This is a genomic window from Arsukibacterium ikkense, assembly GCF_000987775.1.
In the GTDB taxonomy this organism is placed as follows: Bacteria; Pseudomonadota; Gammaproteobacteria; order Enterobacterales; family Alteromonadaceae; genus Alishewanella; species Alishewanella ikkense.
Genome location: NZ_LAHO01000007.1, coordinates 57,672 through 173,014, shown reverse-complemented (window position 1 = coordinate 173,014; position 115,343 = coordinate 57,672). Strand labels below are relative to the sequence as shown.

At 47.7% G+C, this 115,343-nt stretch carries 102 protein-coding genes and 5 tRNA genes (1 of these 107 only partly in view); 61 read left to right on the top strand and 46 right to left on the bottom strand.

Features of this window, described 5'->3' with window-relative positions:
* Positions 1-235: 235 nt before the first annotated feature.
* The gene (locus tag WG68_RS09075; protein ID WP_152663066.1) at positions 236-1,375 is read left to right on the top strand and encodes a hypothetical protein; all 1,140 of its coding nucleotides are present in this window, start codon (positions 236-238) and stop codon (positions 1,373-1,375) included.
* Here the strand turns inward: WG68_RS09075 and WG68_RS09070 are convergent.
* Positions 1,372-2,124 (bottom strand): class I SAM-dependent DNA methyltransferase, encoded by a 753-nt coding sequence (locus WG68_RS09070; RefSeq protein WP_046557360.1) that lies wholly within the window; start codon positions 2,122-2,124, stop codon positions 1,372-1,374. The two genes, WG68_RS09075 and WG68_RS09070, sit on opposite strands and share 4 nt — an antisense overlap.
* Positions 2,125-2,374: 250 nt before the next feature.
* Here WG68_RS09070 and WG68_RS09065 point away from each other — a divergent pair, with 250 nt between their 5' ends.
* Entirely contained in the window at positions 2,375-2,932 is a 558-nt protein-coding gene (locus WG68_RS09065; RefSeq protein WP_052749032.1) for an OmpA family protein, read from the top strand.
* Between the two features lie 45 nt (positions 2,933-2,977).
* Here WG68_RS09065 and WG68_RS09060 read toward each other — a convergent pair whose 3' ends face one another.
* Positions 2,978-4,681 carry a methyl-accepting chemotaxis protein gene (locus WG68_RS09060; protein WP_046557359.1) on the bottom strand — a complete coding sequence of 568 codons (1,704 nt, stop codon included), beginning with the start codon at positions 4,679-4,681 and terminating at the stop codon, positions 2,978-2,980.
* A 307-nt stretch (positions 4,682-4,988) separates the two neighbouring features.
* Between WG68_RS09060 and WG68_RS09055 the strand changes: the two genes are divergently transcribed.
* Positions 4,989-6,539, top strand: a complete 1,551-nt coding sequence (locus WG68_RS09055) for a leucyl aminopeptidase family protein (protein WP_052749031.1) — start codon at positions 4,989-4,991, stop codon at positions 6,537-6,539.
* Between the two features lie 12 nt (positions 6,540-6,551).
* A complete protein-coding gene (locus tag WG68_RS09050) occupies positions 6,552-8,333 on the top strand; it encodes an ABC transporter transmembrane domain-containing protein (RefSeq protein ID WP_046557358.1) in 1,782 nt (593 codons plus the stop codon).
* 15 nt (positions 8,334-8,348) lie between these two features.
* Here WG68_RS09050 and pbp4b read toward each other — a convergent pair whose 3' ends face one another.
* Positions 8,349-9,995 carry a penicillin binding protein PBP4B gene (gene pbp4b / locus WG68_RS09045; protein WP_235357706.1) on the bottom strand — a complete coding sequence of 549 codons (1,647 nt, stop codon included), beginning with the start codon at positions 9,993-9,995 and terminating at the stop codon, positions 8,349-8,351.
* A 183-nt stretch (positions 9,996-10,178) separates the two neighbouring features.
* Between pbp4b and WG68_RS09035 the strand changes: the two genes are divergently transcribed.
* On the top strand, positions 10,179-11,405 hold the full coding sequence (locus WG68_RS09035; RefSeq protein WP_046557356.1) for an FIST signal transduction protein: 1,227 nt from the start codon (positions 10,179-10,181) through the stop codon (positions 11,403-11,405).
* Positions 11,406-11,411: 6 nt separating this feature from the next.
* On the opposite strand, the gene WG68_RS09030 is transcribed toward WG68_RS09035, so the two are convergent.
* Entirely contained in the window at positions 11,412-11,816 is a 405-nt protein-coding gene (locus tag WG68_RS09030; RefSeq protein WP_046557355.1) for a glutaredoxin family protein, read from the bottom strand.
* 204 nt (positions 11,817-12,020) lie between these two features.
* On the opposite strand from WG68_RS09030, the gene WG68_RS09025 reads away from it, so the two are divergent.
* A complete protein-coding gene (locus tag WG68_RS09025) occupies positions 12,021-12,722 on the top strand; it encodes an alpha/beta fold hydrolase (RefSeq protein WP_046557354.1) in 702 nt (233 codons plus the stop codon).
* Between the two features lie 64 nt (positions 12,723-12,786).
* On the opposite strand, the gene WG68_RS09020 is transcribed toward WG68_RS09025, so the two are convergent.
* Positions 12,787-13,779 (bottom strand): glutathione S-transferase family protein, encoded by a 993-nt coding sequence (locus WG68_RS09020; protein WP_046557353.1) that lies wholly within the window; start codon positions 13,777-13,779, stop codon positions 12,787-12,789.
* Between the two features lie 227 nt (positions 13,780-14,006).
* Between WG68_RS09020 and WG68_RS09015 the strand changes: the two genes are divergently transcribed.
* The 3 genes from WG68_RS09015 to WG68_RS09005 all read left to right on the top strand — a co-directional run bounded on the left by WG68_RS09015 (position 14,007) and on the right by WG68_RS09005 (position 17,663).
* The gene (locus WG68_RS09015) at positions 14,007-15,233 is read left to right on the top strand and encodes a hypothetical protein (RefSeq protein WP_046557352.1); all 1,227 of its coding nucleotides are present in this window, start codon (positions 14,007-14,009) and stop codon (positions 15,231-15,233) included.
* Between the two features lie 45 nt (positions 15,234-15,278).
* On the top strand, positions 15,279-16,208 hold the full coding sequence (locus tag WG68_RS09010) for a M14 family metallopeptidase (RefSeq protein WP_046557351.1): 930 nt from the start codon (positions 15,279-15,281) through the stop codon (positions 16,206-16,208).
* A gap of 123 nt (positions 16,209-16,331) precedes the next feature.
* Positions 16,332-17,663 carry an esterase/lipase family protein gene (locus tag WG68_RS09005; RefSeq protein ID WP_046557350.1) on the top strand — a complete coding sequence of 444 codons (1,332 nt, stop codon included), beginning with the start codon at positions 16,332-16,334 and terminating at the stop codon, positions 17,661-17,663.
* 3 nt (positions 17,664-17,666) lie between these two features.
* On the opposite strand, the gene WG68_RS09000 is transcribed toward WG68_RS09005, so the two are convergent.
* From WG68_RS09000 to WG68_RS08995, 3 genes are all read right to left on the bottom strand, one after another.
* Positions 17,667-19,214, bottom strand: coding sequence for a tetratricopeptide repeat protein (locus WG68_RS09000; RefSeq protein WP_152663065.1), 1,548 nt, complete (start codon positions 19,212-19,214; stop codon positions 17,667-17,669).
* A 145-nt stretch (positions 19,215-19,359) separates the two neighbouring features.
* Entirely contained in the window at positions 19,360-19,602 is a 243-nt protein-coding gene (locus WG68_RS20020; protein WP_161796361.1) for a pectate lyase, read from the bottom strand.
* Positions 19,520-19,996 (bottom strand): pectate lyase, encoded by a 477-nt coding sequence (locus tag WG68_RS08995; RefSeq protein ID WP_083981843.1) that lies wholly within the window; start codon positions 19,994-19,996, stop codon positions 19,520-19,522. Before WG68_RS08995 ends, WG68_RS20020 begins: the two co-directional genes overlap by 83 nt.
* A 289-nt stretch (positions 19,997-20,285) precedes the next feature.
* Between WG68_RS08995 and WG68_RS08990 the strand changes: the two genes are divergently transcribed.
* The 4 genes from WG68_RS08990 (at position 20,286) to WG68_RS08975 (ending at position 26,380) form a co-directional block, all read left to right on the top strand.
* Positions 20,286-23,129, top strand: coding sequence for a M16 family metallopeptidase (locus tag WG68_RS08990; RefSeq protein ID WP_046557349.1), 2,844 nt, complete (start codon positions 20,286-20,288; stop codon positions 23,127-23,129).
* Positions 23,130-23,251: 122 nt separating this feature from the next.
* Positions 23,252-24,358 (top strand): endonuclease/exonuclease/phosphatase family protein, encoded by a 1,107-nt coding sequence (locus WG68_RS08985; RefSeq protein ID WP_046557348.1) that lies wholly within the window; start codon positions 23,252-23,254, stop codon positions 24,356-24,358.
* Between the two features lie 33 nt (positions 24,359-24,391).
* Entirely contained in the window at positions 24,392-25,444 is a 1,053-nt protein-coding gene (locus WG68_RS08980; RefSeq protein WP_046557347.1) for an aldo/keto reductase, read from the top strand.
* Between the two features lie 123 nt (positions 25,445-25,567).
* A complete protein-coding gene (locus WG68_RS08975) occupies positions 25,568-26,380 on the top strand; it encodes an HDOD domain-containing protein (RefSeq protein ID WP_083981842.1) in 813 nt (270 codons plus the stop codon).
* A gap of 133 nt (positions 26,381-26,513) precedes the next feature.
* Here WG68_RS08975 and WG68_RS08970 read toward each other — a convergent pair whose 3' ends face one another.
* Entirely contained in the window at positions 26,514-27,305 is a 792-nt protein-coding gene (locus WG68_RS08970) for a PhzF family phenazine biosynthesis protein (RefSeq protein WP_046557346.1), read from the bottom strand.
* A gap of 130 nt (positions 27,306-27,435) precedes the next feature.
* On the opposite strand from WG68_RS08970, the gene WG68_RS08965 reads away from it, so the two are divergent.
* Positions 27,436-28,047, top strand: a complete 612-nt coding sequence (locus WG68_RS08965) for an NAD(P)-dependent oxidoreductase (protein WP_052749027.1) — start codon at positions 27,436-27,438, stop codon at positions 28,045-28,047.
* On the opposite strand, the gene WG68_RS08960 is transcribed toward WG68_RS08965, so the two are convergent.
* Positions 28,031-28,465, bottom strand: coding sequence for a DUF3429 family protein (locus WG68_RS08960; RefSeq protein ID WP_046557345.1), 435 nt, complete (start codon positions 28,463-28,465; stop codon positions 28,031-28,033). The two genes, WG68_RS08965 and WG68_RS08960, sit on opposite strands and share 17 nt — an antisense overlap.
* Before the next feature lie 270 nt (positions 28,466-28,735).
* On the opposite strand from WG68_RS08960, the gene WG68_RS08955 reads away from it, so the two are divergent.
* Positions 28,736-30,991: a heavy metal translocating P-type ATPase gene (locus WG68_RS08955; protein ID WP_052749026.1), complete on the top strand. Its 2,256-nt coding sequence runs from the start codon at positions 28,736-28,738 to the stop codon at positions 30,989-30,991.
* Positions 30,992-31,000: 9 nt separating this feature from the next.
* Here WG68_RS08955 and WG68_RS08950 read toward each other — a convergent pair whose 3' ends face one another.
* A complete protein-coding gene (locus tag WG68_RS08950; RefSeq protein ID WP_046557344.1) occupies positions 31,001-31,936 on the bottom strand; it encodes a sodium-dependent bicarbonate transport family permease in 936 nt (311 codons plus the stop codon).
* Between the two features lie 132 nt (positions 31,937-32,068).
* Here WG68_RS08950 and WG68_RS08945 point away from each other — a divergent pair, with 132 nt between their 5' ends.
* Complete coding sequence (locus WG68_RS08945; protein WP_200897564.1) at positions 32,069-33,019, top strand: LysR family transcriptional regulator; 951 nt, start codon at positions 32,069-32,071, stop codon at positions 33,017-33,019.
* Positions 33,020-33,025: 6 nt separating this feature from the next.
* On the opposite strand, the gene WG68_RS08940 is transcribed toward WG68_RS08945, so the two are convergent.
* From WG68_RS08940 to WG68_RS08925, 4 genes are all read right to left on the bottom strand, one after another.
* Complete coding sequence (locus tag WG68_RS08940) at positions 33,026-33,391, bottom strand: hypothetical protein (RefSeq protein WP_046557342.1); 366 nt, start codon at positions 33,389-33,391, stop codon at positions 33,026-33,028.
* A complete protein-coding gene (locus WG68_RS08935) occupies positions 33,388-33,735 on the bottom strand; it encodes a thiol-disulfide oxidoreductase DCC family protein (protein WP_235357705.1) in 348 nt (115 codons plus the stop codon). The genes WG68_RS08940 and WG68_RS08935 overlap by 4 nt, the downstream gene beginning before the upstream one ends.
* Before the next feature lie 57 nt (positions 33,736-33,792).
* The gene (locus tag WG68_RS08930) at positions 33,793-35,643 is read right to left on the bottom strand and encodes a M1 family metallopeptidase (protein WP_046557341.1); all 1,851 of its coding nucleotides are present in this window, start codon (positions 35,641-35,643) and stop codon (positions 33,793-33,795) included.
* Between the two features lie 111 nt (positions 35,644-35,754).
* Complete coding sequence (locus WG68_RS08925) at positions 35,755-36,306, bottom strand: TetR family transcriptional regulator (RefSeq protein ID WP_046557340.1); 552 nt, start codon at positions 36,304-36,306, stop codon at positions 35,755-35,757.
* A 146-nt stretch (positions 36,307-36,452) separates the two neighbouring features.
* Here WG68_RS08925 and selD point away from each other — a divergent pair, with 146 nt between their 5' ends.
* A complete protein-coding gene (selD, locus tag WG68_RS08920; RefSeq protein WP_046557339.1) occupies positions 36,453-37,493 on the top strand; it encodes a selenide, water dikinase SelD in 1,041 nt (346 codons plus the stop codon).
* A gap of 11 nt (positions 37,494-37,504) precedes the next feature.
* Complete coding sequence (gene mnmH / locus WG68_RS08915) at positions 37,505-38,605, top strand: tRNA 2-selenouridine(34) synthase MnmH (RefSeq protein ID WP_046557338.1); 1,101 nt, start codon at positions 37,505-37,507, stop codon at positions 38,603-38,605.
* A gap of 12 nt (positions 38,606-38,617) precedes the next feature.
* On the opposite strand, the gene WG68_RS08910 is transcribed toward mnmH, so the two are convergent.
* Positions 38,618-39,829, bottom strand: coding sequence for a methyl-accepting chemotaxis protein (locus WG68_RS08910; protein WP_046557337.1), 1,212 nt, complete (start codon positions 39,827-39,829; stop codon positions 38,618-38,620).
* A gap of 301 nt (positions 39,830-40,130) precedes the next feature.
* On the opposite strand from WG68_RS08910, the gene WG68_RS08905 reads away from it, so the two are divergent.
* Positions 40,131-40,595 carry a hypothetical protein gene (locus WG68_RS08905; protein WP_046557336.1) on the top strand — a complete coding sequence of 155 codons (465 nt, stop codon included), beginning with the start codon at positions 40,131-40,133 and terminating at the stop codon, positions 40,593-40,595.
* Positions 40,596-40,609: 14 nt separating this feature from the next.
* On the opposite strand, the gene WG68_RS08900 is transcribed toward WG68_RS08905, so the two are convergent.
* Together WG68_RS08900 and WG68_RS08895 are read right to left on the bottom strand one after the other, a co-directional pair.
* On the bottom strand, positions 40,610-42,724 hold the full coding sequence (locus WG68_RS08900) for a PAS domain-containing protein (RefSeq protein WP_046557335.1): 2,115 nt from the start codon (positions 42,722-42,724) through the stop codon (positions 40,610-40,612).
* A gap of 119 nt (positions 42,725-42,843) precedes the next feature.
* Entirely contained in the window at positions 42,844-43,386 is a 543-nt protein-coding gene (locus WG68_RS08895) for a hypothetical protein (protein WP_046557334.1), read from the bottom strand.
* A gap of 309 nt (positions 43,387-43,695) precedes the next feature.
* On the opposite strand from WG68_RS08895, the gene WG68_RS08890 reads away from it, so the two are divergent.
* The 3 genes from WG68_RS08890 (at position 43,696) to WG68_RS08880 (ending at position 47,016) form a co-directional block, all read left to right on the top strand.
* Positions 43,696-44,535, top strand: coding sequence for an SPFH domain-containing protein (locus tag WG68_RS08890; RefSeq protein WP_083981840.1), 840 nt, complete (start codon positions 43,696-43,698; stop codon positions 44,533-44,535).
* Between the two features lie 11 nt (positions 44,536-44,546).
* Positions 44,547-44,765: an Arc family DNA-binding protein gene (locus WG68_RS08885; protein WP_235357704.1), complete on the top strand. Its 219-nt coding sequence runs from the start codon at positions 44,547-44,549 to the stop codon at positions 44,763-44,765.
* Positions 44,766-44,853: 88 nt separating this feature from the next.
* Positions 44,854-47,016, top strand: coding sequence for a tetratricopeptide repeat protein (locus WG68_RS08880; protein WP_083981839.1), 2,163 nt, complete (start codon positions 44,854-44,856; stop codon positions 47,014-47,016).
* A gap of 64 nt (positions 47,017-47,080) precedes the next feature.
* On the opposite strand, the gene WG68_RS08875 is transcribed toward WG68_RS08880, so the two are convergent.
* From WG68_RS08875 to WG68_RS08865, 3 genes are all read right to left on the bottom strand, one after another.
* Positions 47,081-48,088: a hypothetical protein gene (locus WG68_RS08875; protein WP_046557331.1), complete on the bottom strand. Its 1,008-nt coding sequence runs from the start codon at positions 48,086-48,088 to the stop codon at positions 47,081-47,083.
* 335 nt (positions 48,089-48,423) lie between these two features.
* Positions 48,424-51,690, bottom strand: coding sequence for a S41 family peptidase (locus WG68_RS08870; protein WP_046557330.1), 3,267 nt, complete (start codon positions 51,688-51,690; stop codon positions 48,424-48,426).
* A 151-nt stretch (positions 51,691-51,841) separates the two neighbouring features.
* Positions 51,842-52,807: a calcium/sodium antiporter gene (locus tag WG68_RS08865; RefSeq protein WP_046557329.1), complete on the bottom strand. Its 966-nt coding sequence runs from the start codon at positions 52,805-52,807 to the stop codon at positions 51,842-51,844.
* Between the two features lie 189 nt (positions 52,808-52,996).
* Here WG68_RS08865 and WG68_RS08860 point away from each other — a divergent pair, with 189 nt between their 5' ends.
* Both WG68_RS08860 and WG68_RS19090 read left to right on the top strand, forming a co-directional pair.
* Complete coding sequence (locus tag WG68_RS08860) at positions 52,997-53,896, top strand: dienelactone hydrolase family protein (RefSeq protein ID WP_046557328.1); 900 nt, start codon at positions 52,997-52,999, stop codon at positions 53,894-53,896.
* Between the two features lie 34 nt (positions 53,897-53,930).
* The gene (locus WG68_RS19090; protein WP_052749024.1) at positions 53,931-54,671 is read left to right on the top strand and encodes a substrate-binding periplasmic protein; all 741 of its coding nucleotides are present in this window, start codon (positions 53,931-53,933) and stop codon (positions 54,669-54,671) included.
* 30 nt (positions 54,672-54,701) lie between these two features.
* Here WG68_RS19090 and WG68_RS08850 read toward each other — a convergent pair whose 3' ends face one another.
* The 3 genes from WG68_RS08850 to ppnP form a co-directional block, all read right to left on the bottom strand.
* Positions 54,702-55,025, bottom strand: coding sequence for a TraR/DksA family transcriptional regulator (locus WG68_RS08850; RefSeq protein WP_046557327.1), 324 nt, complete (start codon positions 55,023-55,025; stop codon positions 54,702-54,704).
* A gap of 67 nt (positions 55,026-55,092) precedes the next feature.
* Positions 55,093-56,895 carry an ABCB family ABC transporter ATP-binding protein/permease gene (locus WG68_RS08845; RefSeq protein ID WP_046557326.1) on the bottom strand — a complete coding sequence of 601 codons (1,803 nt, stop codon included), beginning with the start codon at positions 56,893-56,895 and terminating at the stop codon, positions 55,093-55,095.
* A gap of 33 nt (positions 56,896-56,928) precedes the next feature.
* Positions 56,929-57,210, bottom strand: a complete 282-nt coding sequence (gene ppnP / locus WG68_RS08840; protein ID WP_046557325.1) for a pyrimidine/purine nucleoside phosphorylase — start codon at positions 57,208-57,210, stop codon at positions 56,929-56,931.
* A gap of 377 nt (positions 57,211-57,587) precedes the next feature.
* Here ppnP and WG68_RS08835 point away from each other — a divergent pair, with 377 nt between their 5' ends.
* Positions 57,588-60,728, top strand: coding sequence for an ExeM/NucH family extracellular endonuclease (locus tag WG68_RS08835; RefSeq protein WP_200897563.1), 3,141 nt, complete (start codon positions 57,588-57,590; stop codon positions 60,726-60,728).
* A 96-nt stretch (positions 60,729-60,824) separates the two neighbouring features.
* On the opposite strand, the gene fadE is transcribed toward WG68_RS08835, so the two are convergent.
* Positions 60,825-63,314 (bottom strand): acyl-CoA dehydrogenase FadE, encoded by a 2,490-nt coding sequence (gene fadE / locus WG68_RS08830; RefSeq protein ID WP_046557323.1) that lies wholly within the window; start codon positions 63,312-63,314, stop codon positions 60,825-60,827.
* A gap of 194 nt (positions 63,315-63,508) precedes the next feature.
* On the opposite strand from fadE, the gene WG68_RS08825 reads away from it, so the two are divergent.
* Complete coding sequence (locus WG68_RS08825; RefSeq protein ID WP_046557322.1) at positions 63,509-64,276, top strand: class II glutamine amidotransferase; 768 nt, start codon at positions 63,509-63,511, stop codon at positions 64,274-64,276.
* Here the strand turns inward: WG68_RS08825 and WG68_RS08820 are convergent.
* The 7 genes from WG68_RS08820 to cmoA form a co-directional block, all read right to left on the bottom strand.
* On the bottom strand, positions 64,255-64,914 hold the full coding sequence (locus WG68_RS08820; protein ID WP_235357703.1) for a DUF3108 domain-containing protein: 660 nt from the start codon (positions 64,912-64,914) through the stop codon (positions 64,255-64,257). The genes WG68_RS08825 and WG68_RS08820 overlap by 22 nt on opposite strands.
* A gap of 94 nt (positions 64,915-65,008) precedes the next feature.
* The gene (gene purN / locus WG68_RS08815) at positions 65,009-65,659 is read right to left on the bottom strand and encodes a phosphoribosylglycinamide formyltransferase (protein ID WP_046557320.1); all 651 of its coding nucleotides are present in this window, start codon (positions 65,657-65,659) and stop codon (positions 65,009-65,011) included.
* Between the two features lie 8 nt (positions 65,660-65,667).
* Positions 65,668-66,711 (bottom strand): phosphoribosylformylglycinamidine cyclo-ligase, encoded by a 1,044-nt coding sequence (purM, locus tag WG68_RS08810; RefSeq protein ID WP_046557319.1) that lies wholly within the window; start codon positions 66,709-66,711, stop codon positions 65,668-65,670.
* 75 nt (positions 66,712-66,786) lie between these two features.
* Positions 66,787-67,194 (bottom strand): hypothetical protein, encoded by a 408-nt coding sequence (locus WG68_RS08805; RefSeq protein ID WP_046557318.1) that lies wholly within the window; start codon positions 67,192-67,194, stop codon positions 66,787-66,789.
* A gap of 8 nt (positions 67,195-67,202) precedes the next feature.
* Positions 67,203-68,090: a LysR family transcriptional regulator gene (locus tag WG68_RS08800; RefSeq protein ID WP_046557317.1), complete on the bottom strand. Its 888-nt coding sequence runs from the start codon at positions 68,088-68,090 to the stop codon at positions 67,203-67,205.
* 23 nt (positions 68,091-68,113) lie between these two features.
* On the bottom strand, positions 68,114-69,079 hold the full coding sequence (gene cmoB / locus WG68_RS08795; protein WP_046557316.1) for a tRNA 5-methoxyuridine(34)/uridine 5-oxyacetic acid(34) synthase CmoB: 966 nt from the start codon (positions 69,077-69,079) through the stop codon (positions 68,114-68,116).
* A gap of 49 nt (positions 69,080-69,128) precedes the next feature.
* Complete coding sequence (gene cmoA, locus WG68_RS08790; protein ID WP_046557375.1) at positions 69,129-69,854, bottom strand: carboxy-S-adenosyl-L-methionine synthase CmoA; 726 nt, start codon at positions 69,852-69,854, stop codon at positions 69,129-69,131.
* Between the two features lie 193 nt (positions 69,855-70,047).
* Between cmoA and WG68_RS08785 the strand changes: the two genes are divergently transcribed.
* From WG68_RS08785 to WG68_RS08660, 27 genes are all read left to right on the top strand, one after another.
* Positions 70,048-72,867: a transporter substrate-binding domain-containing protein gene (locus WG68_RS08785; RefSeq protein WP_046557315.1), complete on the top strand. Its 2,820-nt coding sequence runs from the start codon at positions 70,048-70,050 to the stop codon at positions 72,865-72,867.
* 83 nt (positions 72,868-72,950) lie between these two features.
* A complete protein-coding gene (gene aspS / locus WG68_RS08780) occupies positions 72,951-74,732 on the top strand; it encodes an aspartate--tRNA ligase (RefSeq protein ID WP_046557314.1) in 1,782 nt (593 codons plus the stop codon).
* Positions 74,733-74,797: 65 nt separating this feature from the next.
* A complete protein-coding gene (locus WG68_RS08775; protein WP_046557313.1) occupies positions 74,798-75,541 on the top strand; it encodes a YebC/PmpR family DNA-binding transcriptional regulator in 744 nt (247 codons plus the stop codon).
* 2 nt (positions 75,542-75,543) lie between these two features.
* Positions 75,544-76,065, top strand: coding sequence for a crossover junction endodeoxyribonuclease RuvC (gene ruvC / locus WG68_RS08770; protein ID WP_046557312.1), 522 nt, complete (start codon positions 75,544-75,546; stop codon positions 76,063-76,065).
* 51 nt (positions 76,066-76,116) lie between these two features.
* Positions 76,117-76,734 carry a Holliday junction branch migration protein RuvA gene (ruvA, locus tag WG68_RS08765; RefSeq protein ID WP_046557311.1) on the top strand — a complete coding sequence of 206 codons (618 nt, stop codon included), beginning with the start codon at positions 76,117-76,119 and terminating at the stop codon, positions 76,732-76,734.
* A 5-nt stretch (positions 76,735-76,739) separates the two neighbouring features.
* Positions 76,740-77,750 (top strand): Holliday junction branch migration DNA helicase RuvB, encoded by a 1,011-nt coding sequence (ruvB, locus tag WG68_RS08760; RefSeq protein WP_046557310.1) that lies wholly within the window; start codon positions 76,740-76,742, stop codon positions 77,748-77,750.
* 750 nt (positions 77,751-78,500) lie between these two features.
* Positions 78,501-78,911, top strand: coding sequence for a tol-pal system-associated acyl-CoA thioesterase (gene ybgC / locus WG68_RS08755; protein ID WP_046557309.1), 411 nt, complete (start codon positions 78,501-78,503; stop codon positions 78,909-78,911).
* Positions 78,901-79,587: a protein TolQ gene (gene tolQ, locus WG68_RS08750; protein ID WP_046557308.1), complete on the top strand. Its 687-nt coding sequence runs from the start codon at positions 78,901-78,903 to the stop codon at positions 79,585-79,587. Before ybgC ends, tolQ begins: the two co-directional genes overlap by 11 nt.
* Positions 79,587-80,012 carry a protein TolR gene (gene tolR, locus WG68_RS08745; protein WP_046557307.1) on the top strand — a complete coding sequence of 142 codons (426 nt, stop codon included), beginning with the start codon at positions 79,587-79,589 and terminating at the stop codon, positions 80,010-80,012. The genes tolQ and tolR overlap by 1 nt, the downstream gene beginning before the upstream one ends.
* Entirely contained in the window at positions 80,002-80,949 is a 948-nt protein-coding gene (tolA, locus tag WG68_RS08740; RefSeq protein WP_046557306.1) for a cell envelope integrity protein TolA, read from the top strand. Before tolR ends, tolA begins: the two co-directional genes overlap by 11 nt.
* A gap of 53 nt (positions 80,950-81,002) precedes the next feature.
* On the top strand, positions 81,003-82,295 hold the full coding sequence (gene tolB, locus WG68_RS08735; RefSeq protein ID WP_235357702.1) for a Tol-Pal system beta propeller repeat protein TolB: 1,293 nt from the start codon (positions 81,003-81,005) through the stop codon (positions 82,293-82,295).
* Between the two features lie 36 nt (positions 82,296-82,331).
* Entirely contained in the window at positions 82,332-82,859 is a 528-nt protein-coding gene (pal, locus tag WG68_RS08730) for a peptidoglycan-associated lipoprotein Pal (protein ID WP_046557304.1), read from the top strand.
* 25 nt (positions 82,860-82,884) lie between these two features.
* On the top strand, positions 82,885-83,670 hold the full coding sequence (ybgF, locus tag WG68_RS08725) for a tol-pal system protein YbgF (RefSeq protein ID WP_046557303.1): 786 nt from the start codon (positions 82,885-82,887) through the stop codon (positions 83,668-83,670).
* A gap of 139 nt (positions 83,671-83,809) precedes the next feature.
* Positions 83,810-83,885, top strand: a tRNA-Lys gene (locus tag WG68_RS08720).
* A gap of 26 nt (positions 83,886-83,911) precedes the next feature.
* Positions 83,912-83,987 (top strand) — tRNA-Lys (locus WG68_RS08715).
* A 19-nt stretch (positions 83,988-84,006) separates the two neighbouring features.
* Positions 84,007-84,082 (top strand) — tRNA-Lys (locus WG68_RS08710).
* A 19-nt stretch (positions 84,083-84,101) separates the two neighbouring features.
* Positions 84,102-84,177: transfer RNA gene (locus WG68_RS08705), tRNA-Lys, on the top strand.
* A gap of 80 nt (positions 84,178-84,257) precedes the next feature.
* Complete coding sequence (gene nadA / locus WG68_RS08700; protein ID WP_046557302.1) at positions 84,258-85,316, top strand: quinolinate synthase NadA; 1,059 nt, start codon at positions 84,258-84,260, stop codon at positions 85,314-85,316.
* Between the two features lie 126 nt (positions 85,317-85,442).
* Positions 85,443-85,532, top strand: a tRNA-Ser gene (locus WG68_RS08695).
* Positions 85,533-85,745: 213 nt separating this feature from the next.
* The gene (locus WG68_RS08690; protein WP_046557301.1) at positions 85,746-86,936 is read left to right on the top strand and encodes a tyrosine-type recombinase/integrase; all 1,191 of its coding nucleotides are present in this window, start codon (positions 85,746-85,748) and stop codon (positions 86,934-86,936) included.
* Positions 86,937-86,948: 12 nt separating this feature from the next.
* Positions 86,949-87,689 (top strand): hypothetical protein, encoded by a 741-nt coding sequence (locus WG68_RS08685; RefSeq protein ID WP_046557300.1) that lies wholly within the window; start codon positions 86,949-86,951, stop codon positions 87,687-87,689.
* Positions 87,690-87,805: 116 nt separating this feature from the next.
* Entirely contained in the window at positions 87,806-89,014 is a 1,209-nt protein-coding gene (locus WG68_RS08680; RefSeq protein ID WP_046557299.1) for a tyrosine-type recombinase/integrase, read from the top strand.
* A 28-nt stretch (positions 89,015-89,042) separates the two neighbouring features.
* Positions 89,043-89,240 carry a helix-turn-helix transcriptional regulator gene (locus WG68_RS20015; RefSeq protein ID WP_083981838.1) on the top strand — a complete coding sequence of 66 codons (198 nt, stop codon included), beginning with the start codon at positions 89,043-89,045 and terminating at the stop codon, positions 89,238-89,240.
* 746 nt (positions 89,241-89,986) lie between these two features.
* Entirely contained in the window at positions 89,987-90,844 is an 858-nt protein-coding gene (locus WG68_RS08675; RefSeq protein ID WP_046557298.1) for a hypothetical protein, read from the top strand.
* A 304-nt stretch (positions 90,845-91,148) separates the two neighbouring features.
* On the top strand, positions 91,149-91,841 hold the full coding sequence (locus WG68_RS08670; RefSeq protein WP_046557297.1) for a hypothetical protein: 693 nt from the start codon (positions 91,149-91,151) through the stop codon (positions 91,839-91,841).
* Between the two features lie 162 nt (positions 91,842-92,003).
* Positions 92,004-92,810, top strand: coding sequence for a hypothetical protein (locus WG68_RS08665; RefSeq protein WP_046557296.1), 807 nt, complete (start codon positions 92,004-92,006; stop codon positions 92,808-92,810).
* A 134-nt stretch (positions 92,811-92,944) separates the two neighbouring features.
* Positions 92,945-93,922, top strand: a complete 978-nt coding sequence (locus WG68_RS08660) for a hypothetical protein (RefSeq protein ID WP_046557295.1) — start codon at positions 92,945-92,947, stop codon at positions 93,920-93,922.
* A 141-nt stretch (positions 93,923-94,063) separates the two neighbouring features.
* Here the strand turns inward: WG68_RS08660 and WG68_RS08655 are convergent, their stop codons facing one another.
* Positions 94,064-94,768, bottom strand: a complete 705-nt coding sequence (locus tag WG68_RS08655) for a hypothetical protein (RefSeq protein WP_046557294.1) — start codon at positions 94,766-94,768, stop codon at positions 94,064-94,066.
* A 399-nt stretch (positions 94,769-95,167) separates the two neighbouring features.
* Positions 95,168-95,536 carry a hypothetical protein gene (locus tag WG68_RS08650; protein WP_046557293.1) on the bottom strand — a complete coding sequence of 123 codons (369 nt, stop codon included), beginning with the start codon at positions 95,534-95,536 and terminating at the stop codon, positions 95,168-95,170.
* 494 nt (positions 95,537-96,030) lie between these two features.
* Between WG68_RS08650 and WG68_RS08640 the strand changes: the two genes are divergently transcribed.
* Positions 96,031-96,561 (top strand): hypothetical protein, encoded by a 531-nt coding sequence (locus WG68_RS08640; protein WP_152663063.1) that lies wholly within the window; start codon positions 96,031-96,033, stop codon positions 96,559-96,561.
* Positions 96,562-96,868: 307 nt separating this feature from the next.
* On the top strand, positions 96,869-97,153 hold the full coding sequence (locus WG68_RS08635) for a hypothetical protein (protein WP_046557290.1): 285 nt from the start codon (positions 96,869-96,871) through the stop codon (positions 97,151-97,153).
* On the opposite strand, the gene WG68_RS08630 is transcribed toward WG68_RS08635, so the two are convergent.
* The 9 genes from WG68_RS08630 to WG68_RS08595 form a co-directional block, all read right to left on the bottom strand.
* On the bottom strand, positions 97,150-97,386 hold the full coding sequence (locus WG68_RS08630; protein WP_152663062.1) for a hypothetical protein: 237 nt from the start codon (positions 97,384-97,386) through the stop codon (positions 97,150-97,152). The two genes, WG68_RS08635 and WG68_RS08630, sit on opposite strands and share 4 nt — an antisense overlap.
* Positions 97,387-97,485: 99 nt before the next feature.
* Positions 97,486-97,845: a hypothetical protein gene (locus WG68_RS08625; RefSeq protein ID WP_046557288.1), complete on the bottom strand. Its 360-nt coding sequence runs from the start codon at positions 97,843-97,845 to the stop codon at positions 97,486-97,488.
* Entirely contained in the window at positions 97,842-98,141 is a 300-nt protein-coding gene (locus tag WG68_RS08620; RefSeq protein WP_046557287.1) for a hypothetical protein, read from the bottom strand. The genes WG68_RS08625 and WG68_RS08620 overlap by 4 nt, the downstream gene beginning before the upstream one ends.
* A gap of 131 nt (positions 98,142-98,272) precedes the next feature.
* A complete protein-coding gene (locus tag WG68_RS08615; RefSeq protein ID WP_046557286.1) occupies positions 98,273-98,842 on the bottom strand; it encodes a hypothetical protein in 570 nt (189 codons plus the stop codon).
* Positions 98,843-98,959: 117 nt separating this feature from the next.
* A complete protein-coding gene (locus WG68_RS19370) occupies positions 98,960-99,187 on the bottom strand; it encodes a hypothetical protein (protein WP_083981837.1) in 228 nt (75 codons plus the stop codon).
* Positions 99,188-99,428: 241 nt separating this feature from the next.
* Entirely contained in the window at positions 99,429-100,841 is a 1,413-nt protein-coding gene (locus tag WG68_RS08610; RefSeq protein ID WP_046557285.1) for an SEL1-like repeat protein, read from the bottom strand.
* Between the two features lie 313 nt (positions 100,842-101,154).
* Positions 101,155-102,432 carry a translesion error-prone DNA polymerase V subunit UmuC gene (umuC, locus tag WG68_RS08605; RefSeq protein WP_046557284.1) on the bottom strand — a complete coding sequence of 426 codons (1,278 nt, stop codon included), beginning with the start codon at positions 102,430-102,432 and terminating at the stop codon, positions 101,155-101,157.
* A complete protein-coding gene (gene umuD / locus WG68_RS08600; RefSeq protein WP_046557283.1) occupies positions 102,429-102,860 on the bottom strand; it encodes a translesion error-prone DNA polymerase V autoproteolytic subunit in 432 nt (143 codons plus the stop codon). Before umuD ends, umuC begins: the two co-directional genes overlap by 4 nt.
* Before the next feature lie 101 nt (positions 102,861-102,961).
* Positions 102,962-103,201, bottom strand: a complete 240-nt coding sequence (locus WG68_RS08595) for a hypothetical protein (protein ID WP_046557282.1) — start codon at positions 103,199-103,201, stop codon at positions 102,962-102,964.
* A 186-nt stretch (positions 103,202-103,387) separates the two neighbouring features.
* On the opposite strand from WG68_RS08595, the gene WG68_RS08590 reads away from it, so the two are divergent.
* Positions 103,388-104,083: an SOS response-associated peptidase family protein gene (locus WG68_RS08590; protein ID WP_046557281.1), complete on the top strand. Its 696-nt coding sequence runs from the start codon at positions 103,388-103,390 to the stop codon at positions 104,081-104,083.
* A gap of 139 nt (positions 104,084-104,222) precedes the next feature.
* On the opposite strand, the gene WG68_RS08585 is transcribed toward WG68_RS08590, so the two are convergent.
* Together WG68_RS08585 and WG68_RS19085 are read right to left on the bottom strand one after the other, a co-directional pair.
* A complete protein-coding gene (locus WG68_RS08585) occupies positions 104,223-105,383 on the bottom strand; it encodes a lipase family protein (protein WP_046557280.1) in 1,161 nt (386 codons plus the stop codon).
* A gap of 24 nt (positions 105,384-105,407) precedes the next feature.
* Positions 105,408-106,019, bottom strand: coding sequence for a DUF6795 domain-containing protein (locus WG68_RS19085; protein ID WP_052749022.1), 612 nt, complete (start codon positions 106,017-106,019; stop codon positions 105,408-105,410).
* Between the two features lie 630 nt (positions 106,020-106,649).
* Here WG68_RS19085 and WG68_RS08575 point away from each other — a divergent pair.
* From WG68_RS08575 to WG68_RS08565, 3 genes are all read left to right on the top strand, one after another.
* Positions 106,650-108,473 carry a hypothetical protein gene (locus WG68_RS08575; protein WP_046557279.1) on the top strand — a complete coding sequence of 608 codons (1,824 nt, stop codon included), beginning with the start codon at positions 106,650-106,652 and terminating at the stop codon, positions 108,471-108,473.
* 159 nt (positions 108,474-108,632) lie between these two features.
* Positions 108,633-109,655 (top strand): DUF5677 domain-containing protein, encoded by a 1,023-nt coding sequence (locus WG68_RS08570; protein WP_046557278.1) that lies wholly within the window; start codon positions 108,633-108,635, stop codon positions 109,653-109,655.
* 164 nt (positions 109,656-109,819) lie between these two features.
* Positions 109,820-110,311, top strand: coding sequence for a hypothetical protein (locus WG68_RS08565; protein WP_046557277.1), 492 nt, complete (start codon positions 109,820-109,822; stop codon positions 110,309-110,311).
* A gap of 214 nt (positions 110,312-110,525) precedes the next feature.
* On the opposite strand, the gene WG68_RS08560 is transcribed toward WG68_RS08565, so the two are convergent.
* Positions 110,526-111,071 carry an RING finger protein gene (locus WG68_RS08560; RefSeq protein WP_046557276.1) on the bottom strand — a complete coding sequence of 182 codons (546 nt, stop codon included), beginning with the start codon at positions 111,069-111,071 and terminating at the stop codon, positions 110,526-110,528.
* Between the two features lie 1,097 nt (positions 111,072-112,168).
* Between WG68_RS08560 and hsdR the strand changes: the two genes are divergently transcribed.
* Both hsdR and WG68_RS08550 read left to right on the top strand, forming a co-directional pair.
* A complete protein-coding gene (gene hsdR, locus WG68_RS08555; protein ID WP_046557275.1) occupies positions 112,169-114,568 on the top strand; it encodes an EcoAI/FtnUII family type I restriction enzme subunit R in 2,400 nt (799 codons plus the stop codon).
* Positions 114,569-114,798: 230 nt separating this feature from the next.
* On the top strand, positions 114,799-115,343 hold the 5' portion of the coding sequence (locus tag WG68_RS08550) for a type I restriction-modification system subunit M (protein WP_046557274.1). Its footprint extends 931 nt past the window's final position; 545 of the gene's 1,476 nt are visible here — the first part of the coding sequence; it begins with the start codon at positions 114,799-114,801; its stop codon lies beyond the right edge, outside the window.

Below are 115,343 nucleotides of genomic sequence, written 5' to 3'. Positions count from 1 at the left end.
ATTCATGAAAATAACTAAGTTTATACCCTGGTTTGATGCTAGGACACAGTAACACCTTACCAGAGCAGTTTGACCTTGCGCCTGCAACCCTTTGTGTGTGGCTAAACCGCTAATAAATTATTTATTAAAAGCCACTATTTAAATCCTCGCTGCTTTATTGGCTGATTTCATTGCAACTAATTTAGTAGCGGCTACATTCAATAGGTACCTGATGCAATGTTATCAAGAGGTGTCTATGAAACGAGAAAGCAGGTTTAGACTAGTACTACCGGCTATGATGGTGTTAGGTGCAGTTATCGTCACACCACTTCAGGCTGAAATAACTTACCGTTTTAATGGTTTTGGCACAGTGGCTGTGGGCAAAGTCATCTCTGGTAGTGTGAATGAAACTGATTACGTCAGTTACCGCTGTCCATGTTTTATTACGGATTATAACAACGGCGGTATATATGAACGCCATGATGGCTGGAGTGCCTCTCAGGAGAGCCGGCTGGGTGCACAGTTAAATATTAACTTTACTGACAGATTATCGCTGGTTACCCAGGTAATGGCCAGGGCAGTAGATAATGAGTTTAGTCTGGAATGGGCATATCTGTCTTATGATTTGACCGATAAATTTACCTTACAGGCAGGTCGGAAGCGGATCCCGTTATACTACTATTCAGAGTTTCAGGATGTCGGTTTTGCCTATATCTGGCTCAGGCCACCGCAAACCCTTTATGGCTGGGAGGCCAGTAACTACAACGGCGCTAATTTACGCTACACTGAATACTTTCAGAACTGGAGCCTGACCGCCAATATCTACGCTGGTAAAGAAACCGTTGATGATGCGCCCTATAACGCTTTATATGATATTACAGCGCAAGACAGCAAATGGGACAAAATTAGGGGGATGGACATTGAACTAAACCGTGACTGGTTTACTGCCCGTTTTATCTATATGACCTCTGAAAATAGCACCACTGAACGGCCAGATAGCAACGCATTTTACAGCCCAGCTACCGATCAAACTGTTATTGGCCTATCGCTAAATGCTGATTTTAACAATTGGTTTGTGCTGTCTGAAATGAACCTGAACAAACGGGAAGACAAAGCCGATGGCTTAATCATCCGCTCTCCTGCTTCTATGCTAGGGGTTGGTTATCGAACGGGGAAGTGGACACCCTTTATCAGCTGGTCAAGATTTTGGGATAAATCCAATGATCTTGATGCGTATGAACCAGAGCGTTTTTCTGATACCTCATTTACCTTACGCTACGATATAAATAACACCAGCTCTGTCAAAGCACAGATTAACCGGCTGAAAGATAGTTCCCTGTACGATTTTGTTGGTAATACTACCGTTTTAGCCATTGCCTATGATTTTGTTTTTTAACTGGGCCGTTTAACACAAACAAATAACGCATTGCCAGAGTGGGTATCCCAGGGTGTTATTTTGTCGTAGTCGTGTGCCAGCATATGCACGTCAAAGTAAGGGATGAGCAGCGCCTGCAATTCGGCAAAACTAACCGCCACCATAGTATGCTGATCTTGCCACACTTCGGTAATGTTTGCGGTAGTTTTGGCAATGCTTAGCTTCAGGGCTTGTTGCTCACCCTCGCCACGATAATGCCAGCCTGATTCAAATATAAAATGGCTGCTGTCAAACTGAGCACTATGACGCACCGCCGACAGGTTACAAATTTTATCTTTTGCGACCGCATTAAACACCAACAGCCCGCCTGCGTTTAACGCGGTGTAAATACTGGCAAAGCACTGTTTTAACGAATGAATACTGGCACTATAATGAATGGAATATAAAAAGCACGTAATCAAATCAACCGGCTTTTTCAGGGTGAAACTACACATGTCTTGCAGCATAAAGTTGGCTTGTGGGCAACGCGCCCGGGCCAGATCCAGCATCGGCTGATTTAAATCCAAGCCAGCGCATTGATAGCCATAATCGATAAAATGGCGAATATGTGGCCCGGTACCACAGGCTAAATCAAGGTGGTTGTTTCCACCGTTACCCAACAGCTGTTGCAACCGGTGCGCCATATTACTTTGCGCCAGATAGTTAATATCGCAACACATTAAATCATAATAAGCCGATAAATCAGTATACAGGGCGTTGGATGACAACATAGTTGAGGGGTACTGGCGCTAAATTCATGTAGGGTATTTTATAGCAGTTTGTCGGCTTTGCGAAGTGCTGGCTGTGGTTAGTGTTAAGCCAGCCTCGCTTGATTGGTCTGCTATTTGCTGCAATATTAAATATAGTGTTTATTTGGTTAAGATAAAGCTTTAGAATGCGCGCAATAATTAACATTAATCTGTTTTTCCTGTGGGGAATTTCAGTCGATCATTAACATATTTGAATACAGGAGTATCAATTGTGCGCACTTTACCACTTATAGCCACTGCTTTAACGGTGTTACTGACCACGGGTTGTGTCAGTACCAGTAACAATAATGCAGAGCCGGCTGCCGTTAATGCCGCAGCAGTTAACCCGCAAACCTTGCTGACTGCCAGGCTGCAACCTGTCAGCGGCTTAACAACGTCAGTGCTGGCTGATGGCCAGCTGAAATTGTCTTTTCCCGGCATCACGGCTTTTTCCCATGACGGCGCCAGGTTAAGTGACGAGTTGCAACAACAGTTAGTGACAGTGACAGAATCATTAAAAGATATAAGCTATCAGCAGCTTACCGTATTGGGTCATACCGATAGCAGTGGCCAGCTGGCGTATAACAAGACATTGTCACAGCAGCGGGCAGAGCAGGTGATGGCCTTTATGTTACAGCAGGGTTTGCCGCTGGAAACCTTAGCGGCAGAAGGGCGGGGCCCGGCAGAGCCGATTGCTGACAATAGAACGGCTGCTGGCAAAGCGGCTAACCGTCGGGTAGAGCTTGTTATTCACTTTGGCCCGGCGTTAACTGCCGCACTGGCTGATTAACTGAACCGGGCCAGTAAGGCCCGGCGCAGTAACTGGCAATGTGAATTAGACAGTAAAGCCACTGAGCGACTTTTTCATATCGGTGGCCATTTGCCTTAATTGCTGACTGGCGCTTGATAACTCAGCCGATTTCCCAGTGGTGCTTTGCACTGCGTCGGCGATATTTTCCATATTCTGATTAATAGTGCCTGCTACCGCTGCCAGCTCTTCAGTGGCGCTGGCCAGCTGATCATTAACATCGGTAATGCTGGATACTGCAGTATTAATTCGCTGCAGTGCGGCACTTGCCTGCTGCGAGCAGGCAATAGTTTGTTCGGTTTCGGTTGTACTTTGCGCCATGGATTCCACCGCATTGGCAGAATCTTGCTGGATGCCCTGAATGCGTTGGTTGATATCCTGGGTAGAAGCCTGCGAACGACTGGCCAGGGTGCGTACTTCGTCGGCGACCACCGCAAAGCCACGACCCATCTCGCCGGCCCGGGCTGCCTCGATGGCGGCATTCAGCGCCAACAGATTGGTTTGCTCAGCAATTGCACCAATAACATCGGTGACTGCACCCACCTCTTCGCCGCGTTTTGATAAGTGGGCAATCACTTCAGATACTTGTTCGAGCTTAATTTTCAGGGCATCTATGGCGGTAATGGTTTGGTCAACCGCTGTTACGCCATTTTGGGCTTCATGATCAGCATCTCTGGCTGCTTTGGCTGCGGTGGTGGCGCTACGCGCCATATCGTCGCAGGTGGTCGCCATCTGATGGACGGCGGTGGCAACTTGTGCGGTTTGATCCATTACACTTTGTAAAATTTGCTGAGTTTGCTGACTGGTTTCATCCAAAGTTTGCGACTGTGCCGCCAGTTGCTCTGCCATAGCGGACTGCTGGCCGATAATTTGCCGCAACTGGCTGATAAGGCCGCTAAGCGCTGCCAGCAAGCTGTCGGTGTCGCCGGGGCGCAGTGCAAAGTTGACAGAAAAATCACCGGCTGCAACCTGCTGTACCAGCCGCTTGGTATTAGCCACTTCCCCCCCCAGCGCATGTAATAACCAGCGTCGGATAAACAAAGAAATGCCAATAGTCAGAATAATGACAATCAGAGCAACCAGCCCAACTTGCACTGCAATCGCCCAGAATGCAGCTTTAACGTCATCAATGTAGATACCTGATCCCAGTACCCAGCCCCAGCTATCGTCTTTGGCGACGTAGGATAATTTGGTATAACGTTCGTCAGTCACTCCACCACCGGCTAATGGTTTGGTCCACTGATATTCAACAAAACCGTCACCGTAGCGGCCAATAACCTCAACAAAACTGACAAACAGATTGGCATTGTCTAACCTGCGTTGTTCACTGCCATCGCGGTTGCGCATTAAGGTAGCGTAGTTAAAATTTGGCCGGTCGAGGATGGTGCCATCCAGACTGGGAACGGTGGGGTGCATTATCATTTTTGGAATGGGGCGGCTGGTGTCATTTATCCAGATGTATTCGGTACCATCGTATCGAATAGCTTTAATGGCAGCCATAGCTTGTTGTTGCGCTTGCTCCTTGGTTATATCACCGCGTTGCTCCAGTGCCTGATAATGTTTTATCAAGCTCATACCACTGTCAATGATGGCTACCACCCGGTCTTCACGTCCTTCGGTCAGGCTGTTACTAAGCGCATTCAGCGCTACCGTGCCTAAGATTAAAAAGCCAACCAACGCCAGTAAAGGCATGCTTAGTAAGCGTCCACCTACGGTGTTCCAAAAACCCATTTCACACCTCTACAACCATGTTTTTTATCGATTTTGCAGACACTGTCACTGCTAAACCCGCTTATTGTAAATTGAGCATAGCAACTTTGGTTAAAGTTGCCATAAAGCGCAGCAAAGGTTCTTAAGAAATTTCTGAGCCGGAGTCTGCCATTGGTGGTATTAAGGTTACTTATCGGTTAATTGCCAGGGTTTATCGATTAACCATATCCGGTATGCTGCAGGTATGATATTTACGAAGGCGAACTTAAATGACCTTGGCATTTGCCATTGGTAAGCCATGACAGATTATAAGAACATGAGGTATAGCATGAAAAAGCCCCTGCTTTGGTGCGCGGCAGCGCTAATCAGTTTTAGTTCACTGGCCATCACGCCACAACCGTTTTTACAAACGAAGGTGCAGTTTAGTCAAAGTCAGCAACAAGCCGACATATTGGTACTGTTGGTGCCAGAAAAAAGTGGCGAACTGAATTTAACCCAGTGGAGCAGAGCCAGTCGCACCCAAATAAACCGGGCTATTCAGGTTGCAGAGTTTACCGGTAAAAGTGGCAGCAAGCTGGAGATAATAGCGCCGGTTGGCCTGGATTATGGCCGTATCGTGTTATTAGGCGTGGGTGAGCCAGCAAAATTAAGCCGGGCAAAAGCGGAAGAAATTGGGGCGAGCCTGAGTACTCATGTTAATGCCACCTCAGCCAAACGGGTGCACGTGAATAGCCAGCTTATCAGCGATACTGCGCTTAACACCTCAATGAGTACCGCATTAGCACATGGTATGGAGCTGCGTAATTACCGCTTTGATCGGTTTAAATCTAAGCCTGAGGCACGCCCGGCACAGCAATATAGCTGGCAGGTTGCTGATGTGGCAGCCAGCCAGGCGCGGTATCAGCAGTTACATGCGTTGGCGCAGGGGGTATTTACCGCGCGCGAGCTAACCAATTTACCGGGGAGCAATGGTTACCCTGAGGCCTTTGCCAACTATGCCCATGAGGTATTGGCGCCGCTTGGGGTAAAAGTGACAATTTTAGGCCCAGAGCAGGTAAAAGCGTTGGGCATGGGCTCGTTATATGGCGTGAGCCAGGGCAGCGATAAAAAAGCCCATTTATTAATTGCCCACTGGCCGGGTGCCGAAGGCCAGCCGATAGCCTTGGTAGGCAAAGGTAATACCTTTGATACCGGCGGTTATAATCTGAAAACAGCAGCGGCGTCTATCTTAAGAATGCAAACGGATAAAGCCGGTGGGGCAGCGGTAGTGGGCGCTATTCAGGCGTTAGCCGGCCAACAAGCCGCGGTGAATGTGGTTGGCGTGGTACCCTTGTCGATTAATATGATCTCTGGTGATGCGCAGCTGCCGGGTGATGTGGTGACTGCTGGCGATGGCAGTACCATTGAAGTGGGTAACACCGATGCTGAAGGCCGGCTAATTTTAGCCGATGGGATCTGGTATGCCCGTGAACATTTAAAGGCGCGGGCTATTGTTGATATTGCCACCTTAACCGGTGCCAAAGTGGGCGCGCTGGGTAGTGTGTATTCTGCGGTGTTTACTGAGCATAGTGATATTGAACAAACCTTACATCAAGCCGGGGAATTAGTGCAGGAGCGGGTATGGCGTTTACCCTTAGCCGGTTATGAAACTATCACTAAAAGCCGGATAGCTGATCGGATTAATACCGGCTCGCCCGGTGCGCAGGCCGGTGCTATTTTTCTGAAACACTTCGCAGGTGACACGCCCTGGGCCCATATTGATATGGCCGGTGATGCTTTTAGTGACAGCGCCAAAGGGATACACCCTGAGGGAGCGAATGGCTATGGTGTAAGGTTACTTACTGAATGGGTTCAGCTATACCAACAACAAGCAAATTAATAGGAGTATCCATTGTCAACAGCACCCGCTGAGCGCCGCCCAGATGTCACAACAGTGTTGCCCTGGGTTGCGAGCTTTTTAAAGCCGTACCGCTGGCGGGTGTTGGCCGCTATGTTGTTTTTACTGATTGGCTCTGTAGCCTGGCTGGCGTTAGGGCAGGGAGTACGCTTACTGGTTGATGACGGCTTTGGCAGCGGCGACCCTGGCCGGCTTACCAACATTATGCTAATGATTTTACTGATCACCGCCATTAGTGCCACAGCGGTGTTTTGCCGTTTTTATTTAATGACCTGGCTGGGCGAGCGGGTCAGTGCCGATATTCGCAATAGGGTGTATCAGCATATGCTCCGGCTGTCACCGGCCTTTTACAGCGAAACCCGCACCGGTGAGGTGATCTCGCGCTTTACTGCCGATACCACAGTGCTGCAAAGTGTGGTGGGTTCCAGTTTGTCGATGGCCCTGCGCTCGGCGGTTACTGCTACTGGCGGCTTGCTGATGATGGCTTTTACCAGTTTGAAAATGACCGCATTAGTGCTGGTGGCGGTGCCGTTGGTGCTGGTACCTATTTTTATTTTGGGCAAGCTGGTGCGCCGGATGGCGCGTGCCAGTCAGGATCGACTGGCCGATATTGGTGCCCATGTTGATGAAAGCCTGCATGAAATTCATACCGTGCAATCTTACGGCCACGAAGCACAGGATCAACAACACTTTGCCGCGAAAATTGAGCAGGTAATGAGTGCGGCCAAGCAGCGGATTTTTTACCGGGCGTTGTTAATTGGCCTGGTGATGCTGCTGAGCATCACAGCCATTACCTTAGTGGGCTGGGTCGGCGCCCTCGACGTGCTGGCTGGCCGGGTGAGTGCCGGTGAGCTGACCGCCTTTTTATTTTATGCCGTCTTAGTGGCGGGTGCCGTGGCCACCATTAGTGAAGTGATTGGTGAAATTCAGCGCGCTGCTGGCGCCACTGAGCGGCTGATTGAACTGGCCGAGATGCCCGTTGACATCGCTGTCCCAGCGACACCGGCACTGCTTTGCCTGCCAGTTGCCGGGGCTTTGGTATTTGAGCAGGTCAGTTTTTATTATCCGGGCCTGTCAGAGCAAACCGTGCTGCAGCAGCTTAACCTTGCAATCAAGCCCGGTGAACGGGTGGCGCTGGTGGGACCAAGCGGTGCCGGTAAAAGTACCTTGTTCCAGTTGTTGCAGCGTTTTTATAATTTACCAGAAGGCCGCATCTTGCTGGATGGCGTTGATATCAGCCACCTTGACCCAGCGGTATTACGAGCCCAGTTTGCACTGGTGCCTCAGGACGCGGTGATCTTTGCTGATACGGTACTGGAAAACGTGCGTTATGGCAGGCCAGAGGCCAGTGTGCAGCAGGTGATCGCGGCCTGTACAGCCGCCTGCGCCGATGAGTTTATTCAGCAATTACCTGACGGTTATCAGAGCCAGCTGGGCGAGCGTGGCGTGCGCTTGTCGGGCGGCCAGAAACAACGCATAGCGATAGCCCGCGCCATGTTAGCTGACCGGCCGCTGTTGTTGCTGGACGAAGCGACCAGTGCGCTTGATGCGGCCAGTGAGTATTACGTCAAGCAAGCACTGGAGCAGCTGATGCAGGGCAAAACCACTTTAATTATTGCCCATCGCCTGACGACGGTGCTGCATGCTGATCGAATACTGGTGCTGGATAAAGGCCAGCTTATCGCCAGCGGCAAGCATAGTGAGTTGATGCGGAACTGCCCGCTGTACCAACAACTGGCCGAATTGCAGTTTTTAAGTGCTGACAGCGTTGCTTAACCCTGATGGCTATTTTTATTGCAATATTGCTTCGTAAACCAGGGTCATAATGCTGCCATATTGGCCAGTTTCAAAGTTATCACCGATAAACTGGTAGCCATCGCCATTGGCGATAACAGGGCTGTGTTTTTTATTGGTCAGCAACACCACCAGCAGATTGTGTGCCGGATCGATCAGAGTGGCCGTGCCGGTCCAGCCGGTATGACCAAAGGCATAATCACTGGCATAGGCACCAAAGTGCCAGGTTAAGTCGCCCCCGGCAGCGGTACGCCAACCCAGGCCAAAGCGGTGATCATAGCTCGATGGCCGGGTAAACTGTTGTACTGTGGCCGGGCTGAAAAACCGTTGCCAGCCATAGCCACCCTGCTGTGCAACAACACTCATTAATACGGCTAAGTCACGGGCACTGGCAAATAGCCCGGCGTGGCCCGCTACCTCGTCCAGCGCATGAAAGGCTTTTTCGTCATGCACCTGGCCGCGCAACACGCCCTGCCGGTTAACCGGAAAACTGACTCTGCCACCTCTGCTGTTGCCATCGAGCTCTGTGGCGGCAATACGGCTGGGTGAAACCCCGCGTTGCAGCGGTTTAAACATCAGATTGTTTAAACCCAGTGGCCGGTAAAACTGTTGCTGCAGATACTGATCTAATGGCATCGCGGTTAGCCGTTCTATTAAGAGTGCTAACAACATAAAGTTAATGTCACTGTAGCGGGCAATGTTGCCACGGTTACTGACAAAGGGAACCTGTTTAAGCAGCAACTGGTCGGTTTGCTCTTTGCTAAGCGAGTAAAACAGTGGGCCGTTGCTGTTATCAGGCCGGTGAAAATGCACTTCGGGCGCATAGCCACTGGTGTGATGCAACAGGTCACTTACCAGGCGTTGCTCGCGGCCATCGCCCTGGTATTCTGGCAGGTAATGGGTCAGTGGCCGGTTAATATCCAGCATGCCGCTGCTCACCAGTTGCATCAGGGCATAGGTGGTGGCATACATTTTGGTGTTAGAGGCGATATCAAACAGGGTGGTTGTTTGCATTGGCTCAGGAGCGGGTAACTCAGTACCATCTTGCTGATAACGTAGTGCGTAACCATATGCGGTTTCTTTAATGATCTGGCCATCTTTTACCACGAGCAACACCGCACCAGGGAAACCTGCGGCAACTTCTTTGGCAATAAGTTGATCTACTTTAGCAAAACCTTGCTGCTGCGCAAGCGTCAGCGCTGGCGACGCATTCAGTTCTGGATAGGGTAATGCCAGGATAAGCTGAGCAGTGGCGGGCTGGATTGACACCAACCGTAGCTGGTTGGCACCATGCCGGGTGTAGGCGCTAATATCTATTTTAAACGGTTTGCCCTGGGCTGGCCTGCTCAGGGTAATCGGCTGGTCGTTAACAGCCACTACCGCTGATTCAGTTTGTGCCATATCAACCAGCAACATACCCTGGCCCTGCCAGCTGGTAAATAAGCGCCGGTTATTGACAGCGGCACGGCTGCTGCGTTGTTCTGGCCATTGCAGGTAGTGCTGGCCGGCTTGCTCTGCCAGCGCCAGTTGCTCTGCTGCACTCAGCGGCAGCGCCACTGCATCGTTGGCAGGCGGTGATGGAGCAGCACAGCCTGCCAGAAACAGCAGCGAAACAATAATGATCAACCGCATTTGTTTATCCATTTAAATGAGTACCCGTACCGCATGGCAGTGTCACTATAACAATTTAACCGAAAAAGCAGAAATCTTGCTATGCCGCGTATTTCTGCCATGGTTAAAACGGTGTAATATTCGTGACTCTGTGGTTGGAGTAACCACTGCCGGTAGCGCAGCCATGTTGTACTGGCGCAGCAATAATGAGGCAATATGGACGTTGGTTTAGGATACAGTAATACTAAAGACGCATTTGCGGCAGGTAAGCAAGCTGCTGAAAATGCCATGCTGGATGCCGCTTTTTCCCAGGCTGATTTGGTGCTGGCGTTTTGCAGTGGTGCGCTGGATCACCATGCCTTTTACCGCGGTTTGCGTGCTGTGTTGGGGTTTACGGTAAATATTTTTGGTGGTTCCGCCGTCGGTGTGATCACCAACCAGCATTTAACTTATCAAGGCCACCCTGCCGCAGTTGCAGTAATAAAGTTTCAGGATAATTATTGCCAGATGGCAGTGGCAAGCGGCTTATTTAACAGTCCCTTCAATGCCGGTGAGCAGCTTGGTAAGGCGCTGCCAGTGATGCCTGATGCCAGTTTATTGCTGCTTTTTTATGATTCAATAAAATTTTCCGGTTCAGAAAACCAAGCTCCCTTAATGAATCCATCGGCGCCTTTACTGCGGGGGCTGGAGCGTCATATCACCGGCGCCATACCGATTGCCGGGGCTGGCTTGCTGGGAGACTATCATTTTAGCCACACCCAGCAATTTTGTGGCAAAAGTATTAACCAGCAGAGTGCTACCGCATTGTTGTTTGGAGGCAATTTAACGCCTTATATTGGGGTGATGCACGGCTGTAAGCCTTTGTCTGCAAGTTATTACAGCATTACCGGCATTTTTGGTCAGTTTTTATATACCCTGGACGGCAAACCTGCAGTTGCGGTGATTGATCAGGCTTTTGGTAGTAAATGCTGGCGTGAGCAGACGCCGGTTAGCCAGCTTTGCCTCGGGATCCCCGCAGAATCGGCTTCGCAGCAGCCGGCTGAAAATGACTTCAGTAATCGTTTGATCAGTGGCATTTTGCCCAATGATGAAGGGCTGATCCTGTTTGAACCGGATATGCATGAAGGGATGCAAGTGCAGCTGATGCGTCGCAGCCCTGCGTTGGGCAGGGCCTCAGCCCAAGCCAGTACCGAGGATTTATTGCAACAAATCAACCGGGATGGCAAGCAACCTGTGTTCGCGCTGTATATGGATTGTGCCGGCCGGGTAGCACAATTTGACCCGGATGATGCTGGCCAGGAAGATGCAATGGCAGTACAGCAGTTGTTAAATCAGGCAAAGATCCCGCTACTCGGGTTTTACTGCGGCGTTGAAATAGCGCCCCAGGCTGGTAAAAGCCGGGGCCTGGACTGGAGTGGCGTGTTGGTGATCCTGACTCGCTGAATGCGTTTAGCTACTACGTTTTTCGTTATCAAAACAGTGGCGCAGATAACCGATAATCTCTGACGATTCATACAACCATTGTGTTGGTTGATCTGAGTTTTCAATGCGCAAACAAGGTACCTTTATTTTACCGCCAGAGGTTGCCAGTTCCTCGCGGTACTGCTTGTTGTATTGTGCATCACGTTTTTCAACATTAAGCCCCAGCCTTGCCATTTCTTTGCGCACTTTGATACAAAAGGGGCAGGCGCTAAACTGGTACAATACCAGTTGCTGGCAGGCAGCGTTAACATCGGCCAGCTGCTCCGGGCTGCGGTTAATAGCTTTTGGGGTAGTTAGCCACTCAGTGATGAGCATAAAGGGCGTTAGGATCAGCCGGACTAGCCGAAAAAATAAACGGATTAACAAGCGCATTGGTCACTCTGTATGTTAGTAAAGATAAACGCCGCCAGTATAGCAAATAACAGCAGAGCAACGTGAACTATGAATGCTTAAAGCAGCCAGGTTCCGCTTTTTAGCCAGGTAAGATACGTTGTAACGCTACATTAGCACTAAAGTGTTATGGTTGAATTTTAACCAGCTGTCTATGTTGTCAGTGACTTAACCAAGGAGTTACTGATGATAACAATTAAAAGATCCTTACTGCTGATTACTGCCAGCCTGGCACTATTATTAACCGGCAAAGGCTTCGCCTGTGTTGATGCGGTGGTATTGGTGCATGGTAATACCGCCAGTCCAGCCAGTTGGGATAACACCTATAATTATTTACGCAGCAAGGGGTATCGTACGGCCGATATTTACCGACCCGATTGGGGCACGAAAACCTGCGCGGCCTGCAATGATCACAGTGGCACTGAAGAGACGCCGGTGCGCAATGCGATTACGGCGGCATTGAATAACTCTTGTACCGGTAAAATAGATGTTATCGGTCACTCGATGGGCGCGACGCTGGCAGCACAACAGATTAGTAAACTGGGTGTGGCTTCCCGTGTGGATGCCTTTGTTGGGGTAGCCGGTGCTTTTCGTGGCTTGCTCAGTTGTGGTGTTTATCCGTTTAATGTTTGGAACTCGACCTGTGGCAGTGCCGGTTTATCTGTGGCCAGCCCATTTTTAGACAGTATTTACGGTGTGCGGTTTGGCCAACGAGTGTATTCAATTAAAAGTAACATTGATCAAATAGTTTGCTCGACCGGCAGCTGTCTGGTTTATGGCGTGCATAGCAGCCGTATTTGGGGTGAAAACGCAACCTATACCTATGCCCTGGGCCATTTCGGCTTACAAACAGACACCGCCGCGCAGCAATACAATTTAATTAAATAAGCGGCGCTATTTTGGCTGTAAAGCCAGGCTTGGTTTAGCGCCAAGCCTGGTAAACTATTATCCGCTATTCAGCGGCTGATAACATATTTTGCCGTTGATGTGGCGCCAGATAATTTATATCCGGACCCGCCGGCACCACCTGGCTGGGGTTAATCATGGTATGGCTATAATAGTAGTGGCGCTTAATATGATAAAAATCAACCGTTGCCGCTACCCCAGGCCATTGATACAACTCGCGGGTAAAGCCAGCCAGGTTAGGGTAATCGGCCAGCCGTTGTTTATTGCATTTGAAGTGGCCGTGATACACCGCATCAAACCGGATTAAGGTGGTAAACAGGCGCCAGTCTGCCTCGGTTAAGCGCTCGCCGGTTAAATAGCGGTTGTGGCTAAGTTTCGCCTCCACCTGATCCAATGCAGCGAACAGCTTTTGATACGCTGTTTCATAGGCCTGCTGCCTGGTCGCAAAGCCACACAGATAAACACCATTATTGATATTGCTATAAACCAGCTCGTTTATTTCATTTATTGGTTCTTGCAAATCAGATGGATAATAATCGTCGTTATTACCGGTTAGAGAATTAAACGCGCAGTTCAGCATCCGGATAATATCTGCCGACTCATTACTGACAATGCAGTTTTGTTGCTTATCCCACAATACCGGTACGGTAACCCGGCCACTGTAATCGGCCTGATGACGGGTATACACCTGATACAGATAATCATAATTGAACAGGTTGTCGCCGCTGCTGTGGTTGTTTTTAGCAAACTCCCAGCCATATTGAAGCATGTCGGGGCTGACGACTGATACGCTGATGTGATCTGTCAGGTTTTTTAACTGTAAAAAAATCAGGGTGCGATGAGCCCAGGGGCAGGCCAGCGACACATACAGATGATAGCGGTCTTTTTCCGCTTTAAAGCCGGCTTTGCCTGTTAAACCGGCACTGCCATCCGGGGTAACCCAGTTGCGTAATTGTGCGTTTTCGCGTTTAAATTCACCATCGGTACTATCGGTGTCATACCATTTATCTTGCCAGTTACCGTTAACCAGTAAACCCATTTTAAGCTCCTGAAGTATGTAGCTGATTAAGTTACCAGCAAATTGTTTACCCAGCTGCTTTCAGCCAGCGATGCTATAAAGGTACTGTAGCCAACTCTGGCCAGCAGGGATATTGGATAATAGCGGCAGGTTTGTCCTACAAATTAGAATGTATAGCTGGCGGCTGCAGTGGGGTTGCAGTTCGCGGCGAGTACGCTAAGCTGGTTAATTTTCAGGAAAGGGCGCGTATGCATAAAATAATCGGCGTTATGCTGTTAATCGCCATAACGTTTTCACCTGAGGTTAAAGCCAGTTTGGGTTGGTTCGGCCCTGAACCTTTTCGACTGCAACAATTGCAGGGGCGGGATTTCGATTACAATCTGGAAAGTTTTCTGCAACGGCTGAGTTTCAGCCCCCTGCCGCTGCAACCCTTTGCTCCCTTGTGGCAGCAAGACGGCTGGTATGGCACTGGCGGCAGTACCCGCAGTCGTGAGTTTTATGTGCATTCTGTTTTTCAGAAAACCGTGCAGTTTGATTTCCCGGCCTTTGCAGGAGTCAGGGTAAGCCGTGCGGAAGATTTAGATGGGCGCTATGATCGCCAGCTAATTGGTATGGGGTATCGTAGCCAGACTACCGGCACTGAATACAGCCTGTGGGGCGATGTGGCTGGTGCCAAAGATCTGCTCGATTTGCAATTTGAGGTAAACCAGGCCTTTACCAATGGCAGCTGGCTGAAGTCGGCGCTGGTGCTAACTGATGTGGTGTATAACAGTAAAACTTACACCGAGAACCAGTATCAGACAAAACCTGTTACGTTATACCTCAGTGGCGGCTGGCAGTTGGGCCGGCAACAGCTATATGGTTTTACCAATATTAATTTAAAAACCGAGTTTAGTGACAGCCAACAGCAGTTAGCTTACAGCAACGAGCAATACGCAATGGGTCTTGGCTGGAACTGGCTCTTAAACGCTGAATTTGAGTTGACGCTGCAAGGGCAGGGTAACTATGTAAAACGACAGCAGTACGAGCTGGCAGCCAATGCGGCATTCCAAACGCTGCAGCGCCAGTACTACCAGTTAAGTGTTGAATTAAGACAGGCAACCCCGGCAGCATTAAGCTATTGGTACGGCATCCATGCGCTGAGCCTGAACGAGCGGGACAGCCGTTTCGCCGCTGGCGCTGAACCGGCTGAGTATCGGCGAGAACTTTATAGCTATGCCGGGTTGCACTGGCAATACAGCAACACTGTCAGCCTGCGGCCTACCCTGTATCTGGGGTATGCCAGCGTGCGCGGCGAACTGCAGCGTTTTACCGACGAGCCACTGAAAGACAGTGGTCTGCTGGCTAAAATCAGCCCGAACATCACAATACGATTACAGCAAAGTAGTGGAGCCCGGCTGGTGATTAACCCCAGCGTTAAATTACATAACCTGCAGTTTGGTGGCGGTAATATTCAGCTGGATATTCCCTTCTGATATAGTAACGGCAACAAAACGAGCTAACCAGGAGTAAAATCGACTATGAGTGGCAATACCTCATACCCTATTGGCGTAGCTGGACAGTCCTGGCGTGACGCAGAAAAAGCGCAGTGGCTGGCCAGGCAAGCTATCCAGCGCAGTTATCAGCAGCAGGTGCTGGTTGCGCTTGAGCAGGTAGCGCCAGAGTTTGAGCGCCAGCAATATGGTGAGCTGGATTATCGCCAATATGGGGCAGGTTGTTATCCGCTGTATGCTTTTAGTAATGGTTTGGCTGCTGACAAAGTAACGGTACTGATTACTGGCGGGGTACATGGTTATGAAACCAGTGGCGTGCAGGGGGCTGTCCGCTTTTTACAAACAGTCGCCAGCCAGTATAGCCAACACTTTAATTTGCTGGTACTGCCTTGTATCAGCCCATGGGCTTATGAAACCATTAATCGCTGGAACCCGTTGGCACTGGACCCTAACCGCAACTTTAGCGCCGCCAGCCAGGTAGCGGAAGCCGCTGCCGTGGTTGGTTTTTTAAAACAACTACCCCTGCCGGTGCTGGCCCACATTGATTTGCATGAAACCACAGATTCAGATAACAGTGAATTCCGGCCGGCCAAAGCGGCGCGGGATGGTGAAGTGAATACCAACTGGGATATCCCCGATGGTTTTTATTTAGTCGGCGACAGCGCTAAACCTGCGGCGGATTTTCAGCAAGCAATTAACCTGGCGGTTGCTCAGGTTACCCAAATTGCCCCGGCAGATGCGAATGGCTGTTTAATTGGCGAGCCGGTCAGCCAGCCTGGCGTGGTCAATTACCCGAAAAAAGCACTGGGTTTATGTGGCGGTATTACTGAGGCACCCTATGTCACTACCACAGAGGTGTATCCAGACAGCCCCACTGCCAGCCCGGAGCAATGTATTCAGGCGCAGGTAACGGCTATTGTTGCTGCGCTGGAATATTTAAAAGCAAAAGGTTATTAAAACGTTTCTGGCAGCGCAGAGTTATTAAAGCTTGCTATACTGTGATGGCTTTCACTAATTTAGCCAAGTTCTGCCTGCCGGCAGCTGTTGTCTGGTTTTCCAAACCGTTATAAGGAAGACGTTATGGGCAACCCGGTGGTCATTTTACATGGCTGGAGTGATAACAGCCGCTCGTTCAATACGATAAGCAACTTTATCCGCCAAATACCTGCAAAAAAAACCGTACATTTGCATCTGGCCGACTGGCTGTCGATGCACGACGATGTTACCTACACCGATTTAGCCACTGCCATGCAGCGCGCCTGGCACGAGATGGGGTTACCTACCCAGGATCGCAGTGTCGATATTGTGGTGCACAGCACCGGCTCGCTGGTAGCGCGGCAATGGCTTACTCAGTTTTACAGTGCCAGCCATAACCCGGTTAAACGCTTTATTATGATGGCGCCGGCTAATTTTGGCTCGCATCTGGCGCACAAAGGTCGTAGTTTCTTTGGCCGGGCAGTAAAAGGCTGGGGCCAGCCAGGCTTTCAGACAGGTACTCAGATTTTAAAAGGTCTTGAACTGGCGTCACCTTATACTCAGCAACTGGCATTTCAAGATTTATTTGGCGCGGAAAGCTGGTACGGTGCCGGTAAAATTCTGGCCACCGTGATGACGGGCAACACCGGTTACTCCGGCGTCAGTGCTATTGCCAACGAGCCTGGTTCTGACGGCACAGTGCGGATCAGCGGCGCAAATCTTAATTGCAGCCGGGTTGAACTGGCGTTGGATGAACAGCAATGCGTGTTGCCTGGTAGTTTGCGTTACAGCCAGAGCAAAGGCGAGATTGCGCTGGCCATTCTGGATAAAGAAAACCACAGCACCCTGGTATTTAAAGATAAAGGGCCGAAAAATCCGCTTACCAAAACTATTCTGAGCAAAGCCCTGCAAGTAGAAGATAGTGATTATCAGGCGCTGGCCGACAGTTTTAACTGGCAGCAACAAATTGATGCCCTTGACCCAACCGTTGCCAGCCAAAGCCCGCAGCGCAGTCAGGTGGTGTGTCAGCTAACCGATCATCTGGCCAATAGCGTGCGGGATTATTTTGTCGAATTTTACCGTACTGGTAAAAAGGACGAAAAATTTGAGCAGCAGCTATACCAGCAGTTTTTATGTGGTGTGCATGCCTATAGTGACAATGGAGCCTATCGTACATTGTACTTTAACCTCTCCAGCCTTACTGAGCTGCGCCAACGCTATAATATGAACAAGCTGTATATCAGCTTTAATGCTGAGCCGCATTACAAACCGCCACGTCAGCCAGTGGGTTACGCCAGTGTTGCCGCTACCGACACCGCCGGTTTAAAGCTTGAACCAGATAATATTGATTGGGTATTTATGCCGCACCAAACGGTGTTGCTGCAAGTGGTGATGCAGCGCAGCATTGATACCAGTGTGTTCAAGTTGCGCCAGTGAACATCAGCGGGCAGGAGGCGGCAGCCAGCCTAAAGCGCTAATGTGTTGCTGAAGTTGCTGATCGAGCCCGCCGAACAGGTTATTGGCCTCGATGGTCGTCAGAATCAACGCTGGACCTGCAGTAGTCTGGTTAGTTAATTCAGCCATACCGAGATAACCCATGGGCGAATCGGGAAAGTCGGCGATTAATTGCCGGTATTGCTGCTCGGCGGCGGCAAGCTCGCCGCGTTCGGCCAGTTTAAAGGCCAGGTTGTACTGATGAGTAATGGCAACAGGGTCCAGCCGATTGGCTTGTTGCAGCGCTTGCCAGGCATCCTGGCTGCGGCCTAGTTGCTCCAGCGCCGCAAAGCGCCACAAATGGGCCTGTGCTAAACTGGGGTTCAGGCTTAGCGCTTTATTCAGAGCAGGCAGGGCTGCATCAGAATCTCTCTTCAGGTAGAATAACAGCACGCCTCTTACCGCATGGGCTTCTGCCAGTCCGGGCGCTCTTAGCAACGCCTTGGCTAAATGTTGTTCTGCCAATGTGGCGGCAATATCGGCCTTTAATACGCCAAAACTGGCGCTACCTTCGGCCAGCAAAATAATGGTATCAGCCAGCGCGACATAGGCCATGGCGTATTCCGGATCCAGTGCTAAGGCCTGCTCGAATAAACGCCTGGCATCTTTGATTGATTCGTTCGTTTGTTGCCGGTATTGCTCGCGGCCGCGCAGATACATAAGGTAAGCGTCGCTGCTGGCGGTATGATTCAGGTTAGTCAGGCTGCCAGCTTCTAAGTAACGCTGTTGCAGCAGGTTCGCAATAGCCCGGGCTATTTCGGTTTCAATCGCAAAAATATCGGTCAGTTCGCGCGAAAAGCTCTCTGACCACAGGGTCATGCCATCGGCGGCATTCACCAATTCCACTCTTAAGCGCAGCCGGTTGCCGCTGCTATGCACGCTGCCGGTAAGCAGGGTTTCTACCTGTAAGCGTCTGGCAATATCTACCGGTAGCATGTTTTGCCGGGCTAAACCAAAGCCAGCACTGGCTGAGGCAACCTGCAGACCCGCAACCTGACCTAATAAACTGGTCAGCTCTTCGGTAATGCCGGCTGCTAAATAGTGCTGGTCTTTGTCAGGGCTTTGATCCCGAAACGGCAGCACCGCAATAGAACTGGCTCTAATGCTGCTTACCAGGCCTTCGCTGCGTTTGGCAAAGTCGGTACGGGCACTATCAAAATAATGCAGGCCCAGCATTAGCGAGCCAAGCATTACCACGCTTAAACCCAGCCACCATTTCCACCCCAGCGGCTTTTGTTCATCTGAAAGATCGACCTCAGTAACCTTGATACCTTGCGGCGTAATATCAAAATACCAGGACAGATAAAATACCACCGGGAAGCAAGCAAACAGGAAAATAGTCAGGCTGGTGGCAACAAAAGGGCTGAGATTTAATAGCGGAGTCACAACGGCGATCACCTGCAGCAACAGCCAAATGATACCAAGAAAAGGAATAAGGGTTTGAATAACTTTGCGCCGGCGCAACTCCGATAAAAAACGCATAAGTACTGTCACTGTTCTCTCCCTGCGTCCGGCATGCCTGCCAAATTATATCCATTTACATTAAAGTAATATAATTTAGCAGCTTATCCTTAACTTGCTAAAGCCTAGCAGGCGTTAACAATTTAACCAAGCAACGGCGCAGAAAGTTTTTTGGGGATTACTGGCTCCTTACCTCATGCCAGCGCTGTAACCATTTTGTGTAAATTGAGAGTGATTGTTCTGGTTTATCGGTATACCAGCCGTAACCAAGACGTCGCTCCAGTGACACCGTGGCAACGTCGTAAAGCACGATACCATCGCGATCAGCAAACAGCGCTTTATTGGAGCCTATTTCGGCAAACCGTGGCCAGATCCGGTGGCTGCCAGGCTTGGGCAGCAGTACCCGCAGAGTCGGGTTCAAGAGTCCTGTGCTGATACTGAGCTGCCCAGAGGGTTAAACCCTGTCCGGTATCCACTTGCAACAACAACAGTAATGCTATGCCACGCTCAAAGTGCTGGCGGGCTTGTTGCCGAACCGCTTCGCTGACAAAAGCGTAATCACCTGTTTGCTGGCTGACATCCAGTAATAGGTTCAGAATATCGGCAGTTACTTCGTCATTCAGGGTGATATGGTCATGATAGCCACCGCGTAGCGGATAACTTTGTGGCCAGCCTCCGTTTGGATACTGCGCCTGAAAAATCAACTGCAAGCCCCGGTAAAATGCTTCGGCATAGTCCGCACTACCAGTGGCAGAATACGCCCGGGCTAATACCTGCAGCTGGGTGCTGGTAGCACTGTTATCAAAGGTCGGAATAAGGCTCCGGGTTGCGTTAGCCTACGCTAAGTGCTTAGCGGCTTTGGTTCAAGCAGTTTTAACATTAGCACTGCTGTTGCTTCGTATATGGAATTAATCCGCCTGTAGCGCTGTATCTGATGCAGCAGCTGGCGCTGCAGTTGCAGCGACCAACCGAAAAATAATACTGGCCAACGCAAATGGCCGTTAAAGTGTATCAAAATATGACTGGCCTGATGACTCTCCCCGGCGTAACACCTAAGATACGCTTGTAAATATAATGACAATAATAAAATCCGGAGAATCTGTTTTGAAATTTACTAAACTTGTTTTAGCCATGGGCCTGGCTGCGGGCATTGCCGCCTGCAGTCAGCAACCTGCTGCGCCACAGTTGCCAAAAGGGGTAACCTTGGTCACAGTGCATAGTCAACTTAAAGACGGTGTGTCGGTACCCTATAAAAAATATCAGCTGGATAATGGCTTAACCATTATCGTGCATGAAGATCATTCCGATCCGTTGGTGCATGTTGACGTCACCTACCATGTGGGTTCTGCCCGGGAAGAGCTGGGTAAATCAGGTTTTGCCCACTTTTTTGAACATATGATGTTTCAGGGGTCTGAAAACGTAGGCGATGAAGAACATTTTCGGATTGTGACCGAAGCCGGTGGCACCTTAAATGGCACGACTAACTCTGATCGTACCAATTATTTCCAAACCGTACCGTCTAACCAGCTGGAAAAAATGCTGTGGTTAGAAGCTGATCGGATGGGATTTTTACTGGATGCCGTAACCGAAGAAAAGTTTGAAGTACAACGCGAAACCGTGAAAAACGAGCGCGGTCAGCGCGTAGATAATCGACCTTATGGCCGTTTGGGTGAACGGGTAGCCCAGGCGTTGTATCCGGTTGGCCACCCTTACTCCTGGCCGGTAATAGGGTATATGGACGATTTAAACCGCGCTAACGTTAATGATGTAAAAGCCTTCTTTTTACGTTGGTATGGCCCGAACAACGCCACCTTAACCATAGGTGGTGCGGTGAAACCGCAGGATGTGTTGCCACTGGTACAGCAGTATTTTGGCAGTATTCCACGCGGCCCGGAAGTCACGGCCGCGCCAAAGCAGCCGGTATCGCTCGACAGCAGCCGCTATATATCGATGGAAGACAACGTGCATTTGCCGCTGATTTATATGTCTTTCCCCACTGTATATCTGCGTCATGAAGATGAAGCAGCACTGGATGTACTGGCGCAAATTCTGGGCGGGGGGAAAAATTCGATTCTGTACAAAAATCTGGTGAAAACGCAGATTGCGGTGCAAGCCAACGTTAATCATCCTTGTGCCGAGCTGGCCTGTACCTTTAATTTACTGGCGTTGCCACATCCGGCATCTGGCAAAAATCTGGCCGATATGGAAGCCTTGCTACGTGACAGCCTGGCCGAATTTGAGCAGCGCGGTGTCAGCGATGACGACCTGTACAAAGTAAAAGCACAAATGGAAGCCAATACCATATATGGCTTGCAAAGTGTGGCCGGTAAAGTAGGCCAGTTAGCCATTAATCAAATCCTGACGGGTAACCCGGATAACCTGCAAAACGATTTAAACCGGGTGAACAAGGTTACCAAAGACGATGTATTGCGGGTTTATAACACTTATCTGAAAAACAAAGGTTCAGTGGTGATGTCGGTGGTGCCACGTGGCAAACTGGATTTGATAGCCAACACCGATAACTTTACTCCGCAAGAGCTGGATTTTGGTGGCCCATCCACCACCAGCGCAGACGATTTGCAGGTGCGCCGGGCAGTGGATACCTTTGATCGCAGTGTCGAACCACAAGCGGGTGTTAACCCGGCAGTCACCGTGCCAGCCTACTGGCAAAGCAGCCTGGACAATGGCATTAAGGTGTTAGGTGCGGCCAGTGATGAAACCCCAACCACGGCCATGTTGTTGAAGCTGAAAAGCGGTTTATACTACGAAAGCCCGGATAAAACCGGTTTAAGCAGCATGCTGACGGCGATGCTGAACGAAGATACCAAAAACTTCAGTGGCGAGGACATTGCATTAGAACTGGAGAAGCTGGGCAGTTATATCAGTATCAGCGCCAGCGATGAACATATTCAGTTATATGTGCTGAGCCTGAGCAAAAATCTGCAGCAGACTATCGCTATTCTGCTGGAAAAAATGTTACAGCCAGCCTTTAACGAAGATGATTTTCAGCGCTTAAAACAGCAGCGTTTACAGGGTATTCAGCAGTCAGAAAAAAATGCCGGTTATCTGGCCAGCAATGCGTTTCGTAAACTGATGTATGGCGACAGTATTTTAGGTCAACCCGGCGGTGGTACCTTAGCCAGTATCACCAACCTGAGCCTGGACGATGTGAAAGCCTATTACCATAGCCACTTTAAACCTGCAGGTGGCCAGTTAATTGTGGTATCAGATTTAGCTAAAGCTGAGCTGCAACAGGCTATAGCGCCATTAAACCAGTTTAGTGGCAAAGCACCGGTAATTAATGTGCAGGTACCGGCAGACACCAGCCGCGGTTCGGTAATTTATCTGGTTCACAAAGACGACTCACCGCAGTCTGAGATCCGGATTGGTAAACGCAGTTTAACCGAAGATATTACCGGCGAGTACTTTAAAACCGGTTTGGCCAATTTTACCATTGGCGGTAACTTTAACAGCCGGATTAACCTGAACCTGCGTGAAGACAAAGGCTACACCTACGGTGCGCGCACCGGCTTTAGTGCGGATAGCTTTACCGGCGTCTTTGTTGCCTCGGCGGCGGTCAGGGCCGATGCCACCGCCGCGTCGGTCAAAGAGTTTATTGACGAGCTAAGCCTGTTCAGTGCACAGGGCGTAACGGAGCCAGAGCTGACATTTATGCGTCGGGCGTTGAATCAGCGGGATGCGTTAAAATATGAAACACCTAACGCTAAGCTGGGATTTTTAGCGCAAATCTTACAGTATGATTTAACTCCGGGCTTTGTTGATCAACGCAATGCGATCATTGCCAACATCAGTCAAGAAGAGATAAATCTGTTAGCAAAACAACACTTTGATCCGAAAGATATGGTGATAGTGGTAGTGGGCGATTCAGCTGTGCTGCGCCCGGAGCTGGAAGCGCTGGGCTATCCGGTGGAAGATTTAACACTGTAAGCCTGACGTTTATTAACTGCGCCACCTTAGGGTGGCGTTTTTATTGCTGCAACGGGTAATACTGGTGTTTTAGCAATGAAGCCCCTACAGTAGCAAGCTGCCGGAAAAAACAGGATATATAAATGGTTATTGGATTGTGGTTAGCAACGTTGCTGATTGCGTTGTTAACCCTGCTACCGTTATGGCGACATGATGCATGGTGGGTGCGTGGACTGGATTTTCCGCGTCTGCAGTTAACGGTGCTGGCGCTACTTATTATCATAATGCAGTTGCTGCTGGCTGACCTATCTGAGCTTAGCCAATGGCCAATGTTACTGATAACCTGTGGTTGCTTTATGTTTCAGCTTTGGTGGATCTTGCCGTATACACCATTATTCCCAAAAGAAGTGAAAAGTACTGCGGCCAATAGCAGCAGTGCTTGTATCTCTATTTTAAATGCCAATGTACTTACTTCCAACCGCAACGCAGCTGGTTTAATTGCCATGGTACGTCAGCACCAGCCTGATATTCTGGTTACGTTAGAGTCTGACAGCTGGTGGCAGCAACAGCTGGACCAGCTGAGCGATAGCTACCCCTACAGCGTGAAATGCCCATTGGATAATTTGTACGGTATGCATGTTTACTCACGTTTGCCGCTGCATAACCCGGCACTGCAGTTTCTGGTGGAGGAGGGCGTGCCGTCTGTGCATGCCGAAGTGGAGTTAAGTGATGGTAGCCATATCGCTGTGCACTTTTTACATCCGGCGCCGCCCAGCCCCACCGAGAATGACAGTTCAGCCGAGCGGGATGCCGAGCTGTTGATCGTTGCCGCCAGTGTAAAAAAGGCGCAAATCCCGGTGATCGTCGCCGGTGACTTAAATGATGTGGCCTGGTCTGAAACAACCCGTTTATTTAGAAAAATCAGTGGTTTGCTTGATCCAAGAATTGGCCGGGGCATGTATAACAGCTTTCATGCCGATATTCCTGTTATGCGCTGGCCGTTAGATCATTTATTTCATAGCAGTCATTTTACATTAATGCAGTTGCAGCGATTGCCGTCTTTTGGCTCGGATCACTTTCCGATGCTAATCAGGTTATGTTACACCGGCCGGCAACAACCGCATCAAGGCTTAACGCCTGATCCGGATGACAAGCAACTGGCCCGACAAAAAATGGCGGCACAAGCGGTGGTGCCCGAGCAAGTGCATCGGCCTGAGATGTTAGCGGGCAGTGGCGTAGCTGTCGTTTAAGATTAATTCAGATAACAAGGTGACATACAGTTTATGCAATATTCAGTACTGGGCAGCAGTGAACTTAAGGTATCGCGGGTATGTTTAGGCACCATGACCTGGGGTACCCAGAACACCCAGCAAGATGCCGATCAGCAACTGGCCTGTGCACTGGCGCAGGGTGTTAATTTTATTGATACGGCCGAGATGTATTCGGTACCGCCGACAGCCGAGTCGTATGGTGCTACTGAAAAAATAATAGGCAACTGGCTTAGCCGCAACAGCAACAAGCGAAGTGATATCGTATTAGCCAGCAAAATGGCCGGTAATGGCCTGGCCTATATTCGTGGTGGCAGCGACATGACCCCGGCAACGTTAATTCAGGCGGTCGACGGCTCACTGCAGCGCTTGCAAACTGACTATATCGATTTATATCAGCTGCACTGGCCGAACCGGGTATCGCCACATTTTGGCAAGCATCTGCCCGGCCGTATTGGGTTTTCAGAGGTTGATAGCCAACAGCAAACCGAGCAAATGTTGGGGTTGTTGCAGGCATTGGATAGCTGCGTTAAAGCCGGCAAAATTCGCTTTTGTGGTTTATCGAATGAAACACCCTGGGGTATTAGCCAATACCTGGCCCTGAGCAAAGCGCATAAGCTGCCGCGGATGGTCTCCGTGCAAAACGAATTTAGCTTACTGCACAGCAAAGACTGGCCCTATTTAATTGAGCAATGCGTGCATGAAAATGTTGCCTATTTGCCGTGGTCACCCTTAGCAACCGGCGCCTTAACGGGCAAATACCTGCAAGGCAAGCGGCCTGAAGGTAGCCGCTGGAGCATGCTGCAGCGCAACGGGCTATTTCGTGATACCCCTGCATCGAACCAGGCGGTAGCGGCCTTTATTGAGCTGGCTGCCAGCTACAGTGTTGATGCTGCGCAACTTGCCCTGGCCTGGGTTAATCAGGTTGATGGTGTAACCTCAACCATTATCGGTGCCACCAGCATGGCGCAGCTGCAGCAGAATATCGCGGCTTTCACGCTGGATATCAGCCCGGCAGTGGCAGCTGATCTCAACCAGTACTTACGGCAGCATTCACTGCCGTTTTAATAAAGCGGACGCTTTAGTTGCAGAGTTGGCAAATCAGTGCTTTGGCACTTGTGAAGTTTTTGCCTAGCCATTAAGCTCAGTGTTAGCCTCGCATTTTCTGTTACGTAGTGGGAACCTATCGCCATGCAGCACATGATCGAACAAGCCACCAACTTACCCAGTATTCCACAAGTGCTGCAAAAACTTATTGCCAGCATGAACGATGACAACGTGTCAGCTGACAAGCTGGCCACCATTATCAGCAGTGATCAGGCGATTACCGCCAAGGTGCTGCGGTTAGCCAATTCGGTGCACTTTGGCCGCCAGCGGCAAGTAGGCTCGGTGAAAGACGCGCTGGTGGTGTTGGGGCGCGATACTCTGCGTACTTTGGTGCTGTCTATCGGCTTAGTCTCCAGCTTTAAAGCCCCGGCCACCTTTGATTTAGCTGCGTACTGGCGCCGCTCTTTTAAACTGGCTAATCGTGCCAAGTGGCTGGCTAAGTTAAATAAAGCTGATGCAGAAGTGGCTTACACCTGTGGCTTACTGCATGGTATTGGTGAGTACCTTATTCATATAATGGAACCCGCGCTGGCAAAAACCATCGATGAACAGGTAGAAGGCGGGGCACCGCGGCGTAAAACCCAGCTGGAGCTATTTGGATTTGACTACACCATGGCCGGCAGCGAACTGGCCAAATACTGGAAATTTCCAAACGAAATAGCCGATGCTATTTTATGGCAGCAACAACCCGCTGGCAGTGGTGCGCTGTTGCCCTATGCCACCTTGCTGTATCTGGCGCGGTATATGATCCATTTTCAGGATAAGATTAATGACGGTAATTTTGACGATCTGCCGCTGAAGTTAATTCATGCCGCCCATATGAATTTAGACGATACCTACGCCAGAATGCGCGACTTTACTGAAGAGGAAACTGATATGCTGGCGATGCTGCAGTAGGAGAATCACAGTGGTTAAAAAAGAGCCAGTGCAGCCAGATCAGATGTGAGGATAACCCCCTCTTTTGACGGAGCCGGGGGTGTCTGACCCCATGCTGTTAGGTTAGGCACCGGCCGGCAAATTGCACAAGCCATTAGATGTAAGCGGTGCCTTTCAGATATAACACCGCAAAACCTGATACCAGCACCCGGTCATGGCTAATGGTGCAATATACTATGCCGCCGCGTGATGATGCCTGATAGGCCACCAAAGTATCTTTAGCCAGGTGTTTAGCCCAGTAAGGTGCCAGCCCCGCATGAATGGAACCGGTTACCGGATCTTCATCACCGCCGTTAGCGGGCCAAAAATAACGTGAGATAAAGTCATATTCGCTGGCTTTAGCGGTAACAACCAAATCAAAGGGGGCTAATTGTTTCAGTTGGGCTGAATGATAGCTCAGGTTTATCACTTCTTGTTCCGATGCCATTACCGCAAAATAGGCCTGGCGGTTTTTTAATACCTGTATTGGCTTTACCGACAAACCGGCTAACAGGGCGGGTGGCACCTGCTCGACAATCTCCGGGCACTGCTTGGGGAAACTCATTTCAATCCGGCCGTCGCCATGCTGATTCACAAACAGTGAGCCCACCTGCGAGGTGACAAACTCGATTTCAGCCTGGCCGCCCAGATAATTAAATATCACATAGGATGATGCTAAGGTGGCGTGGCCACAAAAGTCGATTTCTGTTAACGGAGAAAACCAGCGAATTTCATATTTATTGGGCGATAACGCCAGGATAAAGGCGGTTTCTGACAGGTTATTTTCTGCCGCAATATTTTGCATTATCTCAGGTGTCAGCCAATGCTGTAGTGGCACCACGGCGGCTGAATTGCCTTTAAACTGTTGCTTGGTAAATGCATCAACAATATAAATATCTAACTCCAACTCAAACTCCTTAGCTGCTATCGTACAGGCTATTGTAGCGGCAGTAGCAGGCTCTTGTAACCTATCAATAGGTTTAGTTATACCTGTGCTCTGCCGCAGCTCTGCTGTCCTCGTCCTAAACCTGCATATATTGCTGCAAAAAATCAACAAAGGCGGTTACCCGGGCCGGCCGAAAGCGTCCTGGTGGGTAGACAGCGTAAATGCAGCCCTGTGTCAGGCGCAAGCGGGGTTAACCGTAGTGGGGCTGGATATTAATGATACGCCAGCTTTAACCAGGTTACTGAGTGGTAAAGCTATCGTGATAAGTGCCTTTAGCGGCCATGCGCAGCCAGATGTAAAAGGCTATTACATTCAGGCATTCAGCTCGGTACTAAAGGCGGCAACAGCTGCCAACGCAGGCCGTTTACTGGTGGTAGGTGGTGCTGCGACATTGCTGCTGGCTGATGGCAGCCGCTTGCTGGATAGCCCGGAGTTTCCGCCAGAGTATCGGGGTTCGGCTGAAGGTGCTGCTGAGGCACTAAGGATGTTACAGCAACAAAGCGCCGTTAGCTGGAGCTTTCTATCACCAGCGTTTGATATTTTTCCCGGCGCTAAAACCGGCCGCTTCCGGCTGGGGCTGGATAATTTATTAACCGACAGCGACGGCAACAGTCGTATTTCCAATGGCGATTATGCTGTGGCGTTGCTGAACGAAGCCGAGCAGCCACAACATCAGAATAAGCGTTTTACCGCGGCATATTAATCAGCGCAAACATCAGCAGATGGCTAAGGCACACCACCAGGGTTAAAGCGTTGCGTAAGCTGCGATAGCTCGGCGGGTAGCGCTGATTAATGCTGCTGCTATATTCAGTGACACGCAACAGCAGAAACAGTATCGCCTGCAGCAATAAAAAATGGCCTGGCCACAGCGCCAGGCTGATAATACTGATCACCGGAAAACTCACTGCCAGCAAAGCAAGCTTGTTCTCTGCTGCAGTGTGTTGCTGCGAGTACAATACCGGCCAGAGTACTCCAGCCATAAAGCCCAGAATAAGTGCGCTGTATAGCTGATAAAGTTGCAGCAGCTGGGCGCTGCTGGTGGCCCACTGCATATGATAAGCCAGTGGCAGCAGGGCAAAAGGTAACAGGCCGGCATAGCCCAGAGTGGCAATAAGCTTCATATCGTTATCTCCGGCAGTAGCAGCTTGTACTCCTGCCCGGTTAAGATGGCTGATCTCATCAAGTTAAGTTGCATAACCGTTACTGTCAGCTAAATAACATTGTTGCAATTACGGCTGCGGCGCATTATCGATCAGTGCGTTTAATTACTAATGCCGCTTGACCTTAGCCTGCGGATAAGGTGCATACTGTTGTCAAGCTGCTACCGTGGCAGGCATTGGCACCCACAGTGCCTTAGTACAGTATTTTGCGGATAACCGGGAGACAACACTATGACGCAGATAACGCTTAATATTAGTGGCATGCACTGCGGCTCTTGTGTTAGCAAGGTGGAAAAAGCCTTACTGGCAGTGCCGGGCGTGCAGGCCGCCAGTGTTAACCTGGCGACCGAACAGGCACAGGTAGAGAGCAGCGCCACTGTGGCGGCCCTGGTGGCAGCGCTGCAGGCCGCCGGATATAAAGCTGTACCACTGCAACCAGAGGCTGATAAACAGGCAGCACAGCAGCATAAAACGGCAGAAAAGCAGGCAGAGCAAGCTGTGTTGCTGCGCGATTTATGGCTGGCTGTTGCATTAACCTTACCGGTATTTATCCTGGAAATGGGCGCCCATCTTATTCCAGCGTTTCATCACTGGTTAATGGCTGCTCTGGGCCAAAGCCTGAACTGGCAAATTCAGGCTTTGCTTACCACCTTAGTATTGCTGGGGCCGGGCCGGCGCTTTATGCAAATCGGTATTCCGCTGCTGTTAAAAGGCCAACCCGAGATGAATTCCTTAGTGGCGCTGGGTACCCTCTCGGCCTGGGGCTTTTCGTTAGTGGCCACCTTTATGCCGCAGCTGTTACCTGACGGTACGGCGCACGTGTATTTTGAAGCGGCAGCGGTAATCGTTACGCTTATACTGCTGGGGCGTTATCTGGAAGCACGCGCCAAAGGCCAGACCGGGGCGGCGATACAGCAATTACTCAGTTTGCAGCCGGCTACCGCAACGCTGTTAAAAGACGGCCAACAGCATAGTGTGGCGCTGACGCAAATTAAACCAGGCGACTTGTTGTTAGTGCGTGCCGGTGAGCGTATTGCGCTGGATGCCACAGTAGAGCAGGGTGAGTCGTATATCGATGAGTCGATGCTAAGCGGTGAGCCGCTGGCCAAAGCGAAACAACCCGGTGCTGCGGTGTATGCCGGCACGGTAAATAAGCAGGGCGTGCTGCAGGTTCGTGTTAGCAAAGCTGCCGGTGATACCGTGCTGGCGCAAATTATTGCCCTGGTACAGCAAGCACAAAGCGACAAGTTACCGGTGCAGGCCTTGGTGGATAAAGTAACCGCCATCTTTGTGCCGCTGGTTATGTTGCTGTCAGGTATTACCTTTGCCGCCTGGTGGCTGTGGGGGCCACAGCCGGCACTGAGTCTGGCGCTGGTGAATGCTGTAGCCGTGCTGATTATTGCCTGCCCCTGTGCCATGGGGCTGGCCACACCTACCTCTATTATGGTCGGCACCGGCCGCGCCGCACAGCTTGGCATCTTGTTCCGCCAGGGCAGTGCGTTGCAAACGCTACGTGCTTGTAAAGTGATTGCGCTGGATAAAACCGGCACCCTGACGGTGGGCAAGCCACAACTGACCGACATTTTAATTCAGCAAGAAGGGCAAACCGGTTTTAACCAGCAGCATGTTCTGGCGCTGGCAGCAGCACTGGAGCAACAATCTGAGCATCCGCTGGCCGACGCTTTCGTGGCGGCCGCGGCGCAACAGCAACTAGACTTGCCGCAGGTAAGCGATTTTAAAGTGCACAGCGGCATGGGCGTAAGTGGCACTATTAACGGCCAACAGGTCGCCATTGGCGCTGATCGTTTTATGCAGCAACTAAAGCTGGATGTAACTGCACACGCCGCGCAGGCCAACGCGTTGGCAAACAGCGGTAAAACCGTATTGTATCTGGCGGTGGACAGCAAACTGGCGGCAATACTGGCCGTAGCTGATACGCTAAAACCCGGCTCTGCAGCGGCGATAGCGGCTATGCAGCAACTGGGTTTAAAAGTGGCGATGATCAGTGGTGACAACCACCATACCGCCAATGCCATTGCCAAACAGTTGTGCATTGATACCGTCGTAGCCGACGTATTGCCGCAGGGTAAGGTTGATGCCGTAAAACAACTGCGTGCTGAGTTTGGGGCCGTGGCCTTTGTTGGTGATGGCATTAATGATGCGCCAGCACTGGCCGAGGCCGATATTGGCCTGGCGGTGGGTAATGGCACCGACATCGCAATAGAAGCGGCAGATGTGGTGTTAATGCGGGCGGATATTATGGCAGTAGTGAACGCCATAGCGCTGAGCAAAGCGACGTTGCGTAATATCCGCCAGAATTTGTTCTGGGCTTTTGGCTATAACGCGCTGTTGCTGCCGGTGGCTGCCGGGGCGCTATACCCGGCTTTTGGCATACTGCTATCGCCGATGCTGGCAGCCGGGGCTATGGCGTTATCCAGTGTGTTTGTGGTAACCAATGCGCTGCGGCTGCGCCGCTTAGCGCTGTAGCACCTTGCTTTACCCGGTAAGGGCGGTGATCCAGCTTAAGTACAGCGGCAGGCCAATCAGCACATTCAGCGGAAAGGTAATACCCAGCGCTGCCAGTAACGCCAAACCAATGTCAGCTTCGGGTATGGCGGCGCGAATGGCGGCCGGTGCCGCAATATAGGAAGCGCTGGCCATCAGTGCTGCCAGCACCAGAATACTGCCGCTGCTCAGCCCCAGTAGCAAGCCCAGGCCAATGCCCAGCCAGGCGAGCACCACAGGAGCAATCATGGCGAATAGCATCAGCCGCCATTGTTTTATTGGCAGCGGCGAACATACCTTGGCGGTACACAGGCCCATTTCCAGTAAAAACAAGGCCAGCAAAGTACTAAAGCCGCCCATTAATACCGGGGTAATGCCCGACAAACCCTGTTCGCCGTATAACCAGCCAATCAGCATGCCGCCACCTAGCAGCAATACACCGCGGCTGGTTAAGGCTTCATGCAAAATGGCCAGTGAGCTGGCTTTGCCACCGTTAATATAGCGGTATAACCATAACATGGTGACAATAGCCGGTAGTTCCAGCAGCACCAGATACAGCGTGGTTTGCGGTGCCATCGGTAAGTTGTGATGGATGGCCAGCGCCATCACCACGGCAAAGGTACCGGCACTAACCGAACCATAGTGCGCAGCCACACTGGCAGCATTAGCACTACTGAGCTTTACCAGCCGGCGCAGCAATGGATACAGCAGTAGCGGCAGCACGACGCCGGTGGCGGCAATTAGGCCAAGTTCGGGCAGTATCGGCAGCAGCGGCACACCATGCAGTGCCATACCGCCTTTTAAACCCAAGGTTAGCATCAGTAAAATAGACAGGGTTTCATAAATTGGCAGTGGAACTTTTAAATCCGATTTTACCAGGCCGGCTAACAAGCCCAGCGCAAAAAAGGCGATAACAACATCAGGCATGGTCATGCTCCGTTAATTTAACCCGCGCAGTGTGCCGAATAATATTTATATTGCCTAATTAATATTATCGCCGCCAACTATAGACTATTATCTATGGTTAATAGGTGTAGTGTTATAACGGGGTTTAACATAGTGGATGTGCGACTACTGAGTTTTCGCTTATTGCAGGTGTATATTAAAGTGGTGCAACTGGGCAATATTTCGGCCGCGGCGCGGGCGTTGCACCTGACACAGCCGACGGTATCATTGCAGCTAAAAAAACTGGCCGAAGTGGCAAAAGAGCCACTACTGCAACATAGTAGCCGGGCTGTGCACGGCAAAAGCCTGCTGCCGACGGCTGCAGGCCAGGCACTGTATCAGGCCGCTTGTGATGTACTAAGCCGTTTTGATGATTTAAACAGTGAGCTTAGCGAGCTAAATAGCGGCCGGCGCGGCAGCTTAAGTATTGCGGTGGTTAATACGGCCCAATATTTAATGCCAAGAATTCTCGGGCCGTTTTACCGCCAGTACCCGCAGCTTGAAGTGACCCTGCATATTGGTAACCGCGCGCAAATTCTTAGCCGTTTTGAACAGCAACAAGACGATATTTACCTGTTCAGCCACCCACCAAGTGGCGAGCATGTCAGCGCCATCCCGATAGTGAAAAACCCATTGCAACTTATTGCCCCATTAGACCACTGGGCTGCGGGCAAGCAACAGCTTAGCTTTAGCCAGCTAAAACACGAGCGGTTTTTATTGCGCGAGCCAGGCAGTGCCACCCGCATGATGTTTGAAGCCTGGCTCAGCAGCCAGGGCATAGAGCTTAGCCACAGTATGCAGATTGAGAGTAACGAAGCTATTCGCTTAAGTGTGGCGGCAGGGCTGGGCTTGTCGGTGATCTCGGGTCATACCCTGTTAGAGGGACGCGAAAAGCTCTCGGTGTTACAGGTTGACGGTTTCCCGCTGCATAGCCACTGGTATCTGGTACGCAACGCCGATAAACGCTTGTCGTATGCGGCGCAATCGCTTACCGGCTTTATCAGCTCGCATCTGGCTGACTGCATAGAGCCCGAATGGCTGCCAGAGCCTGTTGTATTATTTTGAACGCGCTTATGTCGTTGGGGTTGTTGCTGGCGGTGGATAAAGTAAGGCGATACGTTCCTGTTCGGTTAAAATACCAACCAGAATGGTGCGGCGGCGCAGTTTACACATGCGCTCGGCCTGATCCAGCAACTCGCGTCGAAATATTTCAGGCTGGTCAATACAGTCGAGAATACTATGCCAGTGAATATAAGCGCTGTGCCTGAGTTGGCCAGCCTGATAGCGTTGTTCCAGCACTTGGTAAAGATGGGTTAACGGGGTCGGGTCGGCCAGCAATTTATCGACCATTGCCAGGTGTAACCGCAAAATATGCTGGTCGGTTGCATCACGCGCTTTGGTTGTCGCTCGGTTATGCCTTGGCCTGCGTGGTCTCACAACGCACAGTCACCATCAGAGCACTTAGCCCGGCTGCGGGCCCAAATACCATAGGCTTTACTGGCCAGCCAATAGCACGGTGCCAGACGTAAAAACGCCACCAGTTTGCGATAGCCTGCAAGTTGCCAGTAATGCAAGCTGGCATCGATACCGATAATAAAATGATCCTGATCCCATAAGTGAATTTGCTGCATCATCGCGCCTTTGCTCACTCCGGCATAGCCGTTAAAGCCGCCGGTGCTGATATCAACCAGCTGCAGGTGCGGTGTCAGCTTTGGTGCCAGCGCGTTGATTTCGCGCTGACACAGCTTACAACTACCATCATAAAACAGTTTTTTCATCATCAGTTTCAGTTCGCCACCATAGCAATCAATACGGCGCCAGCTGCTTTTAGATCAATGTCAGTTATTAAGCAGGTCATCGACACTGCCCTGCGCCAGCGGGTGATAGCCTGGCCGCGCTTGCTGATATACCTTGCGGGCAAAGGCCAGGCCCTCTGGCGTTGTGGCCAGTTGCTTATACAGCGGAATAATCAGTTTGCGCCGGCCAATGCTGATTAAGTACTGCTCCAGTTGCGGCATTACCTGCTGATAACCCGTTTTCAGCGCCAGTAAATACCAGGCATGGGCAATTTCAGTATTGGTTGAGGTGGTTAGCGCAAAGCGATTATCAAGCGCCGTTAGCTGCGCCTCACTGATAGTCAGCGGCAGGTTATTGATAAAATACAGCCACTCATGCACTGTCCAGCTGGCGGTGGGCAGTGCGGCCAGTTCTGTTGCGCCGGCCAGCCAGCGGCTGGCGTGTTGCTGCACCTGATTAAAGGCATCTGATTGCGGCATCGGCGTGTTAGCGGGCAAACCAGGCTGATAAATCCAGGTTTTTGCCTGCTCAAGTGACACTATGCCCGGGTACTGTTGCAGCAGGTTTTTATCCAGATAGCTGACAAAGCGCTCGGTATCAATGCTTTGAAACGCATGGTCAGCAAAGTACTGCCGTACAAAAGGGTCAAACTTATCGCGGCCGAATTGCTGCTCCAGATACATTAAAAACAGCTGGCCTTTGGTGTAGGGCACGCCACTGAACGCATCGTCCGGATCGCGGCCCTGTAAATCGATATGCAAAATGCTGTCATTGGCGCTTAATACTGTCAGCTCTTGCTGTAAATCCTGCACCGCTAAGGCTTGCTCCATCACGGCGCGGTCGGTACCGAACACCTGCTCCATAATGCGGTTTTCAACATAAGAGGTAAACCCCTCATTTAGCCACAGATCGCGCCAGGTGGCGTTGGTCACCAGGTTGCCCGACCAGGAGTGCGCCAGTTCATGGGCAATCAGGTTTACCAGGCTGCCATCACCGGCGATCACGGTTGGGGTAATAAAGCTTAATACCGGGTTTTCCATGCCACCAAACGGAAAACTGGGCGGCAAAATGAGTAAATCGTAGCGGCCCCAGCGGTATTCGCCGTACAGCTGCTCGGTAGCATCGATCATCGCCTGAGTACTGGCAAACTCGGCTGCCGCAGCTTCTAATATATAAGGCTCGGCGTATACGCCGGTTTGCTCGCTCATTGCTTTAAATTGCAGATCGCCAGCAGCAATGGCAATTAAATAAGCCGGTATCGGTTGTGGCATATAAAACTGATAATCGCCATCACGGTCGGTAGTGGGGTCATTTGGCGCACTCATCAGTACCAATACCTTATCACTGGTTTGAATTCGGGCGCTGTAAGTCATTCGTACCGCGGGTGTATCCTGAATGGGCATCCAGCTGCGGCCATGAATAGCCTGATTCTGGCTAAACATAAAAGGGCTGGTTTTACCGGCTGTTTGTGCCGGGGTTAACCATTGTAAGCCTGAAGCCCCGGGTGCCGAGCGGTAATGAATACGCAGCATGTTTGGCTGAAATGCCGGGCTAATGCTCAGTTTGCTGCCCAGTACCGCATCACGTTTGGCCAGCTGAAAAGGGGCCGGTTGCCAGCTGCCGTTGGCGTGTTTGGCGTACACCCGTTCAATGGTTAAATCGCGGGTATCCAGCTGCACCCGGGTTTCATTGCTATCCAGCCAGTTTAACTGTAAATCGGCAAAGCCACTTAAGGTTTTCTGTTCAAAGTTGATGGCTAAATCCAGGTGCAGGTGGTTTACCGTGACCTGCTGATAATTGGCATAGGTATAGTGGTCGCGGCTACCGGCAGCACTGTGGCTGCTAACACTGGTTAGCAGCAGGCTACAGAGTATTATCAAACGGCTAAGCATAATGGTTCCTTAAAGTAAGTGATGCGTATCAGTGTAATGTGAATAGGTCGTCAGGCAAAGGGAGATATTGCCTGGTCAAGGCTGCTGCGCCGAGACAACCCAAGCCACAGTTTAGTGACATAAACCCAGCTTATTTAAGCTGGCAAGGGCCGCTTTTAGTCGTTTCAGGCTGGTGGTTTGTTCGGGCGAGGTGTCATAAAGCCAGCCAACAAAAATAGTGGTAAATAACCCGCTTAGTGCCAGCTCCTGGGCAATGCGCGCACCGCCACTGGCGTGCAGGCCGGCAAGTTCGCGCAACCATTGCACGGTGCGGCTAATCCGCAGCAGCGCTGCCGCTTGCAAATGAATATGGCCCGGCTCCAGCTTGTAATACAGCATTTGCCGGGTAAGTTGCTGGTAAGGCGCTAAGGCATTTAACCAGCTGCGAATGGCCCGCTCCAGCTTTTCGGCAGCACAGCTGCTACCAGCCAGTTCAGCGCTCAGCATTGCTTCGTCAGCCCGGTCAAACCAGGCATCGGCTAGCTCGTCTTTTTGCTGCACCACCTTTGCCAGTTGCGCCAGGCTGATATTCAGGCTGTTAGCCAGGGTGGTTAACTGTAAACCCTCCCAGCCGGTTTGCTCGGCCAGTAGCATGGCATGGTCGAGAAGTTGTCGTTTATTCATAGGCTGAAACCTTAGCGCCTGACGCAGTGGGTTATGGATAATCTTAAGTATAGTGGACCGGTATCCTGCCAATCGCCAAAAGATCCCTTGTTATTGCAAAAGGCTTTGGTTATGTTGGCGCTATTGTGTGTTTACCAAGAGTTATTATGTCTGATTTGTCTGCGATTAAACTCACTGAATTCAGCCACGGCGCCGGTTGTGGTTGTAAAATTTCACCGCAAGTACTGGATACTATTCTTAAAACCAATTCAAACTTTACTGACGGCAAATTACTGGTAGGCAATACCAGTAAAGACGATGCGGCGGCTTATGATTTGGGCGATGGCAGTGCATTGTTAAGTACCACCGACTTTTTTATGCCAATAGTCGACGATGCTTTTGATTTTGGCCGCATTGCCGCCACCAATGCCATTAGTGATATTTATGCCATGGGTGGTCAGCCACTGTTGGCCATTGCCATCCTGGGCTGGCCGGTCAGCAAGCTGCCGCCTGAATTAGCCCGGCAGGTGCTGGAAGGCGCGCGCCATACCTGTAAAGAAGCCGGCATTATGTTAGCTGGTGGCCATAGTATTGATGCGCCAGAGCCGATGTTTGGTTTAGCAGTAAGTGGTAGGGTAGCGATAAACCAGCTAAAACGGAACGACAGCGCCAAAGCCGGTGACCGGCTGTATTTAACCAAGCCATTAGGGGTGGGTATTTTAACTACCGCGCAAAAACAGAAAAAACTTAACGCTGAGCATGCCACCCTGGCGCGCGATACTATGGTGCAGTTAAATCGTATCGGGGTCGATATTGCCAGGCTGCAGGGGGTTAATGCCATGACCGACGTTACCGGTTTTGGCTTGCTGGGGCATTTACTGGAAATGTGTGAAGGCAGCGGTGTTGATGCACTACTGGATAACGCCGCCGTGCCGGTGCTGCCGCATGTAGCTGATTATATTGCTAAAGGCTGCATTCCCGGTGGCAGTGGCCGTAATTTTGCCAGCTATGGCGCTAAAGTATCACCACTAAGCCCTGAACAGCAGGCGCTGTTATGCGATCCACAAACCAGTGGTGGCTTATTACTGGCGGTTAGCCCAAAAGCAGAAGCCGTTTTTCGGGATTTAGCCCTGAGCTACGATTTAGTATTACAGCCGATTGGTGAGCTGACCCTGCCTGGTAACAGCCATCGTATTCGTGTGCGCTAACGGGAACCGTAATGGCCTCTGACTTACCGCTGGCAGACAACTACCAGCAGATATTGCGCCAGCAGCTGCCGTTGCTGGATTTACGCGCTCCTGCCGAGTTCAGCCGTGGTGCCTTTGCCGGCAGCATTAATTTACCGCTGATGAGTGATAGCGAGCGTGCCGCCATTGGCCTTTGTTATAAGCAGCAGGGCCAGCAGGCAGCCATTGCGCTTGGGCATAAGCTGGTACATGGGGAGCTGAAAGCCAGTCGGGTAGAGGCCTGGCGAGACTTTGCGCTGAGTCAGCCACAGGGCTTATTGTACTGCGCCCGCGGAGGCTTGCGCTCGCAAATTGCCCAGCAGTGGCTGGCTGAGGCCGGTGTGGTGTACCCCAGAGTGAAGGGCGGCTTTAAAGCGCTGCGTCAGGCGGCCATTGCCAGCATTGAACAGGCTGCTACGCGCCCCATGCTGTTACTGGCCGGGCCTACCGGCAGTGGCAAAACCCGCTTATTGCGCCAGTTACAAGCGGTAGATTTGGAAGCGCTGGCCAACCACCGGGGTTCGGCTTTTGGCCGTAAACTGGCGCCACAGCCAAGCCAGATCCGCTTTGAAAATGATTTAGCCGGTGCCTTATTGCGGGCAGAGCAGACGCCAGCACCTTATTTACTGCTGGAAGATGAAAGCCTATTAATTGGCCAGCGCAATATTCCGCATCTGTTTTATCAGGCCATGCAGCATAGCCCGCTACTGTTACTGGATGAGCCCTTAAGTGGCCGGATTGAGGTTATTCTGCAGGATTATATTGTCGATTTGCTGGCTGAAGCGACCAGCCTGCATGCTGAACAGGGCTTTGACCAGTTCAGCAACATGTTGCAACAGGCGATGGCTCGCATTCGTAAGCGTTTAGGTGGGGCGCTTTACAGCGAACTTAACGCCATGTTGTGCCAGGCATTAGACGTACAACAGCGCAGCGGTGATATCAGTTTACACCGCCGCTGGATAGCCCGGTTGTTAAGCGATTACTATGATCCTATGTACCAGTATCAGTTGAAAAAGCGCGGCCTGCCGGTGCTGCTGCAGGGCAATGCTACTGAGCTAAGCCAGTGGTGGCAGCAACAGACAGCGGCAAGTTAGCAACATCAGCTGTTAGCTACGGGCAAACCTACCCAATTGCTGCTGGGTGCGGGCGGTACCACTCAGTAAGTCTTTGGCTGCCTGCTCAATAGACGCCATCTGCTGGTGAGCGTCGCTGGTAACTTTTTCAATCGCACTTAAATGCTGATGCGTTTGCTGATAGCGTTGTTCCAGTTGCAAGACGGTCTGGCTGATATTCTGAATACCGCTTTTCGCCTGCTGCAGTTCCTGTTGTAATTTACTGAACTCGCCGCTGGTATCGGCAATTTGCTGTTGCGCTTGCTGCGCTTGCTGGTTCAGGCTTTGTGATTCGGTGCGGGTTTCACCCACCAGTTGCTCCATTTCATTTAAAAAACCGGAAATTTGTTTAGTGGCATCGTTTACCTTGGCTGCCAGGGTACGTACTTCGTCTGCTACCACGGCAAAACCGCGGCCGGCATCACCGGCACGGGCAGCCTCAATGGCGGCATTTAATGCCAGCAAGTTTGTCTGGTCGGAAAAGGTTTCTACCATCACCAGAATTTGCCGTACGTTTTCCGAGTTCTTATGCAGGCCGTTAATGGTGGTGCCAAAGGTGTCGAGCAGCTTAACGATGCCGGATAACTGGCCGTTTAATTGCTGCATCTGGCCACTGGCCACTTTGGCTTTATCAACGGCATGGCCGGATACCTGATTTACTTCATCGCCATGGCGGACAATTTCGGCCAGATTATCCAGTACCTGATCACTTTCGCGCCGGATTTGGCCGCTACGCTTTTCCGTATCCTGCAAGTGCTGGCGGGTGCTTTTTACGGCAGTGGAAACTTGCTCGTTAACCTGATGGGTTTCGTGTGCCTGTTGGTGTATATCGCCCAGTAACAGCCCCAGCTGGCTGACAAACTGGTTGTATTCTTCCGACAGGGTGCGAAATTCATCAAAGGTAAAAGCCGGCAACCGCAGCTTCAGGTCGGTACCTTTGCGATTGGTGTCGTGCAAGGCCGACACCAAGGCAGTAACGGGCCGCACAAATAAGTGATGCATATAACCGATAGTAAAAATAAAGGCACTAAGGCCCAATACCAGCAATGCCCACCAGCTGCCAGTCGCGCCACCTTGCGGGTAGGCCAGGTACAGTGCCAGCAAGAAGAAAATAGCCAGAAAACTGATATTACCAATAATTTTCCGGCTTAAAGTGCCAAAAAAAGTGCGTTCTATAAAAAGATAAAGAGAGGTAAAGCCGCTCATAAGGTTGTAAACCCTGCCAGGTTAAACTGAGTAAAATCAGCATAACACAGCATTTGCGGCGCCGCGACCTCGCTGCTTCGTGCTGGCTTGATCTGCAGCAAAGTCACATCTGATCCTAAGTACAGCATGGCCTGAACGTCGAATAGTACAAGCCTTTAATCTACCTGACATGCTCTGCAGCTGCGCCGTGAAGGGAGATTGGCGAGCTTTGCCCGGTTTTGCCCGCCACTGCTGCTGTTTTTTCTGTTGCGCGCAGGTACAGTTGCTACTGACGTAAAAGCAGCTAAGTGAAAGGTGAGTTATGCAAACTAAAACTAAAACTAATCTGATTTTGGGAACTGTTGGGATGATCCTGGGGTTTTCTGCTCTGGCGCATGATGAAGCCCTGGAATCAGGCTGGTGTCGGGGCGGTAGTATTACAGTGCTGGGAGAATTTATGCTGAAAGAGCCACTGTTGCAGCAGTTTAAGGGCGATTCGGGGCTGGTGTGCAGTCAGTTAAAAAGCTGTGGCCATTTCGATGATGACGATTACACTATTGCCCGTCGCACTGCAGAGGGGCTGTGTCAGGTTTTCAGTGAAAAGGAGCTGGCATATCGGCAGCAGAGCAGCGATGCCGGTACTGTACGGCCTATTTTTCACAGTCCTGCTGTGTTTAAAAATAGCGAAAGTGATCACCATGCCTTGTACCAGTTAACCTTGGGCATCCGGTTTTCTTGCGGCTATTGCCGGATGCCGGAGGTGATTGAGCCAATTCAGCGGCGCTAACTTAACGACAATAATTAAAGCAAGGATTGGGCTTTAATATAGGCAGTGACACTGTCCAGCTTGCTGGCCAGTTGTTGCTGGGTTGCTGCGGGCAGGTTGCACTGTGCCAGCACAAAGTGCGCTGTACGCAAAACTTCACGCCAGCGTGGATGTTTAGGCAGTGTTTTGACGGACAAGTAGCGATCCAGCGAACGGGTTCTGATGCGGCCATCATCTATCGAAACCCGCCAGATCCCGCTTTGCTCCGCCAGCTCAATCCGGCTGCTGTTGGTACTGTTTTCCCAGGCAGCCAGGCAACTAAGCAATAAATCAACCAGCATCTGTGAGAAACTCGCCTGGGGCATTAAGGCCGAATAAGGTAGGTTGGCAGGTTGTTGGGGATCAGATAGCACCAGCAGGGTCAGCGGTTCTTCACGCGTCAGCATAGTGACACTAAAATTAAGCTGATAGTGTTGCTGAGCCAACTGCAGGCTTTGCTGCTGCAGATATTCCTGCTCTACCGGCTCATCGTTATTCCACAATTGCCAGAAGCGGTCGTTTTGTGGCGGGATAAAATTGCTCAATAGCAAACCGTTAAAAGCCGAAGCAGGCAGGTCAAACAGGCGGCAACAGGCGTCATTAATAAATATTAGCTGTTGTTTATTGTTAAAAATCATGATGGCAAGATTTAGCTGGCCAAAGGCGGCTTTCAGAGAACTGTGGCTGGCACCAAGGTCGGCAAATTGGCGGGCATGCCAGGCCAGCTTGGCTTCGAGTTGCTGCCGCGCTAACTGACGCTTACGTTGCTGCCAGTACCATAGCAAAACCAACAGCAGCAACACCAGGCAACTTACGCTGAGTAGCACGAAGAACTGATTTCGCTGCACACTTATTTTCAGAGTTTTAATTTCATTATCTTTATGCAACAGGCCAATCGCTTTTTGCTGTTGTTCATATTCCAGCTGGCTACGTTGCTGAGCCAGCGCTTCGGCAAAGTTATACTGATACTGCTCCAGCTGGGTGTTGGTCAGCTGTTGTTGGTATTGCAACGCGCTTTGCCATTGACTAAAGGCAACGGCGTTCTCAACCAGTGCTTGCAGCAACCTCAACCTGATTGCTGTGGCCTGCTGCGCTGCTGCTAACTGCTGCCCCTGGCTTAGCATGGCTTCAGCCTGCTGGTAATGCCCTTGCTGTTGCAGTAGCCTGCCCAGTTGCAGTTTCAGCATCACTGACTGATCCGACGCTCCCAGTTGTAAGTCCAGTTGCTCTGCCTGTTGCAAAACGCTGGCCGCTGCAGCCATATTACTCTGGTTTAAAGCAACATCTGCCAATAACAGGGTCACGCGCAGTTCAGCATGCGGGTTGGCCGTGCTTTGAAAGTAAGCCAGCGTTTGTTGCAGTATGGCGATGGCTTTGTCACTGTTGTTCTGTTGCAGATAAACCAGCGCCAGTTCTTCCAGTGAATGGTTGGCCTGATCGCTGTGATTGTCCTGCTGATACAACTTGGCCGCCTGGCTAATATAGTGCTCTGCCTCTGACCAGTCGGCCAGTTTGCGAAACACGCTGCCAATGTTATTCAGGGTTACGGCCCGGCTGGATGCCGTGGCCTGATATTGTTCTTTTAATGCCAGACTTTGCCGATAATGGTCGATCGCCTCGGCATAGTGGGTCATGGCCAGATGTGCAGTACCCGCGTCTGACAATGTGATAGCCAGCAACAATGGTTTTTCGTTGCTACGTGCTGCTTGTACGGCTTGATTGAACAGGCGCAGCGCTTGCGGCCGTTGTCCCTGGCGGTAAGCCAGAATGCCCTGGCGGCGTAGCAGCTGAATTTGCTGTTCACTGGATAACATGTTCTGGTTTTGCTGCAGCGTTATCAGGAATTGGCTGGCCTGCTCAAACTGACTGCTATTGGTATAGAGCTCTGCCAGCTTCAGTGCCGTATCAGCCTGTGATGTGTTGCCTATATTGGGTTGATTTTCCGCTGACCAGGTTAACAGGGCCCGACATTGTGCTATTTGCTGCTGTGTATCCTGTTGCCGGGTATAACACAGGTTCGGAGTACTTTGGCCAAAGGCGGGGCTGATGCTAAGTAGCAGCGAAATACAGAGCAAACAAATAGGCAAGGTTGCCTGAAGCACAATATGCATTGATAACAACAACAAATAACAATTGCGTTACACTATACCAAGCATTTTATTAATTCAAGCAGATAGCAGCACAGATAATTTGCCATGTCTGGATCCAGACATGGCAATGTAACAAGCGTTTATTTTCTTGGTTTTCTGGGTTTATCTTCGTCTTCGTCGTTGTTAGGGTCGGTGATTTTCCAGTATGCCTCAATCGCTTCTAAGCCCCGCAGCGGTTCAAAGCTAATGCCTGATTCTGGCAGGCCAACCCTTTCCACTTCACGCACTGCTACCATAGGGGGAATGGTGTAGCATTTGTGTATTTTAAATTTCACCCCCTGACTGGTGAAATAATAACCGGGCCCCACCATATTGGTTAGTGAGTAAGGTGCGTAAGGTGTTACCTGCACAGTGCCTGAGCCTGGCACGGAGTAGCCGCCAAAACCACCACCGCCGCCAGCAAAGGTTGAGGCGTAGTTATTGGTTGCATGAAAGGTTTTATAAACCTCGGCATCGACTACGCCGGGAGGCACAGAGCCATAGAAGTTAGCCAGGATCTGGGCTTCGCTCCAGTTAACATCGGCGATTTGCACGATGGTGCCACCATGGCACCAGGGTACAGCCTGCACCGATAAAGATAACAAGGCACTGGCTGCCAGCGTGGATAATATAAGCTTTTTCATATAAATGTCCTTCGGTTAGGTCAATACATTCATGCCCGTTAGGCCATATCGCAACTGACGATATGCTCAGGGGTAATTCAACATAACCAGAGTAGTGCCTGAACCCAAGCAAACTGCAGGGCAAAACCGGCCGCGAGGATTTTGCCCGGTTTTGCCCCGCGACAGCGTCCAGTAAATAACACTTTGTGCTATTGGTGAGCTCTCGGCCGTTTAAAAAATCTGCTTTTTTTCTTGCCTTTCAAAAAATATCTATTAAAGTGATATCAAAATAATATCACTTTAAGAGGGTTTGTTATGTTGAAGGAACGAATGATTAACAGCAAAGGTGGTTTTGGCATGATTGGCGTGCTGTTTACATTGCAGTTGCTGATGGTAGCGGCTGTTGTGGTTATGCCTGGTGTGTTAAAAGCGGTATTTTTGTTAGGCGCCATTGTAGTATTGGTGTGCTGGTTTGGTTTTTATATGGTGCATCCGAACCAGTCGGCGGTGCTGCAGTTATTTGGCCGTTATGTCGGTACCGATTTAAACAATGGCTTACGCTGGTCTAACCCGTTATATAGCAAGCAGAAAGTGTCGCTTCGGGTGCGCAACTTTGAAAGCAGCAAAATGAAGGTGAACGACAGTGCCGGTAACCCGGTGGAAATTGCCGCGGTAGTGGTGTGGAAGGTGGTCGATAGCGCCGAAGCAGTATTTGAAGTCGATAATTACGAAAATTTTGTTAGCATTCAAAGTGAATCGGCAATTCGGCATTTAGCCTCAAGCTATGCGTATGATGCCGGCAATGACGAAGACATCAGCCTGCGTAGCAGTACCGATGATATTACTGAGTTATTAAAAAATGAAATTCAGGCACGGCTAAATAAAGCCGGGGTGCAGGTGCTGGAATCGCGGATCAGCCATCTGGCCTATGCGCAGGAAATTGCCAGCGCCATGCTGCAGCGCCAGCAGGCAGCAGCTATTGTCGCAGCGCGCCGGCAAATTGTTGAGGGCGCAGTTGGCATGGTGGAATCGGCGCTGGAGCAGTTATCAGCCCGCAATGTGGTAGAGCTGGACGACGAGCGTAAAGCCGCCATGGTGGGCAACTTGCTGGTGGTATTGTGTGGTGATCATCATGTGCAGCCGGTATTAAATACCGGTAGCTTGTACTAGCAGGCGGCTTTGTGGCGAAAAAAGCCTTTGCCTTACGGTTAGACGAAAAAATGCTCAGCGCCTTGCAGCGCTGGGCCGATGATGAGTTTCGCAGCGTTAACGGCCAGATAGAATATTTGCTACATGACGCCCTGCGTAAAGCCGGGCGCTTAGATAGCAAAAATAGCAACCAGACCAATACCGACACCGTTGCAAAGCGCGGGGCTCAACCTGAAACAAAAAACAGTTAGCAATATCAGCAATATCAAGCGCTATGGAATATAGCGCTTATGTCGACTATGCTTTTTATATTCGATACCGCTAAAGTCTACCCCTATTTTGAAAACCTTTATTAGTGAGCTAAAACGCCGCGCCGTGCTTAAATCAGTGCTGGTTTATGCGGGGCTAAGTTGGTTGCTGCTGCAAATTATCTCGGTGTTAACCAGTACCCTGGCGCTGAATCCATTGCTCGGTTCAGCGATTTTCGTGTTACTACTTTGCTGCCTGCCACTGGTTATTTATCTGGCCTGGTATTGTGATATCAGCTTTAGCGGTATTAAACGCACGGTAAGTGTTAATGAGCATGATAAGCCTGCCGCAGCGCCGGGTGGCAGGCAATGGGCCGGTTTGCTGCTGGTTATGCTGCTAAGTGGCTACTCAGGCGTTGAGTATTTTAGTGTGCTTAAGCAGCAGCTGGCAAAGCAACAGGCATTAACTGAAGCGAGCCAGGCCAGAACCAGCACTATTGCCGTGTTGCCATTTAGCGATAATAGCCCGGCGCAGGATCAGGGCTATTTAGCGCTGGGTTTAGCGGAAGAAATCACCAGTTTGCTCGGTAGCGCCGACAATTTTAAAGTATCGGCCTCGCGTTCCAGCCAGTTTTTAACTGAGCAAGGCTTAACAGCACAGCAGATAGGCCAGCGCTTGCAGGTTGATACTGTGCTGACCGGCAGTGTTAAGGCGTCAGGCGAGCGACTGAATGTGCGGGTGCAGCTGCTGGATGTGAAAAGCGGCAGCACCCTGTGGAGCAATAGCTATGCCCGTGAGTTAGCTGACGTGGCGAAGTTAGAACAGGATATTGGTCGCTCGGTGGTTAACCAGTTACAGGATAGCTACGCCGCCTCCGGCAGCTTTAACAATTTAGCCGGTACCCGCAGCGCCGATGCCTATGTGCTGTATTTAAAAGGCCGCGAGCAGTACCGCAAACAAACCACTGAGTCTATGCAGCAAGCCCGCCAGTTATTTGAACAAGCGGTGGCATTAGATCCTGAATATGCCAATGGCTATGTCGGGTTGGCCGATACCTTAGTGTTATTGGCAGAAGGGGGTCCAGGTGTAGCGGGTTTTGGAGTGATTAAAGCTGATCTAGCGGCCAGCTTAGCCCAACAAAATATTGATAAAGCGTTGGCTCGCCAGCCAGCGCTGGCTGAGGCACATGCGGTAAAAGGATTAGTTGCTTTTGTTACTAATGATTTTTCCACGGCAGTAATTGATTATGATAAAGCTATACAGTTGAATCCCAGTCTTGCTATTGCTTATATGTGGAAGTTTGTTGCATTGAATTCGTTGCAACGCTTTGAAGAGTCGTTATCGGCGTTGGAGAAGTCATACGAGCTGGACCCATTATTTCTAACCAGTAGTTATAACTTGGGAATTACCCTAACTAAGTTTGGTCGCTATAACGAAGCTGAAGCGATATTTCAGCAAATAAAAATTGATTATCCTGAATCAACGTTTTCCTACCAGGGTCTGGCAGATCTTTATTTTAGTCAGGGTGATCTGGTCGGTGCGATCCGCGAGGCTAGATTAGCGAGTCAGCTCTCGCCTGACAACCTGAGGCTTGCTCATAAAATGATTAGTCCGCTGTTAAATCTTGGGTTAGCGGACATTGTGAAGCAGATGGCAAACGACCCAGATTTGCAGAGTACGGTAGCGCTTTATCAACCGACACTATTTATTCTGGAAGAAAACTTAGTTGCGTTATTTGAGCAAATAGATTTTAAAGTGGCCGCTAATCCTGATGATTACTGGGTTCAGTTTGAAGCGAGCTGGTATCACTCGATGTATGGTGATAAGAGCAAAGCTTTGCAGTTGTTAACTGAGAAAGCTAGTCTGGTTGAACAGGCTGATATGTTTGGTATGCCGTATTGTTCACCTGCAATTGAAATTGCCTGGGCAGAACAAGAGTTGGGTAATGAGCAGAGTGCGCGTGATTTGATAGCTCATTGCAAAGAACTAATGACGGAGCAACTTCAATCCTCCGTAGTTTATTCAGAATTGTATTATCTTGCTGCGCGTATTAGCGCGCTGGAAGGTAATAAATCTCAAGCTAATGCGGCGTTGATGGCGGCCATAGATAAAGGCTGGCGGGAAGGGTGGACTAAATATGATCCGTTACTGGCAAGCCTGGCAAATAATCCGGAGTTTCAACAGTTAATCCAGTTTCTGGATCAGGATTTGGCCCGGCAAAAAGCTGAGGCCCAAAAGTTGTTTACTGAGTAGGGCCGCAAAAAAACAAAACAGGCTTTCACCTGTTTTGTTTTTTCATATCAGGGTTTAAAAAACATTAGCTTTGGGTTTTACGTTGTCTTCTTAAGCCCATAGTGAATAAGCCTGCTAAAAACAGCGCAATAGACGCCGGAGCATTAACCGGGGTAACCGGGCCGTCACTAGCTGGCAGAATACGCAGTATTTCACCATGAGAGAAGAACGACATCGTCGGGTCATTCACTTCTGAATCGTTTCTGTAAACATTGGTATAGCCACAGACTTCAATAAACTCATCAATGCCATCATCAGGATTGTCCGGGTCGAAGTCAGGGTTTGGTTTTACAATGCATTTTTGTTCAAATACTATTTCGTTGCCTGGCTGGGTGCTGGTCCAGAAAAACTGACCCTGGCTGGAAGATAAGCCGACAGAAACATAAGCCATATAATCACCCGGTTCAAAAGCCATGGTAGGTGGAGTATTTAAGGTGACCCAGCCGTTGTTAATGGTGCCATCGGGGGTAATCAGATTACCTGCAGTATTAATAGCACCGGGCAGGGAAACGCCATCAATTAACCAGTTAACGTTGTAGCTGACATCTGGCGTGTCAAAATACAGGCTGAAAAAGCCAAACATCGAAAGCGCATCACCCTGAGTAAACTCCCAGACACAAGGCTCACCGTATATTGCTAATTCTAACGCCGCCACCTCAGCATCAAATTGCGCTTCAGTAATCCGTTCATAACTTAATTCGGTTCGCCAATAATCAATTTCTTGTTCTAAATTATCTACATCGTCCTGGGTATAGCCTTTAATACAGTCGTTGGGCACGGCACCCAAACCCCTACCACCACCGCCAACGGCCCGCATAATGCTGTTCGCCGCAAAGGGGCTGTCAAAATTAAAGGCCGATTCAATAATCCCTACTTCATTTAAATACTGGTTATCGACATAGTAAAAAGCCTGTGAATAATTAAGGCTTAAATCGCCTCTGCCTCCTGACCTGATAAGCGTTGCCTCGGCAAACTGGGCAAACAAAAACAAGGCTAACAAGGGCAGGGTAAGCAGTTTTAGTGTTCTGGACATAGCTATTCCTTAATAAACCTATAAAACATGAGTGCTTTAGATGCCGACGGCTTAATGACAGCAACAGATAAGGGGCTTACTTATTAACGATGACTTTTTTATTGGGGGGCAGGTGGTTAATAACTAAGCAATTTTTAAACCAGAATAATAATAAGGTTTTTATACAAGTAGTTACTACTTTAGTTTGTGGGGGAAGCGTGAACTATGTAAAGGACTCTGACAGCTAATTGCGGTGAACTCGGTCTAAGGTGTTCGCCGTTGCGCCTTTATATTGTTGAAGATTCCAGCATAAAAAAACCGCTGCAAAGCAGCGGTTTTGCATGACATAGTGAGTATTACAAACCCAGCCTGGTCGGCATGGCCGGGGCCTGGCTGTGGTCTTTTGGCGGGTTGGCTTTCAGCTCGTTTAGCGTGTGCTCAATAGCGCGCTCTAACTGCACATCAATGCCTTTATTAACCGCTATCGGGTCCAGTTCTACTTCAATATCCGGCGCCACGCCTTCGTTTTCTACCCGCCATTCGCCATCTGGCGTATAGAAGCGGAAAAACGGCACTACGTGAAAACCACCATCGATCATTGGCGGGTTGGTTGAAATACCAATCAGGCCACCCCAGGTGCGGGTGCCAATGGTTTTACCTAAACCCAACCGCATAAATGACCAGGGCAGGAAATCGCCGCCTGAACCGGCGTCCTGATCAATCAGCATGGTTTTCGGGCCATAAATGCCTGCGCCAGGGGTGGTAAACACCAGGCCATCGCGGTCTTTCCAGCCGGATAAAAACGGCCGGCCGAGAATTTCGGTAATATAGTTCGCGGCCTGGCCGCCACCGTTTTTACGTTCATCCAGAATAACCGCCGGTTTATCGGTCTGGGCAAAGAACATGCGGTTAAAGAAGTAAAAACCACCGTCTGCAGTATTGGGCAGGTAAACATAGGCTACTTTGCCAGCAGTTTTGTCGTTAACCAGCTTACGGTTTTGCTCTACCCAGTGCCATAAGCGCAGCTGGCTGTCGTTGGCTACCGGCTCTACCGTAATATTACGACGGTTTTTGCCGCGGGCGTCGTCGCTAATGCTCAGCACTACCTGCTTGCCCTGGGTGTTATCCAGCAGAGCAAAAATGTTGTCACTGGCATTCAGATCCTGGCCATTAATGGCCAGCAAATAATCGCCGGCTTTAGCACTGGCGCCGGGTACATTTAGCGGTGCCTTTAAGAACGGGCTCCAGCGATCGCCCTGATACACCGTTTTAAACTGGTACTTGCCGTTGTTAATCACAAAATCAGCGCCCAGCAGGCCCACTTTACTGGCGGCTTCCTGATGCACATCGCCACCGCCAATCCGGTTATGACCCACCTGCAATTCAGCAATCATTTGCACCAGCACGTCGTTTAAATCTTCCCGGCGCTGCACATGCTTTAGCATCGGCTGGTATTTGTCATACACAGCCTGCCAGTTAATGCCGTGCATCTTGGCATCGTAGAAATACTCTTGCTGCATCCGCCAGGCATCATTAAATATTTGCTGCCACTCTTCGCTGGGGTTAACAAAGCTGCGTACGTCGGCCAGTGCCACTGCTTTGGCATCCGGCTTGGCTTTGGCGTCGCCAACTTCCAGCTTATTCGGCATGCTAATCAGCAACAGCTTTTTGCCATCGCTGCTCAGGTTATAACTGGCAATATCCTGCTTAACGCTTTCGGCCTTTTTCTCTTCAAAATCAAAACGGTATAAGGTAGCGCTATTGCGGCCATCGCTACCGGGTAGCTCATTGCTGCTGCCGGGCTGGTTGCGCTCCAGATAAAACAGCGCGCCGTCGTCGGCGACACTTAAATTATCGTAGTTACGCTCGGCGATGGGAAGGGCGACAATGCGGTTTTGCAAGCCAGTTAAATCCAGCTTAACTGCTTTAACTGCCGGTTTTACCTCGTCTTTGGCTTTTTTATCGTCTTTGCTCGCTGCGGGTTTAGCGGGTTCATCACCGCTTTTCGGTAACAGCGGTGATTTACCATCGCTGGCCAGCACATAAGCATAAATGGCTTTACGTACCGGCCGCTCGCGGGTGGATAAATCCAGGCCAACTTGTGACGGGCCGGTATTCACCGAAGCGGTGAAGTACAGGTAATCCTGAGTAAACACCGGGTTGTCTGCCTCACTCATGCCATCGGTGATCAGGCTGGTTTTGTTGCTCTGAAAATCAAACAACTTAATCTGGCTGAAATAGTTAGCGCCAGATACCGTATAGGCCAGATAACGGCTGTCGGGTGAGAATGATACATTAAACTGCGTGCGTCGCTCTGATGTATCGAGCTGCTGGCTGCGCTTGGTTTTTAAATTAAATGCATACAGGTTTAAGTGGTTATCGTGATAAGCAATAACATTGCCGTCGGGCGAAAAGCTTAGCAGGTTAAAATAACCGCTGTCGGCTAAGGCAAATACCTCTGGCTGGCTCAAACCGTCCTGGCTTTGTAATACCAACTGATGCTTATTGCCAGCATCAGAAATATAAGCCACTTTGCTGCCATCCGGGCTCCACAAGCCGTCAAATTCCCGCACGCCGCTGCTTTGGGTCAGGTTGCGGGTAGTGCCATCTTTTACCGGTACGGTGAAAATGTCGCCGCGGGCACTGACAACCACCCGCTGGCCGGTCGTGGATAAGCGGGCACTGGTCAGGGTTTTACTGGCATCTTTCCATTGCGGTCTTTGCTGGGCTGACTGCGTTGTGATGTTAATTGTGATCGGCTTACTCTGGCCGCTGCTAACGTCAAACTGATGCAAAAAACCACCCGCTTCATAGACAATGCTGTTGCCATGGCCGGCAGCACTGCGTAAGTCCCAGTCAGTATTGTTCGTAAGCTGGCTAACCTGTTTATCACTGTAGCGAAACAGGTTTACTGCAGTGTTATCCCGATCAGAGAGAAAATACACCGTGTCACCCAGCCAGAACGGGTTAAATTCATTGGCATTAGGGTGGGGGATTTTCTCCAGTTGCTGCTTTTCTAAATCGATAATCCATACTGGTGGCGTGCTGCCTCCCCGGTGTAAGCGCCAGCCGCTGGCACCGCTGTACGCCATATTATTGGGCCGGTACGCCAGCTTTTTACCATCGGCGGATAAATCGCCTTCAAATGCCACCGCTTCCATTAATTTGCTGGGGTAGCCGCCGTCAATACTGATTTGATACAACTGGTTACTGCGGCTATTAGCAATTTCCCGGTTTGAGGCAAACAGCACGCTTTTGCCGTCCGGGCTCCAGCCATTGACGGTGTCGGCGCCCGGGTGAAAGGTTAGCCGGGTAGCGGGGCCGCCTGTGACTGGCATCACATACACATCAGTGTTGTTGTCATAGCTGGCGGAAAAGGCCAGCCAGTTGCCGTCGGGTGAGAATTTTGGCGCAAATTCGCTGGCCGGGTGGCTGGTAAGCTGGCGCGGGTTTTGGCCGTTGCGGTCGGTTAACCAGATATCACCGCCGTAGACAAAAGCCAGATGGTTGGCAGAAATGTCGGGCTGTTGCAGCAGGCGGGTGCCACTGGTAGCGTTAACGGCTAAGCTGGATAGCCCGAGGCCAACGCAGCACAGCAAAGCCAGTTGTTTGGGTTTAAACATGAATGTCCCCTGGATTGTTATTTTGATTTATAGGTACTAACGGTGTTAAGTAATAGCACAGGTAGTGGCATCCTTCGCCAAAAAACTGTAAGCAGAGTTTTCTGTGCGACTAATGTAATACAAAAGCCGCACAGAGATAGGTGAGGCGGTGTTAGAACGCCGTACTGATTAAATAGCCGGTGTAACCAAAAAATATTGCCAGCAGCAGGGCGCCTTCCAGCCGGTTGATCCGGCCTGCCTTTTTAATACCAATACCCAGCACTAACAGCGCCACGGTTAAGCCAAACATTAAGGTCCAGTCGCGACTAAGTACAATTGCATCAACGGCCATCGGCTCTATTAAGGCAGCAATACCCACTACCGCCAGGGTGTTAAACAGGTTGGAGCCAATAATATTGCCCAGCGCAATATCGTGTTCGCCCTTTTTAATTGCCATTAAAGATGAGGCCAGCTCTGGCAAGGATGTACCAATAGCCACCACGGTTAAGCCGATCACTAAATCGCTGACGCCCAGCCCCTGAGCAATATACACAGCGCCATATACCAAAAAACGGGAAGCAATAATAAGCAATACCAGGCCTAGCAGCAGCCAGATTAATGCTTGTTTTAAGGTCATGCTGTTGCTGCTTAGTTCGGTGTCGACATCAGCTGCCAGCGCATCTTGTGGGTTGCGCATGCCCTGCCAGACTGACCAGGCCATTACCGCGGCAAACACAGCAAGTAAGCACCAGGCATCGAACCGGCTGAGCTGATGATCAAACAGCTGCCAGCCGGCAAACAAAGTAATGGCCAGTAATAAGGGGAGCTCTTTTTTAATAACTTGCGAGTGGACATTAATCGGGCTGAGCAAGGCCACCAAGCCAATAATCAGGGCAATATTGGTAATGTTAGAGCCGTAAGCATTACCCAGTGCCAACGCCGGGTTACCATCAGCGGCGGCCATGGCTGATACCACCATTTCCGGGGCTGAGGTACCAAACCCCACTACCAGCATACCAATCAGCAGAGGTGGCATACCAGCAAAGCGGGCTGCAGCCGCGGCGCCATCAACAAAGCGATCGGCGCTCCAGACCAGTAAAGCCAGGCCGAAAATTAATGCTAACACCGCCAGTAACATAAGCTTATTCCATCTGGGTTTGTGTTAGTTAGCATATCAGTTGCAATGTACTTTGCCATTGGCCCAAACTGATTAAGCGAACTATTTTTTTAGCCGTTATACTAAACCCTGTGTAAATTATCAGCGTACGACTTGTCAGACATTTTTTGCTGGCTTTTTCTGCCACTGCTGCCCCGGGAAACATAACTGATGACCAAGCGTAAAACAGCTGCACCTGTTGCTATTCCAGCCAAGGCTTACGAGCTATACGATAAGTATGCCCATGGTATGTTAAACCGTCGTGATTTTCTAACCGCCATTGCCGGGCTGGCAGCAGGTACCGCTACTGCAGCAACTATTCTGGGCGGCTTAATGCCCAATTATGCTCTGGCGGCACAGATTTCCTTTAACGACCCTGACATTACTGCCCGCTACCAGACGTTCCCCGCGCCAGAAGGGCATGGTGAAGGGCGCGGCTATCTGGTGATGCCAGCTAAGGCTGAAGCCAGGTTACCTGTGGTACTGGTGATCCACGAGAACCGCGGTTTAAACCCCTATATTGAAGATGTAGCGCGCCGTCTGGCTAAAGCCGGCTTTATTGCCTTTGCCCCTGATGCACTGTGGCCGTTAGGCGGCTACCCGGGCAATGATGACGAAGGCCGGCAAATGCAACGTAGTATGGATAGCCAGAAAATTATTGCCGATTTAAAAGCTGCAACCCGTTGGTTAAAACAACTGGAGGCAGGGAGTGGCAAGTTAGGGGTGGTCGGCTTTTGCTTTGGCGGTGCTATGACCGGTTTGCTGGCGGCCGAGTTACCTGAGCTGGTGGATGCCGGCGTGCCATTTTATGGCTCGCCACCGCCAGCAGATAAAATTGCCAATATTAAAGCACCGTTACTGGTGCAGTTAGGCGAGCTGGATACCCGGGTAAATGAGATGTGGCCGGCAGCTGAAGCCTTGATGACACAGCATCAGGTGCCATACCAGATGCACCGTTACCCGGATTCGCATCACGGTTTTCATAACGATTCCACTGCCCGCTACAACAAAGAAACTGCCGAACTGGCCTGGCAGCGTACCATTGATTTCTTTAGGCTGCATTTAAGCTAAGCTTAGACGTGAATTCAGTTGTTTGGATAGAGTTATGTGCAAGTACAGGGTGCTGTCGTTGCTGGTGTTACTGCCCTGCCTGGCGTTACAGGCAAATAGTATTAGAGTGGTAACAGAATACCGAAGTTACTATCAGCTGCAGCAAACCGATGGTAGTTTGGGCGGTTATGCCACTGAAGTCGTGCTGGCGTTGTTTGCTTTAACCGGTGATACGCCACAAATTGAGGTAAACCCCTGGGGCCGCAGCTTTTACGAAGCCGCAAATAATAATAACGTGCTTATCTACTCCATGGCGTATAGCCCGGAGCGTGCTGAGCTGTTTGATTGTGTGGCCACCCTGGATAACGAAGAGTTATATTTCTGGGCGCTGCAGGACAACATTAAACAACCGCTGCACACACTTGATGATTTACGGCGATATCATATTGCGGTCAGTATAAAGTCAAACCCTGATCAGTATTTAACGGCGCAGGGACTGAGCCGGCTGATGCGAACGGCTACCCCTGAATATGCGTTAGATATGTTATACAAACAGCGGGTTGATTTGGTGATCAGTGTCGAAAAATCACTGCTGAACAGGGCAGAAAGGCTTGGTTACGATGTAAACCAACTAACAAAAGTTTTTAAGCTGCCAGAGCTGAATCACCCGCTGTGCGTCGCATTTAACCTTAAGTCTGACAGCGGGCTGCGCGAACGCTATCGCCAGGCGTTTGCTACCTTGCAACAAAACGGTACCCTGACCCAAATTAGACAGCGCTGGCAGTTAGATAACTAATTTAGCTAACGGCGCTATACCAGTGTGGAGCTATACCGGCGTATTGGCACAGCTGATACATAACGTGGTGAAGGGCACTGCATTTAATCGCGCTATGCCAATGTCTTCGCCACACTTACTGCAGTGCAGGTAGTCGCCATGTTCCATCCGCTGCAGCGCGGTATTGATTTGTTGCAACTCTGTCGCTGCATTGTGCTCCAGGCTGTTTAACACCTGCTCGTTTTCCCGCTCAGCTGCTTGCTCGGCCGAGTCGGCGCTGCGTCCCTGTTGAAAATCATGATGAATTGCATTGAGTTGGCGTTCCAACTGCATTTTTTGCACTAATAATTTATGTTTTAGTTGTTGTAGCGGCATACTGAACCCCTTTTTTTCTCGTCACTTTAAGCATAGACGGCTTTTAGCATTCAGGGGTTGATCTGGCTCATGTCTGCTGTTGTTGCTGTAATTGCCACATTCTGGCGTATTCACCCTCGCGGGCAATCAGTTGCTGATGATTCCCCTGTTCGGCCAGCATACCGTCTTTAAGTACAATAATATTGTCGGCATCGGTAATGGTCGATAAACGGTGGGCAATCACCAGGCTGGTGTGGTTGCGGGCCACTTCGCGCATGGCGTGTAAAATGGCCTGCTCGGAACTGGAATCCAGCGCTGAGGTGGCTTCGTCAAACACCAGAATGGGCGATTTTTTTAAAATAGCCCGCGCTATGGCAATGCGTTGCTTCTCGCCGCCCGACACTTTTAAACCGCGCTCGCCCACCAGGGTGGCATCGCCTTGCGGCAGACTGTCGATAAAACTGCGAAGATGCGCCAGTTTGATGGCCTGGTCTACTTCTGTGGCACTGGCGTCTGGGTTGCCGTATTGAATATTGTCACGGATGCTGCTGTTAAACAGCACCGTGTCTTGCGGCACTATGGCGATAGCCTGGCGCAAACTGTCCAGTGTAACGTTACTGATATCCTGGCCATCGACGGTAATTCGGCCGTTGTTTAGTGGGTAAAACCGATATAACAAGCGAGCCAGGGTGCTTTTGCCGGCGCCACTGGCCCCGACAATGGCCACTTTACTGCCGGCGGGCACCTCAAAACTGAGGCCCTTTAAAATGGGCCGGTTGGGCTGATAGCCAAACTGCACCTGGTGAAATTGCACTGTGCCTTGTTGCACATTTAGCACAGTGGCGTTGGGGTTATCAGCAATAGCTGGTTTCCGGCTCAGCAGCCCGAGCATATTCTCTAAATCGGTCAGCGCCCGGCGAATTTCCCGGTAAACAAAGCCTAAAAAATTCAGTGGTAAAAACAGCTGGATCATATAGGCATTTACCATCACCAGCTGCCCCAGGCTGATATTGCCGGCTCTTACTTCTGCTGCAGCCAGCCACATCAGGCTGGTAATGGCAGCAGCAATGATCAATGCCTGGCCGGAGTTAAGCGCCAGCAGGCTTAGCCGGTTTTTCAGCCGTGCTTGCTCCCAGTTGGCGAGAAAACCATCATAAATCCGCGCCTCATAGGCTTCATTATTAAAGTATTTTACCGTTTCATAATTCAGCAGGCTATCGACTGCCCGGCTGTTGGTGGTGTTGTCGGCTTGATTAGCTTCACGGATAAATTTATTGCGCCATTCGGTGACCGCCACGGTAAAAAAGATATACAGCCCGACAGCTATCACGGTAATAACGGCATACAGTGGTGAAAATAACAGGCTGAAAATAATGGCCACGGCCAGAATTTCAAACAGCGTAGGCACAATGTTAAACATTAAAAAGCGCAGTAAGAAGCTGAGGCCATTGCTGCCACGCTCAATATCGCGACTAATGCCGCCGGTTTGCCGGTCCAGATGAAAAGCCAGCTCCAGGCTATGCAGATGCTTAAATACTTTTAAACCAATCTGGCGCATAGCATGCTCGGTTACCCGGCCAAACAGGGCATCGCGCAGTTCACCAAAAAATACCGAAGCAAAGCGCAGACCGCCGTAAAGGAGTAGTAAGGCAGCGGGCAACACAAGCAGCGCACTAACATTGCTATCCAGGGCGTCAATAATCTCTTTTAACGCCCAGGGCATCAAAAGGGTTGCGCCCTTGGCGGCGATTAGTGCCAGCACTGCCAGCAACACCCGGCCTTTAAACGCCATTAAATATGGCCAGAGCGTGCGCACGGTCTGGCCCAACTTTAATGCCTCGGGTCGTTTTTGCGGTTCAGGTTGTTTAGCTGTGCTACGCATACCGCGCATGGGCTGCTCTTAATCAGGGATATCTATTGGCTATTATGCATAAGTACAGAGGTAAGCGGTATCCTGCTTTACCTTAACCTGAAATTTAACATTGGCGGCAACCTGAAAATGCTGGCCGCTACTAAAGGTTTGCCAGTCTGTTTTGCCTGGCAGTAACACGGTTAAGGCGCCACTGATCACTGTCATAACTTCATGCTGGCTGGTGCCAAACTCATACTCGCCCGGCGCCATTACACCAACGGTAGCGGGTAACTGTTCGCCAGCGAAGGCAATAGAGGCAACCTTGCCATCAAAATACTGATTAACGTTAAACATGTAGTACTCCTTGCTTACTATGGATTGATAAATTTGTCGGGCTGGACACTTATGTCATAGTAAACCTGAAAACGAGCGCTTTGTAAAATTGGATGTTTAGATGTCTGTGTGTGCAGATGTTTAAAACTCGGTTGTTTGTAATGTATTTAGACAGCGTAATGTAAGCAAGTAATTTGTTTCAACGAAATGAATTTAATGAAACTGCCATAAATTGATCCTATAGTATCGGCTTCGGTAAAAAGCCGAAAGGTACCGCAAGGTATCACAAGCAAACCAGGCAAGCTGGAACTGACGGTTTTGCGGTACGTCGCCTATTTTAACCATATGGATCACTAACGATGAGAATAATAATATCCCTGCTTATGCTACTGGTGCTCATGCCAGCATGGGCACAACAACCTATTGCGTATTGGGCGCAAAATTCAAATACCTTACCTTCCGGTGGCAACGGTTTTACGCCAGCCTCTTTTCCGCAGGCAGCCGATGTGGGCACTGGTGATATTTTTCTGCAAAATTTTGATCAATCGCTCGATGGTAATGGTGCCTATATTTCAGTGCAGGCGTTTGCCGGTAGCACCGTTAATGCACTAAGCGGCTTTGCCGCTGGCCAGACCTTATCAGTACAAGGTGGCACGGCAAACAGCAACAATGGTGCAGAAATCATTATTCAGGTGGCGACCACAGATTATCAGGACATCAGCCTGAGCTGGGCGCAGCGGGGCACGGCTACTGGTTTTACTTCGCGGGTAATTAGCTGGTCGGTAGATGGTGTTAGCTATCAGTTCTTTGCTGAAGATAGCGGTGCACTTGGTAGCGCTTTTCAGTTACGTAGTTTTGATTTTTCTGCGGTGACGGAGCTGAATGATCAGGCGCAGGTATATTTTAAAATTACACTGAACGGCGCCAGTTCAGCGTCAGGTAATAACCGGTTCGATAACTTGCTGGTAACCGGTACCGTGGCGGCTGATGTTGGCCGGATCACGGTATACAATCGTGATTTTACCACGAATCCTTTTAATGCCGGTTGGACACAAGTGAATGTCAGTGGTACTGAGCGCTGGGACTGGAACGGTTCTTTTGGCAACCTCAGCTTTGCACCCTTTATCGATGGCGCCTGCCGTGCTAATGATAACTGGTTAATTTCGCCGGCCTTTAACTTAAATGCGCAAACCGGTGAGCGCTTAGCCTTTGATATAGCGCGCGGTTTTGCCGGTACCAACCCATTAGAAGTGTATTACTCCACGTCTTATAATGGTAATGCTGAGATTAACCCGGCAGATTGGACCCTGTTGGCCACCATTGCCAGCGAAGATTTTACCACTAACAATGTACCGGTGCGGTTCGACGGCTTTGAGCAATTAGCCAGTGCCAGTGGCCAGGGCTATATTGCCTTTCGTTATAACTTTGCCAGCGGAAACTGCAGCACCTGGCGTCTGGCCAACGTTGAAATTAGCGCCGAAGGTAATAACAATTTAGCGGAGTTTGCCTGTGGTAATCCGCTTAACCGCATTCACAGTATTCAGGGCGCCGGCTTTCAGAGCCCGCTACAAGGCGCTTATGTCCAGGTAGAAGCAGTGGTGACGGCCAGTTTTCAGGATACCAATAATGGTGGTCTTGCTGGTTTCTACCTGCAGGAGCTTGATGTTAACGCCGACAATAACCCACAAACCTCAGAGGGTATCTTTGTTTATGACAATGGTTTCGGTGTTAGCCTGACCCCAGGCGACTTAGTTCGGGTGGGTGGTACTGTGGCGGAGTACTTTGAAGAAACGCAGATAACCAACGTTACTGATGTTGCTATCTGTGCCACTTTCCAATTAGGCGGTATCACGCCACAAACCCTGACCTTACCGGTAAGCAGTTTTGCCGAATTTGAACGTACCGAGGGCATGTGGTTGACTACTGCCGCTGATTATACCGTCAGTGACGTATTTAATGCTGCCCGCTTTGGCGAATATACGGTATCGAATGGCCGCTTGTTTACGCCAACTCAGGTCGTCAGTCCGGGTGAGCAGGTTGCTGCACTTATGGCTGCCAATACCAAAAACCGACTGATTATCGATAATGGCCGCACTGGTACCTATCAGGTGCCGTTTATTGCCGGCGCAGATGGCGTCAATGAGCTGTCTGCCGCCAACCCAATACGCAACGGTTATCTGCTAAATGCCGGGTTAAACGGCATTATGGGCTACTCGTTCGGCGCCTACCGTTTACGTTCGCTGCAAGCGGGCCAGTTTACCACTGCGGCTAACCCGCGCTTGAGCGAGCCTCAAACCACGCCGGGTAACCTGCGCGTTGCCACTTATAACGTCGAGAACCTGTTTAATACTTTGCAGGTGACGGGCAATGTCTGTGGCCCGAATGCGCTGGGTTGCCGGGGCGCGACCTCATTGTCAGAGCTTGAGCGACAACTGGCAAAGACAACCTCGACCATTCTGGCCTTAAACGCTGACGTTGTGGCGTTAATTGAAATCGAGAACGATGCCGATGACGCTACCCTGGAGCTACTGGTTTCAAGGCTGAATAATCTGGACACTCAGGCTGACTGGGCTTACATTGCTACCGGCTTTATGGGTACTGATGCTATTAAACCTGCCTTTATCTATCGCAGCAGTAAAGTCAGCCCGCAAGGTGCGTACGCCGTCCTGGACTCCAGTGTGGACCCTGACTTTGATACCTCCCGCCAGCGTCCGGCTTTAGCACAGACTTTTATGGCCGCGAATATGAGTAAATTTACTGCAGTCGCGGTGCATTTACGGGCGAAAGCATCGTGCCCGGCGGCGTCAGATCCGAATGCGGATCAGGGTGATGGTCAGGGTTGCTGGAACCTGTGGCGCACCTTATCGGCGAATGCTCTGGTCAATTGGCTGGCAACGGATCCTACCGGCGCTGGTGATACGGATTATCTGGTTCTGGGCGATTTTAACGCCTATGCAATGGAAGACCCGTTAACGGCGTTAACTGCCCAGGGCTATCAGAACCTGGCCATCGCGGCTAACAATGGCGATCCGGCGGTATATAGCTACACCTTTATGGGTGAAGCCGGTAGTCTGGATCACGCTTTTGCCAGCCCATCGATGCAAGCGCAGGTGTTAACCGCCGCAGCCTGGCATACTAATGCCGATGAGGTGCGGGAGTTTAATTACAGCGAGGCACCACTGCGCGCCGGGCTGGACAAACCTGCCAGCTTCTACAATGCCGATCCGTTCCGTTCATCTGACCATGATCCGCTGGTAATTGAACTGAACTTAACGCCGGCACTTCTGCCGCTAGTGATTGAGCTGGAGTTAATCCGGGTGAATCGTGGCCGTTCAGGCGCCACCCTGGTGCAATTGCGCTGGAGCAGTGATGCTGAGCAAGCACTAACCTTGTATCGGGGCGATAGCCCGGTGGCAACATTAAGCCGGCCAGGGCGTTATAATGATCAGTTTAAAGATGCTTCAGCCAGCGGTGTAACCTATCGGTTATGTCTGGATACAACGGCACAATGCTCTGAGCCATTAGTGGTAAATTTCTAGTGTTGCGTGTTAGCACTGAGCTTTAAGCGAAGCGCTATACCATAAAAAAAACCTGCCAGCTGGCAGGTTTTTTATTGGCCGATGACAACGATGTTATCAGGCTGCTTTGGTTTTCTTGCTTTGTTCCTGATTTAGCGCGTCAGCACCGTTAGGTTGCTGGGTCAGACTGTTATCCGCTGCCAGATAGTCGGGTTCGAAATCATCCACGTTAATCACAAATAAGCGGCCCTCTTCAGCGATACGTAATTTCGCCGCTTCTTCCTGGCTGATAACGCCCAGTTCCAGGCCTAAATCTGCAACTTCATGCAAGCGGTAGAATGGCAGGCGTTTGTTCGCCGCTTTGGCCACTTTATCAAACAGTGGTTCCACTGCCAGAATATCCAGCAATACCTGTTCCACCCGGCCTAACTGATTGCCTGGCTCATTGGTCAGGTATAAATGCAGGCCGAGGCGTGAACGTGCTTCACAAGGGGTTTGCATAATACGCGCAACCTGATGCTCCACCTGATCTGACGCTTTGCGTAAGGTGCGGCCCCATGGAAATACCACCCGTTTTAACACTACACCAACCAGCCGGTTCGGGAAGTTATTAAATAACTCATCCAGTGCCAGTTGTGCTTTGGCCAGGTTGTCTTCACAACACCATTGCACCAGCGGTAAATCCTGCACCTGACGACCTTCGTCGTTATAACGCTTTAACACCGCAGAGGTTAAGTACAGCATACTTAAAATATCCCCCAGGCGGGCTGAGATCCGCTCGCGGCGTTTTAAGTCACCACCCAGCGTACCCATGGCGACATCAGACATCAGTGCCATGGCAGCACTGAAGCGGTTCATCTGCCGGTAATATTTAGCGGTGGCATCGCTGTAAGGTGCGTGGCTGAAAATGCCACCGCTTAACGATAACCAGAAGGTACGGAAGAAATTACTGATGGCAAAGCCAATATGGCCAAACAGCGCTTTATCAAAAGCGGTTACCGCCGCGCCCTGATCGTCCAGCTGGGCAGCTTGTAATTCAGCTAATACATACGGATGACAACGAATCGCGCCCTGGCCATAAATAATCATATTGCGGGTTAAAATATTGGCACCTTCAACCGTAATGGCCACCGGTGCGCCCTGATAACCCCGGGCCAGGTAGTTATTTGGCCCCATACAAATGCCTTTGCCACCGTGCACATCCATCGCATCATTAATGGCGGTGCGCATCCGCTCAGTCATATGGTACTTGGTAATGGCTGAGATAACAGACGGTTTTTCGCCTAAGTCGATAGCGCCGACAGACATAGTAGTAGAGGCGTCTGCCATATAGGCATAGCCACCAATCCGGGCCATTGCTTCTTCCACACCTTCCATTTTACCGATAGGTAATTTGAACTGTCGGCGAATGCGGGCATAAGCACCGGTTGCCAGCGCTGCAGCTTTAATGCCGCCGGTGCTGTTAGAAGGCAGGGTAATCGCCCGGCCAACAGAGAGGCATTCAACCAGCATTTTCCAGCCCTGACCGACCATTGGCGCGCCACCGATAATGTAATCCAGTGGGACGAAAATATCATTGCCCTGAGTAGGACCATTCTGGAACGGCACGTTTAACGGAAAATGGCGCCGGCCAATTTTAACTCCAGGTGTATTGGCCGGAATTAACGCGCAGGTAATACCCAGTTCTTCTTTGTCGCCCAGCAGTTTTTCTGGATCGTATAATTTAAAGGCTAAGCCTAGCACGGTAGCAATAGGAGCCAGGGTAATATAGCGCTTGTCCCAGGTCAGACGCATGCCCAGCACTTCTTTACCTTGCCACTCGCCTTTACAAACAATACCGAAGTCAGGAATGGCACCGGCATCAGAACCGGCCTCCGGGCTGGTCAGGGCGAAACACGGTACGTCCAGGCCTTTAGCCAGACGTGGTAAATAATGATTTTTCTGCTCGTCGGTGCCGTAGTGCTGTAACAGCTCGCCCGGGCCTAATGAGTTAGGCACGCCAACGATGCTCGACAGCATCATGCTTTTACTGGTCAGTTTCTGTAGTACGCAGGACTGCGCATAAGCAGAGAATTCCAGACCACCATATTTTTTGGCGATAATCATCGCAAAGAAGCCTTTGCTTTTCAGGTAGTCATATACTTCAGGGGATAAGTCAGCGCGTTCATGGGTACTGTGCCAGTCATCAACCATGGCCAGTAGCTCTTCCACCGGGCCGTCTAAGAACGCTTGTTCTTCAGCGCTTAGCCGTGGCTTGGGAAAGTTATGCATTTTGTGCCAGTCCGGGTTGCCGCGGAACAGGTCAGCTTCCCACCAGGTGGTGCCGGCATCGATCGCTTCTTTTTCCGTTGTTGACATTTCGGGCATTATTTTGCGGTACAAACCAAGTAATGGTTTAGTGATATATTGTTGACGAATACTGGCTATATTTAATGGTAGTGCAATCGCTAAAAATACCAGCCAGGCAATAATACCTGAGATACCCGTCAGGCTGCCTACCACTAATAAAGCGGCAATAGCGACGGTAAACATGGTTAAACTGGCGCGATAGTACGCTAACACACCGATTGCCACCACGATGGCAAGCACTAAAAAGAACACGTTCATTGTTAACTCCTGATAAGAGGTCAGACCACTCTGGCTTGCTAGAGTAAAACGATTTAACTAAAGTTGCAAGCCTTTGTGTATTATGTTCAGCAAAGCTATTGTCAACATACAGTTGCCTTGCTAAGGCTTATACTCTAAAGCATAGCTTGCTGGTTTAGTTTCGCCTGCAACCTGTTGCTTAAAAGAGGTTGTTTATGTGTGAATTACTGGGAATGTCGGCCAATGTCCCCACTGACATTTGTTTTAGTTTTAAAGGTTTAAAAGAGCGCGGTGGTCGCACCGGCCCTCACAAAGATGGTTGGGGAGTGGCATTTTATGACAATAAAGGCGTCTGTACTTTTAAGGATGCTCTGCCAAGTTATCAGTCTGAAATTGCCCGGCTGGTATCAGATTACCCGATTAAAAGCTGTGCGGTAGTGGCCCATGTCAGGCAGGCAAATCGTGGCCGGGTGGCGCTGGAGAACACCCATCCATTCACCCGGGAATTGTGGGGGCGTTACTGGACTTATGCCCACAACGGCCAGTTAAATGGCTATAGTAAGTTAGCCGTTGACCGGTTTACACCGGTAGGCACCACGGACAGCGAGCGGGCATTTTGTTATTTGCTCAGTGAACTGGCCAGGCGTTACCCCAATAAAGCACCAAGCCGTAAAACAGCGTTTAAATTTATCCAGCGCCAATGCAGGATTTTACAAAAACTGGGTGTGTTTAATATGATGCTGACGGACGGTGAGTATTTATTAACTTACTGCACCACTAAGCTTTACTGGATAACCCGCCGTGCACCATTTGGCATAGCCCGCTTGTCAGATGTGGATGTCGACATTGATTTCACTAAAGAAACCACGCCCAATGACGTGGTAACTATTATCGCAACAGAACCACTGACTAATAACGAGCAGTGGCATAAAATGCAGACTGGCGAAAGCCAGCTGTTTTATTATGGTGAGCCCTTATCCTGAGACGACAGCCATTCAAGTTTATGTAATTGCACATCAAACTGTTCAACGTTGTCTTCGCCACGCCATAAGCGTACCAGCATATAATCCAGCTCAGGCGCGACCCAGGCGTAAACCTGCTTTTCCGGATCGTCCATTCTGGCGATCCGTAACGTACGTAAGGTGCCGTAGGGCAGGGCCAGCGGCTCTTCCATTACCACCTTGTAGTGATAGGTTTTGCTGTTGCCATTGCGGTTTAATACATCGTAAAAAAACTCGGTTTTTCCGGCCCGCAGATCTAGTACTAATTGCTGATGGTAGCTTAGCGGATCTAACCAGTTGTCCTGCCAGCTATTTGCGATAAGTTCACGCTTTTTGCCTACAGTCAGTTGCTGTTTAGTGGGGTCTAAATGTAATTCGTAGTGACGGCTGGGGCCTGTGCCCTGACGTTTCATTAAATAGTGCAGCGGTTGTACCTGATCGTTATTTAACTGAAATTCGCTGGTTTCCAGGCGTTTATCACTGAATATCAGCCAGCTGATATTACTGCTGTAGCCCATCTGATAGCGATTGTTGCTGAATTTAAGGAAACGGTTAGCGTCACCGTGTTTTTTACCGGCCCGGTATACCAGGTAGTCGGCATTAAATGGGCGAAACTTCATGTCTGCTACTGATGCGGTAGTGTCAGATTCAGCGTGAGATATTCCACAAAGGGCAAGCAGGCTGGTACAGAGTAATGACGCCAGCAGGCGCCATTTAAGTTTCGTCCTCATCGTTCGCATATCCTTGTTCTGACAATAAATTATTATCTAACCATGCCTTATCGCCACGTTGTTGTAAACGGTTTTGACAGAACCAGCGAATGACCAGAGGATAAAGTTGATGTTCCTGTTCATGCACCCGTGCCGCCACGGCTTTGGCATCATCATTGGGAAACACGGGTACCTTGGCTTGCAAAATAACCGGACCACCGTCCAGTTGTTCGGTGACAAAGTGCACACTGCAGCCGTGTTCACTGTCGCCGGCGTCAATTGCCCGCTGGTGTGTGTTTAATCCCTGATATTTGGGCAACAACGACGGGTGAATGTTCAATAATTTTCCACTGAAGTGGTTAACGAAGCCGGCGGTCAGGATCCGCATAAAGCCGGCAAGTACCACCAAATCTGGCTGATAGCTGTCTATCAGCTTGATCAGTTCCTTGTCGTAAGCATCGCGGCTGGCAAAATTTTTATGGCTCAGGGCATGGTTGGCAATGCCGGCCTCAGCAGCGCGCTGTAAGCCAAAAACCGCTGTTTTGTTGGATATTACCGCAGTAACCTGGCCAGCGATAAAACCGCTGGCACAGGCGTCAATTACTGCTTGCAGGTTGGAACCGTTGCCGGAAATCAGCACTACAATAGATTTCATCGGTAACCTTATTCGTTAATAACAACCAGCTCATCACCAGCGCTGGCGTGCTGGATCTCTCCCAGATGCCAGGCTGTTTCACCCGCGGCGGTTAAGTTCGCCAGTGCTGGCGCAAGCTGGTCTGCCGGCACTACCAGGATCATACCAACACCACAGTTAAAGGTGCGATACATTTCATGGCGGCTGATATTACCCTGTTGCTGCAGCCAGTTAAAAATGGCGGGCCATTGCCAGCTGTTACCGTTTATCACGGCTTTAGCATCAGCGGGCAGCACGCGTGGAATATTCTCCCAAAAGCCACCGCCGGTAACATGACACAATGCATGCACTGGCATTTGCTTAATTAATGCCAGCAGGTTTTTCACGTAGATACGGGTAGGTTCCAGTAAGTGGTCGGCCAGGCTTTTTCCTTCCAGCAGCGAGTCTGCCGACTGACCACTGACTTCCAGTACTTTGCGGATTAACGAAAAACCGTTCGAATGCGGGCCAGATGACGCCAGCGCGATTAGCTGATCGCCGGCCTTTACTTTGCTGCCATCAATAATGTCAGCTTTTTCAACCACACCAACACAAAAACCGGCAATGTCGTAGTCGTCACCATGATACATGCCCGGCATTTCAGCAGTTTCGCCACCAACCAAAGCACAACCCGACTGCACGCAGCCCTCGGCAATGCCGGCGACAACCGCTGAGGCAGTGTCAACATTCAGTTTGCCGGTAGCATAGTAGTCGAGGAAAAACAGCGGTTCAGCACCTTGCACCACTAAATCGTTGACGCACATTGCTACTAAGTCGATGCCAACGCCATCATGTCGTTTGAGATCCATCGCCAGCCGCAGCTTAGTGCCTACGCCATCAGTGCCGGATACTAGCACCGGCTCCTTGTAACCCGCTGGGATCTGACACAGGGCGCCAAAACCACCTAAGCCTCCCATGACTTCCGGACGGGTCGTGCGTTTTACCGCACCTTTAATCCGTTCTACCAGGGCATTACCGGCATCAATATCAACTCCGGCGTCTTTGTAGCTTAAAGATGTGTTGTGCTCGCTCACGGCTTTCCTCGGATAACTAGGTTGGTTGGCAGATTCGGCGCGTATTTTACCTGCATAATGGCGCCGACAAAAGCTTTACTGCATCACATTTGTAGCTGCTTGCTTAACGTAGTCTGCGGCACTGATGCTATCGTCTAGCGTGATTTTATGGTAACACACTGAAGCGAAAGGAAATTCTTTGTCAGAAAGTTGCACTGATATATAAGGGGCTGCATTGTCTGCATTGTTGTTGTGCCAATTACCGCCATAGTTAGCGATAAAAACCTCACCAATGTAGGCGCCAATAATATTACTAAGGGTAAATAACAGCTCTGCAGAGTGGTTTTGCTGCTGTTGCTGCTGGTGCAGTGTGGCCAATACCGTGTCAACATCATGTAAACTTGCCAGGCTGTAATCCAGCGTCAGTTGATGTTGTTCCGCAATATAACTCACTGCGTCTTTGGCTGCATCTTGCATCAGCTTCGCTATATCGTTGTTTTGCATAAGGGTCCTTATTTAAGATGTTCTGCCAGGATCAACTGACGTAATTGTTTGCTGCCTGGCCCCAGGGTTTCTTCCTGTGGGGTGAGAATTGACATGGGTACCAGGCGCTCAGTGCTGTTATTCAATTGTAATTGAATTAACTCACCTTGCGCCAATGCCTGTGCTGCAGCAAAATCGGGCAGCCAGCAGAACCCCAAGCCCAGTTGCAATATTTCTATTGCTTCGTTGAAATTATCAACTGTCCAGCGTTGCTCTGCTTTTAGCCAACCGATATTTTCCAGTGGCTTTTGCGCAGTATCCCTGATCACTATCTGTAAATATTGGCTTAACTGCGTTTGTTCTAATACTGGCTGAGCAGCTAATTCATGGTCTTTGCCTACAACCGGAATAAAGCGGGTAACATACAAGGGTTCGCCCAGATAACCTTTTGGCACCACACCTGCTATGACTAAATCGGCTTTTTTCTGCAGAATAATCTCACTGGTACCGGTTAACACTGTATCAATAATCTGTACACGGCTGCCACGGCTTTGCGGGTAAAATGCTTGCAAGGCCCGATATAAGTAGTGTTTCGGGTAAGCCAGCTCCACTGCAACCCTGATCTCCGGTTCCCAGCCCCGTTCTATGTTGTCGGCCAGTAGTTCCAAATCTTCAATTTGCTGAGTTAACACTCTGGAGCGGCGCAGCATCACTTCACCGGCATCAGTGAGTTGGGCTTTGCGGCCAATGACTTCCAGCAGTTCGACGCCTAACTGCGATTGCAACTTCGCCACCGCATGGTTAAGTGATGACTGGCTTTTATTCAGTAAATCAGCGGCCTGAGCATAACCACCTGCATCGACCACGGCTTGTAAAATACGCCATTGTTCCAGGGTTGATTTTGGGCGGTAAGGCATAGCTAGCCGGGTCCTGTTTCTGATTAAACCGTGGCGACGATCACGGCACGTTGCGGTGCCGGATAGCCTTCAATGGTTTTACTATGGTCAGTCGGGTTAAGAAAATCAATTAAACTTTCATTTTCCATCCAGGCTGTTGCACGTTGTTCGCTTAACGTAGTGGTATTTAAATCAACTACTTTGGGGTTTTTAAAGCCCAGCCGGTTTAACCAGTGGCATAACGCCTCGCTGCTGGGGATAAACCAGACGTTGCGCATTTTGGCATAACGTTCACCCGGTACCAACACGGTATGTTGGTCACCATCGACCACCAGGGTTTCCAGCACTAACTCACCACCGGGGCGCAGTTGCTGTTTTAATTGCTGCAAAAAATCAAGCGGCGAGCGTCGATGATACAATACGCCCATCGAGAAAACGGTGTCGAACTGGGCTAAAGCGGGCATTTCATCAATGCCAATCGGGATAAGATGCACATCAGGATCCGGGTTAAAATGTTTAATCGCCTGAAACTGGCTGTAAAACAACTGTGAGGGGTCAATGCCTACCACAAATGCAGCACCGGCACCGCGCATCCGCCACAGGTGGTAGCCGCTGCCACAACCAACATCCAGTACATAACGCCCAGGTAATGGGCTGATATGCGGTAACACCCGCTGCCACTTAAAATCTGAACGCCACTCGGTATCAATCTCGATGCCATGAATGTTAAACGGCCCTTTGCGCCAGGGTTTAAGCTGTTGTAACAAATGAATGATCCGCTGTGCCTGTCCCTCGCTGATATCGCCCGCTACACCAAATTGCACGGCGTCTGCAAGTTCAACGTGGCTTACTGTGGTTTGCGGCAATTGGTTGAGTACTTTCTGCCACTGTTTAAAATCACCATGCAGGGCATGTTGCTGCCAGTCAGCCAGCTGAGCGGGTAAGGTTTGTAACCAGTTGTGCAGTTTATTGCCGGCTAGTTTGGCGTAAAAGGGGCTGAAGTCGAGCATTATTGCTCCTTAGAATAATGGCAGTATGCAGGGAAGTATCAGCTTGCTGTTATTTGACCGCGAGCATAGAGCAAAAATTAAAACACTGAAACCATAAAGTTTGCTCAGTAAATCCGGCCCCAAGCAATCGTTGCTGGTGCTGGGCCAGAGTATCGGGTTTCATCACGTTTTCTAACGCGGAGCGTTTCTGGCTTATTTCCAGCTCGCTATAGCCATTGGCCCGCTTAAAATCCAGATGTAAATCAACCAGCAGGTTATTACTGATATGACTATGAGCAACAAACTTTTCTGACAAAATCAGCACGCCACCTGGTTTTAAGCCCTGATAAATTTTCCGGATCAGCTGCTCGCGGTCTTCGGGGGCGAGAAATTGCAGGGTAAAGTTAATGACGACTACCGCGGCATCTTTAATGACAATATCGCGAATATCGGCCAGTTCCAGACTAACCGGCACGTCAGAGCGAAACGCCAGTAAATGTCTTTCACAACGTTCCAGCATGGCTTTGCTGTTATCGACGGCGATAAGCTGGGCACCGCTGCTAGTGATGTTGCGACGCATCGCCAGGCTGGCGGCACCCAGTGAGCAACCCAGGTCGTAATAATTGCTGTCAGGCTGCTGAAAGCGGTTAGTTAATTTACCGATGGTTTGGATAATCGTCTGATAACCCGGAATTGATCGCTGGATCATATCCGGAAAGACCTCAGCAACCTGATCGTCAAAGCGGAAATCCTGGATTTGAGCTAACGGCTCAGCGTAAATATGATCTTTTTGCATAAAGTAGGGCACCGGAGCAAGCTGGCAATGCATTTATGGCAACGCATTAATAAGTTGGCATTAGTTTACCTGAAATCTTGCTGGCAGCCAAAAGCAAAGCGGTCTGAACATCACTTTATGACGACCGGCCAGTACTTGACCAAAGTATGCAGGCAAGGTACAAGGATATGACGTTAACTATCAGTATTGACACATGATCAGACATTTCTTGCCCTTTGCTGCGTTGTTAATGTGTTTTGCTGTGTCAGCCTATGCAACGGCGAAGCCAGAGAAGCTTACCATTGCGCTTAGCAGTGATACGTACCCTTACATGTTTACTGATGAACAAGGCCAGCCAGATGGCCTTATTGTCGATTACTGGCGCGCTATTGGCAAAGAGCAGCAAATCAGCATTGATTTTATTATGGCGGACTGGCCACAAACGGTTGCCCTATTGAATAAAGGCGAAGTCGACTTACATGGTGGCATGGCGTATACCGAGCAACGGGCACAAGAGTATGCGCTGCAAAGCCTGAATATTACTATTTACAGCAATGTTTTCGTGCATCGGGATTTAATCCGGGTGCAAAATCTGGCCGATTTGACGCCCTATGTTGTCGGTGTGGTAGAAAACTCCAGCCATGTGCCAACACTGGCCCGGTTGTTGCCTAAAGCCCCCTTGCGGGAGTTTGCCGCGGTAAGCCAGATGTATGATGCTGCCATCGCCGGCGAGCTAAAAGCATTTGCTGGCTTAGATCGGCTACCGCCGCGTTATCACGCCTATCGCGAACTGGATAACCTTTTTCCGCTATATAAAAAAATTCCGTTGCAAGGCATCCAGCTGATGTTAGCCGCGCCGGCCAATTCGTCGCTCAACCCCCTTTTACAGCAGTATTCATCAGCAGTGTCGGTGCAAACTCTCAATGAGTTGGAGCGTAAATGGCTAAGTTTTAGTGGCGGTAAAGACGATACCTTATTACTGGGCTTATCGGTAATGAACCAGCCCTATATGCAAGTTTCTGCCCAAGGCGAAGCGACGGGCTTGTTAGTAGATTTATGGCGACTCTGGTCAGAAAAAACCGGTACCAGTATTGCTTTTGTACCCGATAGCTCGGTTAATAGTCTGGCCAGTCTGACCAATCAGCGTATAGATGCTCATATTGGTTTGCCGGCGATGACAAATCTTAATTCACAGTTAGCAAAGGCCTATCATTTATATAGTTTTTCTGCTTCTTACTACACACTACGAACCAGCAACTATCAGCAACTGGATAGTAATAGTACGGCCAGAATTGGCGTGTTTAACCTCAGTACCTATTTGCCAGAAGTCCAGCAGCAATACCCGGCGGCAACCTTTAGCCGTTATCCATCACTCGAAGCTATGACCAGTGCAGTCCTGGCCGGAGAAATAGATGGCTTTTTCGGGGCCGACCTGGTGATGGAAGCGCGCTTAAAGCAATTTAATTTGTGGGAAGATTTTATCGTCGTACCAGCCACCCGGGTATTTGCGCCGTTACATGTACTGGTGCATCAGGATAATTCAGAGCTTGCGGCTAAAATAACCGAAGGTTTTAATCAGATATCGTTGCCAGAACTCATTCAAATAGAACAAAAATGGATAAGTGCGCCAGAGCTGGGTTACTTTAGTGATTTTAAAAACAGAATACCACTCAGCTCTGAAGAACAGGTATGGCTGCGGCAACATAGTCCGCTGCGGGTAGGGCTTATCAGTAACTGGCCGCCGATGGAGTTCGTCGACAAAGATGGCAATGTAGCCGGGGTTAGCCATGAAATTTTGCAGATTCTGGCCAAACGGTTAACTATTCAGTTTGAGCTGCGACCCTATGATAATTTCGAGGACATTCTACTCGATCTGGCAAATCGTAATCTGGATTTGGTCGCCAACGTGTCAACCAAAGACGGCCGTGAGCACTTTGCCCGTTTTACCGAGCCATTCTGGTCAGTGCGTTGGGCGGTGATCAGCCATATCAACAGTGAAAATATTTCCTCATCTGCCCAGCTAAGGGGCAAGCGCATTGCCATTTTTCGCGACTACCAGCTGGCAAATGATTTAGCCCAAATTGTTGCAGAGGTTGAGGTGACGATCATTAAAGACTTAAGCGACGGCATCCGCTTATTGCAGGAGAACCGGGTAGATTTTGTACTTGATTCAATTGAAGCAGGCAGCAGTGCCTTAAAGCGTGCCAATGTCATTAACCTGCGGATGCAGGTAATTGATGATTTACCGGAATACCCTTCACTGGTGGCGGTACGCAGTGATTATCAGCCGTTAGTGGCTATTTTAAATAAGGGCTTACGTAGTATTGGCGAGACAGAGCGGCAGCAGATTTACCAGCAATGGTTCGATTTTGAAATTACCCAGGGCATCGATCGTAAACGTGTTCGGCAAATTATCTGGCAGGTAGCGGCGATAACATTGTTATTTTTAAGCGTATTTGTGATCTGGAATTTATTTTTACGCCGTGAAGTGACGCTGCGCCGTGCTGCGGAGGAGAAAATGCGTTTTATGGCCACGCATGACGATTTAACAGGTTTGCCTAATCGCAGTTTATTAAAAGAAAGAATGGACCAGGCACTGATGCAGCATAGCCGTCACAATGAAATGCTGGCTGTGTTATTTATTGATTTAGATGGTTTTAAAGGCGTGAATGATAGCCATGGCCATGATGCTGGCGATGAGTTGCTGCTAAAACTGTCAGGGTTACTGCAAGCCTGTATTCGGAAAAGCGACACTGTTGCCCGTTTTGGCGGCGATGAGTTTGTGGTGTTATTAACTGCTTTGCTGCATCGGGATGATGCGGCTATCGTCGCCGAGAAAATTCTGGTGAAGTTAAGCCAGCCATTGCAACTCTCTTTCGGGCAAGTGATGGTGGGGGCCAGTATTGGTATCGCTATCTATCCACATGATGCCACCAGCAGCACAGGGTTGCTGAAACAAGCTGATAAGCAAATGTATCTGGCCAAGCAGCGTGGTAAAAATGATTATAGCTTCACTGAACGAGAGTTTTCCTGAACGGGCAGTGACATTAAGCGCTAATTCTATATAATTGGCGGTCATTTTACAGCGGCTGACCAACGAGATAGAAGGAAGGGTTAATGCGTAGCCATTACTGCGGTTTATTAAATGCCCAACATACCGGGCAACAGGTTTCATTGTGTGGCTGGGTTAATCGGCGCCGGGATCTTGGCGGCGTTATTTTTATCGATTTGCGTGATCGCGAAGGTATGGTTCAGGTTATTTGCGACCCTGATTTAACTGAGTTGTTTGAGCTGGCCTACACCCTTAGAAACGAGTTTTGTATTCAGGTTACCGGCCAGGTGCGTGCCAGGCCCGCGTCACAAATTAATGCAGATATGGCCACCGGTGAAATTGAAATTTATGCCAGTGGTTTAACCATTTTAAACAAAGCTGCGCCATTGCCACTGGATTTTAACCATGACAACAGTGAAGAACAGCGCCTGAAATACCGTTATCTGGATTTACGCCGGCCGATTATGAGTGAACGGCTGAAATTCCGGGCCCGCGTCACCAGTTTTGTTCGTAACTTTATGGATAGTAATGGTTTTTTAGATGTTGAAACACCTATTTTAACCAAAGCGACTCCGGAAGGGGCTCGTGATTATCTGGTGCCCAGCCGTACGCATAAAGGCCAGTTTTTTGCCCTGCCGCAATCACCACAGCTGTTTAAGCAATTGTTGATGATGTCGGGGCTTGACCGCTACTATCAAATTGTAAAATGCTTTCGGGATGAAGACTTGCGGGCGGATCGCCAGCCAGAGTTTACCCAGATCGATATCGAAACCTCCTTTATGACGGCAGAGCAGGTGATGGCGATAACGGAGCAAATGGTGCAGCAGTTGTTTTTGCAACAACTTAACGTAGAGCTGGGCCCCTTTCCGCAGATGACGTTCCATGAAGCCATGCGGTTATATGGTTCTGACAAACCTGATTTGCGCAATCCTATGCAATTGGTAGATATTGCTGACTTAGTAAAAGAAGTTGAATTTAAAGTGTTTTCTGGCCCGGCAAATGATAAGAAAGGCCGGGTTGTAGCGTTGAAGGTACCTGCTGCAGCCGACCGGGTATCACGTAAAGATATTGATAATTACACCAGTTTCGTCGGTATTTACGGGGCGAAAGGCCTGGCATGGATGAAAGTAAATGACATTAGTGCTGGTATTGACGGCGTGCAATCACCAGTGGCGAAGTTTTTAACTGCTGATATTATCAGCACGATAATCGAGCGCACCGGTGCAGCAGATGGTGACATGATTTTCTTCGGTGCCGATAGCTACAAAGTGGTCTGTGAAGCTATGGGTGCGTTGCGTCTGAAACTGGGTGAAGACTTAGCCATTACGGTACCAGGCTGGAAACCGCTTTGGGTAGTTGATTTCCCGATGTTTGAAGAAAATGATGATGGCAGCCATACTGCCGTGCATCACCCTTTTACGTCGCCACTAGATACGGCCGCGTTTTTAGCGGCACCAGTAGCGCAGCTTGATCACGCAAACTTGTTATCCAACGCCTATGATATGGTGCTAAATGGCACAGAGCTCGGTGGCGGTTCGGTCCGTATTCATACTGCTGAAGTGCAGGCTAAGGTATTTAAATTGCTTGGTATCAGTGACGACGAGGCAACGGAGAAATTCGGTTTCTTACTCGAAGCCCTGAAATTTGGTGCGCCACCGCATGCTGGTTTGGCGTTCGGCCTTGACCGGCTGGTGATGCTGATGACCGGCGCTACCTCTATCAGGGATGTGATGGCCTTTCCAAAAACGGCTACCGCAGCCTGCCCGCTGACTGATGCGCCGGGTGAAGCTAATCCGGCACAGTTGGCTGAATTAAGTATTCAGGTGGTCAGTAAAGTATCGAATTGATTAAGCGTTCCCTGTACGTTGTAAACCTGCGGCAGCAATGCGCTGCCGCAAGCGAGGAGTAAAATATGGCCGGCCATAGCAAATGGGCGAACATGAAGCATCGCAAAGCCCGCCAGGATGCCAAAAAAAGTAAAATATTTACCAAAATTATTCGTGAGCTAACCGTTTCAGCCCGCAGCAATGCCGATGTTACGGCTAACCCCAGGCTGCGACTGGCCGTGGACAAAGCGCTGTCAGAAAATATGACCCGCGATACCATTGAGCGCGCTATTAAGCGAGGTGCCGGGGCGAGCGAAGGTGAGAATTACGAAGAGCTGGTATACGAGGGCTATGGCCCGAATGGGGTGGCCATCATTGTTGAAACCATGACCGACAATAATAAACGCACTGTGGCTGATGTGCGTAATGCGTTTACCAAGAACGGCGGCAATTTAGGGACATCCGGATCGGTGGGCTATTTGTTTACCCGGCGAGGTGTACTGTTATTCGCCCCTGGCGTCGATGAAGATGCGTTACTGGATGCGGCGCTGGAAGCTGGCGCAGAAGATGTGCAGAATCATGACGATGGCAGTATTGAAGTGTTCACCAGCCCGGAGCATTACAATGATATCAAAGATAAGCTAGCTGCGACGGGTTTTAGCGCTGATAACGCAGAAATCGATATGATCCCCTCTATCCGGGCCCAGATAGAGGCTGACAATGTAGGGCGGTTTTTTAAACTGATTGATATGCTGGAAGACTCTGATGATGTGCAAAATGTGTATCATAATGCAGAGATCAGTGACGAGCTGCTTAGCGAGCATAACTAGCTGTGAATATTATTCTGGGGATTGACCCCGGCAGCCGTTTAACGGGTTACGGCGTGGTGCGCCAGCAGGGCAATAAATTCGTTTATCTGGCCAGTGGTTGTATCCGGCTTGGCACCGACGAGTTGCCAGAGCGCTTGTTACGCATCTTTAATGGTATTTCAGAAATTATCAGCCAAACCCAACCTACCGTGTTTGCCATTGAACAGGTATTTATGGCGCGTAACCCTGACTCAGCGCTGAAATTAGGCCAGGCCAGAGGCGCGGCTATTGTTGCCGCCAGGCATGCCGGGCTGCAGGTTTTTGAATATTCTGCCCGCCAGGTTAAGCAGGCTGTGGTGGGTACCGGTGCGGCTGACAAAGCACAGGTACAGCATATGATCCGCTCGTTATTACAATTAAGCGCCAGCCCGCAGGCGGATGCAGCCGATGCGCTTGCAGTGGCATTGTGTCACGGGCATACTCAGCAAAGCTTAGTAGCATTAGCAGGCCAGGCTACTAAAACAGTGCGTCGTCGTTTACGTTAAGGGCGCGGTTACCTAACAAAATAATTGTAACAATACGCTAAGAAGAACCAGATGATTGGACGTTTACACGGCATCTTGCTGGATAAGCAAGCACCGGAAATTTTGCTGGATGTGGCCGGCGTCGGCTACGAAGTGCAACTACCGCTGACCAGTTTTTATCAGCTACCTGAACCCGGACACCCGGCAACTATCTATACCCACTTTGTGGTACGTGAAGATGTACAATTATTGTATGGCTTTATCACCCGTACCGAACGCAGCCTGTTTCGCCAGCTGATCAAAGCCAATGGGGTGGGTCCTAAGCTGGCGTTAACCATACTGTCGGGGATGACAGCCCAGCAATTTGTGCATTGTGTATTACATGATGAAATCAGTACCCTGATAAAATTGCCCGGCGTTGGTAAAAAAACCGCTGAGCGGTTGGTGATTGAAATGCGTGACCGGTTAAAAGACTGGGGTGTCAGCCAAACCCCGCTAACAGACAAGCTGACTCTGATTGGTGATGAGGCAATTTTTGCGCCGCCAGCCAGCGCCGAGCAAGATGCCATAGGTGCTTTACTGGCGCTGGGTTATACCCAGGCTCAGGCCGGTAAAGCAGTAAAGTTAGTTAAACGCGCCGAGATGAGCAGCGAGCAGCTGATCATGGCCGCTCTTAAAAGTATGATATAGCCAAGATGATTGAAGCTGATCGCATGATCCAGGGTAATGCTACCCGTGAAGATGAAGTAATAGACCGGGCTATCCGGCCAAAGTCACTGGCTGATTATACCGGCCAGCAGCACGTGTGCGAGCAAATGGCTATTTTCATTGAAGCGGCCCGTGGCCGCGGCGACCCGCTTGATCACCTGTTGATTTTTGGTCCGCCTGGCCTGGGTAAAACCACCCTGGCGATGATTGTCGCTAACGAAATGGGCGTAAATATTAAAAGCACCTCGGGGCCGGTGTTAGAAAAAGCCGGCGATTTAGCGGCGTTGCTTACCAACCTTGAACAAAATGATGTGCTGTTTATCGATGAAATTCACCGTTTAAGCCCGGTAGTTGAAGAAATTCTGTACCCGGCAATGGAAGACTATCAGCTGGATATTATGATAGGCGAGGGGCCCGCTGCCCGCTCCATTAAGCTGGAATTGCCTCCTTTTACCCTGATAGGTGCGACCACCCGTGCCGGTGCCTTAACCTCGCCGTTGCGCGACCGTTTTGGCATTGTACAGCGTCTGGAGTTCTACAAAGTAGATGAGCTGAGTGATATTATTCAGCGCTCAGCGCATTATCTGAATTTACAACTGGACAAGGACGCTGCCACTGAGATTGCCCGTCGCTCGCGCGGCACGCCACGTATAGCTAACCGCTTGTTACGCCGGGTGCGCGATTATGCTCAGGTTAAATCGGATGGTACCGTATCGGTGCTGATTGCCAGCCAGGCGTTGCAAATGGTTGATGTCGATGCCGAAGGCTTCGATTACATGGACCGTAAGTTAATGCTGGCGATCATTGAAAAGTTTATGGGCGGACCGGTGGGGCTGGACAATCTGGCAGCAGCGATAGGTGAAGAAAAGGAAACCATTGAAGATGTGCTGGAACCTTTTTTAATTCAGCAGGGCTTTATTCAGCGCACGCCGCGCGGCCGGATTGCCTCACCCCGCGCCTATCAGCACTTTGGCTTTGACTTGCCTAAAACAGACTAAGTTAATTCGACGTATCCGCAAACTCGTTGAAGCTGTAGCCAACACACCGCTATAATTTCAATAGGTCGCATCGCATTCGCTAACTAATTGAAGCTGCAGCTAGGCGGCAAGTGAACGACTCCCCATGAATATAGTGAACTATGTGATTGGGAGGAGTGAGCGTAGCCAACAACGCTGTGGATTCAAGTAGGACGCGAATAAAAAAAAGCCCGCTTATTTAAGCGGGCAAAGCAACAAGTTGAAGGAGTGCTTCAATAAATCCAGGGAACATGTTTGGAACAGCAACAAAACTAATCTTAGCTATCAGTCTTGCTGCGAAGTGAACTGTACTAAACAAGGTAAGCGGGTTACCCTGCCTTTGCGCTAGCTCAGAACACCTGCGTATCTTAAATAGTTCGAGCAATTACTTCAAACGAGAAAATTTAGCGTCTTGGTATTAAAAAAACTAATGCCGGGAGGTTTTGCTGTCGCTGCATAATTAAGCAGTTGAGTGAATTGCTAAGAAAGCAGGCCTTTATTCATCGGCGATTAAGTTTCAACATGGATGATGGCTCGGATTACTTTTTGTGTTGATTAAACTGACCGTAGTTAAAAATGGTTGATTGAACTTCAGGTTAGCGCCGAGGTCTGTAAATTCAGCAGAATACAAGAGGGGCCGGTAAATAAATATAGTTGGGGTCCGGCCTCCTGAGCCATTGAGTTTGGCTGACCGGCTAATTATCATACGCTATAACTTTAAAGTGACGATTAATGGTAGTTAATAAGTTCGAGTTACCAATACGCGTATATTACGAAGATACCGATGCCGGCGGCATTGTCTATTACGCTAATTACCTGAAATTCTTTGAAAGAGCCCGCACTGAATGGTTGCGAGCTCTGGGTGTTGAGCAGGATATATTGTTGTCAAATAATATCGCCTTTGTTGTAACTCAGGTTTTAATGGATAACAAAAAAAGTGCTGTTTTTAATGAATTATTGACGGTATCGAGTCAAATCAGTACCTTAAAGTCAGCAAGTATGGTTTTTTCCCAGCAAATTTATAATGCTTCGGCACAGCTAATTTGCCAGGCTGAAATTAAAGTCGCTTGTATTGATAAACAGGCCATGAAAGCCCGGCCAATGCCGGCCGAAATTGCAGAGGTGTTAACGCGTGTCAGGTGAAATCTCCATTCTTCATTTATTGCTCGAAGCCAGTATCGTAGTGCAAGCTGTGATGCTTATTTTGGTTGGGATGTCAGTTGCCTCCTGGAGCATGATATTCAAACGCAAAAAGGTGATCAAAGAGGCCATTATTGATGCTAAGAAATTTGAAGATAAATTCTGGTCTGGCGTAGATTTATCCAAACTTTATGCTGAAGTCAGTGCCCGCCAGAGCAACATTGGTATGGAGGCGCTGTTCAAAGCCGGCTTTAAAGAGTTTGCCCGCTTGCATAAAAGCAGCCGGCAGCAACCTGCCGCGGTAATGGAAGGCGCTCAGCGCGCCATGCGGGTTGGTTTGTCGCGGGAAGTTGAACGTTTAGAAACCAATTTACCTTTTCTGGCAACTGTCGGGTCTATCAGCCCTTACATTGGCTTGTTTGGCACGGTGTGGGGGATTATGAATTCCTTTATCGCCCTGGGGGCGGTGCAGCAGGCAACGCTGGCGATGGTGGCTCCTGGTATTGCAGAAGCGCTAATTGCTACTGCCATCGGTTTATTTGCGGCTATCCCGGCCGTTATTGCTTACAACAAGTTTTCCCATCAGGTTGAGCTGTTGGAAAGCAGTTATGCCAACTTTGTGGAAGAGTTCTCAAATATCTTGCACCGCCAGTCAGTTAACAGTATTGAGGCTGCCTGATGTACGTCCGTAAAAAACGGCGGATGATGGCCGAAATTAACGTCGTACCTTACATCGATGTGATGTTGGTACTATTGGTGATATTTATGGTTACCACGCCCCTGATTACCCAGGGCGTGAAAGTGGATTTACCTAAATCTGCCGCTGAACCGATTGCGCAGATGACCGAAGGCAAAATGCCGTTGGTGGCAACGGTAGATCGCGACGGCTTGTACTATTTTGAGCAAGACGGTAAACAGCAGGGGCCTTTTACTGCGGCAGAGCTGCAGATAGAAGTCGCCAGCTGGCTGGCTATCGAACCCGGTACCCAGGTTATTGTCAAAGGCGATGCGGCGGTAAGTTACGAAGCGGTGATCCGGCTGATTAATGTGTTAAAAAATGCTGGTGCGCCGGCAGTGGGTTTAATGACTGACAATGAAGTTTGATAAGCTGAAACCAGCGCTGAGTACACCATTGGCAAAGTCACTTGCTTTGCATGTAGCTATTCTGTTGTTGTTGGTATTTGGTGCCAATATTAGTTTTAAACCGAAAACGTTGGAGTTGTCGGTGAGCACGGATCAAACCGCGCAAGCTAATCCTGCGCCGGTGGAGGCCGTGGCCATTGACCGGCGGCTGTTGGAACAACGGGTTGCCGAAATACAGCAAAACCGTGATGCGGCCAGAAAAGCGGAAGAAGAGCGGATCGCCGCACTGGAGCGTCGCGCCCAGCAGGCAGAACGTAACCGGGCCGCAGAAGAGCAGCGCTTAAAACGCGTAGCAGAAGAAAAACGGCAGGCTGATGCAGCCGCGCGTCAATCGCGGGCCGCCGCCGCAGAAGCCCAAAAGCTGCAACAAGCTGAGACCGCCAGGGCCAAACAAGCCGAAGATGCACGTAAGGCCCGGGAGCAGGAACAGCAAAAAGCGGAAACTGCCGCCAAAGCAGCCGAGGAACGTCGGCGTCAGGCAGCAGAAGCCGAAGCAAAAGAACAGGCTGAGCGCGAACGCAGAGCACGTGAAGCCAGAGAGCAGGCCGAACGTGAACGGCAGCTACAGGAGCAAATGGCCAGAGAGGCGGAGTCACGCCGTCAGGCCAGGGCGCAGCAAGCGGTAACTGAGGTACAACGTTATACGGCAATGATCCGTGATGCAATTCAACGTAATTTATTAGTAGATGAAAACATGCGTGGCAAGACAGCCCGGATCAACATCAGGTTGGCAAGCAGTGGTTTCGTCACAGACGTGCGCTATGTTAGCGGCGACCGGCAAGTGGCAGAGGCGGCTATTCGGGCGGTAAATCGGGCGGGGACCTTACCGGTTTCACCGGACCCTGATGTTTACAATCAACTGAAAGATATTACTTTAACGGTGGCACCAGAATTTTGATGATTAATTTACTAAAGACAACCTTACTTCTCGTTATGTTATTGGTTCCGCTGATGGCTCGTGCCTCACTGGAAATTGTGATTACTGAAGGCATCGATTCGGCGCGGCCTGTTGCGATATTACCTTTTACTTTTAATGGTTCTACCCGGCCAACTGAAAATCTGGCGGAAATTGTCGCGGCCGACTTAATGCGCAGTGGTAAATTCAGCCCGCTGGCCAGTATTAAAATGCCACAACGCCCTGCTAAAGCGAGCGAGATTAACTACGCTGCCTGGGCACGGGAGGGCGTTGAAGCCATAGTGATGGGGCAGATTAATGAAGTGGGGATTGACCGCTACACAGTCAGTTTTGAGTTGATTGATGTGTTAAAAGGTAACAGTGGTCCGAGCTCGCAAATGCTGAATGCCGGCCGGTTGGTGACCAGCAATGAACATGTGCTGGATAGCCGGGAAACGACGATTAATGGCAGCCAGTTCCGCCAGTATGCGCACCGGATCAGCGATATTGTTTACGAAAAACTGACCGGTGAACGTGGTGCTTTCTTAACTAAAATTGCCTATGTGCTGGTGCGGCCGAACCAGGAATTCCCATATCAGTTGGTGGTAGCCGATTATGATGGTTATAACGAGCAAATTTTGCTGCGCTCAAAAGAGCCATTAATGTCGCCAAACTGGTCGCCTGATGGTACTAAGCTGGCCTATGTTACGTTCGAGCGGCGGCAGGCGCAGGTGTATATTCAGGATATTTACAGTGGTCGGCGCACTGTAGTCAGTACTTTCCCTGGTATCAATGGCGCACCGGTATTTTCACCCGATGGCGCAAGCCTGGCGCTGGTATTGTCGAAAGATGGCAACCCCGAGATTTACACTTTACATATAGCAACCAAGGCGTTACGGCGTATCACTAATAACCGGGCTATCGATACTGAACCTAGCTGGTCACCTGATGGCAAGGAATTAGTGTTCAGTTCGGACAGAGGTGGCAATCCACAGCTTTATAGCGTAAATTTAGCATCAGGCACGACCAGACGGTTAACTTTCGAGGGCGAAATGAACCTGGCTGGCGCCTATACGCCTGATGGCAGCACCATAGTGATGGTGAACCGGACGCAAGGGCAATATCATATTGCCAAAATGGATCGGCAAACCCGCTTTTTGCAGGTTCTGACCCGGACCAGTCTGGATGAATCACCCAGTATTGCGCCAAATGGGTCAATGATCATATACAGCACCATGCATGGTTCATCGCAGGTGTTAGCACTAGTTTCTATGGATGGTCGTTTTAAAGCCCGACTGCCGGCGACAGATGGACAGGTTAAATCGCCAGCCTGGTCACCTTTTTTATAAAACAAAAACGTGGTTAACTTAACTAAGGACAAACAAATGAACTTAAACAAAGTGTTAAAGGCTTTATTAATCACAGTACCTGTGATGACTTTAGCCGCCTGTAGCTCGACTTCATCAACCTCAGCTGATGATGCCCGTACCTCAGGAGCGCAGCAGGTCACCGATACTGTACAAGTTGAAACTGCAGCACCTGTGGTAAGCCCTGCCGAGCAAATGCGTCAGAAACTGGAAGCGCTGCGTCAGGAAAATACCATTTATTTCGATTTCGACCGTGCGACAGTACGTCCTGAGTTCGTTGAGGTATTAGAAGCTCATGGTACCTTTTTACGTGCTAACCCAAGCGTTCGGGTTACCATCGAAGGCCATACTGATGAGCGTGGCACACCAGAGTACAACATTGCTTTAGGTGAGCGTCGTGCGCAATCAGTAGTGCAGTACTTGCAAAATCTGGGTGTGTCAGCCGGCCAGCTTTCTACCGTAAGTTACGGTGAAGAAAAGCCAGTAGACAGATCACGCACTGAGACCGGTTTTGCAAAAAACCGTCGTGCAGTGCTGGTTTACTAATAGCCAATAATGAATATGAGTGATCATGACAGTAAATAAAACACTGTGGATTGCTCTGTCCTTAGTTAGTATCGGTGCCTGGGCAAACCCGGCACCGGTTACTGAGCTGGGCAGAAACACCACAAGCAACCAGCAGCTTGCCAGTACAGGCACGCTGGAACAACGGTTGGCAACATTGGAGCGGGTAGTTGAAGCTCGTGCTCAGGGCCAGCTGCAAATGCAGCAGCAGTTACAAATTCTGCTTGATGAAGTGAGCCAGTTACGTGGGGTTACTGAAACCCACACCTATCAGCTGGAAGAAATGGTGCAGCGCCAGCGCGATTTGTATCAGGAAATCGACCGTCGGGTCGGAGCCCTGCAAAGCAGCACGTCAGCGCAGCCTGCCGTTGCCAGCAATGTTAATAATGTACCTACGGTATCGTACTCATCGAATATGTCAGAAAATGATGCCTATGATAAAGCCGTTAATATGGTGCTGAAGGATCGCCGCTACGATGCCGCCATCCCCGAATTTGAAGCCTTTTTAAAAAGCTACCCTGATTCCACATACGCCCCCAACGCTCATTATTGGTTAGGTCAGTTATTGTTTAATAATAACGAGTTAGCCAAAGCCAAAACGCATTTCGAGCGGGTGATCGCAAATTATGCCACCTCAAATAAAGTACCTGATGCATTATTAAAATTAGGCCAGGTCGCTGAGCGTGAAAATAATAAAGATGCAGCGTTGCGCTTTTATCGGCGTTTAACCAGCGAGCATGCCAGCGCCACTTCTGCCAGGTTGGCGCAAGAGCGTATTGACGCCCTTAAATAAACCTCACAAGCCAACCATAAGGTTGGCTTGATTGTTTCATATCGCTGACTTTTTGCGCAGTCAGGCCAGGATGGCAGCATTTTTAACAATTTTCGGTTGCACTGGCGCCGTAAATCAGTAAGATATGCGTCCGCGGTGAGGGTCGTTAGCTCAGTTGGTAGAGCAGTTGACTTTTAATCAATTGGTCGCTGGTTCGAATCCAGCACGACCCACCAAACCGCACAAACAAGTACACCGAAGTGGGTCGTTAGCTCAGTTGGTAGAGCAGTTGACTTTTAATCAATTGGTCGCTGGTTCGAATCCAGCACGACCCACCACTTCGCGTATATCCTGTTTGGGTCGTTAGCTCAGTTGGTAGAGCAGTTGACTTTTAATCAATTGGTCGCTGGTTCGAATCCAGCACGACCCACCATTTATCATATACCCTGTTTGGGTCGTTAGCTCAGTTGGTAGAGCAGTTGACTTTTAATCAATTGGTCGCTGGTTCGAATCCAGCACGACCCACCAAACACCACCTAGATATGTACTGTTATTGCTGGCGCGCCAGGTGTATAATATGCGCCTTTTTACGCTAACGGTCAGGTGTTATGACGCAGTCCATGTATTTTAGTGAACAGGATTTCAGATTCCCCAGAAAACCCGTGCCACTGTCTGCTGACGAAAAGCTCGCTTACAAAACCCGGATTAAAGCCCTATTGCAGCAGAAAAATGCGGTGCTGGTAGCGCATTATTATACCGATCCGGAAATTCAGGCGCTGGCCGAAGAAACCGGCGGCTGCGTGTCAGACTCATTAGAAATGGCCCGCTTTGGTAACGAGCACCCGGCAGAAACGTTAATCGTTGCCGGCGTTAAGTTTATGGGCGAAACAGCGAAAATTCTGACTCCAAACAAAACCGTATTAATGCCAACGTTAGAGGCTACCTGCTCGCTGGACTTAGGCTGCCCGGCAGAGCCGTTCTCAGCGTTCTGTGATGCTCACCCTGACCGTGTAGTGGTGGTGTATGCCAATACCTCAGCAGCGGTTAAAGCGCGCGCTGACTGGGTAGTCACCTCGTCTATTGCTTTAGATGTGGTGGACTATTTAGACAGCCAGGGCAAAAAAATCCTGTGGGGCCCCGATAAACACCTGGGTGGCTATGTGCAAAAGCAAACCGGCGCCGATATGTTACTGTGGGATGCCGCCTGTATAGTGCACGACGAGTTTAAAGCCAATGCGCTGGTTGAGCTGAAAAAGCAATATCCGGAAGCTGCAGTACTGGTGCACCCGGAATCACCCGACAGCGTAGTGCAACTGGCCGATGCGGTAGGTTCAACCAGCCAGCTGATTAAAGCCAGCCAAACCCTGCCGAACAGCACCTTTATTGTTGCGACCGACAAGGGCATTTTTTATAAAATGCAGCAGCAGATGCCGGATCGCATCTTTATTGAAGCCCCAACCGGTGGTAACGGCGCCACGTGCCGCAGCTGTGCTCATTGCCCCTGGATGGCTATGAACGGCTTAAAAGCGATTGAGGCAGCGTTAACCGACACTACCGGCCATGAGATCTTTGTCGATAGTGCGCTGCGCGAAAAAGCTTTAGTGCCGCTGAATCGCATGCTGAACTTCGCTAAAGAGCTAAAAATGCAGGTAAAAGGCAACGCGTAAAGCAAAATCTAAGGCAAACCCGGTGCTGGCTGCTTAAAAAGCAGCCATAAAAAAGCAGTTACACATATAACAGTTGCAGCGCGCGGTGAATTTCCCTAGTATAGCCGCGCTTGCCCCGCAAGTTCCGGAGAGATGGCTGAGTGGCTGAAGGCGCACGCCTGGAAAGTGTGTTTAGGTTAACCCCTAACGAGGGTTCGAATCCCTCTCTCTCCGCCAGATTGAAGTCTACAAAAGTCCACTGTAGTCTATAACCCCGTGATTTCACGGGGTTTTTTCTTTAAATTTTGTCTATCATAGTCCACCTTAGTCCATGTAAAGCGCCGATCAAAACCGGGAAAAAACCGGGATTTAGGGTAATTTTCTGGGTATTTATGGGCTTTCCAAAACTGCTACCCATACGAACTGATAACTCAACAGGAGTCACAACGTATGGCGCTCACCGAACAGCAAGTTGCCGCTTTAGAGATTAAAAACAAAGATTACAAAGTTTCTGACGAAAAGGGCCTTCAGCTTTTAGTAAAAGCCAATGGTAAAAAATTCTGGCGGCTTAGGTATTGGATAGCAAGTAAGGAAAAAACGCTTTCTTTGGGTAAATACCCAGAAGTTACCCTGAACGATGCTCGTGCAGAGCAGCAAGAAGCCTTAGCACTATTAGCACGTGGCGTTGACCCGTCGCTAAACCGCCAGTTAAAAAAGACAATAAGCCCCCATGCTGAACTTGATAGTTTTGAAGGTGTTTCGCGTGAATGGTTTTGTGTGCGTATGGGTAATAAAAGCGCTACCCATCAGAAACGTACCCAGAGCATCCTGGATAATCATCTACTCCCGGTGCTCGGCAGATATACCATCAGTGAACTGACACCGGTTATGGTGTTAGAGGCCCTGCGTCGCATTGAGAAAACAGGAGCAATCGAAACCGCGCACCGGGCGAAAAACATTGCCAGCCTTATATTCCGGTTTGGTATTGTCACTGAGCGCTGCGAACGTGATCCTGCTGATGCATTAAGAGGCGCACTGCAAATTGCCAAAAAATCTCACCATGCAGCTATTGTAGATCCGAAAGAGCTTGGCATGTTTCTGCGTGCGCTGGATGATTCCAGAGGCTGTTTTCAGGTTGCCGCTGCGTTAAAACTGGCCGTGCTATTTTTTTGTCGCCCAGGGGAGCTGTGCAGCCTTCGTTGGGAGTTTATCAATTTCGATAAACGGCTAATTGAATTTAATGCCTCTAAAACCAATCAGCCTCATATCATTCCTATTTGTGAGCAGGCATTGGTAATCCTGCGTGAGCTGCAATCCATCGCAGCGGGCTCACCATTTGTTTTCGCGTCACCCAGAGCTAAGACGCGACCCATTAGCATGGACGCCTTGCGCGTGCGCATGCGTGGCATGGGATTTTCAAAAGATGAAGTTACAACACACGGATTTCGGGCTACTGCCCGAACGCTATTAGATGAGGAGCTTGGTTATTCCAGCGACTGGATTGAGCATCAGCTAGCACATACCGTGCGAGACCCCAATGGCCGAGCCTATAACAGAACGAAACATCTTCCGCAGCGCATTGAAATGATGCAGGGTTGGGCTGATTACCTGGATAGGTTAAAATCGGGCTCTATCAAATAACAAGTGAAATACATGGAAAATATAGAGACTATTCTCAGTTGGTTTACTCCAGAAAGTTATGCGAAAAGCAAAGAGCTGACTTTATGCCAGTATTTTGGGTGTCTGAGAACCCGTCGTGATTTTCTGATTTACATTAATGACAGCCAAAAAAATCCCAGCTTCAACCTTGAAGCCTGCAAAGAGAGTTTTATTTTAAAGGTTAAGAAGAACGGAGTATTAACATGGCCACTTAGTGAAAAGGAACTGGATAGTGAACTTGAACTTTTCAGAAACTATTCTGTAAGAAAGTCTACAGGTAAAGCAATAAATGATGACGAAATGAATTCTTATACTATTAGTATTAGTGCATATTTCTTGGATAGAAAGCAGCTTATAGAAGAGCTTGTCGCTTATGTCGATAGATATATCGTCCCAAATTTACAGCCAGATGGGATTAGAAAATTACCCGATGTATCATCAGTACTGAGGGAATTGCATGAAGCTCGCGCTTTGCAATTTTTGGATTTACTCATTTTCGAAAAACTTTTTTTAAAAAAGAAGCTAAGTGTTGAGAAAAAATTGGGAATTATTTTTAGTGACAGTAAGTTAGACCTTCAAACTGTCTATCATCGTTTCAAACAGACACACTTGAAAACATTTAAAGAGCATGTGGGATATTTTGATGGAACAGCAAATAAATATGGGTTCTTGCTAGAGGCTGCTCGCCAGCAATTTGTTAACCCTAACATCGCAAATGCACGAATTTTTCCTTAACGAAAACTTTTAAATAAAGTCAAGGATAAAAGAAGGCATGCAAATTTATCCTTTTTTTCAGGTGTTGAATCAGTTGATAATTTGTCAGGTGTTCAACGTCTGAAGAAGAGGTAAATGTGATTACTGGAAATAAAATTAGTAAAGAAAAAACTGTGGACAGTACTAGAAAAATTATTGGAAAAGCTACTGATCTTAAAATAAAAAGCTTAAAGCCTCAATCTAAACCCTATAAGAATGCGATTGATAGAAATTTGTCATTAATTGTCTACCCGACGGGCGTAAAAGCTTTTCGAATGAGGTTATATAAAAGTAAAGGCGAGTCAACGAAAACGCTGGGCCGCTATCCTGAGCTAAAACTTAAAAAGGCTATTGAGCTAGCCAATAAGCAACGTCACCTTCAAACTTACCCCTCTTATCAGCGTTCAGATGGCTATAGTGACAAGACCTTTGGCGAATGCACAGCGTTATGGCTTCAAACCTTAGATGTCACACCGAAGCATTTGAAGAATCAATCGAGCAAAATTGAGACGTATCTTTCGAAAGAATTTTCGAATATGAAATTAACAGACATTTCCCCAAGGATGGTATTGAATGCCATGATAAGAATTCAGACGACCGGCAAAATTGAACTTGCTTTAAGGTGTCTGAATATAATGAAACAAGTTTTTGGCTATGCATCCCTGGACAATAAAATATCACATATCGATTTTTCGGCACTTCGTAAATACCTGAAAAAACCTAAGGTGAAAAATTTTGCTGCGGTTACAACTAAACCAAAATTAAGGCAACTGATACATAAGATCCGTGAATGCCAATCAAGTGAAGTGGTAAAACTGGCATTAGAGTGCGGTATGCATTGGTTTGTCCGGCCAGGAGAACTAGTTAAACTTCGTTGGAGCGATATTAACCATGAACAGAACTTCATTGCGTTTACACCGCTTAAAAATGGTGACCCAAATGTCATTCCGATGTCAGTTCAAACTCATGCTCTTTTGAAAAAGCTTGAGCCCCTGGTAGCTGGATCGGAATTTTTATTCCAATCGCCGGTAAAGCCAATTAATACGCCGATTGATAGTGGCACCTGTACCAGTGTACTTCGGGACTTTGAGGATGTTGATCATGTTATGCACGGCTTCAGAGCGACTGCCAGAACCATGTTGGAGGAGATCCATCGTGAGCGGTATCAACTCATTGAAAAACAGTTATCTCATAAAGTTCGTGACGCAAATGGCAGGGCCTATAACCGTACTGAGTTCCTCGAAGACAGGACACTTATGATGCAAAAGTGGTCTGATTTTCTAACTGAGCTTGAGCAAGCCGCGTAATTATTTTGTAGTAAAACCATGGTGAAAAATGACAGAAAGTAGCGATAGATTTATTTCAATTCGGGAAGTTATTAGTGCAGTTGGAATGTGCAAAGCTCAAGTTTACAAGCTTGTTGCTTTGGGCCAATTTCCTAAACAGGTATCAATTAGTAGCCGTTGTGTTCGATGGAGTCAAAGGGAAATTGAGTCATGGATGGAGCAGAAAAAAATGGGGTGTACGAGCTAAAAAATCCCGATAAACAGGTCTGACTAAAGGCATTTTGTCAGGCCTGTGTTTTTTAAAAATTATTTTAAACTCTCGAAATTCGCAAAACAATTATTCTCCCCCCGGTATCGTTCCCTCAATTTTAAAATTTCGCGTTGCCTTAAAGCTTATAAATACAACGTATTAAGCAGCAATTTTTCGACAGAAAAATGCGAAAATAGCGCTTATAACATAAGCCAATAACGAGCGGAACGACATAACCGCAACGGCGGTTTTGGCGTGCAGCAGGCGCGCGCACGGCATGGCCCGTGCCACAGTGATTTTAGTTTTGCCCCTAGGCAAAATTGCGAGAAAAATCGATAGATTTTTAGACGCAACCATTTGCCGTCGATAGACGGCGGGGTTTTTGTGGACGCGAAATAATGCGCAGCATTCGCGGAACGAAAACGGCAAAAATTGCTGTGGTACGGGGCAACGCCACGTGCGCGCGCCTTACAGTTTGGTACGCTAGCGCTAACAGCGCGTAAAGTCAGGACGGCCTCGCGAGGCCAGGCTTGACGTGCGTTCCAAGCTGTTTAGTTGGGTGATGGAATCACGCAACTAACATGCAAAGCATGCATTGGTGGCAATATTCATTGCCATTTTGATTGCGAGAAAATTTACACAGCGTCTTGGGATGAAAATGTTCATCAACATGCTGTGAAATTGATAATTTCGCAGCCAGTTTTTCTAGTTAGTAGTGTTCATCAATTAACCGGAAAAATACTATGAGCATTACTGATTCACCTACCCAGCAATACCAGAACTATTTCAATATCGATATGGAATATCGGTATGGCACTAACAACAATCAAATAGGAAAAGCGAGGAGGGGGCTGACGATGATAATCGTCAGTCGTTTTGGACATACCAGCCCGATGATAATTCAGTGGCTCTATGGTATTACCAGAGCGCAATCGTTAACACATCTGAACGGACTATGTCGGGAGGGGCTACTGGAGTATGCGCTAACGCATCGCTCGCCTGATGACAGAGTGTATACCCTTACAAGGGCAGGTGCGATGCTGGCGGAGCAACTCACTGCGATACCTATGCAATTCCGCTCAACAGAGCATGTATCACAGCGGCTGAATCTGTCCACGCTCTTTCATGATCTCATAGTGCAGTATCTGATGCTTAGGGGAATGTCTGAAAAGTATTTTAATAATGGTGACAGTTTTGGTGGCTGGGATGCATTCGTTACTGATTCTGAATTTCGCAAAATTGCCCGTAAAAATGACGTTCGCAATGTTGATGGCGTTGTGCGTGAACCCGACGGCACTGTCTGTGCATTGGAAATGGAACACAGTTTCAAGACACCAGAGAACCGAAAAAATATCCTGTTGAAATACTCTGATTCACTCAGTGCCGGGTACTACCAGAAAATAATGCTGCTTTCACAAAAGCTGGAGATTTTAAAAGATGCTAGAAGGATTAATGAGCAGGCCGTTGATTACCTGACTGAAAATAATAGGCCAAAATCAAACCAGCCCTGGCTGAGCGAGGATGCCGCACAGCAGCTTAGGTCTGCGCTGGTATATCGGACAAAATTCTGTGACGAGCTAACAGAGCGGTTTTATCGGTGAGAGAGGTAGGGCAACTTTCGGGTATAGCTGCTTGGTGCCAAAAGCGGACATTTTGTTCGGTTATTACTCTAAACATGTATCCATCGAATTTTTTGCTGTATATGAAAATACGAGCTAAAACCGTGTTTTATGTTACTGTGAACTTTACAACAATTTATAAGTATATTCAGTGACTTTACAAAGCAAAACCCGTTAGAGTTGTTCAATTTAGAGAATAAATTTCAGTATAAAACGGGTAATATATCGTCTAGCAACCTGGAAATCTCAATTCGTTTAGTATGAGCCAAAATATGGAGAAAACAATATGGACATTAATTCACAGCTAATTGAACTCTACGAACCTAAGTGGCTTAACTTGCTACAGAATGGACGTAAAATTACAGACCCATTGCCTGCCGATCCTCTACTTCTCTGTTTTGACTCAGCGAAGTTTTCAGCAGCACATAAGCGAATTTTAATCTGCGGTCAAGAGACATGGGGCTGGGGAGATTTTGGTTCAACGGTTGAAGATTGTATGGAAGAGTACCGAAGATTCTTTATAAATGCCGAATTCTATGACGGTTATGGCGGTAGCGCTTTTTGGAAAGCATTTCGGTTTTTCGAAGCGCAACTCGAAAGTATTTTTGAAGGCCAGAGGCTTCAGTTTATTTGGCAGAATATATCTAAGATTGGTCGCAACGATGATACTGGTGTTACAGATGAAATCCGTAAACTTGAGAGGGGGCATTTTCCTGTCTTTAAAGAGGAGATGAAGATACTTAAGCCTAATATTGTGTTGTTCCTGACGGGCCCAGACCGTGATCATGACATTCAGTTTCATTTTCCAGATGTTCAGTTCTCCCAAGCTGGCGATGAACCTAATCTTAGGCGTCGAGCATGGGTTTCGTCAGCTGAACTTCCTTTTTTGTCGCTTCGACTTTATCATCCCAATTACTATGCCGCGTGGACTCATCAATATAAAAACGAAGCTGTTTCCTTATTGAAAAATAGAGCTTAGCAATACCTGGGCCTAGACTTGGTTTAGAGTGAGTGTTAGGTCAATTCATAACCAGAAAATGGTTTCTTGTTTTAGAACTGCTACTTTTAGTTGATGGTTTATGACTTAGATTTTATAAGTTGCAGATGAACGGAGAAATTATTTTAATCGAGTATTGACCGTATGAATGATGGCAGTTTATTAAAGAAAATTTTTACTATTGGTAATTCTTCCAGCTTGGTTGTCGAGACTTTTGAAAAAAATTGGGAGTTTGGCTGGGTCGAGCATATCCGGCTGTCAGATCAGCCGAGCTATTTATTTAACTCCATAAGTCAGAATGAATTTTTTAGCCTTTTTGTCACTGACTCAGATATGGCATCATTAAGTTTAATTAAATCTGTTATAGGTCGGCTTAAAAGTACGAATGGTTTTGAAGTTATTGCCCTGGCTGAGACCCCGCTTACGTCTGAACAACTTGGAATCTTAACGGAAATTGACAAAAATCTCGTAGACTCAAATGTTAAGGTTGTTTGTCAGGACTCGTTAAGCAGTATCCTTGAATGTTACGCTCATCTCCTATGCGGTTTTTCGTATACCTGCCTCGACTTTAATGACATTCATGAATGGCTTCATGCAGGAACAACTTTTCTGTCTGCCGCAGTAAATATAGACGAAGCTGTTAAAAACGAATTACCATACATGTTGTATTTACAGCTGACTGAGCTTCAAGCTCAATATAAAAAATTAGAACTGGAAGTTGCTGCTATTAATGTGGTTTTTTTAGGTGAATATATTTCTCAAGACTTATTTTCGGCATCATTGGCCATGATATCGGGCAGCTTTTCTCGTGACTTAAACCTTTCTGTTCATAGCAATATTCATGACTCACACCAAAATGGGAAGGTTGGTTTCAGAATGTTTGCATCTTTGAAAAAGAAAACACCGCTCTCGTTCGACCATAATGCAATACCACCTTTTCTTTTAGCGTAATGAGAGCTGCTCGCTCTTAGTTGCCGTTAGTGACTTTCAGTCTGGCTGCTAAGTGCCAACAGCATACATAGAAAATTAATTATAAATCCGTTAGCTGAAAGACTACAGCTTGCAATTAGCTAAAAGGTGTGAAAATGAGATGCAAGTATACATTTGAGGTTGATGGCACGGTTAAACCTGAAAGGATCATGGCTTTTGAATTAGATGATTTTCGTTTTGAGTTTGAGGTGACAGATGGTTTTATCACAAAAATTTTCCTATCTTTCCCTATTGATATTAGCGAGTTGCCGACTATTGAGAAAGCAGCTTTTGAATTGATTACACCTCAAATAAATCTCAGTTATCCCAAATTTAATGAAGTGATTGAAATTGTCAGTGGGATAGAGGGATCTTGGAGTTTATGGGGGGCTGAAAGAATTGACATTGACGAACCTCTAATATCATTTGAAGCAGAATCAAAATATGAAGAGACGCTTATAACAATTAATAATATAAAAGTATCAATTGCCGATTTTGATCATTCAAATTTACCAAGAATTCCTCCGGAACTGTTAATTAAACCAATAATAGCTTCTGTTAAGGAGAAAAGTCATGATGTACGGCTCTCGTTTTACAGACGAGGTATGTTAGATCTCAAAAGCAGAGAATACATAGAGGCGTTTTATGATTTTTATCTGATGCTCGAATCAACGTTTAGTGAGGGGAAAACCAAAAACTCACAAATAGAACAGAAACTAGTTGAATCAACTATATTACGAGATTGTGTGCTACAAACAGTATTGTCTTCAGGATATGCTAATACATTGCCTCATGAGTTAAAGCCTCTATATGTGAGAAAATACGACTCATTGAAATATGAAGAATTTATTAAGAAATTAGTCAGTATTAGAGGTTTCCTTCATCATCATAATATGAAGAGGTCGGATAATTGGAGTCCTACTAAACAAGGAACTTACCGTTTAGAAGCTACTATGCTGTCTGAAATCTGCTGTAGAGTTGGGATGCATATATTCTTTGAAACTAATGAGAGAACAAAGACAGACGGTGCTTACTCAGAACTGATAAAACGCTTTCTTTCTAGTGATACTGCTTCAATATCTCTGTGTCAGTAGCGTCCGCTTTTCGTTCAAAGCTGTCATATTTCCGACTACTTAGTCTATTAGATAAATGCACTTTAATCCATTAAAGTGCATCATATTCCCTGATGCTGGAACTCATATGTCGGGAATTAATATATCTAAAGCCTTACAAGATTATTCATTTATCAAACAGTTTTGATCTTGCAATATTTCATCGATAAATTCAGAAATTGAAAAACCATAGGAAGCAAACAGCTCTTCGCCATCAGTACCAACGTAGTCGCAAACTCCGGCATAGAGTTGCTTTATAGTTCGGCAATTGAGCAGGTCTTTTCGTTCCTCGTTAGTGCCACGGTTAGTCCAGTAATCGTACGGGCTACCTCTTTTTATGTAGTGGTAAGACGATAAACAGTCGTCAATGTAATAATCATTGACTTCTGTATCATCATCAATTCCTAGAAAGAGTTGCATCCTAAATCTGTTGAATTCAGCTTTAGCTATGCAAATTTGGCCAATTTTAAAGTACTTTACACCCTTACTCCAAAGACCACTACCATCGTCTTCATAAATTGACCCTGAAATGTATTGTAAATCTGGTTCGTAAGCTATACAAAAATAACTGTCGTAATGCGAAGGTATGTACCATTTTATTTCATTATTCACTATAGTAAAAAATTTTCTGTAGTAATCTCCGTCTAATACTTGTGAAGCTTGACTAATACTTAGTAGTACAGATTCTCGTTTAGACATCTCATGGAATGACTTAAAACCAATGGCTTGTGAGAATATATTCCGCCATTCGTTAAGTTTATATTTTGATTTATTGCGTAAAGGACAGATAATATTAACGTCGATATCTGTAGGGGATAAAATCAACATACATTAGTCTCAAATTAAAATCAGTCGTTTGGGCGCTGATAGCATATGACTGACATTAAGAGCCAATTATGATTGCTGATTTCATATTTAATTAATGTGGGTTTACCGCGCCCGCGGGAGGCCACCGCCAGAGCAATATCATAAGTATTATGATTCTAAAGTCAATATTATTTTGGTGATAAGTATTAATTGGTGGGACGATTGGCTGAAGTTTCTCCAGAGCGCTGTCAGTTATGTCAGACTCTGCGATGATGAGTGACTTTTCAGCTTGAGGCTTTATTATCTGATGTTGGATATGGTCGCTTAAAATACTTTCCGTACATCGCAGATAAATGTCAAAACTGGTCGAAATCGACCAGTTTAGTTAGGTAGATGACTACTCATTTGACAGAAGCGTCGCTATTTTTTTTCCTCGTTATTGGCATCTTGCCGTTTGTGCAGGGTATAGCTGTCAGCTGGCAACAGATCAGCATATTCTGACCATGCTCTATCCCTGGGGTAAATTACCAATGCCTCTGAAACACGACGGATTTTTACCCTGGAAACGCTTAATTCGCACTCTGTAGGCACAATCATTACCTGGCGACCTTCAACCCGATAAAGCCTGCCGGGGGCAAACTCAGTATCAGGTTCCAGTATTTCAGATTCCTCTGGGGAATACCGCTCGTAGATTTTGCGTTTAGCCGGTTTAAAGATGAAACGATAACATAGATAACCGGTTGCAGCGTAGCCCACTGCTGCTAGTAACAGATATTGTCCAATTGTCATTTTATGCTCCAAAAATTAATTAAGAGCCTCTGTACCTTAATGAAAATTTTGGCAAATACCACTACAAAATAAAAAAGAGAGGCACCGCATTCGCGGTGCCCGCCGTTTCCGGCCCTCCTCGGATTTTCCAGTAATACCCATGCCGGTGTTGGGCAATAATCGCTGCAATTATCTGGACGCTTTCGCCAGGTTGCTTGGGCTTTTGTACACCAACATCGCTGGTATACCCGACATTTAACCCCACGCGGAAATCCTGCCTGTGTAATATATTTTCTCTAATTTTAAATAGTGCATGTCTTGGCGAACTAATGCCGTTTAGCCCCAAAGAAAAATAAAAGTCGCAAGCTTAAAACGACACCTAGTAGTGGTTTAAATAACCAAATCATGCTGTTAAATAAATTCCTTGCAATGTAATCCTCAATCATTAACGTAAAAAAACATCGTTACCAGCAGTGTTGGTTTTTGAAGTTTAATTTTTTGATTAGGGAGATACGATGTTAATTGGATTTTTTATAGGTGCATTTATAGGGACATTTTTCGGTGGTTGGTCACCACTGATTTTCGGTTGCGCGGGAGCGATGTTGGGCTTGCACGCTAAATGGGAGCGTGAGCTTGCGCCTTATAAAGCCAGAGAGCGGAAAAGAGAACGTCAAAGACAAGCAGATAAGCGGCGCAGTGCTAAAGCCAGAGGTAGAAAAGCTAAAATAGCTGGTGGTAGTGCTTTAGCTGCTACAGCAGTCGCTAGCCAGTGGCCAAAGAATGATGAAGATATATCAACTGACGACCTGTTTAGTTCGGTAGCTGACGATGATTCCGCGGGGATGATCAACCCTGCCACGGGCCTGCCAATGCTGAACAGTTGCTTTGATGCTGGCGGTAATGCATTCGGTTGTAGCAGTGACGACTGGGACTCAACAAATACCCATGACAGCTCTCAAGATAGTAGTTTTGATTCAAATACGTTTGACAGCTTCAGCGATACCAGTTTCGATGACTCATTTAGCAGCTTTAATGATGATTGGTAAAATGATGACAGTTAAGTATTTATCAACATATTTGAAAAATCGTTATTAACCTCTTGCAAATCAGATCTCGATCATTAATGTAGCTCCTAAGAGCGTTAAGGAGCAGCGCACCAAATACCTCATGACTTGTCCTCATTTGGTTGTCCTCGGAAAACCCGCAGCCAGGTGGCTGCGGAGTTTTTCTCACAAAATCTGGCATAGGAGAATTTAAATATGGAAGCTTTGTGGTTAATACCTGCGATAGTGTTAACGATTGGTCTGGTTTTCGTCATCTACAAACATTGTAAGAAAGGCTAAGCCAAGACTAATGCGAGAAAAACTTTATGCAAACCTCTGCACAGGTGTGTCGCTTGCAATAAATGTGATTTTTTCCATTGTGATGGGGTACTTGCTTAAAAACGAGCCAGATGCTGATACAGCCTTGGGATTCCTGATGTATACGAGTATTGGTTCGTCCCTGCTAATACTGGGCTATGCAGGATACGCCTATTATCATCCAGCAAAAAAACCGCATAGCGTGAAATCCTCACTTGTCTACACGGTTTGTTTTGGCGCTGTTTGGATTCTTCAGGTTCTATTTAAACAACGCTAACGAAGAATATCATTCCAATCCTCATGTTTTATTAATACTGGCCGTTTTAATATGCACTGATCCCTTATCAAAATAACCAGTTTCTCATCATCTTCATAGAATCTCACCTGTGGTGACTCTCTGAAGAAATCTAGCTGCACCGGCTCGTTCAAGCATGCAAGTGTATCGTGCGAGTTATGAAGCGCCGATAGCACATATTCTAACTCTTCCATTATTTCTGTTTCATCCATCATGTTTATCTCCTTTTGTTTAATTTCTAATACATAGGAGGCTGTGGTGCGAAATAATTGAAAATGGCGGGGAATCCCCGCCATAAGTTTTTTAATTACTAATTACTGTGACCAACATGCAGCTGCAATTATCAGATAAACATCTGGCGGCAGCCCGAATACGGCCTCGAACTCATCAGGGAATTTTTCGCAAAATTCCGAAATGTCCTGACAGTAATGTGAGAGTATCTTCTGCATTTTATTGGCATCGATATACTGGCCACATTCCAGTTCGTCCTGGATAGATCGACTAACACTGATCCCCAGAATTCTGCCGCCTGCATCACGATGTTGGTATATATACCGGCCGAATGACAGTTCCTGTGTCTTTTCATTAGCGATATCTGCCAATAGCAAAAACGTCGACGTGTCGTCCCAGGGAGATCGCGATTTCCTTTGGTACACCCGAACAAGCTGGCTCATGCTGACACCCCTAATAGTTCGACGGTTTTGCCTTGCAAATAGCCATTTAAGGTTTGTCTGTTCTCAATTAACGCGTACCGCAGCAGCATACGAAAAAAACTTAGCACCGAGTCATCGTCGATGTGTTGTGATAACGTGCGGCTTATCTCCGTTAATATCAGTTCGTTCGCGTCAACGTGAACAAATTGAAATTGTTGTTGTTGCAGCCTGATTACGTCTTCAGAATTAAGTGTGGTCTTGCAGATTTTTAAAAGTGTCTCGATGTGCTGAATCAGCTGGGTTGACGTTAAGGTCATGGTGTTGTTCTCCGTAGTTATGATCTCAGAACTAACTAGGAAGGGGGGAGGGGAATAATGCTGATTTGCAAGATGGGCATATTGTTTTTAGGAGGACAGCTTTGAGCGTAAATCCAACATCAACCCATAACTTACCGCCGAGACGAGGAAGCACGCGATGAATAAGGAGTATTTTGTTGTGTGTTAGCGCCCATCTGCAATAGATCTATAAAATCTGAACCAGAAGCGCTCTTGATGGGAAAATCGTTAGTTTGAAGCTCTCGAACGATGGTCGGTAGCCGGTGTATGGTTATTCCATGCTCTGCTATAAGTTCTACTTCCAGCTCAGATTTGACGTTATTTATTACCAGTTCAGACGACCAGTCGCCGCTCCAAAGCGACTCCATGAGGGATCGCTTCTTGCTGGCACGAAACTTACCTTCAACCCACTCGTTAACCCCATCTACAAGCTCTTCCTGTGAACGCGATGCGCTATTTGCAGCTCGACCAGTCTTTCGTGCAGCTTTGGGAACCTTAGAGATATAGCTAACAGGCCTCATTGAAGCTTGTACCTCTATATGGCGACAGATAGGAGGTTCGCCTGGTCTGAACTTTACTGCAACCAGATCAATTTCATTAACGCCTAGTCGGATACCACGTATAGTGAAATAACCCTGCCTATTTAGCCACTCTTCAACGATTTCTTCAGCCAAAAGGGCCATAGCATTACCTCTGTAAAAACACACAACGCTTCATACTGAATGGCAGCCGCAGCGCGGGCCGTCCAGCCACGGCCGGATTTTTGTAGCTGAAACGACATTAATCAACTTGCTATAAATTTAGAACTCAATACCACTTTTACCACCCTGACATTTAGGGCATTTACGTTGAAAAATATCTGTTCCGTTTGCACCGTAAACATGGCCACAGTTTTTATTCAAACACTCAAGCTTATATGAAAATTGACCATGATCAGTACCGACTACACCGCGAGTTCCATGATTTTGTTGGTTATTGCGATTCACAAAACCGATTTTTGTAGTATCTGTACTTCCACTTTTGAACATACTCTAACCCTTCGACAGCGTTTGGAACAGAACTGATCAATGCTATGAGCGAATTGCATACGGTCAGGTTAATTTTGATCTGACCCTAATATTTCCGGTCAGGTTAATTTTGATCTGACCCTAATATTTCACTTTTCCCGCTTTTAAAATTTTTAATACGATCAAGCCGTTTAATTCTAAATCGAGCATTCAGAAAATAAATTTGCTACTAATAATCAAATTAATATCTGTGAAAATAGAATCAGAAATTATTTCTCTGATTTTCGATTTTTTTGTCAATCATATCAAGGTATGTTTTAAAATTTTCAGCATGATAGTATGTTAAAGAAATAATTTTATTTGAATCGATATTAAGTCCAACTTTTAATCCATCATCTGTAATCCATGTTACACAGCAAGAGATCTCAAAATAAGGTTTCTTATATTTTGATTCCAACATTTTCCTGATTCTTAAAAAACTTTCGTCACCTTTAACAGCAAAATCATAAATCAATCTTGAAAACTGGTTATTGTTATTCGTGTAGTATACTGAAAGTTTGTGTGTGCCTAAGAGCATTGATGTTGAATCATAAGTGTCATCCCAAAACCCATTATCTTCTCTAATTGGTTTCCCACCTGCATTTTTTATTGCAATTCTCAAATCACTTCTATTCATACAACCTAAAGCAACATCAAATAGTCTGGTATTTGTATCGACAGATGAACAATCAATGAATTTTGATAACTCCTTACTTGCTTCATTTCTGAATTCAAGCGAGCTATCATACGTTTTCCAAAGAAGTTCAGCTGCGCGCTTACTATCTTTCTCAGTGCCTTCACCGTTTTTCAACATTTTAGCTAACTTAATATAAGCAAAAAGAGAGTAGACTCCAGCAGCCTTTTCAAAGTAATCAAAAGCTACATTTAAGTTTTTTTCAAAAAAAACACCATTTTCATGCATTACCCCTAAACGTTCAAGAGATAACTTTATTTCTTGAGAAGCTAGATACCATTTAGCTGCTTCTTTGTAATTCCTTTCGACGCCTTGACCTGTTTCATACATAAAACCCAGCTCACTCATCATTATGGCTTTATTATTATTTGCTCCTTTCAAATATATATTGAAGGCTTTACTGAGATCTTTTTCTACTGTCTCACCTTGTCTATACATGTTAGCCAATTGAATCATACAGTCTTCGCTGCCATTTTCTGCTGATCTTTCATACCACTCTAATGCTTTTTTAATGTCTTTTTTAATTCCATTGCCATATAAATGTTTTTGAGCTAATGAACATTGAGCATCTGCATAACCATTTAGTGCTGATTTTTCTAGCCATTCAAGCTCTTCATGTTTGTTTTGCTCAGCAGCATTAAAAAATCCACTATATATTAAACTCAAATAATACTGACCTTCTGGATCGTTTTGATTGGAAGATTTTATTAAAAGATCTCTGGCTTTAACAATGTCTCTTTTAATACCATTTAATCCAAAAAAATACATAGATCCTAATTTTGTGTAAGCTTTTACGTCACCGTCTTTTGCAGCTTTTTCAAAGTAATAGACTGCTTTTTCATAATTCTTACTGTCATATTCTTTCATTCCTTCATCAAACTGGGAGTTAGATAAGGCGTAACATGAAATAAATATTAAAGTAAAAAAGTAAAACCGCTTCATGCGATGACGCTCCATAATAAATAATAAGATTATATAATTTCCAGAATACATCGAGTGATTTAAACATGCAATACCTCAAAGGAACGCAGATCTTCAGCTTGATTAAAGCAAGGCTTTTTCTGATCTTTCTATTTTGGTAGCATGCGGCCTTGAAGGGGTAGCTATTATATCTGCTATTGGCATAAAGTGTCGATTCGTATTAGTGGAACGTGTCGACAATGTAGTTCTGCTTTTAAAGAACTAACAGCCGCCCAATGTCGGCATTTCACTTTTAAAATGGATGGTGGAATAACAAGCCAAGTTGAATTTTAGTCTATTTCACCTTTGGCAGTTGCGACCAGTTGGTGGTATACGCCGGTGATAGAAGCTCCCGTTTCATACTCCAATTCTGCTTCGCGCCCTGGCTGGCAAACCAAATGGTATTCGCATTTTTAGTGTTTAGCTTGTCCATTAGCTGCATCAGCTCCTGGTCTGATTCTCTTTGGACGATGGGATCATCAAACAGGCCGGGCTGATATACGCCGGGGTCATAAAAATCGGCGAGCATTACACCGGCTTTAGCATAGCGATATCCTGTAACCCATAGGCTATCAAGCAGCTGCATGGCTTTAGCCAGGAAAATCCGGGTATCACTGCTGGGTCTATCCAGCTCGACACTTTTACTGGCACTATAGGGCGCATCTTTTTCGCTAAAGGGACTGGTACGCAAAAAGACAGTGAGATGTTTAGCTTGTTGCTGTTCGCCTCGCAGCTTCTTGCATGCCCGGCTGATATATTCGCTGATCGCCTCGCGCATCTGCTGTTTGTCGGTAATACGCTCACCAAAGGCCCTGCTACTGATAATCTGTTTTTTAGTCGGGGCCATCTCTTCTAATGCGATACACGACTCACCGTTTAACTCTCGTACTGTTCGTTCAACTAGCACTGAGAAGTGCTGCCGGATATATTTAGGGTCTGCATCCGCTAACTGAAGCGCGGTATCGATACCGAATTGTTGTAATCGCTTAGTCAATTTACTGCCAATGCCCCAAACTTCATTTACCGGCAGCAAGGCCAATAATTTACGCTGTCGGTCTTTGCTGGTTAAATCCACCACACCACCGGTTTTATGCCAAGTTTTGGCTGCATGGTTGGCAAGCTTGGAAAGAGTTTTAGTCGGCGCTATACCTACACAAACGGTTATGCCAGTGCATTTTTGAATTGTTTGGCGTACGGATAAACCAAACTCAGTCAGGCCCTTGCAGTGACTGACTCCGGTTAAATCCAAGAAAGCTTCATCTATTGAGTAAACTTCAACTCGCGGTGCCAAGCCTTCCAATATGCTCATCACCCGCTGTGACATATCAGCATAAAGCGCATAGTTAGATGAGAACGCCAAAATGCCATGCTTTTGCATCAGCTCACGCACCTGGAATAGTGGTACGCCCATTTTGACACCGAGCTTTTTTGCCTCTTTTGAGCGAGCCACAACGCAACCATCATTGTTGGATAGCACGACAATGGGCGTATTAGCCAAATCAGGTCGGAACAACTTTTCACAGCTAGCGTAGAAATTATTGCAGTCCACTAAAGCAAATATATTTTGGCTCATATATAAACAAACTGTCGTACATTGGCGATCACAACTCCGAAAACACTCATCTCATCGCCATCACGCAGACGGATAGGTTGGTATGCTGGGTTACGTGGCAGTAATTGCATCACTGGACGTGTGCAATACTCTTTAACTGTGAATTCGCCGCCTATACTTGCTACTACGATGTGTCCATGAACAGCGTCAATTGATCGATCAACGACCAGTACATCGCCATCAAAAATACCGGCCTCTATCATGGAGTCACCGCATACTCGAACAAAGAACGTTGCATTCGGGTGTTTGATACACAGCTCGTTTAGATCGAGTGTGCGCTCAACATAGTCTTGGGCTGGCGAGGGAAACCCCGCCTTAACCGGATCGCTGTAAAATGGGATAGGGCGCTTTGGCCAGGAATCGGCATTGCCAATAAATACTGCGGACATACTCACCTCATATATGTATATTTATACAGTATATCGATCTTGGCGAGATTGGCAATTTCCGTTTTGAAGAGTCGCTAGTGCTGTTGTGACGCTTAACGTTCTCAGCTAGTGAGGCGCATTTTATCTAATAAACCGCCCAGGCTGCTAAAAGCCTCGGTATAACAGGAATATGCCTCTCCAAACTGATACCACTCGTTATCTAAATACCCTGGAAGAAGAGCAACTAGCTGTCTGTTGTTAGCAGGCTGTAATTTAACAAGCGAAGACAAGTCCCGGCCTGCAACGCTCCAAAGCTTAAGCATTTCAAGAGCCTGCCGCTCTGTCACTCTCTGATAGTCCATATTCAGATCCTTAAAGTGAAATATTGGTTAAATATAGATATTAAAAACATTAAATTCAACTCAATTGATAACCGGAATACATAATGGTAGCTAGTTGAAATGCTTTGAGTTGATTTGATTTGATGGGGCGTTCTCAATATCCTCTTTTTAATTACACTATACTGAGACCCATTTAGAGGAGGCTGTATGTGCGGACGACTAAATATTATTGATGATCCAGATGTCATCGAGCTTTGCGAAGGGCTCCAAATTCAAATCTTCCCAGAGCGTCAGATTTTCAACCGCTTTATCAGGGCGACTAATCAGGTCAGTATCGTCAGACAAAAAAGCGGTGTTCGCAGAATGGAAAACGCCACCTGGTGGTTGTTATTGGAACCATCAGAGACCGGTTTCAAACCATCTAAATTCACTTCATTCAATACCCGTTATGACAAGCTAAATACAAAGGGAGCCGCTGGATATCAGGTTTACCGAAAAAGCCGCTGTGTAATACCTGTTAAAGGCTTTGGCGAAACAGAGTACGTGAACGGTAAGCCTATTCATTGCCATGACATGATTGCTAAGGATGGAGCGATGCTGTTGGGAGGTCTCTGCCGGGAGTGGCTTAACAAAGATACTGGCGAGACGGCATTATCTTTTTCGGTAATAACGCTGCCACCTCACCCAAAACTACTGGCTATTCACAGCAAAGCCTCACCGCTGATGTTACCCCTGGACATGCAGCTAATAGACAACTGGCTGGATGTTGCTGTGACTGATCCATCAGTATTTTCATCCTTGCTTCAGCCTCACATTCCCTATGATCTGGTTGCTCAACAGATAGATAAACCAAGTACATATCGAGCCAGCTCAGACACTTTTATTATCCCCTCGGATTTGTAACTTTAATTAAAAATGACTATGTGGTGGTGGGGATTGCAAATACCTTCAAATGCAATATTAACCGTAATCTATGTTTTAGTGACGTTGGTTCGTAAAAGGCTGCCACTATAGAGTTGCAGCAGCCTTCGGAAAATAGCGATTAACTCGCCAATTCAATTGCACGTCTGGCCACTCGATACAGCGCCTCAAGCGTCACTTTAAAAACCCATCGAATAAAGCGAACGGTGAGCTCAGTCACGGCGGTAGTGACCTTACCGGCGAAAACCAGCATATGTCCAAGCAGGCCTTTAACTTGTTCAGCGAATTTAGAGCTAAGGTTTGCAATTTTTTCGACAGTTGCCGCCAGATAATCGTAAAAAGTCATAATACCGCTAATTCCCATCTGCACTGTAACGGCAGTTAAAAAACCAGCGTCTTGTAGCAGTGTGATCAGAGCATGGCTTAAACGCTCTTGCCAGTGAGTACTGAAGCTACACTCGAAGCGGCGATCGTAATATAGACGAACGGCTTTAATGGTATCGCCACGGCGCTGTAAATCATCCCATTGACCGCGAGACGTCACCACATAACCTGGGCTCTCCAGCATCGAATGTGCAGAGGGATTGATACCGGTAGCTGACGTCAGCAATACGCTGCTGCCATTTAGCGGGGCATGATAAAATGGCCAGACCGGAACCAGAGGAACCGGATCATCTCCATGCAAACAACGGTAAATTTTATCGACGCTTCCTGATGACTTGAGGGCAAAATCATTCAAGCCTACCCTGGGGGCTCCAAAGGTATATAGGGCAACGTGATTACCAAATCGTTGTTTTATCCAAATTGCAGCAATACTCGCCAATGCACCGCCTAAGCTGTGGCCAGCGCAATGAACCACGCCTTTACTATTGGTGTTAAGAAGCGGTGCCAGTTGCTTCTCAAGTGCAGGCTCCATACTTTTAAACACTTTATGAAAGCCGGAATGCACAGCACTTTGATTGTCGGATATTGCCAGGCCAGTATTGGCGTTGCTGAACCAGTCTCTGCTACTCGTCATGTTGGTGCCGCGAATGCCTAACGCAACGTCACCTGAAAAGTGTCCTTTACCCTTACCTATGATGGCAAAACCTGTAGTACGTTTAAGTAGCGATGAAATAACGCTACCGGAGGTGCCATGGACAACTCCGCCTGTTTGGCTGAAATCAAAATGCTCAGTGAGAAATCGCTTTCCAGCGGTAAAATTCTGGCCTGCTTTAACGTCCTGGGCTTCGTACGGAGCTCTTGCCAGCCATACCGCAGTTTTAGGGGTAATTGTTTTCATAACTGTCCTTGTTCATGGTTCAGATTAAAAATGCTCTATATTTTTTGCATCTTCTTCTATTAGCCGTTGCAGCTCTTCTTCAGAAAACAGGGCTTTGTCAGCGTGAGTAAACGAGCATTTAGAAAGAACTGCGGGGGCTATATCGGCAAGGTTTAAATCTTCCAGGTACTTCAGCTGTTCGTTTTTTGTCGGTGCAGCTAGCTCGCATTGCATTTCGCTTAGGATCAAATCGAGGGCTTGGTAATTGAGATGATTCAGATTAGCGACCCGGAAAACAAGATCGTCTTCATTAGCCGTTGGGTAGTTTGTAACGTACAGCTCCATTGCCACGCTGACATCAAACATTACTCGCCTGACTTTGCGTGTTTTCTGTGGGAAATGAAACTGGCCATTTGCATCTGTGGTAGTGGTATCGAATTGCTCTTTGCCTTCGTAATAAAGTCTCCTTTTAACTTCCTGGTCGGTTACTGGCTTCCCTTGCTCGGTTATGACGCCATGTATCTCAGGTGACCATTTTATTTCTGTTCGTTTAAACCAATCAAACACACCAGCCTCCGCGGTTGAAGCCAGCCCAGAAAGCGTCAGCCCTAAGCCAATAGCCATTAATTTAGTTAAAAGTGGCTGCCTTCCAAGCATTACTGCAATCCTGTTCTTTAGTTTGGTGACATCATAATACTTTGCTTAATGATGTCAATTATGTTTTTTAAATGTAAACATGTTTACGGGGGGGGAGTGGGGTGAGAAGGGAGGGGAGGGGTAAGATTGCTAGTTTTAGGTTAAAAAATAACCGTTAAGTTTTAAATAAAATTGACGGCTAATTTTTAGGTACAGTAACTGGCGCTAGTCAAATTGTTGATCAATTTCAGCAATGACAGTACTAGCATCTGAAATGTAATTACTTTCGCCATATGAGCCAGCAGGCACCGGCAAGGAACAGTACGAAGCCGATACCAAACCAGGTAAAGTGTTTATGAAAGTTTGTATCGACAAAAACACCAGATTGAACAGGTGGGATGTTGCACTATGCGGCCTTCGGTACGTTCCAGTTTTAACTGATCAACTTTACTGTCTGCAACTGTAACTGTCTTCGGAATAAACATACACCGCACCTTATGGTGTGGTTGCTGCTACGCTTACGAACTATTAGAATGATCCTGTCGGAACCAAAATTAACCATCTACAGGAGCGGATTTGCGCCAACGCACTATGGAGGTGAACTAATAAAGTTAAAGAATACTATAATTAATAGTTGTCAAGGATTAGACGTTGAATAAAAATAAAGCTGTTCTTTCAAGTTATCTAAATAGAACGTTACATGAGCTAGATTTAGAACTTAATATTAAAGATAAATTGGCAAAAGTTGGTATTACGAGCATAGGTGATCTTTTATCTAGCTCCGCTTTTACTATTTTAAAGATCCCAGGTGTTGGAAAAGTAACTTATAACGCTCTTTTTGATTGTAAAAGAAAAATCTACAGCGAACTGTATAGGATAGGTTGCATCAATCATTGTTTGAAAAATGTTGCTGACTTTCCTGATCAAGACATCATAAATAACATAGTAGGTGAGTTTATTACCTACGAAAGTGTTAGTAGTGATTTAAAAGATCCAGAGAGATTCATGGTGGATTTTTTGTTAGAGAATCCATACTTAGCTGAGCTATGGTCTAAAAATGACATTGGTTTTCAATGCTCAGTTGCTTCGCAAGATCTAAAGGTGCTATGTATAAATAATGGTCAGGTTGCGCTAAACCTATCGGGATGTTCTATCGAATGGGCGCGATCTGGTGCAGCGCAGAACTTCGACATTCTTTCCATGCAAAATGGTCAAGTTGCGTATAACTTGGCCTGCCACTCTAAAGATTGGGCACGAAGTGAAGCTGCTCAAAATATTGATGTTCTTAGTTTGCAAGGCGGAAGGGTCGCACTGTCATTAGCCCGAAATTCAGAGCATTGGGCCAGGTCGAAAATCGCTAAGAACCATCGTGTAATTGGTTTGAATGATGCAAGAGTAGGAGAGGCACTAATATTAAATTGGACGTTCTGGTGTAACTATGCATTTGTAAAAAAGCCTGAATTTGTTGCAAAGTACCAAGTGAGAATCTTAGAAGCTCTCGTAGAAAAAGATGCCAGTGTCTTATACTCTAAACTTGTTGATACATCAAAAGTATTAGATTCAGCGCTTTTAATATATAGGCTATGTCGCATAGATAAAAACTGGGCCCTTCGTTATTTAGTACAGTCAGCAAGTTTACAGCATCAAATTGAAGCATCTCGATATTTAGTGAAATATTCTAGTAATTGGATAAACAGTGCTGCTGCATTCAGAGAGCCTTTCTTACACAATGAGCCAAGGATTATTCTTGATTTATTAAGTGACAGGAATGTAAGTGGTAGGCTTGTTTCCAGAGCTGGCAATATAATATTTAGGTTTATAATTTCTGGAGCTTTTCCTAAAGCTGTTTCAGATCTAAGAGATTTCGAGATTGATACTGTCAAGACATATCTAGCAGATTTTGATGGTTTGTTAACACTTAAGCTTTTAGACTTTATTGGTAAAGAGTTTGAATCTACAAGTTTGAGTACGATTAACAAAGTTATACTTTTACTTCGAGTGCTTGTAGCGCTACCTAGTTTTCAGTTTTTGATTAATGATCAAGCTCAAATAGTCAGTAGTTATCAAAGTATTTATCTTGATAAATTGTATTTTTTTCTAAAAAAATTTAGCAAACGTGATTTAGAAGAGCTAGTTTACTCTATAAAGGGCTTTCAAAGCTTTCAAGAATTAGAGCTTTTAAAGTCATCTTTAAGCTATTTGAAAATTAATTTTGAAAACTATCCTATCGCCAATAGAATAATATTCTTTAATTCACTTCCAGAGGAAACCTTAAGTGTTGAAAAGTTAAGGGATGAGATATTTTTTTTAGCAAAAACATCCAAGGTTTTTCACAGATCTTATTGTAGTAAGCTTTCAAAAATAATTGATGTCAAATTAATCAATGAATTTGTTGGTTTTCAAGAGTTGTCGATGTTGGGAATTAAACCATGTAAATACTGTATTTATGATGCAGAGCGCATTGGTATAGAATAGCGATTTCACGCTGTGGGTATGAACTTCAACGCAGCGTTATCTTTTACCAAATATGGATTTTGACAGCTATGAAAATTAATAAGGAAGCTAGATTATGTCTATAGTTTTAGTGTTCTCTGGAGGGGGCAATTAGAGGCGGTTTAGAGTTGAGAGGTATATATGAAGGTTGATTTCGGATCTATTCAACGAGCACTAGAAAGTGATGATCGTCTGGACGATACGAGTGAGGCAAATGTTTTCAGAGTATTACATTCAGTAGCAGAAGACCTACTTGCTAAGAAATCACTCGAAATTTGCCATTTAACCGATTCAAGAGCTTCTTTCAGACTACGATTACTGGATAAATGGGGTGAGACTTTTGATTTGTTTGAGTTATTTATTTCAATTTATCTAGACGTTGCTTCAAGCTACAGAAAAGCAATTCTTACTACATCCGACAGTCAGGATCTTCGTTTTCCTGCACTGACGCAAATTCATGCAAAATCAGTATTAGTACTTAGAGAAATACAAAGTTTAGTAGAAGCAGGTTTCCCTGATGGCGCTTTAGCGAGATGGCGAACCCTTCATGAACTTGCTGTGTGTTCATGTGTAATTGCTGAGTCTGAGTCATCTGCTCGTCGATATATTTTGTCAGAACATATTAAGAATGAAAAAGGTGCTCAATCTTTGAGCAAGCATGCAGAACGGCTTAAACATAAGCCCTTTAGTGTTGACCAGATGGCTGATATAAGTCGATTGAAAGAATGTGCGCTTAAAGAATTAGGCGATGATTTTGATGAGTATTGTGATTACGAATGGGCTAAACCATACCTAGAAGCTCAAGATCTGAATATAAATAGGAACAGGTTTAACTTGCATACCTTAGAAGTCGCAACAGGTTTAGATCACTATCGACCTTATTTCATGTTGGCTTGTGAGAAAATACATGCCCCCTCTAAATCGAATTATGCCAGCCTTGCACTTGCGAACCAAACCGGACTTGTTGTAGGCCCAAGTTCCTCTGGATTGTTAACACCGATTGATCTGGCGATGCTTTCGTCATCCATAATCGTAACGAAATTTCTATTACTATTCCCAGCTCTAGATTCTTCTGTATTCTTAACAATGCTTCGAATAACTCAGGAAAAGACCTTAAATAGCGCCGCGATAGCGCATAATAATAATCCATTGCAGATGCTGTAGTTATGATGGTGACCTTTTCCCCAAACTTAAGATCATTAGACTAAGAAGTTTTTACATAACTTGAAGACAGGGTCTTAAGTGACAGAGTGTGGTTCAGCAGTAATAACTTCGAAAAACAGGTATAACAAATGGTACAAGAGAGATGCACATGAGGAGTAATCTGTTTGCTAAGTAATATTATTGCAGTTCTGGCAGTAGTAGTGGCGCTATTGTCAGCAGTTTATGCCAGACAGTCTCGGCTTGTGGCAGAGAAGTCCAATGAAATTGCCATGCAGCAGAACCTTCGACCCAGCAGGCTACGAGCGTTTGAACTCATGAAAGAGCACGCTAAATTTTGTATGAATTACCGCACAGGTCAGGTGGTCGGCATTTTCAAAGGAACTAACGCGCTACTTGACCAGTGCGATGATTTTAGATGGGAAATTGAACGACTCGGCCCTATGGAAATGCCAGACATAGAAGAGTTAATCCCACAGTTCCGAGGCAAAGGGGTTCAGCTCCAACGTGCTTTGGATCGCCTTAATGCTAAACACATTGATGCAACTAGTGAAGAGTATGAATCCGCAGAGGACAGCGTGCACGCTATAGTTGATTGGTTCTCATCCGAAGAAAAAGCCTTGAATACTAAATTCGAGATATTTTTAAAAAATGCATAGGAAGGCCAAACACTTCGGCAGCTTATTTTGTGAGGCTTAGTAGCCGATATAAAGCGGCGGATGTTGGCGGCGTTATTATTAGGGTAAGAACAAAACTAAACTAAAATCTGCTTTTTGTTGTTGCATCTGCTGCGTTGCCGGTATGAAGCATGACAGCAGACACTCTCTAACTTAGTCACGGCTATCTAAAGCAAGTGTTTTGAGAAAAAAATCCTTAATTCATCTTACTTACCGAATAATAATCAACATGGAGGTGAGGAACTTTTGATTCAGTTTTCAGAATAGTCTCGAAAATTTGCACTCCTTGATATCTGGCTTTTATTTCTAGAGTGTCGCCCTCCAAAATTTGGGGAGCTTCAGAAAAAGTTAGGTAAACATCTTCTTCAAAAAAACCTCCAAAGACTCTTTTTGTACCGAGCCTAATAGCATTTTTACCATATGTCTGAATAACAACGCCGTTAACACGAATTAGTTCATTTCTGGGGATGTTTTGAAGGGCAGCAGCCCTGTAATCAAATACTTTTGCATCAGCATAGTCTGATTCTAGCGGCTTAGCTGTGGCTTGGTAGGTCGTTCCCTCATACCCTGAAATTGCAGTTAGTATTGCAGACAAAATTGGAACTGCGATTACTGCTACTAATGCGATTTTAACTATTTTAATAAATCTGTTGGATGAAATCGACGAGTTGCAAACTGGACATTTTTTACTGTTCGATAAAACTTGGCTGTTGCAAGACTTGCATAGTGTACTAGCTGCCATCAAAAACTTCCTTATTAGTGATCTTCTCTATGTCTTGTTACTACAAATACAAATACTTGCCAAGTTAAATCGATTAATCAGTTGTATATGAAATACAAAAATCTCCTAAAAAGTAGCTTAAGCCAGATTCCCTATTGGTTTGTTATATTTTAGTTAACCATAAAAATTGAGAGTAATAGCGAGTTTTATTATTAAATTAACCAGGCTTAGCTGATAGTTGATATACCAGGTTTAAATCAATTTTAAGCTGCCTGTAAGCCTCTCTGTTGATTTTAATCATGACTTTGATATCAACGTATAGGGTAGTCATTGAAAAGATGATGTAGGCCGTAATTTTAAAGTCGAATTTTGATATGTTGTTTGACGAATCTTCTCTTTCTATTCTATATCTATTCTAGATCTAGAGGGGTTGGATACTTCTTGCTAGAAAATGAATTAAGTTATTGATATAAAAATAAATAACCTGCTAAAAATGAGTTATGCTGCTAAAAATGAGTTATGCGCAAATAATGTACAGAGGTCGGTAAGCAAATGAATTTAATGATTAAATGTTGCTAAAAATCAGTTATGCAAAGCTGCTAAAAATGAGTTATGCATAACAGATTTTTAGCAGGCCTAATTGTGGGTAAAATAGTGAAATTATTTACCTTTAATTTCATATAGTTATTTTTCCTGTGTATACAAATTATACTCATTCTGCTAAAAATGAGTTATGCATCGCCTGTATGTTTTTTGAACAATGATTTTGATTGGTAAATACCTTTTTAAAACAATTGCTTATTCATATTTTTGTCATGAATTTCGGATTTTGGCTGCTAAAAATGAGTTATGCTGCTAAAAATCAGTTATGCTATAAATAAATATAATAAAAACAATTGCTTAATCTTTTTTCCGCTCAAAAAACAGGCTGATGTAAATATTCTGTTTTTTGCGACGCTTTTATTTCTCGCATTTAACGATGAATGACGGTTGAGTTGATTGATTTTTGCTCAATTCCCTATCATTCTTGTAAACCACTGTAATATTGTTAGATGACAATTTGACCCCGTCACCATTTCCTATACAATCGGTTAGTCATCATAGGGATACGTGAGTGCATGAATAAAAAAGCCCTGAGTGAGCGTGATATCTGCTCCAAGTTTATTACCCCTGCCATTTTGCAGGCCGGTTGGGATCTGCAAAGCCAAATTCGTGAAGAGCTCACCTTTACTGCGGGTAGAGTAATAGTACGTGGCCGCATGCACACCCGTGGTGAAAAGCGTCGTGCTGATTATGTGCTCTACCATAAAAAGAACCTGCCGCTGGCAGTGGTAGAGGCGAAAGACAATAAACACAGCCTTGGCTCTGGTATGCAGCAGGCGTTGGCATACAGTGAAGCGCTGGATGTGCTGTTTGTGTTCTCCAGCAATGGTGACGGTTTTTTATTTCATGATAAAACAGGCTTAAGCGGTAAAACCGAACACGAGCTCAGCCTTGCTGAATTTCCCTCTCCGGCGCAGCTATGGCAATGGTATTGCCAGCATCATGGTTTTAAAGACGCTGCCGTACAGTTGGTCGATACCCCATACTATGATGATGGTAGTGGCCGCAGCCCGCGTTATTACCAGATGACCGCTATTAACCGTACTGTAGAAGCGGTAGCGCGCGGCCAGGACAGAATATTACTGGTTATGGCCACCGGCACCGGTAAAACCTATACCGCGTTTCAGATTATCTGGCGGCTTTGGAAGTCACGGCAGAAAAAGAGAATTTTGTTTTTAGCGGATCGCAATATTCTGGTCGACCAAACTAAAAACAACGACTTCAAGCCATTTGGTCAGGCCATGACCAAAATCACCAAGCGCACGATTAATAAGTCGTATGAAATCTATTTGTCGCTGTACCAGGCAGTTACCGGTACTGAAGAAGAGCAAAACATTTATCGTGAGTTTTCGCCTGACTTTTTCGATTTAATCGTTATAGACGAATGTCACCGGGGTAGTGCGCGGGAAGACTCTGCCTGGCGAGACATTCTGGATTATTTTAAAACCGCTACCCACGTAGGCCTTACTGCTACACCCAAAGAAACCAAAGAAGTCAGCAATATCCATTATTTTGGTGAGCCCATTTTTACCTACTCGCTTAAGCAGGGCATTGATGATGGCTTTTTAGCGCCTTACAAAGTCGTGCGCATCGATTTTGATATAGACCTGCAAGGCTGGCGGCCAAAAAAAGGCCAGAAAGACAAATACGGCCTGGAGATTGAAGACCGGATCTATAACCAGAAGGATATGGATCGCAATATCGTATTTGACGAGCGTACCCAGCTGGTGGCGCAAAAGGTTACTGAATACCTGCAAAAAACCGGCGAGTTTCAAAAAACCATTATTTTCTGTGACGACATCGACCATGCCGAACGCATGCGCCAGGCCCTGGTAAACCTGAACCCGGAGCGGGTGCGCGAAAGCAGCAAGTACATTATGCGCATTACCGGCGATGACAACGAAGGCAAAGCCGAGCTGGATAACTTTATCAACCCGGAAAGCCGTTATCCGGTTATTGCCACCACCAGCAAATTAATGACTACCGGTGTGGATGCGCAAACCTGCAAGCTGGTCGTGCTGGATCAACGCATTCAGTCGATGACAGAGTTTAAGCAAATTATCGGCCGTGGCACCCGGATTAATGAAGACTACGACAAACTGTGGTTTACCATTATGGACTTTAAAAAAGCCACCGAGTTGTTTGCCGATCCGGCCTTTGATGGTGATCCGGTAATGGTATATAGCCTCAAACCGGGTGATGATCCGGTGCCACCGGAAGAAACACCGGGTGGTATAGAAGATGAAGGGCCAGGTTATCATCCAACGCCAGAGAGCGGCGAGGGTGAAGATGATGGCTTTGGCTCAGGTGGTGAAGGCGGCGGCGAGAAAAAGCAGAAGTTCTTTGTTAACGGCCAGCCGGTAAATATGATTGGCGAGCGGGTACAGTTTTTAGGCCCGGACGGTAAGTTGATTACCGAGTCACTAACCGATTACACCAAACAGTGCGTGCAAAAGCAGTTTGCCACCTTAAAAGACTTTTTCCGCCACTGGAGCAGCGCCGAGCGTAAGCAGGAAATTATTCAGCAGCTGGCCGAGCAGGGCGTATTTTGGGATGAACTGCGGGCAGAAGTTAAGCAAAAGCACGGCGGCGAACTGGATGCCTTCGATTTAATTGCCCATATCGTTTACGATGCACCGCCACTTACCCGGCGCGAGCGCGCCAATAACGTGAAAAAGCGCAACTACTTTACTAAATACCAGGGTGCAGCGTTGCAAGTGCTGGAAAACCTGCTGGAAAAGTATGCCGACACCGGCATTGCCCATATTGAAGATATTAAAATTTTACAGCTGCCGCCGTTTAATACCATGGGCACGATGGTTGAGCTGGTGAATGCCTTTGGTGGTAAAGCCGGTTACGAGCAAGCTCTGCACGAATTAGAACAAGCGCTTTACGACGATAAAAGCATCGCCTGAGTGTAAAGCTCGATATATAGGTGAGAACCGGCTTGCGCTAAGCCAACCGTTGCAGGCCTGGATGCTGACAAATTCGCCGGGAGCGAATTTGAACAGCGAAGCTAGTCCGCAGGATAAACTTCCAGGATGAAGTTTATAATCGAGCCTACATGGATGTATTAACGGCGTGTTGGCGTGTGTAAGCCGGTTCGTGAGCTTTAGTCGCATTTTTTTGAGTTAAAAGGAACACCATGTCAATTAGCAGTACCATTAAATCCATTCAAGACATTATGCGTAAAGACGTTGGCGTCGACGGTGACGCCCAGCGTATTGGCCAGTTGGTCTGGATGCTGTTTTTAAAAATCTATGATGATAAAGAGCAGGAGTGGGAATTATTTGGCGATTACAGCTCACCCATTCCGGAGCACTTACGCTGGCGTAACTGGGCGGCCAATGCCGAAGGCATTACTGGTGACGAGTTAAAGCAGTTCATCGACAACGAACTGTTCCCTGCGTTACAAAACCTTCAGCCAAAAGGCGATGACCAGCGTGCTTTTGTAATTAAAAGCGTATTTGAAGATGCCTACAACTATATGAAGTCAGGTCAGCTGCTAAGGCAGATGATCAACAAAATTCAGGAAGGGATCGATTTTAATAAAGCGCAGGAACGCCATTTGTTCGGCGATATGTACGAGCAAATACTGCGCGACTTACAAAACGCCGGTAACGCTGGTGAATTTTATACCCCGCGCCCGGTTACCGAATTTATGGTACGAATGGTTGGCCCTAAGCTGGA

What these genes read in the sequence shown, in the direction of transcription:
- WG68_RS09075 (WP_152663066.1), top strand. Translation starts at nt 236, where the DNA reads ATGAAACGAGAAAGCAGGTTTAGACTAGTACTACCGGCTATGATGGTG.
- WG68_RS09070 (WP_046557360.1), bottom strand. Translation starts at nt 2,124, where the DNA reads ATGTTGTCATCCAACGCCCTGTATACTGATTTATCGGCTTATTATGAT.
- WG68_RS09060 (WP_046557359.1), bottom strand. Translation starts at nt 4,681, where the DNA reads ATGGGTTTTTGGAACACCGTAGGTGGACGCTTACTAAGCATGCCTTTA.
- WG68_RS09055 (WP_052749031.1), top strand. Translation starts at nt 4,989, where the DNA reads ATGAAAAAGCCCCTGCTTTGGTGCGCGGCAGCGCTAATCAGTTTTAGT.
- pbp4b (WP_235357706.1), bottom strand. Translation starts at nt 9,995, where the DNA reads ATGGATAAACAAATGCGGTTGATCATTATTGTTTCGCTGCTGTTTCTG.
- WG68_RS09035 (WP_046557356.1), top strand. Translation starts at nt 10,179, where the DNA reads ATGGACGTTGGTTTAGGATACAGTAATACTAAAGACGCATTTGCGGCA.
- WG68_RS09030 (WP_046557355.1), bottom strand. Translation starts at nt 11,816, where the DNA reads ATGCGCTTGTTAATCCGTTTATTTTTTCGGCTAGTCCGGCTGATCCTA.
- WG68_RS09025 (WP_046557354.1), top strand. Translation starts at nt 12,021, where the DNA reads ATGATAACAATTAAAAGATCCTTACTGCTGATTACTGCCAGCCTGGCA.
- WG68_RS09020 (WP_046557353.1), bottom strand. Translation starts at nt 13,779, where the DNA reads ATGGGTTTACTGGTTAACGGTAACTGGCAAGATAAATGGTATGACACC.
- WG68_RS09015 (WP_046557352.1), top strand. Translation starts at nt 14,007, where the DNA reads ATGCATAAAATAATCGGCGTTATGCTGTTAATCGCCATAACGTTTTCA.
- WG68_RS09010 (WP_046557351.1), top strand. Translation starts at nt 15,279, where the DNA reads ATGAGTGGCAATACCTCATACCCTATTGGCGTAGCTGGACAGTCCTGG.
- WG68_RS09005 (WP_046557350.1), top strand. Translation starts at nt 16,332, where the DNA reads ATGGGCAACCCGGTGGTCATTTTACATGGCTGGAGTGATAACAGCCGC.
- WG68_RS08985 (WP_046557348.1), top strand. Translation starts at nt 23,252, where the DNA reads ATGGTTATTGGATTGTGGTTAGCAACGTTGCTGATTGCGTTGTTAACC.
- WG68_RS08980 (WP_046557347.1), top strand. Translation starts at nt 24,392, where the DNA reads ATGCAATATTCAGTACTGGGCAGCAGTGAACTTAAGGTATCGCGGGTA.
- WG68_RS08975 (WP_083981842.1), top strand. Translation starts at nt 25,568, where the DNA reads ATGCAGCACATGATCGAACAAGCCACCAACTTACCCAGTATTCCACAA.
- WG68_RS08960 (WP_046557345.1), bottom strand. Translation starts at nt 28,465, where the DNA reads ATGAAGCTTATTGCCACTCTGGGCTATGCCGGCCTGTTACCTTTTGCC.
- WG68_RS08955 (WP_052749026.1), top strand. Translation starts at nt 28,736, where the DNA reads ATGACGCAGATAACGCTTAATATTAGTGGCATGCACTGCGGCTCTTGT.
- WG68_RS08950 (WP_046557344.1), bottom strand. Translation starts at nt 31,936, where the DNA reads ATGCCTGATGTTGTTATCGCCTTTTTTGCGCTGGGCTTGTTAGCCGGC.
- WG68_RS08935 (WP_235357705.1), bottom strand. Translation starts at nt 33,735, where the DNA reads ATGATGAAAAAACTGTTTTATGATGGTAGTTGTAAGCTGTGTCAGCGC.
- WG68_RS08930 (WP_046557341.1), bottom strand. Translation starts at nt 35,643, where the DNA reads ATGCTTAGCCGTTTGATAATACTCTGTAGCCTGCTGCTAACCAGTGTT.
- WG68_RS08925 (WP_046557340.1), bottom strand. Translation starts at nt 36,306, where the DNA reads ATGAATAAACGACAACTTCTCGACCATGCCATGCTACTGGCCGAGCAA.
- selD (WP_046557339.1), top strand. Translation starts at nt 36,453, where the DNA reads ATGTCTGATTTGTCTGCGATTAAACTCACTGAATTCAGCCACGGCGCC.
- mnmH (WP_046557338.1), top strand. Translation starts at nt 37,505, where the DNA reads ATGGCCTCTGACTTACCGCTGGCAGACAACTACCAGCAGATATTGCGC.
- WG68_RS08910 (WP_046557337.1), bottom strand. Translation starts at nt 39,829, where the DNA reads ATGAGCGGCTTTACCTCTCTTTATCTTTTTATAGAACGCACTTTTTTT.
- WG68_RS08905 (WP_046557336.1), top strand. Translation starts at nt 40,131, where the DNA reads ATGCAAACTAAAACTAAAACTAATCTGATTTTGGGAACTGTTGGGATG.
- WG68_RS08900 (WP_046557335.1), bottom strand. Translation starts at nt 42,724, where the DNA reads ATGCATATTGTGCTTCAGGCAACCTTGCCTATTTGTTTGCTCTGTATT.
- WG68_RS08895 (WP_046557334.1), bottom strand. Translation starts at nt 43,386, where the DNA reads ATGAAAAAGCTTATATTATCCACGCTGGCAGCCAGTGCCTTGTTATCT.
- WG68_RS08890 (WP_083981840.1), top strand. Translation starts at nt 43,696, where the DNA reads ATGATTAACAGCAAAGGTGGTTTTGGCATGATTGGCGTGCTGTTTACA.
- WG68_RS08875 (WP_046557331.1), bottom strand. Translation starts at nt 48,088, where the DNA reads ATGTCCAGAACACTAAAACTGCTTACCCTGCCCTTGTTAGCCTTGTTT.
- WG68_RS08870 (WP_046557330.1), bottom strand. Translation starts at nt 51,690, where the DNA reads ATGTTTAAACCCAAACAACTGGCTTTGCTGTGCTGCGTTGGCCTCGGG.
- WG68_RS08865 (WP_046557329.1), bottom strand. Translation starts at nt 52,807, where the DNA reads ATGTTACTGGCGGTGTTAGCATTAATTTTCGGCCTGGCTTTACTGGTC.
- WG68_RS08860 (WP_046557328.1), top strand. Translation starts at nt 52,997, where the DNA reads ATGACCAAGCGTAAAACAGCTGCACCTGTTGCTATTCCAGCCAAGGCT.
- WG68_RS19090 (WP_052749024.1), top strand. Translation starts at nt 53,931, where the DNA reads ATGTGCAAGTACAGGGTGCTGTCGTTGCTGGTGTTACTGCCCTGCCTG.
- WG68_RS08850 (WP_046557327.1), bottom strand. Translation starts at nt 55,025, where the DNA reads ATGCCGCTACAACAACTAAAACATAAATTATTAGTGCAAAAAATGCAG.
- WG68_RS08845 (WP_046557326.1), bottom strand. Translation starts at nt 56,895, where the DNA reads ATGCGCGGTATGCGTAGCACAGCTAAACAACCTGAACCGCAAAAACGA.
- ppnP (WP_046557325.1), bottom strand. Translation starts at nt 57,210, where the DNA reads ATGTTTAACGTTAATCAGTATTTTGATGGCAAGGTTGCCTCTATTGCC.
- WG68_RS08835 (WP_200897563.1), top strand. Translation starts at nt 57,588, where the DNA reads ATGCCAGCATGGGCACAACAACCTATTGCGTATTGGGCGCAAAATTCA.
- fadE (WP_046557323.1), bottom strand. Translation starts at nt 63,314, where the DNA reads ATGAACGTGTTCTTTTTAGTGCTTGCCATCGTGGTGGCAATCGGTGTG.
- WG68_RS08825 (WP_046557322.1), top strand. Translation starts at nt 63,509, where the DNA reads ATGTGTGAATTACTGGGAATGTCGGCCAATGTCCCCACTGACATTTGT.
- WG68_RS08820 (WP_235357703.1), bottom strand. Translation starts at nt 64,914, where the DNA reads ATGAAGTTTCGCCCATTTAATGCCGACTACCTGGTATACCGGGCCGGT.
- purN (WP_046557320.1), bottom strand. Translation starts at nt 65,659, where the DNA reads ATGAAATCTATTGTAGTGCTGATTTCCGGCAACGGTTCCAACCTGCAA.
- WG68_RS08805 (WP_046557318.1), bottom strand. Translation starts at nt 67,194, where the DNA reads ATGCAAAACAACGATATAGCGAAGCTGATGCAAGATGCAGCCAAAGAC.
- WG68_RS08800 (WP_046557317.1), bottom strand. Translation starts at nt 68,090, where the DNA reads ATGCCTTACCGCCCAAAATCAACCCTGGAACAATGGCGTATTTTACAA.
- cmoB (WP_046557316.1), bottom strand. Translation starts at nt 69,079, where the DNA reads ATGCTCGACTTCAGCCCCTTTTACGCCAAACTAGCCGGCAATAAACTG.
- cmoA (WP_046557375.1), bottom strand. Translation starts at nt 69,854, where the DNA reads ATGCAAAAAGATCATATTTACGCTGAGCCGTTAGCTCAAATCCAGGAT.
- WG68_RS08785 (WP_046557315.1), top strand. Translation starts at nt 70,048, where the DNA reads ATGATCAGACATTTCTTGCCCTTTGCTGCGTTGTTAATGTGTTTTGCT.
- aspS (WP_046557314.1), top strand. Translation starts at nt 72,951, where the DNA reads ATGCGTAGCCATTACTGCGGTTTATTAAATGCCCAACATACCGGGCAA.
- WG68_RS08775 (WP_046557313.1), top strand. Translation starts at nt 74,798, where the DNA reads ATGGCCGGCCATAGCAAATGGGCGAACATGAAGCATCGCAAAGCCCGC.
- ruvA (WP_046557311.1), top strand. Translation starts at nt 76,117, where the DNA reads ATGATTGGACGTTTACACGGCATCTTGCTGGATAAGCAAGCACCGGAA.
- ruvB (WP_046557310.1), top strand. Translation starts at nt 76,740, where the DNA reads ATGATTGAAGCTGATCGCATGATCCAGGGTAATGCTACCCGTGAAGAT.
- ybgC (WP_046557309.1), top strand. Translation starts at nt 78,501, where the DNA reads ATGGTAGTTAATAAGTTCGAGTTACCAATACGCGTATATTACGAAGAT.
- tolR (WP_046557307.1), top strand. Translation starts at nt 79,587, where the DNA reads ATGTACGTCCGTAAAAAACGGCGGATGATGGCCGAAATTAACGTCGTA.
- tolA (WP_046557306.1), top strand. Translation starts at nt 80,002, where the DNA reads ATGAAGTTTGATAAGCTGAAACCAGCGCTGAGTACACCATTGGCAAAG.
- tolB (WP_235357702.1), top strand. Translation starts at nt 81,003, where the DNA reads ATGGCTCGTGCCTCACTGGAAATTGTGATTACTGAAGGCATCGATTCG.
- pal (WP_046557304.1), top strand. Translation starts at nt 82,332, where the DNA reads ATGAACTTAAACAAAGTGTTAAAGGCTTTATTAATCACAGTACCTGTG.
- ybgF (WP_046557303.1), top strand. Translation starts at nt 82,885, where the DNA reads ATGACAGTAAATAAAACACTGTGGATTGCTCTGTCCTTAGTTAGTATC.
- nadA (WP_046557302.1), top strand. Translation starts at nt 84,258, where the DNA reads ATGACGCAGTCCATGTATTTTAGTGAACAGGATTTCAGATTCCCCAGA.
- WG68_RS08690 (WP_046557301.1), top strand. Translation starts at nt 85,746, where the DNA reads ATGGCGCTCACCGAACAGCAAGTTGCCGCTTTAGAGATTAAAAACAAA.
- WG68_RS08685 (WP_046557300.1), top strand. Translation starts at nt 86,949, where the DNA reads ATGGAAAATATAGAGACTATTCTCAGTTGGTTTACTCCAGAAAGTTAT.
- WG68_RS20015 (WP_083981838.1), top strand. Translation starts at nt 89,043, where the DNA reads ATGACAGAAAGTAGCGATAGATTTATTTCAATTCGGGAAGTTATTAGT.
- WG68_RS08675 (WP_046557298.1), top strand. Translation starts at nt 89,987, where the DNA reads ATGAGCATTACTGATTCACCTACCCAGCAATACCAGAACTATTTCAAT.
- WG68_RS08670 (WP_046557297.1), top strand. Translation starts at nt 91,149, where the DNA reads ATGGACATTAATTCACAGCTAATTGAACTCTACGAACCTAAGTGGCTT.
- WG68_RS08665 (WP_046557296.1), top strand. Translation starts at nt 92,004, where the DNA reads ATGAATGATGGCAGTTTATTAAAGAAAATTTTTACTATTGGTAATTCT.
- WG68_RS08660 (WP_046557295.1), top strand. Translation starts at nt 92,945, where the DNA reads ATGAGATGCAAGTATACATTTGAGGTTGATGGCACGGTTAAACCTGAA.
- WG68_RS08655 (WP_046557294.1), bottom strand. Translation starts at nt 94,768, where the DNA reads ATGTTGATTTTATCCCCTACAGATATCGACGTTAATATTATCTGTCCT.
- WG68_RS08650 (WP_046557293.1), bottom strand. Translation starts at nt 95,536, where the DNA reads ATGACAATTGGACAATATCTGTTACTAGCAGCAGTGGGCTACGCTGCA.
- WG68_RS08640 (WP_152663063.1), top strand. Translation starts at nt 96,031, where the DNA reads ATGTTAATTGGATTTTTTATAGGTGCATTTATAGGGACATTTTTCGGT.
- WG68_RS08635 (WP_046557290.1), top strand. Translation starts at nt 96,869, where the DNA reads ATGCGAGAAAAACTTTATGCAAACCTCTGCACAGGTGTGTCGCTTGCA.
- WG68_RS08630 (WP_152663062.1), bottom strand. Translation starts at nt 97,386, where the DNA reads ATGATGGATGAAACAGAAATAATGGAAGAGTTAGAATATGTGCTATCG.
- WG68_RS08625 (WP_046557288.1), bottom strand. Translation starts at nt 97,845, where the DNA reads ATGAGCCAGCTTGTTCGGGTGTACCAAAGGAAATCGCGATCTCCCTGG.
- WG68_RS08620 (WP_046557287.1), bottom strand. Translation starts at nt 98,141, where the DNA reads ATGACCTTAACGTCAACCCAGCTGATTCAGCACATCGAGACACTTTTA.
- WG68_RS08615 (WP_046557286.1), bottom strand. Translation starts at nt 98,842, where the DNA reads ATGGCCCTTTTGGCTGAAGAAATCGTTGAAGAGTGGCTAAATAGGCAG.
- WG68_RS19370 (WP_083981837.1), bottom strand. Translation starts at nt 99,187, where the DNA reads ATGTTCAAAAGTGGAAGTACAGATACTACAAAAATCGGTTTTGTGAAT.
- WG68_RS08610 (WP_046557285.1), bottom strand. Translation starts at nt 100,841, where the DNA reads ATGAAGCGGTTTTACTTTTTTACTTTAATATTTATTTCATGTTACGCC.
- umuC (WP_046557284.1), bottom strand. Translation starts at nt 102,432, where the DNA reads ATGAGCCAAAATATATTTGCTTTAGTGGACTGCAATAATTTCTACGCT.
- umuD (WP_046557283.1), bottom strand. Translation starts at nt 102,860, where the DNA reads ATGTCCGCAGTATTTATTGGCAATGCCGATTCCTGGCCAAAGCGCCCT.
- WG68_RS08595 (WP_046557282.1), bottom strand. Translation starts at nt 103,201, where the DNA reads ATGGACTATCAGAGAGTGACAGAGCGGCAGGCTCTTGAAATGCTTAAG.
- WG68_RS08590 (WP_046557281.1), top strand. Translation starts at nt 103,388, where the DNA reads ATGTGCGGACGACTAAATATTATTGATGATCCAGATGTCATCGAGCTT.
- WG68_RS08585 (WP_046557280.1), bottom strand. Translation starts at nt 105,383, where the DNA reads ATGAAAACAATTACCCCTAAAACTGCGGTATGGCTGGCAAGAGCTCCG.
- WG68_RS19085 (WP_052749022.1), bottom strand. Translation starts at nt 106,019, where the DNA reads ATGCTTGGAAGGCAGCCACTTTTAACTAAATTAATGGCTATTGGCTTA.
- WG68_RS08570 (WP_046557278.1), top strand. Translation starts at nt 108,633, where the DNA reads ATGAAGGTTGATTTCGGATCTATTCAACGAGCACTAGAAAGTGATGAT.
- WG68_RS08560 (WP_046557276.1), bottom strand. Translation starts at nt 111,071, where the DNA reads ATGGCAGCTAGTACACTATGCAAGTCTTGCAACAGCCAAGTTTTATCG.
- hsdR (WP_046557275.1), top strand. Translation starts at nt 112,169, where the DNA reads ATGAATAAAAAAGCCCTGAGTGAGCGTGATATCTGCTCCAAGTTTATT.